This is a genomic window from Streptomyces hygroscopicus subsp. hygroscopicus, from assembly GCF_001553455.1.
In the GTDB taxonomy this organism is placed as follows: domain Bacteria; phylum Actinomycetota; class Actinomycetes; order Streptomycetales; family Streptomycetaceae; genus Streptomyces; species Streptomyces hygroscopicus.
The window spans coordinates 1-91,952 of sequence record NZ_BBOX01000059.1 but is presented as its reverse complement, the minus strand read 5'-3'; the positions used below and the strand labels follow the sequence as shown (position 1 = coordinate 91,952).

Annotated in this window: 71 protein-coding genes and 5 pseudogenes; 39 read left to right on the top strand and 37 right to left on the bottom strand. The window is 70.6% G+C overall.

Annotated elements, in window-relative coordinates:
- Positions 1-131: 131 nt before the first annotated feature.
- Complete coding sequence (locus AXW62_RS07905) at positions 132-1,484, bottom strand: MFS transporter (RefSeq protein ID WP_060943865.1); 1,353 nt, start codon at positions 1,482-1,484, stop codon at positions 132-134.
- Positions 1,485-1,899: 415 nt separating this feature from the next.
- Between AXW62_RS07905 and AXW62_RS07900 the strand changes: the two genes are divergently transcribed.
- Together AXW62_RS07900 and AXW62_RS07895 are read left to right on the top strand one after the other, a co-directional pair.
- The gene (locus AXW62_RS07900) at positions 1,900-2,706 is read left to right on the top strand and encodes an aminoglycoside adenylyltransferase domain-containing protein (protein ID WP_159060829.1); all 807 of its coding nucleotides are present in this window, start codon (positions 1,900-1,902) and stop codon (positions 2,704-2,706) included.
- Between the two features lie 177 nt (positions 2,707-2,883).
- Complete coding sequence (locus AXW62_RS07895; protein WP_174556363.1) at positions 2,884-3,375, top strand: nucleotidyltransferase domain-containing protein; 492 nt, start codon at positions 2,884-2,886, stop codon at positions 3,373-3,375.
- Between the two features lie 13 nt (positions 3,376-3,388).
- Here the strand turns inward: AXW62_RS07895 and AXW62_RS46910 are convergent.
- A pseudogene (locus AXW62_RS46910) lies at positions 3,389-3,572 on the bottom strand (hypothetical protein); the annotation flags it as partial.
- 181 nt (positions 3,573-3,753) lie between these two features.
- Here AXW62_RS46910 and AXW62_RS07890 point away from each other — a divergent pair.
- Positions 3,754-4,719, top strand: a complete 966-nt coding sequence (locus AXW62_RS07890) for a hypothetical protein (RefSeq protein WP_252368531.1) — start codon at positions 3,754-3,756, stop codon at positions 4,717-4,719.
- A 634-nt stretch (positions 4,720-5,353) separates the two neighbouring features.
- Here AXW62_RS07890 and AXW62_RS07885 read toward each other — a convergent pair.
- A complete protein-coding gene (locus AXW62_RS07885) occupies positions 5,354-5,794 on the bottom strand; it encodes a MarR family winged helix-turn-helix transcriptional regulator (protein WP_060943861.1) in 441 nt (146 codons plus the stop codon).
- A gap of 108 nt (positions 5,795-5,902) precedes the next feature.
- On the opposite strand from AXW62_RS07885, the gene AXW62_RS07880 reads away from it, so the two are divergent.
- The 3 genes from AXW62_RS07880 (at position 5,903) to AXW62_RS07870 (ending at position 8,960) form a co-directional block, all read left to right on the top strand.
- Positions 5,903-7,189 carry a multidrug effflux MFS transporter gene (locus tag AXW62_RS07880; RefSeq protein ID WP_252368530.1) on the top strand — a complete coding sequence of 429 codons (1,287 nt, stop codon included), beginning with the start codon at positions 5,903-5,905 and terminating at the stop codon, positions 7,187-7,189.
- Positions 7,190-7,191: 2 nt separating this feature from the next.
- Positions 7,192-8,175, top strand: a complete 984-nt coding sequence (locus tag AXW62_RS07875) for an amidohydrolase family protein (RefSeq protein ID WP_060943860.1) — start codon at positions 7,192-7,194, stop codon at positions 8,173-8,175.
- 77 nt (positions 8,176-8,252) lie between these two features.
- Positions 8,253-8,960 carry an SDR family NAD(P)-dependent oxidoreductase gene (locus AXW62_RS07870; RefSeq protein WP_060943859.1) on the top strand — a complete coding sequence of 236 codons (708 nt, stop codon included), beginning with the start codon at positions 8,253-8,255 and terminating at the stop codon, positions 8,958-8,960.
- Between the two features lie 89 nt (positions 8,961-9,049).
- Here the strand turns inward: AXW62_RS07870 and pulA are convergent, their stop codons facing one another.
- The 7 genes from pulA to AXW62_RS07835 form a co-directional block, all read right to left on the bottom strand.
- Positions 9,050-14,374 (bottom strand): pullulanase-type alpha-1,6-glucosidase, encoded by a 5,325-nt coding sequence (gene pulA, locus AXW62_RS07865; RefSeq protein WP_060943858.1) that lies wholly within the window; start codon positions 14,372-14,374, stop codon positions 9,050-9,052.
- 134 nt (positions 14,375-14,508) lie between these two features.
- Positions 14,509-16,206, bottom strand: coding sequence for a carbohydrate-binding module family 20 domain-containing protein (locus tag AXW62_RS07860; protein ID WP_060943857.1), 1,698 nt, complete (start codon positions 16,204-16,206; stop codon positions 14,509-14,511).
- A 307-nt stretch (positions 16,207-16,513) separates the two neighbouring features.
- Positions 16,514-17,578, bottom strand: a complete 1,065-nt coding sequence (locus AXW62_RS07855; RefSeq protein WP_060943856.1) for a LacI family DNA-binding transcriptional regulator — start codon at positions 17,576-17,578, stop codon at positions 16,514-16,516.
- Positions 17,575-19,236: a glycoside hydrolase family 13 protein gene (locus AXW62_RS07850; protein ID WP_060943855.1), complete on the bottom strand. Its 1,662-nt coding sequence runs from the start codon at positions 19,234-19,236 to the stop codon at positions 17,575-17,577. Before AXW62_RS07850 ends, AXW62_RS07855 begins: the two co-directional genes overlap by 4 nt.
- Positions 19,237-19,288: 52 nt before the next feature.
- Positions 19,289-20,194 (bottom strand): sugar ABC transporter permease, encoded by a 906-nt coding sequence (locus AXW62_RS07845; protein ID WP_060943854.1) that lies wholly within the window; start codon positions 20,192-20,194, stop codon positions 19,289-19,291.
- Positions 20,195-20,216: 22 nt separating this feature from the next.
- Positions 20,217-21,224: a carbohydrate ABC transporter permease gene (locus AXW62_RS07840; protein ID WP_060943853.1), complete on the bottom strand. Its 1,008-nt coding sequence runs from the start codon at positions 21,222-21,224 to the stop codon at positions 20,217-20,219.
- 131 nt (positions 21,225-21,355) lie between these two features.
- Complete coding sequence (locus AXW62_RS07835) at positions 21,356-22,627, bottom strand: extracellular solute-binding protein (protein WP_060943852.1); 1,272 nt, start codon at positions 22,625-22,627, stop codon at positions 21,356-21,358.
- Between the two features lie 409 nt (positions 22,628-23,036).
- On the opposite strand from AXW62_RS07835, the gene AXW62_RS07830 reads away from it, so the two are divergent.
- Positions 23,037-24,065 carry a LacI family DNA-binding transcriptional regulator gene (locus tag AXW62_RS07830; RefSeq protein WP_030827403.1) on the top strand — a complete coding sequence of 343 codons (1,029 nt, stop codon included), beginning with the start codon at positions 23,037-23,039 and terminating at the stop codon, positions 24,063-24,065.
- A gap of 12 nt (positions 24,066-24,077) precedes the next feature.
- Here AXW62_RS07830 and rfbB read toward each other — a convergent pair whose 3' ends face one another.
- Positions 24,078-25,055 carry a dTDP-glucose 4,6-dehydratase gene (gene rfbB, locus AXW62_RS07825; RefSeq protein WP_060943851.1) on the bottom strand — a complete coding sequence of 326 codons (978 nt, stop codon included), beginning with the start codon at positions 25,053-25,055 and terminating at the stop codon, positions 24,078-24,080.
- A gap of 301 nt (positions 25,056-25,356) precedes the next feature.
- Positions 25,357-26,445: a glucose-1-phosphate thymidylyltransferase gene (locus AXW62_RS07820; RefSeq protein ID WP_060943872.1), complete on the bottom strand. Its 1,089-nt coding sequence runs from the start codon at positions 26,443-26,445 to the stop codon at positions 25,357-25,359.
- A 233-nt stretch (positions 26,446-26,678) separates the two neighbouring features.
- Here AXW62_RS07820 and AXW62_RS07815 point away from each other — a divergent pair, with 233 nt between their 5' ends.
- From AXW62_RS07815 to AXW62_RS07750, 14 genes and pseudogenes are all read left to right on the top strand, one after another.
- Positions 26,679-27,977, top strand: coding sequence for an aspartate aminotransferase family protein (locus AXW62_RS07815; RefSeq protein WP_060943850.1), 1,299 nt, complete (start codon positions 26,679-26,681; stop codon positions 27,975-27,977).
- Positions 27,974-28,999 carry an ABC transporter ATP-binding protein gene (locus AXW62_RS07810; RefSeq protein WP_060943849.1) on the top strand — a complete coding sequence of 342 codons (1,026 nt, stop codon included), beginning with the start codon at positions 27,974-27,976 and terminating at the stop codon, positions 28,997-28,999. Before AXW62_RS07815 ends, AXW62_RS07810 begins: the two co-directional genes overlap by 4 nt.
- Positions 29,000-29,019: 20 nt before the next feature.
- Positions 29,020-29,820 (top strand): ABC transporter permease, encoded by an 801-nt coding sequence (locus AXW62_RS07805; RefSeq protein ID WP_252368529.1) that lies wholly within the window; start codon positions 29,020-29,022, stop codon positions 29,818-29,820.
- On the top strand, positions 29,817-30,623 hold the full coding sequence (locus tag AXW62_RS07800) for an ABC transporter permease (protein ID WP_060943847.1): 807 nt from the start codon (positions 29,817-29,819) through the stop codon (positions 30,621-30,623). The genes AXW62_RS07805 and AXW62_RS07800 overlap by 4 nt, the downstream gene beginning before the upstream one ends.
- A 6-nt stretch (positions 30,624-30,629) precedes the next feature.
- Positions 30,630-32,096 carry a hypothetical protein gene (locus AXW62_RS07795; protein ID WP_060943846.1) on the top strand — a complete coding sequence of 489 codons (1,467 nt, stop codon included), beginning with the start codon at positions 30,630-30,632 and terminating at the stop codon, positions 32,094-32,096.
- The gene (locus AXW62_RS07790; protein ID WP_252368528.1) at positions 32,093-34,189 is read left to right on the top strand and encodes a glycosyltransferase; all 2,097 of its coding nucleotides are present in this window, start codon (positions 32,093-32,095) and stop codon (positions 34,187-34,189) included. The genes AXW62_RS07795 and AXW62_RS07790 overlap by 4 nt, the downstream gene beginning before the upstream one ends.
- The gene (locus AXW62_RS07785; protein ID WP_060943845.1) at positions 34,182-35,309 is read left to right on the top strand and encodes a sugar phosphate nucleotidyltransferase; all 1,128 of its coding nucleotides are present in this window, start codon (positions 34,182-34,184) and stop codon (positions 35,307-35,309) included. Before AXW62_RS07790 ends, AXW62_RS07785 begins: the two co-directional genes overlap by 8 nt.
- A complete protein-coding gene (locus AXW62_RS07780) occupies positions 35,306-36,241 on the top strand; it encodes a carbohydrate kinase family protein (protein ID WP_060943844.1) in 936 nt (311 codons plus the stop codon). Before AXW62_RS07785 ends, AXW62_RS07780 begins: the two co-directional genes overlap by 4 nt.
- Positions 36,242-36,265: 24 nt before the next feature.
- Positions 36,266-39,322 (top strand): HAD-IIB family hydrolase, encoded by a 3,057-nt coding sequence (locus AXW62_RS46905; protein ID WP_079115515.1) that lies wholly within the window; start codon positions 36,266-36,268, stop codon positions 39,320-39,322.
- A 23-nt stretch (positions 39,323-39,345) separates the two neighbouring features.
- The gene (gene malQ / locus AXW62_RS07770) at positions 39,346-41,484 is read left to right on the top strand and encodes a 4-alpha-glucanotransferase (protein ID WP_252368527.1); all 2,139 of its coding nucleotides are present in this window, start codon (positions 39,346-39,348) and stop codon (positions 41,482-41,484) included.
- A 12-nt stretch (positions 41,485-41,496) separates the two neighbouring features.
- Positions 41,497-42,678, top strand: coding sequence for a sedoheptulose 7-phosphate cyclase (locus AXW62_RS07765; protein WP_060943843.1), 1,182 nt, complete (start codon positions 41,497-41,499; stop codon positions 42,676-42,678).
- Entirely contained in the window at positions 42,671-43,078 is a 408-nt protein-coding gene (locus AXW62_RS07760; RefSeq protein WP_060943842.1) for a cupin domain-containing protein, read from the top strand. Before AXW62_RS07765 ends, AXW62_RS07760 begins: the two co-directional genes overlap by 8 nt.
- Positions 43,075-44,124 carry an ROK family protein gene (locus AXW62_RS07755; protein WP_060943841.1) on the top strand — a complete coding sequence of 350 codons (1,050 nt, stop codon included), beginning with the start codon at positions 43,075-43,077 and terminating at the stop codon, positions 44,122-44,124. The genes AXW62_RS07760 and AXW62_RS07755 overlap by 4 nt, the downstream gene beginning before the upstream one ends.
- A pseudogene (locus AXW62_RS07750) lies at positions 44,121-44,903 on the top strand (SDR family oxidoreductase); the annotation flags it as partial. The gene AXW62_RS07755 and the pseudogene AXW62_RS07750, both read left to right, overlap by 4 nt.
- Before the next feature lie 39 nt (positions 44,904-44,942).
- Here AXW62_RS07750 and AXW62_RS45545 read toward each other — a convergent pair.
- Both AXW62_RS45545 and AXW62_RS07740 read right to left on the bottom strand, forming a co-directional pair.
- Positions 44,943-45,689, bottom strand: coding sequence for a serine hydrolase domain-containing protein (locus tag AXW62_RS45545; protein ID WP_079115514.1), 747 nt, complete (start codon positions 45,687-45,689; stop codon positions 44,943-44,945).
- 109 nt (positions 45,690-45,798) lie between these two features.
- A complete protein-coding gene (locus AXW62_RS07740; protein ID WP_060943838.1) occupies positions 45,799-46,749 on the bottom strand; it encodes a LysR family transcriptional regulator in 951 nt (316 codons plus the stop codon).
- A gap of 91 nt (positions 46,750-46,840) precedes the next feature.
- On the opposite strand from AXW62_RS07740, the gene AXW62_RS07735 reads away from it, so the two are divergent.
- Together AXW62_RS07735 and AXW62_RS07730 are read left to right on the top strand one after the other, a co-directional pair.
- Positions 46,841-47,593 (top strand): sulfite exporter TauE/SafE family protein, encoded by a 753-nt coding sequence (locus AXW62_RS07735; RefSeq protein ID WP_370682895.1) that lies wholly within the window; start codon positions 46,841-46,843, stop codon positions 47,591-47,593.
- Between the two features lie 55 nt (positions 47,594-47,648).
- Positions 47,649-48,200 (top strand): hypothetical protein, encoded by a 552-nt coding sequence (locus AXW62_RS07730; RefSeq protein ID WP_060943836.1) that lies wholly within the window; start codon positions 47,649-47,651, stop codon positions 48,198-48,200.
- Positions 48,201-48,387: 187 nt separating this feature from the next.
- Here AXW62_RS07730 and AXW62_RS07725 read toward each other — a convergent pair whose 3' ends face one another.
- Both AXW62_RS07725 and AXW62_RS44795 read right to left on the bottom strand, forming a co-directional pair.
- Positions 48,388-49,305 carry an endo-beta-N-acetylglucosaminidase H gene (locus AXW62_RS07725; RefSeq protein ID WP_060943835.1) on the bottom strand — a complete coding sequence of 306 codons (918 nt, stop codon included), beginning with the start codon at positions 49,303-49,305 and terminating at the stop codon, positions 48,388-48,390.
- 82 nt (positions 49,306-49,387) lie between these two features.
- On the bottom strand, positions 49,388-49,684 hold the full coding sequence (locus tag AXW62_RS44795; protein WP_060943834.1) for a hypothetical protein: 297 nt from the start codon (positions 49,682-49,684) through the stop codon (positions 49,388-49,390).
- A 902-nt stretch (positions 49,685-50,586) separates the two neighbouring features.
- Between AXW62_RS44795 and AXW62_RS07715 the strand changes: the two genes are divergently transcribed.
- Positions 50,587-51,684 carry a PP2C family protein-serine/threonine phosphatase gene (locus tag AXW62_RS07715; RefSeq protein ID WP_306305044.1) on the top strand — a complete coding sequence of 366 codons (1,098 nt, stop codon included), beginning with the start codon at positions 50,587-50,589 and terminating at the stop codon, positions 51,682-51,684.
- Positions 51,685-51,850: 166 nt separating this feature from the next.
- Here the strand turns inward: AXW62_RS07715 and AXW62_RS07710 are convergent, their stop codons facing one another.
- Positions 51,851-52,666, bottom strand: a complete 816-nt coding sequence (locus AXW62_RS07710; protein ID WP_060943832.1) for a class I SAM-dependent methyltransferase — start codon at positions 52,664-52,666, stop codon at positions 51,851-51,853.
- Positions 52,667-53,296: 630 nt separating this feature from the next.
- On the opposite strand from AXW62_RS07710, the gene AXW62_RS07705 reads away from it, so the two are divergent.
- Positions 53,297-53,992 (top strand): alpha/beta fold hydrolase, encoded by a 696-nt coding sequence (locus AXW62_RS07705; RefSeq protein ID WP_060943869.1) that lies wholly within the window; start codon positions 53,297-53,299, stop codon positions 53,990-53,992.
- Between the two features lie 296 nt (positions 53,993-54,288).
- On the opposite strand, the pseudogene AXW62_RS45540 reads toward AXW62_RS07705, so the two are convergent.
- The 3 genes and pseudogenes from AXW62_RS45540 to AXW62_RS07695 form a co-directional block, all read right to left on the bottom strand.
- A pseudogene (locus AXW62_RS45540) lies at positions 54,289-54,481 on the bottom strand (IS5/IS1182 family transposase); the annotation flags it as partial.
- A 94-nt stretch (positions 54,482-54,575) separates the two neighbouring features.
- Complete coding sequence (locus AXW62_RS07700) at positions 54,576-54,923, bottom strand: hypothetical protein (protein ID WP_060943831.1); 348 nt, start codon at positions 54,921-54,923, stop codon at positions 54,576-54,578.
- A 206-nt stretch (positions 54,924-55,129) separates the two neighbouring features.
- Complete coding sequence (locus AXW62_RS07695) at positions 55,130-56,125, bottom strand: helix-turn-helix domain-containing protein (protein WP_159060828.1); 996 nt, start codon at positions 56,123-56,125, stop codon at positions 55,130-55,132.
- A 520-nt stretch (positions 56,126-56,645) separates the two neighbouring features.
- Here AXW62_RS07695 and AXW62_RS07690 point away from each other — a divergent pair.
- Both AXW62_RS07690 and aac(3) read left to right on the top strand, forming a co-directional pair.
- Complete coding sequence (locus tag AXW62_RS07690) at positions 56,646-57,287, top strand: DJ-1/PfpI family protein (RefSeq protein ID WP_060943829.1); 642 nt, start codon at positions 56,646-56,648, stop codon at positions 57,285-57,287.
- Between the two features lie 722 nt (positions 57,288-58,009).
- On the top strand, positions 58,010-58,858 hold the full coding sequence (aac(3), locus tag AXW62_RS07680) for an aminoglycoside 3-N-acetyltransferase (RefSeq protein WP_063817536.1): 849 nt from the start codon (positions 58,010-58,012) through the stop codon (positions 58,856-58,858).
- Positions 58,859-59,789: 931 nt separating this feature from the next.
- Here aac(3) and AXW62_RS07675 read toward each other — a convergent pair.
- The 6 genes from AXW62_RS07675 to AXW62_RS07650 all read right to left on the bottom strand — a co-directional run bounded on the left by AXW62_RS07675 (position 59,790) and on the right by AXW62_RS07650 (position 68,885).
- On the bottom strand, positions 59,790-61,382 hold the full coding sequence (locus AXW62_RS07675; protein WP_060943827.1) for a gamma-glutamyltransferase: 1,593 nt from the start codon (positions 61,380-61,382) through the stop codon (positions 59,790-59,792).
- 133 nt (positions 61,383-61,515) lie between these two features.
- A complete protein-coding gene (locus tag AXW62_RS07670) occupies positions 61,516-62,892 on the bottom strand; it encodes an MFS transporter (protein ID WP_244502679.1) in 1,377 nt (458 codons plus the stop codon).
- Between the two features lie 280 nt (positions 62,893-63,172).
- Positions 63,173-64,840 (bottom strand): hydantoinase B/oxoprolinase family protein, encoded by a 1,668-nt coding sequence (locus AXW62_RS07665; RefSeq protein ID WP_060943826.1) that lies wholly within the window; start codon positions 64,838-64,840, stop codon positions 63,173-63,175.
- 39 nt (positions 64,841-64,879) lie between these two features.
- Positions 64,880-66,949 carry a hydantoinase/oxoprolinase family protein gene (locus AXW62_RS07660; protein WP_060943825.1) on the bottom strand — a complete coding sequence of 690 codons (2,070 nt, stop codon included), beginning with the start codon at positions 66,947-66,949 and terminating at the stop codon, positions 64,880-64,882.
- Between the two features lie 8 nt (positions 66,950-66,957).
- The gene (locus AXW62_RS07655) at positions 66,958-67,857 is read right to left on the bottom strand and encodes a PfkB family carbohydrate kinase (RefSeq protein WP_063817535.1); all 900 of its coding nucleotides are present in this window, start codon (positions 67,855-67,857) and stop codon (positions 66,958-66,960) included.
- Positions 67,857-68,885 (bottom strand): SIS domain-containing protein, encoded by a 1,029-nt coding sequence (locus AXW62_RS07650; RefSeq protein WP_060943824.1) that lies wholly within the window; start codon positions 68,883-68,885, stop codon positions 67,857-67,859. The genes AXW62_RS07655 and AXW62_RS07650 overlap by 1 nt, the downstream gene beginning before the upstream one ends.
- Before the next feature lie 225 nt (positions 68,886-69,110).
- Between AXW62_RS07650 and AXW62_RS07645 the strand changes: the two genes are divergently transcribed.
- Positions 69,111-70,238, top strand: coding sequence for a LacI family DNA-binding transcriptional regulator (locus tag AXW62_RS07645; RefSeq protein ID WP_060943823.1), 1,128 nt, complete (start codon positions 69,111-69,113; stop codon positions 70,236-70,238).
- Positions 70,239-70,483: 245 nt separating this feature from the next.
- Here AXW62_RS07645 and AXW62_RS07640 read toward each other — a convergent pair whose 3' ends face one another.
- Positions 70,484-71,089: a mycothiol-dependent nitroreductase Rv2466c family protein gene (locus AXW62_RS07640; protein ID WP_060943822.1), complete on the bottom strand. Its 606-nt coding sequence runs from the start codon at positions 71,087-71,089 to the stop codon at positions 70,484-70,486.
- Positions 71,086-71,697, bottom strand: coding sequence for a TetR/AcrR family transcriptional regulator (locus AXW62_RS07635; RefSeq protein ID WP_063817534.1), 612 nt, complete (start codon positions 71,695-71,697; stop codon positions 71,086-71,088). Before AXW62_RS07635 ends, AXW62_RS07640 begins: the two co-directional genes overlap by 4 nt.
- Positions 71,698-71,806: 109 nt before the next feature.
- Between AXW62_RS07635 and AXW62_RS07630 the strand changes: the two genes are divergently transcribed.
- Together AXW62_RS07630 and AXW62_RS07625 are read left to right on the top strand one after the other, a co-directional pair.
- Positions 71,807-73,570, top strand: a complete 1,764-nt coding sequence (locus AXW62_RS07630; protein WP_252368526.1) for an MFS transporter — start codon at positions 71,807-71,809, stop codon at positions 73,568-73,570.
- A gap of 389 nt (positions 73,571-73,959) precedes the next feature.
- Positions 73,960-74,358, top strand: a complete 399-nt coding sequence (locus AXW62_RS07625) for a peptidase inhibitor family I36 protein (protein ID WP_060943820.1) — start codon at positions 73,960-73,962, stop codon at positions 74,356-74,358.
- Between the two features lie 44 nt (positions 74,359-74,402).
- On the opposite strand, the gene mmpB is transcribed toward AXW62_RS07625, so the two are convergent.
- The 3 genes from mmpB to AXW62_RS07615 all read right to left on the bottom strand — a co-directional run bounded on the left by mmpB (position 74,403) and on the right by AXW62_RS07615 (position 77,659).
- Positions 74,403-74,552 carry a morphogenic membrane protein MmpB gene (gene mmpB, locus AXW62_RS44380; protein WP_370682896.1) on the bottom strand — a complete coding sequence of 50 codons (150 nt, stop codon included), beginning with the start codon at positions 74,550-74,552 and terminating at the stop codon, positions 74,403-74,405.
- 276 nt (positions 74,553-74,828) lie between these two features.
- A complete protein-coding gene (locus AXW62_RS07620) occupies positions 74,829-75,473 on the bottom strand; it encodes a phosphotransferase (RefSeq protein ID WP_244502677.1) in 645 nt (214 codons plus the stop codon).
- Between the two features lie 311 nt (positions 75,474-75,784).
- The gene (locus AXW62_RS07615) at positions 75,785-77,659 is read right to left on the bottom strand and encodes a DUF8823 domain-containing protein (protein ID WP_252368525.1); all 1,875 of its coding nucleotides are present in this window, start codon (positions 77,657-77,659) and stop codon (positions 75,785-75,787) included.
- 180 nt (positions 77,660-77,839) lie between these two features.
- Here AXW62_RS07615 and AXW62_RS47030 point away from each other — a divergent pair, with 180 nt between their 5' ends.
- Positions 77,840-78,205: a hypothetical protein gene (locus AXW62_RS47030; protein WP_107308563.1), complete on the top strand. Its 366-nt coding sequence runs from the start codon at positions 77,840-77,842 to the stop codon at positions 78,203-78,205.
- Between the two features lie 113 nt (positions 78,206-78,318).
- Positions 78,319-80,001 (top strand): murein biosynthesis integral membrane protein MurJ, encoded by a 1,683-nt coding sequence (gene murJ, locus AXW62_RS07610; RefSeq protein ID WP_079105280.1) that lies wholly within the window; start codon positions 78,319-78,321, stop codon positions 79,999-80,001.
- 180 nt (positions 80,002-80,181) lie between these two features.
- Here murJ and AXW62_RS07605 read toward each other — a convergent pair whose 3' ends face one another.
- Entirely contained in the window at positions 80,182-80,895 is a 714-nt protein-coding gene (locus AXW62_RS07605) for a GNAT family N-acetyltransferase (protein WP_060943818.1), read from the bottom strand.
- A 147-nt stretch (positions 80,896-81,042) separates the two neighbouring features.
- On the opposite strand from AXW62_RS07605, the gene AXW62_RS07600 reads away from it, so the two are divergent.
- From AXW62_RS07600 to AXW62_RS07575, 6 genes and pseudogenes are all read left to right on the top strand, one after another.
- On the top strand, positions 81,043-81,450 hold the full coding sequence (locus AXW62_RS07600) for a DUF3224 domain-containing protein (RefSeq protein WP_060943817.1): 408 nt from the start codon (positions 81,043-81,045) through the stop codon (positions 81,448-81,450).
- 136 nt (positions 81,451-81,586) lie between these two features.
- A pseudogene (locus tag AXW62_RS07595) lies at positions 81,587-82,935 on the top strand (transposase).
- Positions 82,936-83,264: 329 nt separating this feature from the next.
- On the top strand, positions 83,265-84,344 hold the full coding sequence (locus AXW62_RS07590; protein WP_060943816.1) for a tyrosine-type recombinase/integrase: 1,080 nt from the start codon (positions 83,265-83,267) through the stop codon (positions 84,342-84,344).
- Positions 84,341-84,670, top strand: coding sequence for a helix-turn-helix domain-containing protein (locus AXW62_RS07585; protein WP_060943815.1), 330 nt, complete (start codon positions 84,341-84,343; stop codon positions 84,668-84,670). Before AXW62_RS07590 ends, AXW62_RS07585 begins: the two co-directional genes overlap by 4 nt.
- Positions 84,667-86,286, top strand: coding sequence for a site-specific integrase (locus AXW62_RS07580; RefSeq protein WP_060943814.1), 1,620 nt, complete (start codon positions 84,667-84,669; stop codon positions 86,284-86,286). The genes AXW62_RS07585 and AXW62_RS07580 overlap by 4 nt, the downstream gene beginning before the upstream one ends.
- A gap of 264 nt (positions 86,287-86,550) precedes the next feature.
- Positions 86,551-87,069, top strand: coding sequence for a pyridoxamine 5'-phosphate oxidase family protein (locus AXW62_RS07575; RefSeq protein WP_060943813.1), 519 nt, complete (start codon positions 86,551-86,553; stop codon positions 87,067-87,069).
- Here AXW62_RS07575 and AXW62_RS07570 read toward each other — a convergent pair.
- From AXW62_RS07570 to AXW62_RS07560, 4 genes and pseudogenes are all read right to left on the bottom strand, one after another.
- Positions 87,056-87,226: a hypothetical protein gene (locus AXW62_RS07570; protein ID WP_252368524.1), complete on the bottom strand. Its 171-nt coding sequence runs from the start codon at positions 87,224-87,226 to the stop codon at positions 87,056-87,058. The two genes, AXW62_RS07575 and AXW62_RS07570, sit on opposite strands and share 14 nt — an antisense overlap.
- A 256-nt stretch (positions 87,227-87,482) precedes the next feature.
- Complete coding sequence (locus AXW62_RS07565; protein WP_432715819.1) at positions 87,483-87,911, bottom strand: helix-turn-helix domain-containing protein; 429 nt, start codon at positions 87,909-87,911, stop codon at positions 87,483-87,485.
- Positions 87,835-88,065: pseudogene (locus AXW62_RS47410) on the bottom strand (recombinase family protein); the annotation flags it as partial. The gene AXW62_RS07565 and the pseudogene AXW62_RS47410, both read right to left, overlap by 77 nt.
- Positions 88,066-88,198: 133 nt before the next feature.
- Complete coding sequence (locus tag AXW62_RS07560; RefSeq protein WP_060943812.1) at positions 88,199-88,777, bottom strand: TetR/AcrR family transcriptional regulator; 579 nt, start codon at positions 88,775-88,777, stop codon at positions 88,199-88,201.
- Positions 88,778-88,866: 89 nt separating this feature from the next.
- Between AXW62_RS07560 and AXW62_RS07555 the strand changes: the two genes are divergently transcribed.
- Complete coding sequence (locus AXW62_RS07555) at positions 88,867-89,748, top strand: SDR family oxidoreductase (protein ID WP_060943811.1); 882 nt, start codon at positions 88,867-88,869, stop codon at positions 89,746-89,748.
- 162 nt (positions 89,749-89,910) lie between these two features.
- Here the strand turns inward: AXW62_RS07555 and AXW62_RS07550 are convergent, their stop codons facing one another.
- Positions 89,911-91,557, bottom strand: coding sequence for an IPT/TIG domain-containing protein (locus tag AXW62_RS07550; RefSeq protein ID WP_159060827.1), 1,647 nt, complete (start codon positions 91,555-91,557; stop codon positions 89,911-89,913).
- Positions 91,558-91,952: the final 395 nt, after the last annotated feature.

Here is a 91,952-nt window from a genome sequence, read left to right as displayed (position 1 = left end):
TCGTCCAGACCCGGCCTAGCAGCTTGCGGATCACGATGACCGCGCTGGCCAACGCGAAGCTCCGCCGGGGTAGTGCCGCCTGGGCAGTGCCGCCTGGGCAGTTGGGGCGGCACACCCCGGCGGAGCGAAGGTCACCCGGCCTGTTCCTGCAGCTCCGCTGCGGGAGCGGGCGCGGGCATGCGCCAGGCCACGACCGCACCGGTTATGAGCCCCACGGCAGCCAGCAGGGTGGCGACCAGGAACGGATCGAGGGAGTGCAGGGACGGGGCGAAGCCGGTCCCGACGCAGACTGCCACCCCGGTCGCACCGCCCAGTTGGTCAGCCGCGCGCTGGACGCCCGAGGCGATCCCGGCGTCGTCCTCGGTGACGCCGCTGACTGCGAGGTACTGGAGTCCCACGATGCCGAACCCCATCCCGGCCGCGATCAGGAGCATGGCCGGGATCATCGCTACCCCGTCTGCCCGCAGGGCGGAGACGAGCGCGATCGCGGCCATCGCGGCTGCGGTGAACCCGATGCCGGCAAGCACGCATGCGCGTGCTCCCCAGCGGCCCAGCAGGCGGGGCACGAGCATGGAGAACACGATCAGCGAGACCGCCAGCGGCAGCATCGTCAGTCCCGCGCCGAGCGGGCCGATGGCCAGCCGGTCCTGCAGATAGAAGGTGAACAGCAGGAACGAGGTGGACAACGCGCCGCTCAGCAGCATTGTAGTCAGGTTGGCCGCCACGCGCGTGGGGTTGGCGAAGAAGCGCAGGGGCATCAGCGGGTTGCGCGAGCGTGCCTCGACGCGCACGAACCCGGCCCCGGCGGCCACCGCCCCGGCCAGCGTCCCCGGGACCACCCATGCGGGCGTTCCGGGTTCACCAGCCTCGACCATGCCGAGGGTGAACAGCAACGGGCAGGCGGTCAGCAGCAGCGCGCCGGGAAGGTCCAGCAACGAGGCGTCCTTGGCCACGGGCCGATCGCCCTCGACCAGGAAGACGACTGCCGGCAGCACGATCAGGATGAACGGGACCGAGACCAGGAAGATCCACCGCCACCCCAGGTGGGCGGTGATGATTCCGGACAGGACGAATCCGAGCACGAGACCGCAGCTGGCCACCGCCGCCCACACGCTCAGGGCCCGTGACCGACGCGGACCTTCGGGGAACAGCAGGACGATGGTGGCCATCGCGGCAGGCAGCGCGATGGCCTCACCGGCGCCCTGCAGCAAGCGCGCGAGTACCAGCAGGGCAAACGTGGGGGCCAGGCCTGCCAGCAGCGACGCGGCGGCGAACAGGCCGGTGCCGAGCAGCAGCACGCGCTGCCGCCCAAGCAGGTCGCCCAGTCGGCCGCCGAGCATCAGCAGCCCGCCTCCGGTGACTGTGTACCCGACCACGACCCAGGTCAGAGCGGGCCCGTCAACGTCGAAGTCGGCGCCGATCGAGGGCAGGGCGATGTTGACCACGGTCACGTCGACCGCGATGAAGAACTGCAGCATGGACACCGCGCACAGCACCAGCCATGCGCGTGCCGGGGACGGGCTGTGCCCGCGTGAAGAAGGAATGCCTGGAAGCATCAGGTGCTCCGTCGCTCAGAAGGAGTTCCGAGCAGCACGAACGTGCCGCTCCGGTCTGATCACGAAGCGGCTGGACGTCCAGGAAGAGTGTGTGAGTTGAACGCCCCGCCGCTAGCGGGACGTCCTGGTCACTGCGGCGCAAGCGGCCGCGCACGAAGCAGCAGACATGTCGTGAACGCTACCAGGGAGGAGGCGCCCGGGTCAGGCATCTGCCTGACACCTCATGCCTCAATGAGGATCTTGAAAGCGACCAGTCATGTTCGTGTTCCTCAGATCTGTGAGCGGTCAACGACAGGCTCGTAATTCATGGGGCTGGTGTTCGTGGCATGGGACGGTGGTCGACGTGGACAACAGCCAGGAGCAGCTGAGCGGGCTTCCAGAAAGTGTCCGACGCGTTCTGCCGAACCTGCTGCGGGAGGTACGTCTCCCGCTGGGTGACCGGTTGGTGGGCGTGTACCTGTACGGTTGCGCGGTCACCGGCGACTTCGACGAGGGTGTCAGCGACATCGACCTGGTCGTAGCCGTGACGGATGAGCTCGACCACGACACCTTGGGTGGACTCGACATCGCTCACCGACGCGTCTGGGCCGCGCACCCTGATTTCCTCGACCGGATCGATATCGTCTACGCGCCCGTAGAGAGCCTGGCGGGGCAACTGGGCGCCTCTGACAGATCGCCGCGGCTGGCCACCGTGTCACCTGGCTCACCGCTCCACGCCACACCCGCGACTGGGGAATGGGTACTCAACTGGCAGCTTGTCCGGGACACGGGGATCACGCTCGACGGGCTGCCGGTCGGGTCAGTCGTGGCGCCCGTACCGGCGGACAAGGTGCGAGCAGCTGTGGCCGGCATGATGCTCTCCCTGCGCGAGCGGGCGCCGCAGGTCGCGCACCGGGGAGGCCACGCCTACGTGGTCCTCACGACATGTCGGGCGCTGCTGACACTCACGACTGGCCGCCAGTCGAGCAAGGCTCAAGCTGCTCAGTGGGCGCGCGTGCGCTGGCCACACCTCAGCCCTGTGCTCGATGCCGCGTTGGAATGGCGGCAGGCCCAGGCGATTCGGGACGAGACCCCGCTGCCGATGGAACTCACTGCCCAGATCGCTCAGCTGATAGGCATTGCCTGCACCCAGGCTGAGAAAGCCAGGTAGGGCGCTCGGACCGCAGCACGCCGCTGCCGGCAGCGAGAACTGCCCACACCGCGCCGAACGTCGCCAGTGTCGCAAGCTGCTCGATCTGGCCCGTCGGGCACCGTCGAAAACACCATGCCCGGGACAGCGACGGCTCTGTAGGCTCGCCGCCTCGGGAGAGCGAAAGGAATGCTGACCGTGACGGGCGAGGATGTGCTGGAGATCTTGGACGTGCTCCGAAAGGCTGGCACGGATGTCTGGATCGGTGGGGGCTGGGGCATCGATGCCCTGCTGGGAAGACAGACCCGCCCTCACCGGGACCTGGATCTCATGCACCGCCACGAGCAGGAGCCGACTGTGGTTGCGGCTCTTGCCGAAGCCGGATTCTCCGAATCGCTCAACTGGCGCCCCGTGCGTTTCGTCGTCGCGGATGCGACCGGACGCGAGATCGACCTGCACCCTCTGGTCTTCGCACCCGATGGACGTGCCACCCAGGCATCGCTGGAACCAGGGCGCCCGTTCGTCTATCCGGCGGCCTGCTTCGTCACCGGCACCATTCAGCACAGCACCGTTCCCTGCCTGTCCGCTGAACAGCAGGTCTACTTTCACCAGGGCTACGAGCCCAGCGACCGGGACCGCCACGACATGGCCCAGCTCCGCGAGGCATTCGGGATCACTACGCACTTCTGATCCGCTGCACTCTCGGGCCGCGCGGCCGGCTCGGCTTCTTCGCCGGCTCCGGCCGGGCACCGTGACCCGCCGCATCTTCAGCGCGGCGGCGACTTCGCCCAGCGTCAGGCCGTGCGCGGTCCGCAGCCGCTTTCGGTCCTTCGCCGTCGGCAGCGGGACGCGACCAGCGTGTCGACCGCGTCGAACAACTGGAACATGGAACACCTCCTGGCCGAAAAGCGCATAGATGGGCGCATGTTTCGTAAGCATCGCGTATCACACGCGTTCGATGGTGATGAGAGCGGTCCTGGCCAGGGAAGGGCTGGAAACCGTCGCGTCACGCCAGGCCTTTATGGGCAGATACGAGCGGTCGCACGCTCGGAGTAACCAGGGGGTCACGTGGGGTGGAAAGACGCGTTCGGTGACGCGATGGAGGAACTGGAGGCGATACGCAAGCAACTTGGGCGTCTCGACGACCCGACGGTCGGGCTGACAGCACTGCACGGTGACCTTATGAAGAGCCGCCTGAAGGTCCTGGAACAGCTCCAGGCGGGCGTCACCGGATTGCGCGAGGAGAACCGAGAGCTCCGTCGGCGCCAGGACCGGATGATCAACGACCTGAACGAGACGCGGGGCGAGTTCCGGCAGCTCCTGGACCTCGTCGACGTCCTGCGTCCCTTCGCGCCGCCGGAGGGGACAGGCGACAAGCCCGGAGAAGGCACGCGGACGCATCCGGAGGAGACTGCGCAACCGCCCGAGCCCGAGGCGCAGGCCGGCGACGGCTCGACCGCCGAAGCTCGTCCGCCCGTCTCATCCGACACCGACTCCCCGGGGGGAACCATGGAGAACACCGAGCGCCGGCCGCAGCCTGAGCCCGGGAGCCAGGACCAGGACCTCGCGCTGAAGAACGCCATCGAGGCCGCCTACCAGGGCATCGGCACCTCCACCGGCCGGCTCTCCGCTGCCACGCCGCAGGCCCCCGCCGGCGCGGAGGATCCACGCATCGCCCACGGCGTCCTGCTCCTGAAGGCCGCCGGTGTGGCCTCCGCAGAACTGATCGCGCACCGCGACACCTGGGAATGGCTCGCCGCCCTGGCGGTCGACCACAGCCACTTCCGCACCCCGCCCTCTGTCGAGGACATCAACGAAGGCCGCGTCCAGACCGTCCTGTCCGGGCGTTCCCTCATCGCCTTGCTGATCGAGCTGTGGAACACCCGCTCCACCGCCACTCCGCTGCAGAGCGACTGGGCACTGGCCACGACCACCTACAAGCGCATCGCGGCCGAACTCACCGACGTCGCCGGACAAGGCGAGACCATCCGCATCGTCCTGGACGACGGTCGCCCCCACGAGGCCGACGACTGACCAGCACCGCACGCGACAGGCAGACGACGGTCGCCTTCGGATCGATCCGAAGGCGACCGTCCTGCATTCCCTGACGTGGCAGCGACCATGCCTCCGTCCTCTCACGCCTCGGTCCCCAGCGCGGCGGACCGCGGTACAGCGATCCCCGCACCAACCCGGCGGACAGCACGCTCCCCCGAGCCCGCCGGAAAGCGCAACAGCCGCGGCGACACCACCCAGGCCCAGCAACGCGCCGCCCAGGGCGGCACGGCCATCCCGCGCGGCACATCCGCCCTCTCCCGCAAACTCGAAGCCGCCCCGGCTGCACCGCATACAGCGCGGTGAACCTCTGGACAGCAGCACCCGAACGCCGAGTTCCGCTGAGGCAATCACCGGCAGCGTCCGGCACGGCGCCGCGAGGGGCGGCTACGTCCTCGCCCCGAGCGACGGCATCACCGACGCGAACGACGTCATGTCCGCCGTCACGTTCAGCGGTGGACACTTCGACCGCCGCCTGGCCATGGCCGGCTGCGTCGTAGTACGAGGGAGTGGGGGTACGGGCCCGGAGCTGCCCTCCGACGCGCCACCGCACGTGCCGGGTGCTCCGGGCGGCGCCGCATCAGCGGGTGCCTGCCGCGCCCTGCTGGTCACCTGTTCAGCTTCGGCGCGTGCGAGTCAGCAGCTGCGACTCGATGTGCCGAAGTGTGCTGAGGACCGCCTCCGCCTCGGCAGCGTCGGGCACAGCCTCTTCCAGGAGGCTGCTCCAGGCCTCCTGGAGGTGGCGCAGGTTTTCGCCTGCCCGCTGCGTGGGATACAGGCGTACGCGCCGGGCGTCGTCGGGATCGGCCTCACGGCGCACCATGCCCTTCTGCTCCAGCTTGCGCAGTGCCCGGCTGAAGTTGCTGGAGATCAGCCGAGTCGCCTCGGCCGCCTGGGTCGCCGTGGTGCCCGGCTGGTGATCGATGTAGCGCATGACCGCTGCCTCGAGAGGCGTCCACGACTCCGCTGTGTCCGCCTTGGCGGCGTGAAGGTGCCGGCTGATCGCCAGGATCAGGTCGGCGAGTTCGAACAGCCTGGCCTTCTGCTTCTCGTCCACACCCACAGTGTAATTTACCTGTCAGGCGATCGTTATCCTTTGACAGGTAACTCGTCCGCACCTACCTTTGTCCTCAATCGCAGGAAAGATCCGATCGGAGGATTGCTGTTGTCCGTACCTTCACCAGGGTCTTCCGGCAGCAAGATCACACCCGCGTTGCTCACGATGCTCGCGGTACTGGCCAGCGTCGCCCCGTTCGGGATCGACATGTACCTCTCGGCGTTTCCACGCATGGCAGTGGACCTGCACACGAGCGCCACGACCGTCGAACTGACCTTGACCGCATTCCTGCTGGGACTGGCCGCCGGTCAGCTGGTGTTCGGGCCCCTGTCCGACCGCTACGGCCGACGCGGACCGCTGCTGGCCGGTTCGGCCGTGTTCGTCACCGCGAGTGTCCTGGCGGCCCTCGCCCCGACGATTACCGTCCTGGTGACAGCGCGCCTGCTGCAAGGGGCGAGCGCCTCGGCCGGGATGGTCATCGGCCGCGCGGTCATCGCGGACCTGGAGACCGGGCGCTCCGCGGCGCGTGCTTTCAGCCTGATGATGATCGTGAGCGGGGTGGCGCCGGTCGTGGCACCGCTCCTGGGCAGCGTGCTGGCCGGTGCCATCGGCTGGCGCGGTGTGCTCCTGGTGGTGACCGCACTGGCTGTTGCCATGCTCGCCGGTTCCGCGGTGGTCGTGCGCGAGAGCCTGCCGCCCGAGCGGCGAGGCACCGCCCAGCGGGGCGGGTTCCGGCTGCTGGGGCGCCGTGCCTACGGGTCCGCGACCGGGACGCTGGTGTTCTCCTTCGCGGTCCTCATGGCCTACATCTCGGCCTCCCCGTTCCTGTACCAGACGGTCATCGGCGTCGGCGCCGTCCCCTACGGACTGCTGTTCGCGCTCAACGCGCTCGGCCTCGTCGCCAGCAGCGCCCTGTCATCCCGGCTGCTGCACCGCGTCGAGCCGCGCCGCATCGTGGCCATCGGCGTCGCCTGGCTCCTCATCGCCTCGCTCGCGCTGCTCGCCCTGGCACTCACGCCCCTCGGCCCGGTCTGGCTGACGGTGCCCCTGTTCTTCGCGGTCGCCTCGCTGGGTTTCATACTGGGCCCGGCCATGGCTCTCGCCCTCGACGCCGTGCCCGACGCGGCCGGGACCGGATCGGCCGTGGTCGGCGCGGCCCAGTTCGGCCTGGCCGCCCTCATCACCCCGGCCATCAGCGTCGCAGGCCCCCACACGGCCGTCCCCATGGCGATCGCGATCGGCGCGCTCGCCGTCCTCGCCGCTGTCTCCTACGCGCTCTTCCCCCCGAGCGCACCCGCCGTGCAGAACGTCCCGGCAGCGGATGAGACCCCACGCTCCCGCACCCCCTCCACCAGCGCGCCCGAGGGCGCACTCGCGGCACCGAAGGAACACTGACCATGAATCTGATCGGCATCGAAGAACACTGGGTGCTGCCGGAGCTGACCTCCGCTCTCAAGGCCGCCCCCCACCCGGACGAGAGCCTCTTGTTCAACGAGCGCGGGGATGCCCGCGAGCGCCTCGAAGACCTCGGCGCCGGCCGGATCGCCGCCATGGACGCCCAGGGCATCGACCTGGCCGTCCTCGCCCTCACCCCGCCGGGAACCCAGGCCCTGCCCGCGCAGCAGGCCGTCGCGCTCAGCCGTCTGGCGAACGACACCGCCACCGAAGCGGTCCGCGCCCACCCCACGCGGTTCCGGTCGCTGTCGACCCTGCCGCTCTCGTCCCCGCAGCACGTCGCCGCCGAACTGGAACGCGCCACAGCCCAGGGCCATGTGGGAACCATGGTCTACGGCCGGTCCGGCGACCGGTTCCTCGACGATCCCGCCTACGACGACTTCTTCGCCACCGCCGCCGGCCTCGGCCAGCCGGTCTTCATCCACCCGCAGATCCCCTCCGACGCGCTGCGTGACGCCGCCTACCGGGGTTTCGACCCCATGACCGACCTGGGTCTGGCCACTTTCGGCTGGGGATGGCACCTGGAGGCGGCGACCGCGGCACTGCGGCTCATCCTGCGCGGTACCTTCGACCGCCACCCCGACCTGCAGATCGTGCTGGGCCACTGGGGGGAGTTGCTTCCCTTCTGGCTCGACCGGGCCGACAGCCTCGCCCGCATCGCCGGACTCAAGCGGTCGATCTCGGACTACGTCCGTACCAACGTCTTCCTCACGATGTCGGGAATGCTCAACCCCGCCCTGCTGCACCACGCTCTGACGGTGACGACCACCGACCGGCTGATCTTCTCCACCGACTACCCCTTCCAGCAGCCCACCCGAGAGGAGATCGACACCTTCTTCGGCCACCTCGCCACCGACACCGACCGCCGCAAGGTCAGTTCGGCCAACGCCGCCGCCCTCTTCGGCCTCACCCCTGCCACCTCCTGACCGACAGCCCGGTCGGGGCCACTCCCGCAGCCCCGACCACACAGAAACCCGTACCAGCACCAAGGAGAGGATGCGCCATGTCGCAGCCCATCACTGACACCCGAATAGCCCTGATCATCGGAGCGTCCCGAGGACTCGGATGCGCCATGGCGGCGGAACTCGCCGACCGAGGATGGTCGGTCATCGGCACCGTCCGGGGCAGCGCCCGCACCCCGCTGCACGACCTCGCCGACCGCCACCGCGAACGCATCCGCATCGAACACCTCGACATCACCCAGCCCGAAGAACTCGCGCCCCTGCACGAACGACTGGCCGGACAGCAACTCGACGTCCTGTTCGTCAACGCAGGCACCACCAACAACGAGCAGACCCCCATCGGAGCCGTCCCCACCCAGGACTTCGTCGATGTCATGGTGACCAACGCGCTCAGCCCCCTGCGTGTCATCGAAGCACTCGATGACCTGGTCACCCCCACCGGCCTGATCGGCGTCATGTCCTCCGGACAGGGCAGCATCACCAACAACACCAACGGGCTGCGCGAGGTCTACCGCGGCAGCAAGGCAGCCTTGAACATGTTCATGCGCAGCTACGCCACCCGCCAGACCAGCGCCGACCGCTCCCTGCTGCTCCTGGCCCCCGGCTGGATCCGCACCGCCCTCGGCGGCGACGACGCCCCGTACACGGTGGAAGAGAGCACCCCGCTCCTCGTGGACGTCCTGCTCTCCCACCTCGGCAGCAAAGGTCTGGCATTCCTGGACCGCAACGGTCAGCCCGTCCCCTGGTAAGGGAAACCCGGCCACGTCTCGGCCGGCCAAGCCCAAGTGTGCGCAGCCGCCCACCGGTGCCGGTGCCGGCACCCCCACCGGTGCCGGCATCAGTGGGTGAAGACCGCGACGGTGCGGGCCGGCACCGTGAAGGTGCCGGACTTCACCGCGTACGAGGACCTTTTGACGACCGGGTCCGCGCCCTTCGCCTGGGTCGGGTGCAGGCGGTACGCGGTGCCGGCCAGCTCCCCCACTGTCTGCTCCTGCCGCTCGGGCGTCGCGTTCATGACGACGACGAGGTCACCGAGCCGCATGGTGATGACGCCCGGGGTCTCGTCCGTCCCGGAGAGCGGGAAGGACAGTTTCCTCTGGACCTGGGCGGCGGTGCCCAGGTGGAAGGCGGGCTCGGCCGCGCGGATCCGCAGCAGGTCCTGGTAGGCGGCGGAAGCGCCGTGGATCCGCGTACAGTCCGGCACCTGCACCGAAGAGAGCAGCGCCTTCGCGTACGGCCACTTCGCCTCGTTGTCGGCGGCGGGCGGCAGTCCGAGCCCGAAACCGTTGCCCGCGCGGCAGTCCCAGCGGATCGCGTTGAACCAGTCACCGCTGTTAAAGGAGTTGCGGTCGAGGGACTTCGAGCGCAGCAGGTCGCTGCCCGTCTGGGAGAGCGCGGGGCCCTGGGAGAGGGTGGCGGTGGCCAGGGCGAGGACCTGCATACGTGCCCGGTCGGTGGCCGGTGTCCGCTTCGGCAGCTTGTAGGCCAGCGCGTCGTAGAGGGACTCGTTGTCGTGCGCGTCGGCGTAGGCGAGGGCGTCGCCCGGGGCCTGTGCGTAGCCGGCGGGCGCACCGCCGTAGTCGACCTGCGAGCCCTTGACCTTCCTCCCGGCGGTGTCGGTGAAGGTGTAGTCGGCCAGGTTCCCGGAGAGGCCGACCTTGATCAGGTCCTGGTAGTGCAGCAGCCGGGCCTTCTGCTCGGCGGGGGTGCCGTTGGCCTGAGAGTCGTTCGGGTCGGTGTACAGACCGCTCGCGAAGCCCTGCACGCCGGGGTCCTGGTCGAAGGGGGCGCCGCCGCACACGGCGTCGCGGGCCCGGTCGGAGAAGGTGGCGATGCCGGTGCCGGCCATGTTCTTCTGGGTGGCCTGCTCGAAGCGGGCGTCGTCGGCGACCTCGCCGAAGTTCCAGCCCTCTCCATAGAGGATGATCTTTTTGCCCTCGACGCCGTCCTTCGCGAGGGTGAGCTCGTCGAGCGCCCTGCGGACGGCCAGCATGTTGGCCTTGGGGTGGTGGCCCATGAGGTCGAAGCGGAAGCCGTCGACTTTGTACTGCCTGGCCCAGGTGACGACGGAGTCGACGACGAGCTTGCCCATCATGGCGTTCTCGGGGGCGGTGTTGGCGCAGCAGGTGGAGTTCGCGACCGAGCCGTCCGCGTTGAGCCGCTGGTAGTAGCCGGGCACGATCGTGTCGAGGACCGAGTTGTCGTCCTGTCCCGCGGCCGCCGTGTGGTTGTAGACGACGTCCATCACGACGCGCAGCCCGTCCTTGTTCAGGGACTGGACCATCTGCCGGAACTCGACGGTGCGCCGGGGGCCGTCCGGGTCGGAGGCGTACGAACCCTCCGGGACGGTGTAGTGCAGCGGGTCGTAGCCCCAGTTGTAGGCGTCCTTCGGCGCGGTCTTGGTGACGCACGCCTGCTGCTGGTCGCTGTCCGGTGCGAAGGCCGTCAGGTCGCATTCCGGCGTGGCCTGTTCGGATTTCCTCTCGGGGATGGACGCGATGTCGAAGGCGGGCAGCAGATGCACATACGAGGTGCCGGATGCGGCCAGTTCGCGCAGGTGTTTCGAGCCCGCGCTGGCGCGGTCGGTGAAGGCCCGGTAGGTGCCGCGGTCGTCCTTCGGCGTGGTGCTGTCGGCCGCCGAGAAGTCGCGGATGTGCAGTTCCTGGATCTGCGCGTCCTTCATGGCGACGGCCTTCGGCTTGCGCAGGTCCGACCACCCCTTCGGGGCGAGCGCCGGGTCGGCCAGGTCGGCGACCAGGCTGCGCGCGGAGTTCGCGGTCAGCGCCACCGAGTAGGGGTCGGTGACCTTGTTGGTGACGACCTTCCGGACACTCGGCGCCCACACCTTCACCGCGTACCGGTAGGGCTTGCCGCGCCAGGCGGCCGCGGAGCCGGTGGCGGACCAGACGCCGCTCGCGGCGTCACGCCGCATGGCCACCGCCTTGCCACCGATGTCGAGGGTCACCTGGTGCGCGGTCGGCGCCCACACCGACAGGGTCACCGTGCAGCCGGTGAACACCGGCCCCAGGGCGGTTCGCTGGGCCCTCGCCGCGTACAGGTCGTCGAGAACGCCCTGGGTCTGGACGCCGGTCGCGGTGGTGAGCGCGCCGCTCGCGAGGCGCTGGGTGAGCACGACCTGTCCGGTGAGCGCGTCGCGTACCCGGTCGCGGTCCCGCGGATCCACGGTGAATGCCCTGTACCCCTTCAGGTGCGGGTACCTCGCCTTCTGAGCGTCGGTGAGCGAGCTCGGGCTCAGCCGCAGCCAGCGTCCCCCACTGCTGAGCGCGCCGTCCTTGACGGTGATGCCGCCGTTGCGGGAGTACACCAGCTGGGTCGAGGCCGCCGTCTCGGCGTTCACCGGCGCGGGCAGGGCCACGGTGTCGGCGTCGATCCACTGCGCCCGGGCCTTGGTGAGGTCCAGGTCTTCCGGGGCCGCACCGACCGAGGGCAGCAGGTAGCCGCTCTCCCCCGCGGTCAGCCAGACCTCACCTCCGTACGTGGCCAGGTCCAGGGAGCGGTCGCCGGGGATGTCCTTCTGGTCGCCGTTGTGGACGACGTAGCTCAGCGAGGGCGCGCCGTCGGCGAGCGGCACCTCGAAGGTGATGCCGTAGGGGTCCTTGCCGGTCGGCTGCAGCGGCTTCGTCCAGTCCGTCTCCTTCGCGGCGCCGGTCCAGGTGTGCAAGCCCCAGCCGTCGTAGTCGCCGTCGGGGCGGTGGTAGTGGATGACGGCCTTCGTCGTGTCCTGCGGCGGATAGGCGCCGGCGGGCCGGTCCGAGTCCACCGCTTCCGAGTTCTCCTTCGTCCACACCTCACCGGTGGCGGCGAAGTCCATCACCCGCTGCGGGCCTTCGGGTACGCCGTCGCGCACCACGGTGAAGGGGATCCTGCCCGTGCCCTCGGCCGGGGTCAGCCAGGCGAAGGCTCCGTATGCGTCCCGTCCGGAGAAGGCGGCGGTGGCCCCGTCCGCCGTTCTCAGGGTCAGCCCGGTGTAGTCGCCGTCGGCGCGCCGGTAGTGCACGACCGCGTGGCGGGGTTCGGCCGCGGGCTTCCCGGTCGCGGGGGGCTGCCCCGCCGTCGTGTCGGCGAGGGCGCTCGCGGTGCGTCCGGCGCGGTCCACCACAACCGCCTTGTAGCGCAGCGGCGTTCCGGCGGACACGGTGTCCGGGATCACCTGCGTGATCCGGTACGGGGCGTGGTCGGCCGTGCCGAGCGTGCGCCACCTGCCACCGCCCACCTGAGCCGCGAAGACGACGCGGGCACCCGCGGTCTCCCCCGGATCGGCCGAGAGCGTGACCGTACCGGTGGCACCGGCGTCCGGAGCCTTCAGCGACAGCGAGGGCCCGGCAGCCGGCTCGCCAAGACGCCGCTCCGCGCGCAGCACCATCGAGGACAACGCCGGAACCGTCACCCTGATCCGCCCGCCCGAGGCCCGTTTCGTGCCCGCTCCTCCGTACACGGCACGGAAGGTGGCCGACGCGCCCGACTCCACCGGCAGTTCGACCGTCCTCGCCTCGCTCGCGTTGTTCACCGCGACGACGAACTCACGGTCGGCACCGGTACGCGAGAACGCGTACACCGAACCCTTCGCGTACAGTTCCTTCTGCGCCCCGTCGGCCAGTGCCGGATACTTCTCGCGCAACGTCGACAGCGCCGCGATCGACCGGTACAACGGATGCGCGACGTCATACGCGTCGCTCGCGTGGGTGCGCTCCGTACCGATCTCGTCGTCGTCCAGATAGTCGGCCACTCTGGAGGCGAACATCGTCTGGCGTCCGTAGACGTCGTCGCCGGAGCCGGTGAAGCCCTGCTCGTCACCCGAGTAGATCACCGGGTTACCGCGGGTGAGGAACATCACCTCATGGGCCAGCCGGTCCCGTCGCAGCAGTTCCGCGTCGCTCGCATGCGGGTGGTCGGATGCGATGAATGACCCGATGCGGCCCATGTCATGGCTGCCGAGGAAGGTGACCTGGCTGTACGCGTTCGTCTTGTCGGTCGCGTACCGGTAGTCCTGCGCGAACACGGTGGCCAGGTCGCTCGGCGGGCCGCCGCGCGAGGCGTAGTCGCGCACCGCGGACTGCAGCGGGAAGTCGAGGGTGCCGTCGAGACGGCCCTGGGTGAGGTAGGGCGCCGTGACGGCGGGGTCGGCGGAGAACGCCTCGGCGAACAGGAAGAAGCCGTCGCGGCCCTTCTTGGCCGCGTACCGGTCCAGTGCCGTGGCCCACTGCGTCCAGAATTCCATGTTCACGTTCTTGGCGGTGTCCACCCGGAAGCCGTCGACGTCGAAGTCGTCGACCCACTTCTGGTAGATCTTCTCCATGCCCCGGACGACCTCGGGCCGCTCGGTCCACAGGTCGTCAAGACCGTAGAAGTCGCGGTACAGGGCGCTCTCGCCGGCGAAGGTGGAGTCGCCGCGGTTGTGGTACATCATCGTATCGTTCAGCCAGGCCGGGACCATGTCACCGGTGTTCTCCGGCGTGTACGGCGGTGAGTCGCTGTCGACCTTCGTCATGCCCCGGCTGTCGTCGAAGGGGCGGCCCTCGGTGTCGAGGTACGGGTAGGCGCCCTTGGCCCGGTAACCGTACTTCTTCTCCGCGTAGGTGATGGTGTCGGCGGTGTGGTTGGTGATGACGTCGAAGTAGACCTTCATGCCCTTGGCATGGGCCTTGGAGATCAGGGCCCGCAGGTCCCGGTCCGTGCCGAAGTGCGGGTCGACGCTGGTGAAGTCGGTGACGGCGTAACCGTGGTAGGAGGCGCTCTCCTTGCCGCCCCGCACCCGGACCGTCTTGTTGCGGAAGACGGGCGTGAGCCAGATCGCCGTGGTGCCGAGGCCCTTGACGTAGTCGAGCCGCTTCGTCAGGCCCTTGAGGTCACCGCCCTGGTAGAAGTCCTTGTCGGTCGGGTCGAAGCCGGTACGGGAGCGGTCACCGCTCATGCCGCCCCTGTCGTTGGACGGGTCGCCGTTGGCGAAGCGGTCCGGCATGAGGAGGTAGAACTGTTCACGGCTCACGGCGGGGCGGGCCGGCTGCGCGGCGAGCCGGGCGTCGGAGGGAGGCGGCGGGGGTGTGTGCGTGGCCGGCACCGCGTGGGCGGTCCCGGGTAGTGTCGCCGCCACGAGGGCCGCGAGTGCGGCGGCCAGGACGGATCTTCGCAGGTTGCCGGTCACGCGTCGGTGCTCCTCGTCTGTGAGCGGCCAGGCCAGGTCAGGTCGGGCCGGGCCGGGTCGTGGCACGGGTGCGGCCGCCCGGCACCCGCGGGGGTGCCGGGCGCCGGGCGGCCGTCTCGGTGGACAGCTGCGGGTCAGCCGCGCCAGGTGTCGTTCAGCGCGACGGTGTCGGAGGACGAGACGGTCGCGGTGCGGTTCGCGCCGCTCTCCCAGGTGACCTTGCCGTTCGCGTCCTTGCGCAGGTACTTGTACTCGAAGGAGATCCCGGCGGGCAGGGCGACGTCGCGTTTCCAGACGGGGTACGCCGCCGGATCCAGCTTCAGGGCGTTGTCCGGGTTCCAGTTGCCCAACTGGGCCGTGTTGCCCACCACATACGCGTTCTCGCCCCATGTGGTGGTGGCGTTGACGCGGAAGGAGGCGCCGGTGGCCGGAGCGGGGTCGGCTCCGTCCGCGCCGCAGGTCTTCGCGCCGGTGTGCAGTGCGAGCGCGGCGTTGGCGGCGATGGTGGCCGTGAACTGGCCGGCGGAGTTCACCGTCACGCCCTTGCCGGTCTGCACGTCGCAGTAGTCGCCGGCGGGCAGCGACGTCTGGAAGGTGCGGGTCAGCGACGAGCCTTCGTGGTTGATGGCGACGTACGCCTTGTCGCCACGGCCGAACGCGATCTGGTTGTTGCCGTTGTCCCACCAGTTCGTGACGGCCTCGCCGTGCGCGGTGTTGCGCCAGGCCACCATGCTCGCGATCTCACGCCAGGCGTGCTGGCACTTCCAGCCGTCGGTGCCGCAGGCCGTCACCTTGCCGCCGGCCGGGCCGCCGGCGTCCTTGTCACCGAACTCGTATCCGGAGTGCACATCCGGAGCGCCGTACGGCCATGCCAGGGAGAAGATCTGGGCGAGCGTGTAGATCGCGCCGTCCTTGTAGGTGAGGGTCCTGCCGCTGCGTTCGGTGTCGTGGTTGGTGACGAACACGGACGCTTTGCCGCTGGGCAGATAGCCCCATGCCTCGCCGAAGTTCTTCAGGGACGCGAGCTTGTCTCCGCCGAAGATCCGCTTGAGGTCGTACGCGTAGCTGAACTCCTGTGGGTCGCCGACGCCCGTGTACTCGCCGGGCTGCACGGCCTCGCCCGGGGCACCGATCGTCTCCAGCTTCATGTACGCGTTCGGGTCGGTCAGCCGCGACCTGATGTTCGCGAGGTCCTCGACGGCGATGTGTTTGGCGGCGTCGACGCGGAAGCCGTCGGCGCCCAGGGAGAGCAGATCGTTCAGGTACCCGGCGATGGTCTTGCGGACATACTCCTCGCCGGTGTCGAGGTCGGGCAGGCCCGACATCTCACAGTGCTGGACGTTCCAGCGGTCCGCGTAGTTGTTGATGTCGGTGCGGCAGTCGTCCATGTCCGCGCCGGAGTAGGTGCCCGGGTAGTCGTACTTGCTGTACGTGGAGCCTCCGGTGCCGGTGCCGGAGGAGTTGGCCATGTGGTTGATGACCGTGTCGACGACGACCTTCACACCGGCCGCGTGACAGGTGTCGATCATGTTCTTGAAGGCGGCGCGGTCACCGAGCCTGGTAGCGATCTTGTAGCTGACCGGCTGGTACGCGGTCCACCACTGGCTGCCCTGCACGCGCTCGTTGGGGGGTGAGACCTGGACGTAGCCGTAACCGGCCGGGCCGAGGGTGTCGGTGCACTCCTTGGCGACCGACGCGAAGTTCCACTCGAACATCACCGCGGTGACGTCCTTCTCGCCAGGCGGCGCGGCCTGCGCCGGGGCCGGGACCGTGACGGCGGCAGCGGCTCCCGCCAGGACGGCGAGTGCAGCGGCCACGGACTTTCTGGCCATGGTTCCTCCTGAGTCGAAGGGCAACGCGCCATGCCCATACAAGGGGTGGGGGGATCGGTGGGCTCGACGGCCCGATGAATCCTGTATGAATCTTGCTGCAAGTAGTTGCGAGGCGAACGTACGAGCCGACGGCCCCTCGGTCAACCCTTTGGACCGCACGCTTCTCAACTCGCGGCGGAAGAGGGGGAATTATCGCAGCAAGGACTTACGCATCGATTCCATCAGTGTTACGTTCAACCACGCCGTACGGTCCGGGCCGGGGGCCGGCCCCGGACCGGAGCAGCACGCCTTGACACCGCGTGGGCACCTACCCGTCGGCGGGCCGGCGGACCAGCTGCGCCGTGGAACCCCGGACCACCAGTTCGGGCTGGAAGACGAACTCCGTGCGCTGCACGGGGGTGCCGCCGATCTCCTCCAGGAGCGCTCCGACCGCCGCCGTCGCCATCGCCTGCACGGGCTGGCGCACCGTGGTCAGCGGCGGATCGGTGAACGGGATCAGCGGCGAGTCGTCGAAGCCGATCACCGAGATGTCCCGCGGCACCTCGGATCCGCGGGCGCGCACCGCCCTGATGACACCGAGCGCCATGGGGTCGCTGCCGCAGACGATGCCGGTGCAGCCCAGGTCGAGCAGCGCACCGCCGGCCGCGTGGCCGCCTTCGACGGTGAACAGGGTGCGCTGGATCAGCTTCTCGGCCTCGTCACGGGGCACGCCGAGAAGGCTGTGGACCGCGGCGGCGAAGCCCTCCGCCTTCCGCCGCGAGGGCACGAACCGGGTCGGGCCGACCGCCAGTCCGATGCGTTCGTGCCCCAGATCGATGAGATGGCGTACCGCCATCTGCGCCGCCGAACGGTCGTCGGGCGACACGAAGGGCGCGTTGATGTGCTGGTTGAACCCGTTGATGAGGACGAACGGCACCCCCCGCTCGGCGAGCCGGGAGTAGCGCGAGGCGTCCGCGGTGATGTCCGCGTGCAGGCCGGAGAGGAACACGATGCCGTTGACCCCGCGCTCCTGTAGTTGCTCGACCAGTTCGTCCTCGGTGGCCCCGCCCGGCATCTGGGTGCACAGCACCGGCGTATAGCCGTATCCCGCCAGGACCTGCTCGATGACCTGCGCGAACGCCGGGAAGATCGGGTTGGTCAACTCCGGGATGACCAACCCGATGAGACCGGCGCTGCGCCTGCGCAGCCGGGTGGGCCGCTCGTAGCCGAGCACGTCGAGTGCGGCGAGAACCTTCTGCCGGGTGCCGGCCGCGACCCCCGGCCTGCCGTTGAGGACACGGCTGACCGTGGCCTCGCTCACCGCGGCCTGGGCGGCGATGTCATGGAGCCGCAGGGTGCCGCTCTCCGCGCCCCGCGACACGGGAACCGTCATACCGCCCACCACACGGTGGTGTCGGCGGGCAGGTCGAGCCGGCCGTCCGCGACGGTGACCGGGCCGGAGGCGAGCAGCACCCGGCCGGGGGCGGCGATCCGGACCGCGGCGCCCGTGGTGTTCACGGTGCAGGCGAAGCCCGGCCGGTCGAATCGCAGGATGCCCGCCGGAAGCTCGTCGTGCCAGGTCACGTCGGTGCCGGCGCCGAGGCCCGGCAGCTCTCGGCGCACGGCGAGCGCGCAGCGGTACATCTCCAGGGTGGAGTCCGGGACGCCGGTCTGTGCCTCGACGCTCAGCTCGCCCCAGGTGTCCGGCTGCGGCAGCCAGCTGCCCCCGTCGCCGAAACCGTACGAGGGCCCGGTGCGCGTCCACGGGATCGGCACCCGGCAGCCGTCGCGGAAGCCGTCCTGGCCCTGGGCGCGGAAGAACGACGGGTCCTGGCGCACCTCGTCGGGCAGGTCGGTGACGTCGGGCAGGCCGAGTTCCTCGCCCTGGTAGAGGTAGGCGGAGCCGGGCAGGGCCAGCATCAGCAGGGTGGCGGCGCGGGCGCGGCGCAGGCCGAGCTCACGGTCGCCGGCGGTGCGGATCTGGGTGCCGAGGCCGGGAGGGTTGGCGTAGCGGGTGGCGTGCCGGGTGACGTCGTGGTTGGACAGGACCCAGGTGGCCGGGGCACCGACCGGACGCATGGCGTCCAGCGAGCTGTCGATGAGGCGGCGCAGCTCGGCCGCCTCCCAGGGGGCGCTGAGGTACTGGAAGTTGAAGGCCTGGTGCAGCTCGTCGGGGCGTACGTACAGCGCGGTGCGCTCGACGGTCGGCGTCCACGCCTCGGCCACGAAGATGCGGTCGCCGTCGTACTCGTCGAGGACGAGCCGCCACGAACGGTAGATCTCGTGGACGCCGTCCTGGTCGAAGAAGGGCATGACGGCGTTGCCGAGCAGTTTGAGCTGGTCGCCGCCGCCGAGGTCGGGCAGGCCCTCGGCCTTGACCAGGCCGTGGGCGACGTCGACGCGGAAGCCGTCGACGCCCATGTCGAGCCAGAACCGCAGGATCGAGCGGAACTCGTCGGCGACGGCCGGGTGCTCCCAGTTCAGGTCGGGCTGTTCGGGCGCGAAGAGGTGGAGGTACCACTCGCCGTCGGGGAGGCGGGTCCAGGCGGGGCCGCCGAAGATGGACTCCCAGTCGTTGGGCGGCAGTTCGCCGTGCTCGCCCTTGCCGGTGCGGAAGTGGTAGCGGTCGCGCAGCGGCGACCCGGGGCCCTCGGCGACCGCCCGCTTGAACCACTCGTGCTGATCGGAGGAGTGGTTGGGCACGAGGTCGACGATGATGCGCAGGCCCAGGGCATGGGCGTCGCGGATGACCGCGTCGGCGTCGAGAAGCGTGCCGTACATGGGGTCGACGGCCCGGTAGTCGGCGACGTCGTAGCCGCCGTCGGCCTGCGGGGAGGCGTAGAACGGGCTCAGCCAGACCGCGTCCACGCCCAGGTCGCGCAGGTAGGGCAGGCGCTGCCGGACGCCTTGGAGGTCGCCGGTACCGTCGCCGTCGCTGTCGGCGAAGCTGCGCGGGTAGACCTGGTAGATGACGGCGTGGCGCCACCAGTCCGCGGCCTCACGGGCCGGGGAGGCGTACACGGGCGAGGGGTCCGTGAAATGCTGGCTCATGGTGTCCTCAAGGCGTGAGGGGCTGGACAACTGGTCGGTGATACGGGGCGGATCAGCCCTTGGTGCCACCGGCGGTCAGGCCGGTCACCAGGTTCTTCTGGACGAGGTAGAAGACGGCGGAGATCGGGACGGCGATCAGTACGGCTGTCGCGGCCATGTAGTGGCGCTGCGCGTCGTGCTGGCTGATGAAGCTCTGGAGCCCGACGGCGAGGGTGTACTTCTGGTCGTCGAGCAGGAACGCGTTGGCGAACGCCACCTCGCTCCACGCCGTGATCATGGTGTAGAAGGCGGCGACAGCCAGGCCCGGCCGGGCCAGCGGCAGGATCAGCCGCCAGAACGTGCCGAAGGGGCTGAGCCCGTCGACCCGGCCGGCCTCGTCGATCTCCATCGGGATCGTGTCGAAGTAGCCCTTCATCAGCCAGGCGCAGTACGGCACCGCGGTCGTGAGGTAGACCAGGATGAGCGCGGCGTAGGTGTCGATGAGGCCGAGGTCCGACAGGATCACGTACATCGGGACCATCAGGACCGCGACCGGGAACATCTGCGTGACCAGCAGGACCCACATGAACTTCCGGTAGCCCGGAAAGCGCATCCGGGAGACCGCGTATCCGCTGGTCGCCGCGGTGAGCACGCCGATCACCGTCGTGCCGCCCGACACGATGAGCGTATTGCCGAGCCATTTGAGGAAGTTGGTGTGTTGCAGCACGAACGAGTAGTTGCTCAGGGTCGCCGTGTCGAGGATGCGCGACGGGTGAAGGTAGTCGTCCTTGTCCGGGCCGAGCGACAGGAAGACCAGCCAGCCGATCGGGAACAGCGCGACGAGGCTCGCGACGACGAGGACGGCGTGCGAGGCGGCCGACGCCGTGCGGCTGCGCCGGCCACGGCGCGGAGCGTGCCGCGGCACGGCCGTCCCGGTGCGGTCCGGGCCCGGGGTCTTGGTAAGGGTCTGGGTGCTCATGATGGTGGCTGCTCCTGCGGCGTCAGATGGCGGCTTGCACGTCGTTGCGGTTCAGCCAGCGGCGGTAGACGGAGGTGAACACGATGAGGAGGGACAGCAGCAGGACGCCGTAGGTGGCCGACTGGGCGTAGTCGCGCGGTGTCTGGCCGAAGCCGAGGTAGTAGGCCCAGGTGACCAGGATCTGCGCGTCGGGCGCCGTGTTGCCGAACAGCAGGAAGATGATCGCGAACTGGTTGAACGTCCAGATCACGCCCAGCAGCACGACGGTGGAGCTGACCGACCTCAGACCGGGCAGGGTCACATTGCGGAACTGCTGCCAGGTGCTCGCGCCGTCCATCTCGGCCGCTTCGTACAGCGTCGAGTCGATGGACTGCAGTCCGCCCAGGAGCGAGACCATCATGAAGGGCACCCCGCACCAGGTGTTGACCATGATGGCGGCGAGCTGCTGGAAGAGCGGATCCTCCAGCCAGGCCGGCGAGGGCAGTCCGATCGCGTCGAGCGTGGTGTTGACGACGCCCGCGTCGGCGAGCATGAAGCGCCAGGCGAAGACCGTCACGAACGTCGGCACGGCCCACGGCAGGATCAGCATCATCCGGTAGGCGGTGCGGCCGCGCAGCCCCTTCTGGTTGAGCAGCAGCGCGAGGCCGAGCCCGATGCCGTAGTGCAGCGCGACGCAGGCCGCCGTCCATACGATGGTCCAGATGAAGTGCGACCAGAAACGGTCGTAGGAGGTCGGCCCCCACAGGATGTCGGCGTAGTTGTCGAGGCCGACGAACGTGTAGGTGGCGTCGATGTGGTTGACGCCGATGGTGCGGGCCGAGTTGAGGCTGTTGGCGTCCGTCAGCGTCAGGTAGAAGCCCCGGACCAGCGGATACAGCACGATGACGGCGAGCACGACGACCACTGGGGCGATCATCGCGTACGCGTACCAGTGCTTGTGGTAGGCGTTCTTGAGGCGGGTTACGGGGCCCGGACGCCGGCCGCGGTCACCACCACTGGCGGCGGCCGGGCGCTCCACGGCGACAGTCATGAGGTACACACCTTCTGGTCTGCGGCTGGTCTGGGCTGCTTGAGGTCTGCGGAGGGTGCCGCGGCCCCGCGTGCGGGCGGGCTGACCGGGCGGGACCGCGGCACGTGAGGGGGAAGTGCCCGATCAGGGCGTCACTTGGCGAAGCCGTCCGGCAGGATCTTGCCGTACTGGGTCACCACGGAGGAGATCACCTTGTCGATGCTCTCCTTGCCTCCGGCCGCCTTGGGCAGTTCCTCGTCGAGCGGGCTCCACAGCGAGCTGTACTCGGGCAGCTCGGGCCGCGGCCGGGCGGCGGACAGCACCTTCTGGTAGCCGGCCAGCCCCGGGTCCTTGGTGACCCGGGCCGTGTAGGCGTCCGAGCGCGTCGGCAGCGTCGAGTTCTCCAGGGCGATCCGCTCCTGTGTCTTCGCGGAGGTCATCCACTTCAGGAACGTCAAGGACGCGTTCTGGTGCGCCTTGTCGGAGCCCGCGTACACGGACAGGTTGTGGCCGCCGGTCGGCGCGCCCGCCGTGCCGCTGGAGCCGGCCGGGACCGTGGCGACTCCGAGGTTCGACGTGTTCTTGAACGCCGAGTTCTTGTAGAAGTTCGTGATCTCCCACGGGCCCTCGATGGTCATGGCGACCTTGCCATTGACGAAGGCGTCCTGGCGGTGCGCGTAGGAGTCGGCCGTGACGTCGGCCTTGTGCAGGCCCTTGCCGTGGAACAGGCTCAGCCAGATCTCGGACGCCTTCCTGCCCTGGGCGGAGCCCAGGGTGATCTTCTTGGCGGCGGCGTCGACGGTGTCGGTTCCCTCGCCCAGCAGGAACGGCTCGAGGTAGTAGCCCTTCTCGGAGCCGAAGTAGCCGTCCACGCCGGTCTTGTCCTTGATGGTGGCGGCGGCTTTCCTCAGCTCGTCCCAGGTCCCCGGCGCCTCGGTGATGCCGGCCTTCTTGAGGAGGGCCTTGTTGTAGACCAGGGCGAGGGTGTCGGTGACCAGCGGGACGCCGTAGGTCTTGCCCTCGTACTGGGCCTGCTTGATCAGGTTCGGCTCGAACTTGTCCTTCTCGGCGAGGGCCTCGGTGCCGTCGAGCGGCAGCAGATAGCTCTTCTTCGCGAACGCGGGCGTCCAGCCGACCTCGGCGCGCAGCACGTCCGGGGCGCCGCTGGCGCCGGCTGCCGTGTCGAACTTGTTCAGCGCCTGGTCGAAGGGGACGTTGACGTACTTGACCTTGATGCCCGGGTTGGCCTTCTCAAAGTCCTTGATCAGCGCCTGGTACGTGGGGGCCTCATTGGTCGCGTTCGAGGTGTCCCACCAGGTGATGGTGACCGAGCCGGCCTTCCCGCCGTCGTCACTTCCGCCGCAGGCCGTCGCCGCGAGTGCGAGGGACGCCACCACCGCGATGGCCGCTATGCCACGCCGCATGAGATCTCCTAGAGGGTGAAAGCCCGTGAGTGGGCGGGGAGCGGTCCGCATCCGGTCCCCGTGGCCGACCGCCGACCGCGTCGTTGCCGCCGCCGGGCGACGTGAACGTAACAGCGCGGCAAGCCGTCCGAAAGACTTTGCGCAGGATTTCTGCAAGAGTCGCCCATCGTTACCCGTCCGTGTTCTGACGGTTACGCGAGGAATGCTTGACACTCCCCGCTCAACATGGCGCATAGCGCCATGAAATACCGGCAAGGAGCACGGGAAGGGGAGGGAGGGGACAGGCCCGATGTGTCCCGAACCTTGTGACATTTTCCTGCAAGGTCTTCCACCGCCACCGCGGCCGCGGTGGCCCGGTTCCCCCTTCGTCGGTGGGCATCCCAGCAGGTAACCGGTACAGTCCCCTTCCATGACCGCGCGGCTCGCCGACATCGCAGCCCAGGCGGGGGTCAGTGAAGCCACAGTCAGCCGCGTGCTCAACGGCAAGCCCGGCGTGGCCACCGGCACCCGCGAATCCGTCATGGCCGCACTCGACGTCCTCGGCTACGAGCGCCCGGTGCGGCTGCGCACCCGCAGCGCCGGCCTGGTCGGCCTGATCACGCCGGAGCTCGACAACCCCATCTTCCCCGCCCTCGCCCAGGTCATCGGCCAGGCACTGACACGTCAGGGCTACACCCCGGTGCTGGCCACCCAGACCCCGGGCGGCTCGACCGAGGACGAGCTGACCGAGATGCTCGTCGAGCGCAATGTCTCCGGCATCATCTACGTCTCCGGACTGCACGCCGACACCACCGCCGACACCGGCCGGTATGACCGACTCCGCGCCCAGGACATCCCGTTCGTCCTGGTCAACGGGTTCTCGCCGCAGATCCAGGCGCCCTTCGTGTCAACGGACGACCGGTCCGCGACACAGCTGGCCGTGCGGCACCTCGCCTCACTCGGCCACACCCGGATCGGGCTCGCGGTCGGACCGCGCCGGTTCGTGCCCGTACAGCGCAAGATCGAGGGCTTCCGGTCCGGGATGGCCGAGCGCGCCGGCCTCACCGGCGAGCAGGCCGAAGAGCTGATCCAGCACTCCCTGTACACGATGGAGGGCGGCCAGGCCGCGGCGACGGCGCTGCTGGCACAGGGGTGCACGGCGATCGTCTGCGCCAGCGACATGATGGCCCTCGGTGCCATCCGCGCCGCCCGCCAGGCCGGCCACCGCGTCCCGCAGGACATCTCGGTGGTGGGCTACGACGACTCCCCGCTGATCGCGTTCACCGATCCGCCGCTGACCACGATCCGTCAGCCGGTGCAGGCCATGGGCCAGGCGGCGGTCCGCACGGTGCTCGAGGAGATCGGCGGGACGCCCGCCCCGCACACCGAGTTCATGTTCATGCCCGAACTCGTGGTGCGCGGTTCGACCGCCGCGGCACCGTCGGCGCGCGCCCGCTGACGGCCGGCCGGATCAGGCCGCCGCGTACAGGGGGCGCCACCAGTGCGCGTGTTCGCGGTACCAGCGCGCGGTGTCGGCGAGCAGCCGCTCGAAGTCGCCGGACGGCCGGTAGCCGAGCTCCTCGGTGATGCGGGTGTCATCCACCGCGTAGCGGCGGTCGTGTCCCTTGCGGTCCGCGACGTGTGCGACGCGGCCGCGGTCCGCGCCGCACAGGGCGAGCAGCTTGTGGGCCAGCTCGAGGTTGGTCAGGGACGTGCCTCCGCCGATGTTGTACACGCGGCCCGCGCGGCCGGCGGTGCGGACCAGTTCGATGCCCCGCACATGATCGTCGACCGACAGCCAGTTGCGGACCTGCAGTCCGTCCCCGTAGAGCGGGATCGTGCCGCCGCTGAACAGTGTGGCGAGGGACCGCGGGATCAGTTTCTCGGGGTGCTGGTACGGGCCGAAGTTGTTCGTGCAGCGTGTGACGCGGACGTCGAGGCCGTGGGTGCGATGGTGGGCGAGTGCGAGGTGGTCGGCCGCCGCCTTGGACGCCGCGTAGGGGGAGCTGGGGCTCAGCGGCGACTCCTCCGTGGCGGCGCCGGTCGGCAGATCGCCGTACACCTCATCGGTCGAGACCTGGACGAACGTACCTGTGCCGTGCCGGAGTCCGGCATCCAGGAGCACCTGGGTGCCCAGGACGTTGGTGCGGGTGAAAGCGGCGCCGGACGCGATCGACCGGTCGACGTGGGACTCGGCCGCGAAGTGCACGATGTCGTCGTGGCGGGCGGCGAGCCGGCCCACGAGGCGCACATCGCACACGTCGCCGTGCACAAAGGCCAGCCGGGGATCGCCGGCGACGGGGTCCAGGCGCGCGAGGCTGCCGGCGTAGGTGAGTGCGTCGAGCACGGTCACCGTGACGCCGGGAGGTCCGGCCGGGCCCAGCAGGGCGCGCACGTAAGCGGAACCGATGAAGCCGGCTCCGCCGGTGACGAGGATGCGTCGGGTCATGACTTCCGGGTTCACCTTGCCCTTGCTGATGATCGTCGATGGCGGGATGGCACGAGCGGAACGGGAAGGGCCGCCGGGGCGGACGGCCGTGGCGGAGCCGGGAGCGGCGGCGGACCTGAGAAGACGCCGCCGCGGCAGCCGCGCCGGGGCCGTGCGGCGAACGCCGCGGTGTGGTCCCGGTGCGTGGCGAGGGCGTTGGCGAGCATGTAGGCACGAGGCGACCGCGGTCCGTGCGACCGGGGCCGGCACCGCGCCCGGCCCGCCCGGCGCGCCGCTCCCGCCGGCGACCGGCGCCACCGCGTCATGAGGTCAGGTGGACTTCGCTGTGGTCGCCGATGACCAGCCGGTGCGAGCGGGACAGCCGAGGGGTGGCGAGGACGGACGCACCGCGGCCGATGAGGGAGTCCTGGATGAGCGGTGCGCCCTCGATCCGCGCGCCCCGCAGCAGCACCGAGTGTGCGATCGCGCTGTCCTCGATGCGGCAGTCCTCGGCCACGGCGGTGTAGGGACCGATGCTGGATCCGGTGACGACGGTGCCGGCGCCGATGATCGCGGGTCCGGTGATGTGTGACCCCCGCACCACCGCTCCCTCGGCGAGGAGGACCCGTCCGCGGACGGTGCTGCCGGCGTCGACCTTGCCCTCGATGCCTCCGACCAGGGTGTCCAGGACATGGCGGTTGGCCTCCAGCATGTCCTCGACACTGCCCGTGTCCCGCCAGGTCGCCGCCGTGGTCTCGGCGCGCACCGTGAGGCCGTGATCGATCATCCACTGCACGGCGTGGGTGATCTCCAGCTCTCCCCGCGCGGACGGGGCGATGGCCCGCACCGCCTCGTGGACGGCGGGGGTGAAGGCGTAGACGCCGACGAGGGCGAGGTCGCTGCGCGGGTGTTCGGGTTTCTCCTCCAGGCGCAGCACCGTGCTGCCCGCGGCGGTCCCGTCGCCTTGGGCGTCGACTTCGGCGACACCGAAGGCGGTCGGGTCGGCGACGCGGGTCAGCAGCAGCCGGGCGTCCACCGGTTGGGTGCGGGCCCGGTCCAGGAATCCGGTGACGCCCTCGGGCAGGTAGGTGTCGCCGAGGTAGAGGAGAAAGTCGTCGTCGCCGAGGAAGTCCCGGGCGATGCGCACCGCGTGGGCGAGCCCCAGCGGGCGGTCCTGGTGAAGGTAGGTGAGCCGCAGGCCGAACGCCGAGCCGTCACCGGCGGCCCGGCGGATCTCCCGCTCGTGGTCGCCGACGACGACGCCGGTCTCGGTGACCCCGGCGGCGGCCAGCGCCTCCAACGCGTAGAAGAGCACGGGCCGGTTGGCGATCGGCAGCAATTGCTTGGCGCCGGTGTGGGTGAAGGGACGCAGTCTGCTGCCGGTCCCGCCCGCCAGGAGCAGGGCCTTCACGCGGGCCTCCGGCGGGGCGGGGTTTGCGGTGAGTGCGGTCGCACGGAGTCCTCCTCGGTCCTGCTCGGTGAGCGGGCGCATCCCGACTCAAGCAGAGCCCGCAACGTTCCGCAAGGATTGTCTGCAACTTTCAGAAAGTAGTTGCTACGACGGGCGCCGCAGTGTTTCACTCAGTGCCCGGACCGCCCAACGCCCTTACCGCAAAGATCAGTTCGCATCAGAGGGAGCCGCTCGTGAGGCACCAGCATCGCCAGCTCGACCGGCTGGGCCGGGAGGAATCCCGCCTGGCGCCGGGGGCCTCCGAGGAGGCGACCGTGGGACGGCGGGTCTTCGCCGAGGGGCGCGGCCCGGTGCTGACCGACCTCGACGGCAACCGGTATCTGGACTTCGCCGCCGGCACCCTCACACAGTCTCTCGGGCACACCCACCCCGAGGTGGTCCAGGCGCTCACCGCGCAGGCCGGGCGCCTGTGGAACGTGCACGACACGTCCACGCCGGACCGGGCCCGGCTCCTTGACACCCTGGCCCGGCTGCTCCCCGAGCACCTCGACACCTATGCCCTGTTCTCCACCGGCGCCGAGGTCGTCGAGGCCGCCCTGCGGGTGGTGCAGGCGACCGCGCCGCCGGGCCGCAACCGGACCGGCGCCCTGCGGCACGGATTCCACGGCAAGACGCTGGGCGCGCGCATGCTCGTGCACTGGGACATCGGGCACCAGTCGTTCGCGGGCAACAGCGTCCTCGGCTACGCGCCCTACTGCTACCGCTGCCCGCTCGGCCTGGAGTACCCCTCGTGCGGGATACGGTGCGCGTCCCTGGTGCGGCGGCACATCGCCGACAAGCCGAACACCTCGGCCCTCGTCTTCGAGCCGGTGCTCGGCGCGGCCGGTGTCATCGTGCCTCCGCCCGGCTACTGGGAGCAGATCGCCGACGCCTGCCGGGCGAACGGCGTGCTGCTCGTCGCCGACGAGGTGCTCACCGGCGGCGGTCGCACCGGCGCGTTCCTGGCCAGTGAACTCTTCGGCGTGGAAGCGGACCTGGTGGCCCTGTCGAAAGGCATGGCCAACGGCTTCCCCTTCGCCGTGCTCGCGGGGCGCCGCGACCTGCTGCACGATCCGGCCGCGGCGACCCCGGGCGCGTACGCCTCCACCTACGCGAGCAATCCCCTCGGGATCGCGGCGGCCCGCGCCACCTTGGAGGTCATCGAACGGGACCGGCTGATCGAGCAGGTGGGCCGCCTCGGCGAGCTGCTCGGTGAGCGGCTTCGCGCACTGTACGGCCGGTTCGAGAACATCGGGCAGGTGCGCGGTCTCGGGCTGCTGTGGGGGGTGGAGTTCGTGACCGACCGGGCGAGCCGCACCCCCTCCCCCGCGCTCGCCCGCTCGGTGTACGCGCGTGCACTCGATCTGGGGCTGCGGGTGGCGCTCGGCGGCCACATGCTGCGGATCGCACCGCCGTTCACCATCGAAGAAGCACTCCTGGACGAGGGCGTCGGACTGCTGGCGAAGGCGATCGACGGGGCGGTCGCGCAGTGATCGTGGCGCATGAGCTGGTCAAGGAGTTCAGGATCCCCGAACGGCGGCCGGGTCTGGCGGGGTCCCTGGCCACCCTCTTCACCCGCAGGTACCGGGTGACGCGCGCCGTGGACAGGGTGTCCTTCGAGATCCCGGCCGGCTCGCGCACCGCGTACATCGGGGCCAACGGCGCCGGGAAGTCCACCACCATCAAGATGCTCACCGGGATCATGACGCCCACGTCGGGGTACTGCCGGGTGCGCGGCATCGAGCCGTACCGGCACCGGCAGCGCAACGCCCGGTCCATCGGGGTCGTCTTCGGCCAGCGCAGCCAGTTGTGGTGGGACCTGTCGGTGCCGGACTCGTTCCGCATCCTGCGCCGGATCTACGACATCCCCGACCACGTCTACCGGCGCAATCTGGCCCGGTACCGCGAACTCCTGGACATCGACGCGCTCGGCACGACCCCGGTGCGGCAGTTGAGCCTCGGGCAGCGGATGCGCGCGGAGATCGCCGCGAGCCTGCTGCACGATCCGGCCGTCGTGTTCTGGGACGAGCCCACCATCGGCCTCGACATGGTGCTCAAGGAGGCGGTGCGCGAACTGGTCAACCGCGCACACCGCGAGCTGGGCACCACGGTGGTGCTCACCAGCCACGACATCGCCGACATCGCCGCGATCTGCGACAGCGCCCTGGTCGTGGACCGGGGCCGGGTGGTGCATCAGGGGAGCATCCAGGACCTGCTGCGCTCGGCCGACCGGCGTTCGGTCCTCTTCGACCACCGGGACCGGCTCGCGGCGGACGCCGTCTGCGCCACGGTCGAGCGGGGGCTGCCGGGGGTGCGGGCCGTGCCCGCCGACGGCGGTCGCGTCCACGTGGACTATCCCGCGGCCGAGTTCACCTCGCGTCAGGTGCTCGCGTTTCTCCTGGACCACTTCGACCTGGCCGACTGCTATGCGCCCGAGCCGGATCTGGAGGACGTGCTGCGGCAGATCTACGGGCGGCAGCGCCCGGCGGCCCCCTCCGGGGTGAGCGCCGTATGAGGCCGGGGAGGGTGCGCGCGGTGCGGGCCTACGTCCCGTTCGCGACCGGCGGGCTGCAGTCGCTGCTCCAGTACCGCTCGATGTTCGTGGTCACGGGGGTGACCGCGGCCGCCGGGGCGGCCGTCACCGTGTTCCTGTGGCGGGCCGTGTACGCGGACGCCCCGGCGAGCGGCGGGCCCGGCGGCTTCACCCTCGCGGGCATCACCACCTACCTCCTTCTCGCCCAGATACTTCAGGTGCTGCACACCAACCGGGTGGACGACGAGGTCGCGGCCGAGGTGTACCGCGGGGACGTCGCGGTGATGCTGGTGCGCCCGGTCAGCTATCCGCTGGTGCGGTTCTTCGCCTGTCTGCCGGTGGTCGCGGCCAACGCGGTGCTCGTCGGGGTGCCGGTCCTCCTCCTCTTCGCGTTCCTGGTGCCACTCGCGGTGCCCCGTCCGGGCGACGCGGCCCTGTTCGCGGTGTCGGCCGTGCTGTCCGTCCTCATCGCGTTCTGCGTCAACCTGCTCACCGGAATGGCCGGCTTCCTCACCACCAACACCTGGGGCGTGCGCATGGTCAAGCAGAGCGTGGTCGCCTTCTTCGCCGGCCAGTTGGTGCCGATCGCGCTGATGCCGGGGCCACTGGCGGCGCTCGCCCGCGCGCTGCCGTTCCGGGGCATGGCCGACGGCCCGCTGACGCTGTTGCTCGGACGCTACGACGGGGCGGCCGGGGCGTTCGGTGTGCTGGCGCAGCAGGCGGGCTGGGCCGCGGGGCTCGCGGCGGTGTGCGCCGTGCTGTGGCGCAGGGCCCTGGGCAGGCTGGAGGTGCTGGGCGGATGAGTGCGCTGCGCACGGCGGCACGGTATGCGCGTCTGTCCTGGTTCCTGGGCGGGGTCGGTCTGCACCGGCTGGTCACCTACCGGCTGGACTTCCTGCTCGGCGCGGGGGCGTTCCTGGTGCGGGTCGGGGTGCAAACGGCGGTGGTGGGCCTGGTGTTCCGGCAGGTGCCGGCGGTGGGCGGCTGGTCGTACCACGAGGTGGTGTTCCTGCTCGGCTTCTCCCTGCTGCCGCGCGGACTCGATCACCTCTTCACCGACCAGCTGTGGGAACTGGGACGGAAGCTGGTCCAGCGAGGAGAGTTCTACCGGCATCTCGTGCGGCCGGTCAGCCCGCTGTTCTCGCTGCTGTCCGAGCGGTTCTTCCATCCCGACGGCTTCGGCGAGCTGATCGTCGGCGGCGTCCTCGTGGGCTGGTCGGGGTCGCGCCTCGGCCTGGACCCGACCGCCACGCAGTGGGCGCTCGCCCCGCTGCTCGTGGTGTGCGGGGCGCTGATCCACACGGCGGTGAAGCTGCTGTTCTCCTCGCTGTCCTTCTGGACGGTCACCAGCCTTCCCGCGATGTACGCGGCGAACCAGGTGTCCGAGTTCGCCGCCTACCCGCTCGACATCTACCACCCGACCCTGCGCTCCCTGCTGACCTGGGTGCTGCCCTTCGCCTTCACCTCGTACGCGCCCTGCGCCTATCTGCTCACCGGCGACGCCGACCTGCTGGTGTGGCTGCCCGCGGTGACGGCCGGGGCGCTGGCCCTCGCGCTCGCGGTGTGGCGGCGCGGCCTGTCCACCCATGAGACGACCGGGAGTTGAGAGCACGTGATCCCTTCCGAAGCGGACGCCGCACTGGACGCTCTGCTGCGCACCGCCCCCTGGATGCCCGAGGACGCCCGCGCCGCCGTGCGCTACGAACGGGTCGACCACGCCGTGCTCGACCGGGCGGCGCTGCTCCTGATCGTCGCGGCGGTCGGCGGCCCCGCGTCGGGTCAGCGGTTCTTCGTGCCGGTGCGCACGGACGGCACGGGCCGGCTGGAGGAGGCACACGGCAGTGACGCGTTCGACGTCGCCGCGGTGACCCGCACCCTGGCCGGCGGGCGGCTGCCCACCGTGCGCGGTGGCACCGTCGAGTTCCGCGGGGCCGGCCACCGCCCGACGTCGGTGCGGCGCCTGCCGTTCGACCGCGGCTGGTCCTCCAACGCCCTGTCCCTGGTGGACGTCGCGGGCACGTGGTGCGTCCACAAGACCTACCGCCGCCTTGATCAGGCGATCCACGAGCCGGAACTGCTGCGCCGCATGAACGGCACCGGCCGCACCCCGCGGTGGATCGGCGACTACGCCTACACCGACCCGTCCGGCACGGCCCGGCACCCGCTCGGGGTGGTCTACGGGTACGTCCGGGGCGAGGGTATCGACCTGCCGCTGCGCGAGAACCTGCGCTCGATGTGGCCCCGGTCGACGCGTGCCGGCGCGCCGCCGGCGGACCATCTGGCGCGCTCGCATCTGCGGCCCCTGGAAGGGGCGCTGAGGAGGGCCGGGGAGTTCCTGCGCGGCTTCCACCAGGATCTGGAGCGGCAGCTGGGCGGTACGGCGGCCGGATACCCGGTGCGCGAGGCCCTCGCCGACGCGACCGCCCGGGTCGGCGCGCTCGACCGCCGCGCCGGCGAACTGCCCCTGCCGAAGGCCGCGCACGCCGCCGCGTTCGCGGCCCTGCGCGACACCCTCCACGCCCTGGAGAGCGGCTTCGGCGGCGGGGCCGCCGTGCCGTCCGGCCCCTGCCACGGTGACCTGCACCTGTCCCATCTGCTGTGCGCGGCCGGAACCGGCGCCGACACCGGCTGGCGCATGACGGTGATCGATCTGTCGACGCCCGCCCTGTCCCCGGACGACCCGCGCTGGGCGGAGCAGTCGCCGCTTCAGGACCTGGTCGCCATCGAGCGTGCCCTGGAGTACTTCGCCGCCGACGAGGCGGCGTTCGAGAGCGCGCGGCGTCTCGGCGTCGACTCGCTGGAGACGATGCTCGGCGCCCTGGCGGGCGCACCGCACTGGCCCCGGACCCGACAGGCCGTGCTGCGACAGGTCTTCGGCGCGGCCGACGCCTGGCGCGAGCGCGTGCTGCGGCTGCTGCTCGGCACCGCGTCCGGCCATCAGCTGCACCGCCTGCTGTATCTGCGCAGGCTGCTGCACGAACTTGGCTACAACCAGGCCCATGCCCGCCCCTACCACGCGGCGATCGACCTGCGTCACGCCCGCGCCCTTGCTCCGACCGCCGCCTTCGCGAGGAAGTGACCGAGCTCTTGGAACCGCGTATGCACATCGTCGAGGCGTACTTCGAATGCTGCGGCTTCGACCACACCTTCGTCCAGGGCGGCACCTCCGTCTATCTGTGGAACCTGTCGAAGACGTTCGCCGCACGCGGCCACCGGGTGTCCATCGTGACCCCGGCACACGGCCGCCTATCGGACCTCCGCACCCGCTACGAGGTCGAGGACCTGCCGTACACCGACACCTACACCCTGCCCGTCCCGCTCGACCCCGAGGTATGGCAGGGGTTTCCGGCCGAGGCCGAGCTGGCGCTGCGCACCACCGCGCACCGCATCCGGCTGGACGGCGTCGACCTGTACTTCCTCGCCAACGACTGGCTGAACCGGCTGCCGGACACCTTCTACCCGCCGTACCACAGCAAGGGCCGCGACCTGGTGTTCTTCAAGCCCCTGGTGTTCCAGGTCGACGCGGTGCGGTTCCTGCGCGCCTGGTTCGGTGACGAGAAGGCACTGGTGCACGCGCACGAGCCGTACTACCACTACCTGCTGCCGGCGGCTCTGCGCGAGGACCCGGCCAAGCTGGTCGTCAGCACCGTGCAGAGCAACATGCCGATCGCGAAGAAGGTGTACGGGCCCGAGGTGCGGCGGCTGCTCGGGCTGCTCGGAGTCCCCGCTCCCCCGCCGGCCGCCGAGCCGGCCACGGACGCGCCGCCGGCGATGGTCCAGTACCAGCAGCGCACGCATCTGCACTACGCGTACGGCCCGGACAACATCGCCGTCTACGAGCTGACCGCCGAGAACGCCGACCTGATCGACTTCCTCTCCCCCGGCCAGCTGGACTTCTACGCGGGTTTTCGTGACACCCCGTTCGAGGAGCTGTTCCGGCGGCTGCCCATCGCCGGCGTGGTGCGGCGCAACGCGCACAAGATGTTCGTCGGCGGCTGCGCGATCTCCGACCAGTGGCTGGCCTGGGACCCGGCCGGGGTCGACCGGACGACGGTGCTCGAAGGACTGGGCCTGGACCCGGACCTGCCGACCTTCTTCCACAACGCCCGCTACGCCGTGCACCACAAGGGCCAGCTGGAGCTGATCCGCGCGGTGGACCGGACGCTGAGCGAGGGGGTCGCGGCCAACTTCGTGGTGCGCTGCATCTCCGGCAGCGGCATCGACGACCCGCTGTTCCACGAGGTCGCCGCACGCCACACGGGCCGCCTGCACCTGGAATGGGAGCGGGTACCGGAGCGAGAGGTGTTCATGTACGCGGCGGCGTCCGACTTCTGTCTGTTCCCCTCCAAGTTCGAGATGGACACGTTCCTGATCGCGCAGGGCGAGGCGATGGCGGCCGGGTCGGTACCGATCGCCACCGACCAGCGCGGCATGGAGCACTTCCGGCACGCGGACGGGCCGGAGACCGCGACCGGCTTCGCCGTGAACCGTTCGTTCGCCGAGGACGACGAGCTGCTGGTCGGCGCGCTCGTCACGCGCATCCGGCAGGCGGCGGCTCTGTGGCGCGAGGAGCCCGGGCGCTACCGGGAACTGGCCCGGCGGGCGTCCGCCGTCGCCCGGGTCTTCACCTGGGGGCACTGCGCCGATCTGCATCTGGCGGCGTTCGCCCGCCTGTGGCAGGGCGAGCCCGCCCGGCTCGATCCCGGACTCGCCCTGCGGCAGGGATGGTTCGACCTGCTGCCGGACGGCGAGGTCACCCAGGGCGCGGCCGTGGCCCACGGCGACCTGGACGCCTTCGAGCGCTGCGCGCCGCTGGACGACGCGGCGGCCCGGCGCCTCTTCGCCGCCGCCTGGGCACGCGCCGACTTCACGGCGTGCGAGCGGGCCGCCGCGCGCAGGCCGGGCGCGATCGGCGCCGAGGATCTGGCACGGCTGCGCGACCGGGCGCGCACCGGGCCGGACGGCCGCCTGGTCTACCGGCTGCCGCACGCGGTCCGCGTGGAGATCGTGTCGCCGGTCACCGCCGCGGGCCACCGGACACCGCCCGGTGTACGCGCCCTGGAACACACCGTCCCCGGCACCTTCACCGGCCCGGCCCCCGGCCCCGGCGACCTGTTGCTGATCACCCTGGACTCGGGGCGTGTGACCTGGGACGAGGTGCGTCATGGCTGAGCGCGGCGGGGTACGCGCCGTCCTCCTCGCGGGCGGCGAGGGCAGACGCATGGGTGCGCTCGGCACCGGTCGGCTGAAGCCGCTGATCCCCTACGGCGGCGCCTGCCGGCTGATCGACTTCAGCCTCGTCAACGCGCATGCCTCGGGCCTCGGCGAGGTGCTCCTGCTCTCCCAGTTCGAGGAGCGGCGCCTGATGGACGACCTGCACCAGGTGTGGAACGCGCGGCAGGGCCTGCGGGTGCACTTCGGACCGTACGACACCGCCTACCGGGACGCGGGTCCCGGCCGGCTCCCGGGCGGGCTCCCGCCCCGGACGGGTCCGCCTGAGCGGGGCACGGCCGACGCGCTGATCCGCAAGGCCCCGTACGTCTTCGGCCCGGGAACGGAGCAGGTGCTCGTGCTGCACGCCGACCACGTCTACCGCTTCGACTACGGACCGCTCATCGCCACGCACCGGGCGTCCGGTGCCGCCCTCACCCTCGCCTACCAGCGCATCGAGCGGCGCTGGGTGCACCTGTTCGGAATGGTCGACTTCGATGCCCGCCAACGCCTCACCCAGTTCGTGGAGAAGCCCCAGGACCCCAGCTCCAGCCTGGTGTTCGCGGCGTTCTGCGTCTTCGACGCCGATGTGCTCCACCGCCATCTCGAACAGCTCGACGGCACCGCGTGGCAGCACGACATCAGCCGCGATGTCATCCCGGCGATGCTCGCGGCCGGAGAGGACATCCGCGGCTACGAAGTACGCGGCCACTGGGCCGACATCGGCACCGTCGAGCGCTATCACCGGGCGCACCTGGCCCTCGCCGACGATCCCCGCGGCGGTCTGCCGGTGGACCGCATGCCGTGGACGATACGCCCCGATGTGCGGCGCACCTGGGTCCCCGGCGCCCCCGGCGTGCGCTCCTCCTGGGTGCCGCGCGATCTGGTCAACGAAGGCCAGGTGGAGCGGAGCGTGCTGTTTCCCGGTGTCCGGATCGAGGCGGGGGCGCGGGTGCGCCGCAGTGTCGTCCTGCCCGGCGCCGTCGTTCCCACCGGCGCCGACATCGACTCGGCGGTGGTCCTGGAGAACGGGGCCGTCCAACGCGTACCGCTACCGCACACCGAAGGAGCACTGACGTGAACACCACCACGCACGAGGGCGGGTACGACATTCTGGTGGCGGGCGGCGCCGGGGTGGACACCATCGTGCGGGTCCCGGAACTTCAGGTGCCGCCCGGCGACTCGTTGTCCGTACCGCCGGTCCGCGACTACGTGGCCCACACCGGCAACGGCGTGGCGCGCGGCGCCCACGCCCTGGGACTCGCCACCAAGTTCATCGACTTCCTCGGTGACGACGTCCAGGGACAGCAGATCCTGGCCGCGTACGCCGCCGACGGGCTCGACTTCAGCCATGTCGTCTCCCCGCACGGCACCCCGCGCGGCGTCAACCTCGTCGACGCGCGGGGCCGCCGCTTCTCGTTCTACGACGGCCGCCACCCGGCCGGCCTGCGGCTGCCGCGCGCCTTCTATCTGCCCTTCCTCAAGCGGTCCCGGCATGTGCACGTGTCCATCACCGGGGTCACCAAGGACATGTACGCCGACATCCACCGGCTGGGCATCCCCAGCTCCACCGACCTGCACGACTGGGACGGGGTGGACGCACACCACCGTGCCTACGCGCTCGCCTCCGACTACGTGTTCCTGAGCGCCGCCGCGCTCCACGGCCGCCTCGACGCCGTGCTGCGCTCCATCGTGGAGCGGGGGCACGCGCGCCTGGCCGTCGCGACCGACGGCGCCGCCGGATGTCATGTCCTCCAGCGCGGCGACGAGGCGGTGCGGCACTTCCCCGCCGTACCGCCGGAACGGCCCGTCGTCGACAGCAACGGTGCGGGGGACGCCTTCGTGAGCGCCTTCCTGTACGCGCTCGCCAAGGGGCGGCCGGTGTCCGAATGCGTGCTGGCCGGGTCGGTGTCCGGGGCGTTCGCGTGCACGCGTGCGGGCACGCACACCGAGTTCATCGACGCGGCCGGGCTGCGGGCGGGCTGCGCACGCGCCACGACGGCCGAGGGCTGACGACGGGGACGGGACGACACCGACATGCACATCATCACCTTCGCCTTCGAATGCGGCGGCTTCGACCGGCGGCTGATGCGCGGCGGGCTGTCCCCGCTGGTGTGGCAGCTCTCGCGCCGGTACGCCGCGCACGGTCACCGCGTCTCCCTGGTCACGCCCGCGCACGGCCATCTGGAACGGCTGCGGGCCTCGCGGGAGATCGAGGACCTGCCGCACCTCACGCGCACCCGCACCGTGCCCCTGGTCCTCGACCCCAAGGTCTGGGCGGACCGGCCCGCCGAAGTGGACATGGAGCTGACGACCACGGCGCACCGGCTGAGCCTGGACGGCGTGGACGTGTATTTCCTGTCCAACGCCTGTCTGGACCTCCTGCCCGACCGGCTGTATCCGCCGCCCGGCGCCGAGGGCCGGGACCTGGCCCACTTCAAGCCGCTGGTATTCCAGACCGAGGGGCTGCGATTCGTCCGGGAGTGTCTGGCGCCGCGGGGCGAGCCGGCCGTGGTGCACGCCTTCGAGCCCGCATACCACTACCTCCTGCCGCCGGTCCTCGCCCGGGACCCGTCCGTGCACACGGTGAGCACCGTCGCCGCGAACGCCCCGATCGGACAGAAGGTGTACCGGCCGCAGGTGGAGCGGCTGCTGGAACTCTTCGGCGTCACGGACGTGGATCTGGACGCGCTGGACGGCCCGCCGCCCGGCGAGGACTCGGCGCCGGCGGTGCTGGGGCGCGCCCTGGCCGGAACGCGGATGCACCTGGAGTACGGGCCCGACCATGTCGGCCTGTTCCCGCTGGTGGCCGCCCACGCCGACCTCGTGGACTTCGTGTCACCGGGGCAGCGGAGGTACTACAGCACCTTCCGGGACACTCCCGTCGAGGCGCTCTTCGCCACGCTGCCGGTGGCCCGGCTGCTGCGGCGGCGCGCGGACCGGCTGCTCGCGGGCGGCTGCGCGGTCACGGACACCTGGCTGGCGCGGGACGTGGCCACCGTGGACCGGCACCGGGTGCTGCGCCGTCTCGGTCTCGATCCGGCCCGGCCGGTCTTCTACCACGCGGCCCGCTACGCCGTGCACCACAAGGGGCAGCTGGAGCTGGTACGGGCGATCGAGGAGGTGCTGGACAGCGGCCTGCAGGCCGGGTTCCTGATCCGGTGCGCCACGGGCGACGGCACCGCGGCGAACGCGTACTTCCAGTCCGTGGCCGACCGCCACCCCGGCCGGGTCCGGCTGGTATGGGACCTGGCCGACGAGGACACGCTCTTCGAGGAGGCGGCATGCGCGGACTTCTGCGTCTATCCGTCCAAGTACGAGCTGGACGGCTTCCTCATCGCGCAGGCCGAGGCGATGGCGTGCGGCGCGGTCCCGATCGCCACCGGCCAAGAGGTCACCCGGCACTTCCGGCACGCCCTGCCGGCCGGGCATCCGCAGGCGACGGGGTTCGCCGTGCGCGGCTCGTTCCGCGACGACGATCCCGGGCTCGCCCGGGACCTCGCCGCACGCATCCGTACGGCGGCGGACGTGTTCGCCGCACACGCCGCCGGCACGGACGGCACATACGCCCGGCTGTCCGCCAACTCCCGTGACCTCGCACGGCAGTTCACGTGGGAGCGGGCCGCACGCACCCGTCTGGATGCCTTCGAGGACCTGCTCCGGGGCCGCGACCGGAGGTTCCCGGCACGGGAGGCGATCGCCTGCGGCTGGTTCGACGCCCTGCCCGCGGCCGCCTGGGACCGCCACGCCGCCGCGATCCAGGACGCGGCGCTCGCGCTCGGGGACGCGGACGCCTGGGAGCGCGCGGGCGGCCCGGGGGACCCGCAGGCGTACGAGCGCCTCTTCGAAGCGGCGTGGCGACGGGCGGACTTCACCGCCGCCCTGCGCACCGCGGTCCTGGCCTGCCGCCCGGACCTGGCCGCCCGGGTGCACGGGCGGGGAGGTGTGGAGCGGACGGCGGACGGGCGGTGGCAGGTGAGGTACCGGCACGAGCAGGTGGCGCGTGTGGAGGTCGTGGTGGAGGGCGGCGACCGCCCGGCGCCCGCGGCCGCCGCCCTGGAGACCGCAGCCGAAGCCCTCGCGTCGGACGAACCGGTACCCGGCGGAACGGGCGCCCTGCTCCGCGACCTCCCCGCCGACGGCCGCCGGCCGGGATCGTTCACGGGCCTGGTCGGCACCCGTCCGGTGGGACGTGACCTGGTCGTCATGCTGACCCTGGCCTCCGGACGCGTCGCCTGGGACACCCTGCCGCTGAACCGGCCACCGTTCCGCCTCGTCGCCACCGACCTCGACGGGACCCTGCTGCGCGATGACCTGACCGTCTCGCCGCGTACCCGCGCCGCACTCGCGGCGGTGGCCGACGCGGGCGCGCACCACCTGGTGGTCACCGGCCGCCCGGCCGCCGCCTGCGCGCATGTGCTCGAGGCGCTCGGCTACCGCGGACTCGCCGTGTGCGGGCAGGGCGCCCAGCTGTACGACGCCGGCTCGGGGCGGCTGCTGTCCTCGGCCTCGCTCGGCCGGGCGCTGGCCCGCCGGGTCGTCGCACGGGTGGAGGAGCGGCTCGGCCCCGTCGAACTGGGCGTGGTCACGGCGCCGCCGGACAGCCGCTTCAAGGTGACCGCACGGTTCGGGGAGCGGGTGCGGCACGGCTGGGACGTGATCACGGACCGGGCCCTGCTGTGGGACAGTCCCGTCGACAAGCTGATCCTGCACCACCTCCAGGTGCCGGAGGACCGACTGGCCGCTGTCACCCAGGAGTTGTGCGGCGACGAGGTCACGGTCGTGCACTCGGTGAAGGGCATGGTGGAAGTGCTGCCTCACGGCACCACCAAAGCCGCCGGGACGGAGCGTGCCGCGCGGCTGCTCGGATGCACCGGCGCGGACACCGTCGCCTTCGGCGACATGCCCAACGACATCCCCCTGCTCACCTGGGCGGCGCACGGCGTGGCCGTGGCGAACGCCCACCCTGCCCTGCGCGCCGTCGCCGACGAGATCGCGCCCCGCAACGAGGAGGACGGGGTGGCGGCGGTCCTGGAGCGCCTTTTCGCGCCCCGGACCACACCCCCGCTCGCACCCCGCGGACGCCGCGGATGACCTCCCGGGAGAGGCTTTCGCCCATGACCGTGCCCGACGCTCTGCTCCGGCTCGCCCACGCCCACGGCGTGGCGACGTCCTACACCACGGACCGTGGCGCCCGCGTCGACGTCGCACCGGACACACTGGTGGCCGTCCTCGCGGCGTGCGGGGTGGACGCCGCCACCCCCGCGGCGGCGCGCGAGGCGCTCGCCGCGCACGAACACCGGCGGGCCACGCGGCTGCTGCCGCCGTCCGTGGTGATGCGGCAGCCCAAGACGCCACGGCTGGAGGCCCTCGGCCTGCCCCACGGCGCCACCGGTCACGTGGAGCTCGAACACGGCGCCGGAACGGCCGCACTCCTCGATCCGCTGCCGGTGGGGCTGCACACGCTGCACGTCCGTACCGCCGACCGCGGCGACAGCTGCCCGCTGCTGGTCACACCCGAGCGCCTGCGCACGCCCGAGGGCCGGCACTGGGGCTTCGTCGTCCAGCTGTACTCCGTGCTGTCGCGTCGCTCCTGGGGCATGGGTGATCTGGGTGACCTCGCGGACCTCGCCGAGTGGTCGGCGCGGGAAGCGGGCGCGGGTTTCGTCCAGCTGGGCCCGCTGCACGCCGCCGAGCCGGGCCCGCTCACCGATCCGTCGCCCTACCGGCCCAGCTCGCGCCGCTTCCCCGACCCGCTCCACCTGCGCGTGGAGGCGGTCCCCGAGTACGCGTATCTGGACGGCGCCGCGCGGCACATGGCCGACGCCTGCGCGGCACGGGCCCGAGCGCTCAACGACGAGGTTCTGCGCGGCGGTTCGCTGATCGACCGGGAGGCGGTACGCGCCCTGAAACTGTCGGCGCTGCGCCGCGTCCACCAGGCGGTGCCGCTCACCCCGGGCCGGGCCGCGTCCTTCGCCGCGTATCTCGAGCGCGAGGGCCGTGAGCTGACCGACTTCGCCACCTGGTGCGCCTTGGCCGAGGTGCACGGCGGCACCTGGCAGACCTGGCCGGCCGGGCTGCGCGATCCGCGCTCGGCGGCGGTCGCCCGCGCCCGCTCCGAACTGGCGGACGCCGTCGCCTTCCACCAGTGGCTCGCCTGGCTCACCGACGAGCAGCTCGCCGGCGCACAGCACCGGGCCGTGGCCGCGGGCATGCCGATCGGGCTCGTCCACGATCTCGCGGTCGGGGTCTCTCCGCACGGCGCGGACGCCTGGGCGTACCAGCGGTTCCTGGCGGCGGGCATGAGCGTGGGCGCGCCACCGGACGATTTCAACCCGCGCGGCCAGGACTGGGGGCAGCCGCCGTGGCGGCCCGACGCGCTCGCGTCCGCCGCCTACCGCCCTCTGGCGGGACTGCTGCGCGCCGGGCTGCGGCACGCGGGCGCGCTCCGTGTCGACCACGTGATGGGCCTGTTCCGGCTGTGGTGGGTACCGCAAGGGCGCCCGCCGGGCGAGGGCACCTACGTACGCTACGACGCCGACGCGCTCCTGGGCGTCCTCATGCTGGAGGCCCATCGGGCCGGCGCCACCGTCATCGGCGAGGACCTGGGCACCGTGGAGGCAGGGGTGCGCGGGCGTCTGGCGGAGCGCGGCGTGCTGGGCACGTCCGTGCAGCGCTTCGAGTACATCGGCGGGTCGGAGGGCCGTCACGGGCCGCTGCCTCCCGAGCAGTGGCGTACGGACTGCCTGGCCACCCTCACCACGCACGACCTGCCGACCACGGCCGCGTGGCTGAGCGGCGAGCACGTCGCGCTGCGGGCAAGGCTGGGCCTGCTGACCCGGCCGGAGGCGGAGGAGAAGGCCGAGGCCGCCGCGGAGCGTGACGGATGGCTCGCCGAGCTGGCCCGGCTCGGCCTGCTGCCGGCCGGTGACGGCGAGGCCGATCCGGACGCCGCGCTCCTCGCCCTCCACGCGCTGCTGTTGCGCACTCCGGCCAGGATGCTGGGCGTGTGGCTGCCGGACACCACCGGCGACCTCAGACCGCAGAACCTGCCCGGCACGTCCACGGTGCACCCCAACTGGCGGCTTCCGCTGGCCGACGCCACCGGACGTCCGGTGGCCCTGGAGGAGCTGCCGGAGCATCCGCTCGTGCGGCGGGTCATCCAGTTGTTCCCGCATTCCCGCAGTTCTCCCAGGTCTCCCAGTTCCCGCAGTTCCCCCAGCTCCCGCAGTTCCCGCGGTTCACGAGTTCACTGAGCGAGGAGAGAGATGTCAGGCCAGGTTCTTGCCCCGGTCGAGCCGGGTGTGCGCGAGGATGCCACCGGCTTCGGCCTGCTGGCACCCGACGGCACCGCCTACCGAGTGGACCTCGTCCGGGGCGTTTTCGACCAGGACAATCCGCTCCTCGCGCGTGCGCTGGCGGGTCGCAGGGTCGTCGCCTTCGTCAGCCCGACGGTCGACCGGCTGTACGGCGACCGGCTCCGCGCCTATCTCAACGTCCATGCCGATCCGGGCAGTTGGAGCGTCCACGCGGTCCGCACCGGCGAACACCACAAGACGCTCGGCGCCGCCGAACAGGTCTGTGCCACCGCCAAGGCCGCCGGGCTCGACCGGCACGGTGTGATGCTCGCGGTGGGCGGCGGGATCGTGGCGGACGTCGTCGGCTTCGCCGCGTCGATGTATGCGCGTGGCGTCCGCTACATCAAGATCAACACGACGCTGGTGGGACAGGTGGACGTCGGCGTCGGGGTGAAGACGGGGGTCAACGCCCTGGAGACGAAGAACATGTTCGGCGCCTACCACCCCGCCCACGCCTCCCTCAACGACCCCGGGTTCCTGGCCACGCTGCCGCCGCGCGAGATCCGCTGCGGACTCGCGGAGATCGTGAAGATGGCCGTGATCCTGGACGAGGATCTGCTGCGGACCCTTGAGCGGTACCCGGACGTCTTCCTCGGCCCGCCCGGTGCCGACGGCCGGCTGGAGACGTACGTGCTGCGGACGTCGATGCGTCTGATGATGGAGGAGCTCTGCCCCAACCTGCGCGAACACCAGCTGGCCCGGCTGGTGGACTTCGGGCACACGTTCAGCCCGGTGATCGAGACGGCCGGGGACCATCGCCTCGAACACGGTGAGGCGGTCGCCGTCGACATGGCCCTCTCGGCGCACATCGCCCGGCTGCTCGGCCTGACCGACACGGACACCTGCGAGCGGATCGTGCGTCTGCTGCGCCGCATCGGCCTGCCCGTGCACGACGCCCGTACCTGCACCCCGGAGCTGATGAGCCACGCACTGCGGGCCTCCTGGGAGCGGCGCGGGCGCAGACTGCACCTGGTCGTGCCGACGGCACCGGGCAAGGCGGCCTTCGTGGACGAGCTCGCGGACGTACCCGAGCCGTTGCTGCGTGCGGCCCTGGACGCGCTCGCGCGGGACGGAGAGCGGCACGATGTCTGAGGCGAGACGGCACGCGGCGGTGCGCAATCTGCGCGAGCTGCTCGCGCCCAAGGAACACGACCACGGCGGCCTCGGCACGATCCTGGCGCACCGGGCCTTCGCCCGCCGGCCCGGCGGGCGGGGAGCGGAGTTCGTCGACCTGGCCGTGCTGCCGCCCGGCACCTCGATCGGCCGGCACCGGCACGGCGCGGACCGGGAGACGTACATCGTGCTCGACGGCAGCGGGCTGATGTTCCTGGAGGGCGAGCGGTTCCGGGTCGGTGCGGGCGATGTGATCGTCAACCGCCCGTTCGGCGAGCACGGCCTGGTCAACGACGGGGAGGGGGAGCTGCGGCTGCTCGTCTTCGAGGAGTCGGTACGGTCACCGGCACCCGGGATGCCCGAGGAGGCGGACACGTGACCGACAAGGCTCCCAAGGCCCCGTTCACCGTGCTGGACGTGGGCGGCACCACCGTGCGCATCGCGGACTACGACCCGGCGACGGGTGCGCTGCGCCGGGTGCGCCGCAGACCGGTGGAGGGCCTGGCCCGCGACCCGGACGCTCCGGTGCCGGTGCTGCAGCGACGCGTCGTCGAACAGCTCGTGCGCGAGGTCGAGGCACACGTCGACGGCGGGGGCGGTGGCCTGCCGCGCGCCGTCGGTGTCGCCTTCGCCGGGCCGATCACCGCCGGTGGCCTGGTCACGGCCGCGCCCACGGTGTGGGGCGGGCGGGGCGAACCGCTGCCGCTCGGCGGGCTGCTCACCGAACGCCTGGGCACCCCGGTCGTCGTCGTCAACGATCTGACGGCCGCCGCCTGGCGTTACGCGGCCGTCGAGGACCAGCCGTTCTGCCTCATCACCGTCAGCTCCGGCATCGGCAACAAGGTCTTCCGGGGCGGCGAGGTCCTGCTCGACGCCGACGGACACGGCGGTGAACTGGGGCACTGGACGTGTGACACCTCCCCCGACGCGCCGCTGTGCGACTGCGGGGGCCGCGGCCATCTGGGGGCGGTCGCCTCCGGCCGCGGGGTGCTGGCCGCCGCCCGCCGGGCCGCGGCGGCCGAGCGGAACGCGTTCGCCGCCTCACTTCTGTCGACGTTCGCCGACGGCCACCCCGAAGCCATCGACAACCGGGCGATCGCCGCGGCCGTGCGGGCGGGAGACGTCTTCGCCACGGCCGTACTGCGGACCACTCTCACCCCGCTGGCCCAGGCGATCACGTCCGTCTTCTCCTCGATCGGGATCTGCCGCTACATCCTGATGGGCGGCTTCGCGCTGGCCGTCGGGCAACCCTACCGGCGACTGCTGGTGGCGGAGTTGACGCGGCTGGGCTGCTTCGGACTGGACCCGGGCGCCGTCGACGCGATGGTCTCGCTCGGTGCCGCGGACGACGACCACGGCCTGCTCGGCATGGGGAGTCTGCTCAGCACGCGCATCCCCCTTCCGGCCGGGCAGGGGGTCCGATGAGCGGCACCCTGGTGATCGGCAGCGGCTTCGTCGGCACCGGCATCGCCCGCCGTCTGGCCGCTCGCGGCGACCGGGTCACCCTGGCCTCGCGCGGTCGGCCGGCCACGCCGCCCGCGGCGTACGGGGCCCGCTGGTCCGCGCTGGACGCCACCGACCCGGAGGCGTGCGGCCGGCTCCTGATCCCGTTGCGCCCGGACAGCGTCGTCCTGGTGCACGGCCCGTCCGACGTCACCTGGTGCGAGGCGCACCCGGCCGAGGCGGAGCGGGTCCACGCGGCGGTCGCCGAGAACGTGGCGTCGCTCGCGCCGGACGCGCGCATCGTGCTCATCTCCACGGACAACGTCTTCGACGGCACCGCCGCGCACAGCGCCGAGTCCGCGCCCGTCCGCCCCGCGAACGCCTACGGCCGCGCCAAGCGCCGCGCCGAACGGATCCTGCTGGACACCGCGCGGGACGCGGTGGCGCTGCGCGTGAGCCTCGTCTACGGCCATGAACCGTCGGACGCGGGAAAGTGGCTCAACTTCTTCGCGGCCTGCGCCTACCAGTTGCTGCGCGGCGAGCCGGTGCACGCGCCCCGCGACCACTGGACGACCCCGGTCACCGTCGGCGACGTCGCCCGGGTCACGGCCGCCGTCCTGGCCGCCCACGCGCCGCTGCCCCCGGTCCTCCACCTCGGTGGCCCGGACCGGGTCACCCGGGCGGAGTGGGCGATGGCGATCGCCGACGCGCTGGGTGTCCCCCGGCAGCTGGTGGTCCCGGTGCCCAAAGCCCTGACCCGCTACGCCTCCAGACCGGAGAACGCCTGTCTGACCAGTACCTCACTGCCCACCCTGCTCGACATCGCGCCCGTCGACGGGATCGTCACCGGCGCCTGGAAACTGGCCGGCCACTTCGCCGGGACCGCCCGGCTCAGCCCGCCGCCGCCCCGGGCGGCGGCGGGACCTCCGCCGGAGCCGGCCCGGGATCGCGGGTGGCGTGCCGGTGCCCCGTAGCCCCAGTGGCGCGAGCACCTCCCTGGCGAGCACGTCCTCCCAGGGCTCCTGGCGCACCCGCTCGACCACCGCGCCCAGCAGCGCGTATCCGATGTTCGAGTACTGGAACCGCTCCCCCGCCCGGCACAGCACCCCCGCGGCGGACGGCAGCGGGTGGGCCGACCCCGGTCCCATGTACGGCCAGTCGCAGCCGGGTGTCATGGCTGCCAACCCCGCCGTATGGGCGAGGAGTTGCCGCACGGTGCGGTCACCGGCCACCGTGCCCGGCAGGTACGTCTCGAGCGGCTCGTCCGTCCTCAGTTCGCCCCGGTCACGCAACCGCATCACGAGCACTGCCGTGAAGGACTTCGTCAGGGACCCGATCCGGTACTGCGTGTCCAGGGTCGGCGGCACGCCCCGTGCGTGGCCGCGCACCCCGGTCCAGGCCGTCCGGCCGTCGATGAGGGCACAGCCCGCCACGGACGGCACCCGCCCCTGGGCCTGAGCGTGGGCCAGCCGGCACAGCAACAGCCGCCCGATGCCGCCGAGCGGCTGGTCGGCGGCATCGGCTGACGGCTGAGGCAACGGACGCATGAGGCGGCTCTCCCGTTCTCGGCTCGCTCGGACGACCCGACTCAACCAGTCCCGATCGGGGCCTACAATCCCTGTCCGCAATCATCGGAAAGAATTTGCGGTGTTTCGGTCAGCCGTCGTGGAAGGGCTGCCGTCCGCCGGAGTCTGCGTGTGCGCCGCGGAAGGAAGGCTCGGCCAGGGCCGCGTGGCGCAGGTGTTCGGCGAGCGCCATGGTCGCCGTCGACGCGGCGCGGTCCTTGACGCCCCAGGCCAGCAGATGGTGGCGGCGCGCCCAGGGTTCCCGCAGTTCGCACACGTCGAGGGGCTGGTGGGGGCCGATGGCGCGGCGCGGTACGACGGCCAGCCCGACGCCGGCGGCGGCGAGGGAGACAAGGACGTTCAGGTTGGCGACGGTGGTGCGGTGGCGCACCACCGGGGCGTGCGGCCCCAGGTGCTTCTCGATCCAGCGCCGCAGCGAGGAGTCGGCGTCGAGCCCGACGAGGGGGTGTTCGGCGGCCTCGCTGTAGGTCAGCGCGGTCCGTCCGGCGAGGACCCCTCCGGCCTGGCCGATCACGACGAGGGAGTCGTCGCCGAGGGGTTCCGTGCGCAGGCCGCAGTCGCCGGCCTCGTCATCGAGAACGACCCCCAGGTCCGCTTCCCCGTCGGCGAGCATCCGCACCGTCCGCGGGGTGCGGCTCTCGGAGACGGTGACATCGGTGTCCGGGTGGGCGCGGAGGAATGAGATCAGGGCCTGCGGCACGAGCCGGTGCATCGCGGAGCCGCCGCCCAGCAGGGTCAGCGGAGCGGTCGGGGGCCGGGTGTAGCTCGCGACGGCGCTTTCGAGCCGCGCGGTCCGGGCGAGGACGTCGCGTGCGTGGCGGGCCAGGGTCGTCCCCGCCGGCGTGGGCCGCACGCCCCGCCGGCCGCGGATCAGCAGGGCCACACCGGCGTGGTGTTCCAGCGAGCGCACTCTGGCGCTGGCCGAGGGCAGGCTCAGGTGCATGCGATGGGCGCCCGCCGTGATCGACCCCTCCGTGACGATGTGGAGAAAGAGCCGCAGGTCGTCCAGGTCGTAGCGCACACACTCAGCCTAAGGCGCAGGCTTAGGCTGGGTGCGCCGATTCCGCATTGTGGACACGCGCGTCGCAGGCGATGCTCGGCGTGTGTGGGAGATGTCGCTTGTCCTGCTGGCGGGGGTCGCCGCCGGAGTCCTGAACGCCATAGGGGGCGGAGGAACGTTTGTGGCGCTGCCCGCGCTCGTCGCCTTCGGCCTGCCGCCGGTAGCGGCGAACGCGGTGTCACGGGTCGCCCTCGTACCCGGCGCCGTGGCCGGCGCATGGGTGTACCGACATGAACTCGTCCCTGCCGGGCCCGCGTCCACGAAGGCACTGACGGCCACCAGCATGATGGGCGGCGGTGTCGGCGCCGCCTTGCTGCTGGTGTTGCCCGCGTCGTCGTTCGACGCCGCCGTGCCGTGGTTGCTCGCCTTCGCCACCGTGATCCTCGCCTCCGGCCGCCACCTTTCCAGGGCGTTGAGCAGCGCGCTGGGCCGCTCGGCCGGCATGAGTTCACAAGCCGTCCTGATCGGACAGTTCTTCCTCGCCGTGTACGGCGGATACTTCGGCGGTGCCGTAGGCATCCTGATGCTGGCCCTGTGGAACATCGGCCTCGGTCTTGACGCCGCGGTCAGCAACCCGATGCGGATCACCCAACTCGCGGCCATCTATCTCAGCGCGACGGTGCTGTTCCTCATGGCCTCGGACGCGCTGAGCGCTCCGCTCCTCCTCGCCGTCATGCTGGTCGGCGCCCTGGCCGGCGGCTTCACCGGCGCCCACCTGGCCCGCCGTCTTCCCGCCTGGCTGCTGCGGGGCCTTCTCCTGGCAACCGCCGTGATCACGACCGTCCTGTATTTCCTGCGCGGCTGACCACGTGGAGAGCCGCGGTGATAACCGCCCATCACCGGAAGTGAGGCCGGCTGACATGACCGAAAGCGGCGCGGGAGGCACCGCACCGTACCCGGACGCGGCCCGAGCGAGGCTGGTGACGTCCTACGAAGCATGCGAACTGGCCGACCTCGCGCGTGCCGCCGTACCGATCGGCGAGCACGAACTGCACCCCGACGGCACCACCCGTACACCGGGCGCCGTACTGGCCCACGCCGCCCGGGTCCTCGCCGCCGCGCAGCGGTTCCTCGAAGCCGCCGCCGTGTTCGAGCGCGCAGGCGGCGCCGACTGGCAGCTGATCGGCGCCGTTCTGGACATGTCTCCCCACACCGCTCAGATGCGCTTCGCCACGCCCGAGGCCGCCTTCCGAAAAGAACTGCATGCCCCCGAGAGCACTCACCCGGGCCACACCGCCGACGAAATGATCAGCCTGCGGGCCCACATGACCAGGGAACCACTGGAAACGGCCCTCGACCTCGACGATTGGGTCCTGCGCCACGAGGACGGCACCAACGACCTGGGCACCGCACCAGTTTCCGGCGGCTTGACCCGCGAAAACCCTCAGCAACACACCGACAAGCCGCCCTGAACCGTGCAGAGCATAGGCGCGGACTGGCCACGGCCACGGCCACGGCCACGGCCTCGTGGCGGCGCGTGCGGCGGCCCGGTGCGCCGGGCGGCACGTCCGTGGGCCCCGCGGAAGGCGAGACGGCCTCCCCGGCCAGGACGGGCTCGCGCTGCCCGGTCCTGTCCGTATGCCGGGGCGTGCGGCCGCCTCATGGCGTGTAGACGGCGTCGCTGCCGTACAGTTCCCTGGTGAACGCGGAGACATCGGCGCTGCGATCATTGCCGTCGAGGTTGTACGTCAGATAGACGCCGTATCCCTCGCTGACGGTGCGGCGGGCGAGGCCGGCGACCGTGCTCCGCGAGGTCCGGCCGATCTCGACAGCCGCCGGTGACAGCCGCGACTTGGGCAGGGTCACGCGGGGAACCTGCCAGGTGCCGTAGTACGGGTTCCAGGCGTAGTCGAACATGGACGAGACGTCGACACCGCCGTAGGAGAGGCGCGAGGCGGCCGGGCCGATGTTGTAGAGACTGATGATCTTGTCCGGCATGTTCGCGCGCAGCGCCGTCACCAGGTGCACGAACGAGCTGTCGTTGGGCCGGCCCGTGCCGTTGTTGCCGTACTCCGCGTACTCGTCGTCGAAGTCGATGCCGTCGAGGCCGTACTTGGCCACGGCGTCCGACAGTTGTTTCGCGAACGCCGAAGCCGCTTGCTGGGAAGGGAAGTTGGCGAAGCCGGCGCCCTGATGGTTGCCGAGCACCGAGAGGACGACCTTGATGCCCTTGCGCTGCAACGGCCGTATCTCCGTGGCCGCGTTGTCGAGGACGCGCTGTACGTTCTCGTTGAAGTGCAGATACGCCGCCTTCGTAGCCGTGTCGTAGTTGATGTTCGCCGCGAAGACCACGGCGACGTCGAAGACATTGCCCCCGCCGTTGGCGAGGGTGTATTTGCCGACGTTGCGCATGCTGTTGTTGTTCACCTCGACGTACGCCACCGAGGTCGGCCCCTGTTTCGCGGGAACGGGGGCCGCTGCCGCGCCGGTCGCGGCGGTCCCGCCGAAGGCGAGGGCCGCGACCGCGGAGAGCGCGAGCGCGGCCGTCCGCACTCTACTCCGTACCAGAGTGAACATCGTTGACCGGTCTCCCCTCGCATGAGTCGGCGCCCGACCTGTTCGGAAGCGCCGAGTGAACGCTCCAAGTCTTCCGCTCCCGTCACCGAATCCCGAGAACCGCGCCCGAACTCTTCACGAATCCCCCGCACATCGCGCCGCACCCCGGCGCGGCGAACTCGTCGGTCAGCAGTCCGTCGTCGTGAGCGATGCCCTCCATCGGGGACAGCACGCTCTTCGTCGCGCTGTACGCCATCTCCACACGCGTCGGGTCGCCCCAGGACGCGATCACCGTGCCGCGCCGGACGATGACACCGCTCCCGCCCTGGCCGTCCAGCAGAGGGCCGATGACCTCCCGGTGGGAACCGTCGGCCACCTGGGCGGCGAGATATGCCGCCATGTCCTCGATACCGGGACCGGGCGCTCGGCCTGCCGCCGAGCAGCCTGCGCGACGGCTTCCGCGTCGGCACCCTCCCGGGGATCCCCGAGCCCGGTCACCTCGTCCGGGCTCACAAGCATCGTTGTCCATCCCAGACCTCCCCACGACCGTCCAGCGCCCGCCGTGCCGATGAGCATGACGGCACCTGTGAGCATGACGGCACCTTCCTCCTCAGCACGCCAACGCCTGGAGCCCGGGATCGGACAGGAGCACCGCCGGCCGCCGCCATCTGATTGCCTCCGAATTCGAACAGGTGGTCCCCTGCGGGGCATGAGCCAGCATGGCTTCCCCCTTGGCCTCGGGACCCGACCATGACATCCGGTACACCGCCGGTGTTCCAGTCCTCCGAGGCAATCGCCGCGCCGAAGGTGTCGCCCGCCTCGGCGACGCCCGGGACACCGGGCGTGCCCTGGTCCCAGGAAACGGATGCGGCAACGCCGCCCGCGTCGCGCAGGCCCTCAGCGCTGCCGGAGACTGCCGGAGAGCAGCCAGGCGGCACCCGCCCCCGCTTCGCTTCCGATGGCCTCGCCCGGAGCACCCACGATCAGGCCGTCGCGACCGTCCCTGGTGAGTGACGTCTGTGACCGCGAGAGCGGCACCGAAGCGGTCGCCGTCCTCGGCCGCGGCGTCCGCGACACCGCCCGGGTCGGATCTGCCCCAGGGCCTTTGGTCCGTGGACGGCCCGGCTGATCGGGTCGGGTGCACCAGGTCCGGCGGGGTCGACGGCGGGTGCACCGGGGAGGCGACTGGCTTCCGGGCGAATGGTGCATATTGGGTACATGCGCCTTGGGCAGCGTCTCGCTCGTGTCCGGCAGCCTTGGCACTCGCGCCATGCGCTGGCGGCGCTTCCTTTTGTGCTGATCGTGGCCATCACCCTGGCGGACATCCGCGCCCCGCAGACTGTTCATCTCGGCCCGCTGCTCGTTGTGGCTCCCGCCATCACCACCTCATTCGCCGGCTACCGTCTGACCGCGCTGGTCGGGACGCTGGCCGTGGGAGCCCAGGCCCTCATCGCCACGGTCCAGGGCGGCTTCGACGAAAACCACGTCGCACAGCTCATCGGACTCACGTTCCTCTCGGTCTTCGCCGTGTTCGTCTGTTTCCTGCGCGACCGGCGCATCGAGGAACTGGCCCAGGTACGGTCGGTCGCCGAGGCCGCGCAGCGGGCCCTGCTGCGCCCCCTCCCCGACCGGTTGGGTGCCTTGCACATCGCGTCCTCGTACCTGGCGGCCGCCAAGGAGGCCCGGATCGGTGGTGACCTGTACGCGGCGGTCCGTACCGGCGGCCGTACCCGTCTGATCATCGGCGATGTCCGGGGGAAGGGGCTGGCCGCGGTCGGGGAGGCTGCCACGCTGCTGGGCGCGTTCCGCGAGGCCGCCCATCAGCACGCCACGCTCCCCTCCCTTGCCAGGGCCCTGGACCGCAGCGTCTTCCGCCACCTCGCGGAGTTCCCCGAGCGGGACGAGGAAGCCCAGGAGCACTTCATCACCGCCCTCCTGATAGAGATCCCCGACAGCAGCCCCGTGATACGCGTGATCAACTGCGGGCACCCGCCACCCCTGCTGATCAGATCCGGTCGCACGACACACCTGACGACCCCCGACCCGGCACCCCCACTGGGCATGTGGGATCTGGGGCCCGACGGCCACGGCACGTACACGTCCTCGTTCCGGCCGGGTGACACCCTCCTCCTCTACACCGACGGCGTCGTGGAGGCCCGCGACCGCAGCCGCGCCTTCTACCCGCTGGAACGCCGGGTGGCCCACTGGAACAGGAGCAGTCCCAGGGCACTGGTCCAGCGCATACAGCAGGACCTGTACGCCCACGCCGACGGAACGCTCGCCGACGACGCCGCCATCCTCGCTATCCAGCGCACACCCCCACAGCACACCGGACTCCACCTCAGCGACCTGGTCCACACCGAAAGCGTTTACAGCCGAGCCCGCGAAGAGTCCGAGTAGGCCGACGGCCCAGGCCCATGGCATGGTCCGGGTCCTGCCCTGCGACATCTGGCCCGCGGCCACCACGGCCACCGCGAGGGCCACGGGGGCCGCAGGGACCGTGGGGGCAGCGGGGGCCGCCCGCAGGCTCTCTTGGAATCGATCACCCCGGGAACCGGGAGGCGCTCTACCGCCGGACCGCCGAGATCAGTCCGCCGGGCCGCTCCTCGCGCCGCGGCGGGGTGCTGATCGGGCGGCCGTAGGCGGCTGCGCGCTCGCGCAGGGTGTGGCTGTCGGCCTCCCAGCCGTGCCCGGCCAGCCAGCCCACCGGGTCGTCGGGCATCTCCGAGACCCACATGGACGCCGCCGATCCCGGCACGGCGTCCGCCCCGAAGCGCTCGATCACGCCGCGCGAGCCCAGCGTCAGCCCCATCCGGCTGCCTGCCGCCGACTGCGCGCTGATCCGGGCCAGCAGCAGCTCCACCGCGTCCTGGGGCAGATAGATCAGCAGCCCTTCGGCGATCCACACGGTCGGCACGGCCGGGTCGTGCCCTGCGGCGGCCAGTGCGGCTGGCCAGTCCTCACGCAGGTCCACCGCGACGGTGATCCGCTCGCAGCGTGCGACGGCCCGCTCCTGGCGCAGCACCGAAGCCTTGAAGTCCAGTGGCGCGGCGGTGTCGACCTCGAACAGCCGGGTGCCCTCGGGCCAGTCCATCCGGAAGGCCCGGCTGTCCATGCCGGCGCCGAGCAGCACGACCTGCCGCACACCGGACGCGGAGGCCTGCAGCAACAGGTCGTCGAGGAACTTGGTCCGGATGACGATGGAGAACGACACGGCCAGCCGGCGGCGTCGCGCGGCCTCGTCATCGGGCAGCGGCGGCGAGGAGGGCCACAGGCCGCCGGCGGTGGCGAAGGCCCGCGCCAGTGGGTCGCGGAACAACGCGTTCACCCGCTCGGTCTCCAGCGCCCGCACCCTGGCCACCCCCACCGCCGTGGCCCACACTCCCGACGGCCGCACCCGCTCCCGCTCATCAGTCACCGCGCCAGCCTAGATGATCGATGCCAAGAGGCCGGATGAGTGGAGCCAGCGGTCTTCTCGCACCCGCCAAGGCCCGAGCTCAGCAGGCTGCCGCCGATGGACGACCGCAGGGCGCAGGGCGCCCGCTGCCGGGGCTTGGCTTCAGCGAAGGAGTGTGGTCCACCTTCCAAGAAGCACATCACCCGCGGCATGTCCCGTGCCGCGGAGGTGACGAGACGCAGCCCGAAGACGCGCTGGTCGGCGCCGGCCTCGCGGTGGCCCAGTGCCAGCCACAAACACCAGGCGACGGAGGCGAGTTGGCTGCGGAGCATGCCGGCGAATGCCGAGACGTCCGCTGGGCCGCCCGGCCCTCCGTGATCGAGATATCTGCCGCACCTGGCGGCGGCCCTTCCTGGCGAGCCCCGTTCACCGGGCTGAGCTCGCGCTGCCCTGGCAAGGTGGTGATCGCACCGCGCCGCGAGGGCGCCGACGACATACGCCGGCGTCGGCCGTCGAGCCCGGCCCCGGTATCTACTGCGGCACCATCCCGATGCCCGTGGGAGCCTGTGATCGCAGGTTCTGTACTTCGCGAGAGTGGCCGACGTGGAGGTGGCGATGAGAGTGGTGTTCGTGCACGGAGCGTGCGTGCGGGACGGGGCGTGGTGGTGGCACCGCACCGCCGAGCTGCTGCGGGAGCGCGGGGTACCGAGCGTGGCCCCCGCGCTACCGAGCTGCGGCGAGGCGGGCCTGCCCGGCGGTGTTGACGGTCCGGGGCTGCCCGAGGATGTCGCCGCGGTGCGGCAGGTGCTGCAGACCGGCGACGAGCCGACCGTCGTGGTCGCCCACAGCTACGGCGGCATCGTGACCGCGGAAGCCGCCGCGGGAATCAGGTCGGTACGCCACCTGCTGCTGGTCTCCAGCTACCTGCCCGAGGCCGGGCAGAGCCTGTCGGAGTTCGGGGACGGCAGCCCCGCCCCGTTCCTCGACGTCGACCCCGACGGCGGCACGTTCGGGGTCCGCCCCGAACTCCTCGTGAACACGTTCCTGCAGGACTGCGACCCCCAGCTTCAGGCGCAGGCGGCGGACCACCTCGCCCGGCAGAGCGTGCGGGTGACCGGGCAGCCGGTCGGGGCGGCCGCGTGGCAGCAGGTGCCCTCGACGTACCTCGTCTGCGCTCAGGACCGAGGCACCCCGCCGCGGCTGCAGCGCGAGTTCGCCCGCCGGGCCGGCAGCGTCGTCGAGCTCGACACCGGCCACCATCCGTTCCTGTCCCAGCCTGCAGCCGTCCGGGACCTGCTGCTGAGCGTATGACGGCACCGCCGGGAAGAGGGGGACACGGCCGGGCCACTGCGCGCTTTCGGGCATCCGGGTCGGCACCGACGGGACGCCCGCCGGAACGATCGACCTGCGGTTCGCAGCGGAAGGCTTGGCCCCGGCTCATCGCCGTTCTCGACTGGGATGAGGCGCTGGTGGCTCCGCCGGAGGTGGAAGTCGCCAGCGCCGCCATGGAGTTCACCGACGACTTCCGGCAATCGGGTGGGCTCATTGCGCAGGCGCCCTGGACGGTCGAGCGGTCGCTGAAGTCGCTGAAGCGGCTCGCTGACGACATCGGCGCAGGCTCCCCACGGCCGGTCGCGAGGACGGCCGCGCCGGCCGCGTATCGGCGGGACCGCTGCCGGCAGCGGCTGCGATGTCGTTGCGGTTGCTTCCGGTGTGCGTGGCCGCAGGCGGGATGCCGGTGGCAGCGCAGATCAGGGGGCGCGTGGAGCCCGGCAGACCGCGGTCGGCCGGGCTCCGGCCGGCAGCTCTCTGTTCGGCCTCCGCGGCCGTTCACCGGAGGATCTGGCTGTCGCCCGCTCACGCGTGGCGAAATGCGTGGGTCGGTTACGACTTGTTAGGGAGCGTAGATCTTCTCGATGCTCACGTGAGAAATGCCCTGCGGGGCCCACCAGTCCCAGTTCTTCTGTACGTTCTTCGGGCATGCCCACGGGCCGTCGGCGTACCCGTTCGAGTAGTGCGCTCGCAAGAAGACGCAGTAACCGTCGGACTTGGTGTCCTTGGCCCAGCCCATGATGTGGTTGCTGTCGCAGACCTGGCCGCCGTACGTGCCGAAACTGGTCGTGTTTCCGAAGGTCCAGCATCCCGCAGCGGTGTCGGAGCTGGCTTCGGCCGGGATGATGCTCAGACCTGCGGTGGTCGCGACAGCTGCGCCGACCATCAAGAGCTTCTTGGCCAGTTTCATGATCTGTTCTCCTCTGGTGTGAGCCTGAGCTGCCGAGATGCCTTCAGTGAGAGCCGTCGCCAGCAGAATCGGCGTGAACGTTAAGCGGAATACGGTTTCAGGTGTCTCCGGTTCGCCTCGGACAGCGCCGGCGCCCCCGTACCCCTCTTCCCTGCCCTCATATCGTGGCGTGCGCCGTGGGCTGGGAGTTGGCGATGCGTGCCGCGTTACTTGTCGCTCAGCGCAGCCCGTTGCGTATCCGGCAGGCTGCGCAGCGCAGCCTGCCGGAGCTCTCTGGGCGCCACGCCGTACGCGGCGCGGAACGCCCTGCTGAAGTCCGCCGGGCGCAGAAACCCCCACCGGGCGGCGATGGCGCTGATCGACCGCCGCCGCAGCCGTGGGTTGGTGAGGTCGGCGTGGCAGCGTTCCAGGCGGCGCCGGCGTATCGAGGCCGCCACGGTCTCCCCCTGCTGCCGGAAGAGCGTGTGCAGGGAGCGCACGGAGATGTGATGGTATGCCGCGATGTCCGCCGGCCCCAGGTCGGGATCACCGAGGTTGTGGTCGATGAAGGCGTTGACGCGGGCCAGCATGGCCTGCTGGCGGGTCTCGGCCGGAAGGTCGTCGTAGGCCCCGAGGTGCTGGGCCAGGTAGGCGCCCGCCAAGTCGAGCGCCACCGCCCCTAATCGGCTCAGATCTCGCGGGTCGCAGTCGGGGCCGTAGACGTCCAGCGCGGTCATGAACCGGGCGAGAATCGCTCCCATGCCGGTGCGGGCCGACAAGGGCTGGGCGAGCAGCCGGTGGACCTTGTCCGGTGGCAGCGGCAGCTCCTCGCGCGGCAGCTGCATAATGACCGGCTGGACGTGACGGCCCTGGTCGGGCACTGCGCCCTCGAACGGGTGAGAGACATCCCAGAGCACCAAGTCGCCGAACACCAGCCCGGAATCCTGACGCCGCTGGCTGATCCACAGCGGGGTGCCGGAGACGAACGCCAGCTGGTACGTGCCCGGGTCGGCCCGCCGGATGTCCGCCCAGGTGCGTCTCAAGTGCGCGGGCGGGCTGTTGAACGCGGCCACCCGTACCGAGCCGAGGTCCAGCACCGAGACCCTCGCGGGAAAGCCGATGGTGGCCTTCGCGCTGCTGAGGGTGAGAGGGGCCAGCTCACGGGAGAGCAGATCGGCCCAGAAAGGCAACTGCTCATTCGCGGGCAGCCCCTCGTTCGACACCTGCCGCCACATTCCGCCCCCTCGGAATCGCCGCTCCGACGACCCTGTCGTGACCCGGGGCCCATGCGGCCCGGACCTCCTGCGCTGTGCCCAACCCTGTTCAGATATTTCCCCAAGGACGGACATGAGATTGCAAGCGGCTACAACCGTCAGTTCGTCCAGTTCCGCCGGGCCCCCTCTGCAGCCGGGGCTCCGACCTCCACGGCGAACGGGGTCATCGCGGGTGTGGCCACCAGCCCCCACGACGACTCGCACGAACCGGCGGCGAGGATGTCGAGCGGTGCTGGATCCGAGGGCTCAGCCAGGTGCGTACGGGAACTGACGTGGGGCCGCGGCCAACTAACTAGCCATGACAAGCGAACCCAAGCGCGCTCGAACAGCCGCCGTGTCCCGGCGCACTGTTCTCGGGACCCGCATGGCCGTTGCGACCGCGCTGCCGCTCGCCGCCGGCGCGACGGCAGCGCCCGCGCCGCAACCCGACATTCGCACCCTGGGGTCATCCGGGAAAGAGGAAGCCGCCATGGACATCGTGATCCCGCTCTACGACGCCTACGAGCCGCTCGACGTGGTCGGGCCCTACGAAGTCCTCGCCTACCTGCCCGGCGCCTCCGTACGGTTCGTCGGGGCCGAGAAGGGCCCGGTGAAGGATGCGCTGGGGTCCCTGCCGACGTACGTCCCGGCCACGTACTCCGAGGTGGAGCACTGTGACGTCCTGCTGATCCCGGGCGGGGGCAGCGTCGAGGCCATGGTGGCCGATGCCGAGTTCCTCGCTTGGGTGCGCCGCATCCACGGGCGCACCCGGTTCACCACCTCGGTCTGCACCGGGTCCCTGGTGCTGGGCGCCGCAGGGCTGCTGAAGGGCCTGACCGCCACCACCCACTGGGGCGGGGCGGAGGCGTTGGCGTCGTACGGCGCCGTCTACACCCCCCAACGTACGGTCCGACAGGGCAAGGTCATCACCTCGGCCGGCGTATCCTCCGGCATCGACATGGCCCTCACTCTGGCCGCCTTGCTGACCGACGAAGTGACCGCCCAGGCGATTCAGCTGTGGATCGAGTACGACCCACAGCCCCCCTTCGACTCCGGCTCACTGGCCAAGGCATCTGACGCGGTGCAGAAGCGGGTCTTCGAACTGGGGAAGGAGCCGCCCCACAACCGCTGAGGGCACACTGCCGCGGACGGTATGCACACAACACCAGCAGTCGTCCCGAACGCCCCCGTTCACCGGGTTCCGTCCGCGGCAGCCCCGCACGTCCGTCACTGCGCTCCGGCGGAAACGCACAGCCCCGTGCCCCGGATGGCGCTGAGCCAGATGTGCTGTCCGGGGAGCGCATCCGGGCGGGTGCGGGGGCGGCCGACGGGACGCCGAGCCGCGTCGTCCGGCTCACCATCGCCGACGTCATCCTCGACGGCGACGCCGTGCTGCTACGACTCGGCGAGCCGCCCCCGCCCTGCGCTGGAGCACAACACGAACCGCGACAATACGAACACCGCCACCAACCCGGTGTCCCGCCGGCTCTTCTCCGGCTGCCGGACCGGCCAGCCGCTCAGCCCAAACCACCTGTCCGCGCTGCTGAACAAGACCGGAATCCCGATACCGCTCGCGGTTGGCAGCCAACCGCCGGCCAGCCGCGTCTCCTCGGCGTCCACCAGTGCCGAGGCCGACTGTCACCGGCCGGATCACCTTCCGGTGCACGCTGATCCAGACCGGCACCGATTCCTACCGCTTCCAGGCCACCGAAACCGAACGCGGCACCGACAGCGCCCGGTAACCCATGCGCCATCTCGCTCTGCGCGCCCGCCCCGGACGACATCGAGAACCGCTGGCCAAAAGGCATCAATTCAGTTGCACGGGATACCTGGCTCAGGGATAGGTTCGCGATCATGGACGAAATGGACTTACTCAAGCACTCGCGCGGTCCCGTACTCCGAAGCCGGATCAGCCGTGACCTGACCGCGCTCGGCCTTGCAGACGGTGACACCGTCATGTTCCACACCCGCATGTCCGCCATCGGCTACGTGGCCGGAGGACCGCAGACCATCATCGGCGCCCTCCGTGACGTGGTCGGGACGCAGGGAACCCTCATGGTGACCTGCGGCTGGAATGACGCGCCCCCCCATGACTTCGCCACCTGGCCACAGGGCTGGCAGTCCGCCCTGCGTGCGGAACATCCCGCTTACGACCCCGACCTCAGCGAGGCAGACCACAACAACGGCCGCATCCCCGAAGCACTGCGCCGCTGGCCCGGAGCCGTTCGCAGCCGCCATCCGGACGTCAGTTTCGCGGCTCTGGGAGCGGCGGCAGCCGAGCTGATGGCCGACCATCCCTGGGACGATCCCCATGGTCCGCACAGCCCCCTCGCCCGGCTGGTCGCCCGCCGCGGCCGGGTCCTTCTGATCGGCGCTCCTTTGGACACCATGACGCTGCTGCACCACGCCGAGGCGCTCGCCAAGGCCCCCGGCAAGCGGTTCGTGGACTACGAACAGCCCATCCTCGTGCAAGGCCAGCGGGTCTGGCGCCGCTTCCACGACATCGACTCGGAGGACGGGGCCTTCGACTACTCGGCAGTGGTGCCCGAAGGGCAAGAGCCGTTCGAAGCGATCGCCCAGGACATGCTCGCCGCGGGAATCGGCCGGCAGGGCCGGATCGGCGCTGCCGAAAGCCATCTGTTCGAGGCCGCGGAAGTCATTGACTTCGCCACTGCCTGGATCGAACGCAAACTGAACAGGTAGAGGCGCAGCAGAGGTATCCGCACATCTGCGGGCCCACTGTGATCACGATTATGTGATCCCCGTTCTCGCTGCCCGAGTGGCCCTCGCACGTCCTGTCAGAAACAGACCCGGGCCGCGCAAGACCAGCAAAGCCACGGCGGGCGAGGCAGCAGGACAGCCGCAGCTCCACGAGCCGGAGGCCGACGTCTAACTGGTGCTCCGCTCATTCCGGGGCGGGGCGTTCGCCGTCCAGGCTGGCTGTCCGGGTGGGCCACGGCGTAGCCGTGCTCGTCGGGGTGGCGGGCGAGGCGACCCATCGCCCACGCAGTCCGGGCGTCCATGCCCTCGCCGAAGTCGGCGGCCAGGCGCCGCGCCCGCCACGTCGTGCGCGGGGCGAGCATCCGTCACGCGGCTTCCTAGGACGCAGCGACCCGCCCATCGCGATCGCGACGCCTCCACCGGGGCAGGAGGATGGAGGCATGGCCGGCAACGTGGATCTCTCGAACACCGCTTCCTGCCCAAGACCTACAAGGCCGCCCGCCACGCCACGAAGGCCAAACCGCGCCCTCAGCGCTGAGTACCCGGCAAGCCGGGCAGCCGCCGCTCCACGTGCCGACTCCGGGAGATGAGAAGGGCGTCGCGGGCATGTGCGTCGGCACGATCGGCCTGGAGCGCCGCGGACAGGCCGCCGACTTCCTCCGCACCGCCGAACCGGAGCCCGCCGAGCGCGTCGCGTCCTCGCCCGCTACGGCCTCACCCCCTCGGCCGGCGGCCGCTCGCCGGACCCGGCCGGCTCCTCCCCGCCCCCCAAGACGGCCGATCCGGCACATCTCACGGAGCGGACCACCGCCCGGAAGGTCATCTCCGAACCGCACCGGCCCTCGCCCGGCCGAAGCCGCGGGAACAGGCACCCGGGCGAAGCGTGCCCGGAGCCTTCTTCCCGAGTTCGTGGTCATGCGGCCTCGGCCGCGCCGACCCGGCGCGGGTCCGCGCACGCCGCGGCCACGCCGGTGGCCGGGTCCAGGGTGATCCCTTCGAAGTTCCCGGTGAGCGCGTACCAGGGGTTGGTCACTCGGGTCCACAGCCGCTCCTTTCCGGCCCAGGCGCGGAACTCGCGCAGCGCCTGCGGCGCGAAGCCGGCTTCCAGGAGGTTGCCCGGCTCCCAGCCGCGTTCGGGGGTGTGCGGCCGGGCGCCGAACCGCGGCGCCTGCACGGACTCCTCGATCGTCATGCCGAAGTCCAGCAGGTTCACCAGGTTCTGCAGCACGCATGCGACCAGCGACACCGAGGGCGAGCCGGAGACCACCACCGGCCTGCCGTTCCGGGAAACGATGTTCGGGGCGAGGTAGATACACGCCCGCTCCCCCGGCCGCGGCATCACCCGCTGGAAGAACGACCCGCCCCCGGAGAGCTGGAAGCCCTCGCAGAACAGGCCGTTGACCCAGCCGGAGGCCATATGCGAGTGGGTGACCGAGGCGATGTCGCCGTTGCGGTCCACCACGGAGACGTGGATGGTTCCCGGGGTCGGCGGCGGGGCGCTCAGTGGCGGCCGGGAGGAGAGCAGCCGCATCCTCGTGCGGGCGTATTCCTTGGACAGGAGCAGGGCGAGCCGCTCTCCGTCCTGCTCCGGTCCGTGCTGGCGGGGTGGCGCGTAGTACACCGTGTTGTGCACCTGGACCAGCAGTTTCAGGCACTCGGGCGACACGGAGGGCGGGCCGAGCCGTGCCAGGTCCACCGTTTCCAGCATGTTGAGGGCCTCGATGAGCTGCGCGCCGCCGTCGTCCGGCGGCGGCGAGGCGATCACCTCGGCGTCCCGGTATGTGCCTCTGACCGGTTCTTGCAGGAGGACCCGGTAGTGCTGGAAGTCCTCCGGTGTGATGACGCCGCCGTCGGACTGGACGGTTTCGCAGAAGGCGCGGGCGAAGTCGCCGAGGTAGTAGTCCATGTTCTCGTCGCGTAGCCGTTCCAGGGTGCGGACGGCGCGCTCCTGACGGATGATCTGGCCGGGTGTCGCCAGGTGCCCGTCCGGGAAGAACACGTCGCGCATCTGCTCGGAGGCGCCCAGGTTGGCCTGCTGGCCGTACATCACCCCGAACAGGAAGGGGTTGACCTCGAAGCCGTCCCGCGCGACCGCGATCGCCGGGGCGAGCAGGCGCCCGGCGGGCAGGCTGCCGAACCGGCGGCGGGCTTCGTCGAAGGCCGGCCACCAGCCGGGCACCGGGACGCCCCGGCCGCGCGTGAGGTCGGCCCCGGTGAAGTCGGGCAGCGGCGCCAGCGGCGCGTTGACGTTGCCGTTGAGGTAGGCGGTGGTGCCGGTGGCCGCCTGGTGGTGCAGCATGCTCAGGCCGCCGGTGAGCGAGGTCATGTGCGGTTCGACCACGAGTTGCGCGGCCGCCGCGGTGAGGGCCGCGTCGCAGGCGTTCCCGCCCTCGCGCAATACGTCGCGGGCGGCCCGGGCCGCGATCGGATGCGAGGTCACCACCATGCCCGAGGCGCCGGTGACCAGGGGTTTGCGCCCGTAGCGGGCTGGTGTCGCGGTGTCCATGAAGATCCTTTGTCTTTGTCCTTTTACGGGTTCGTCGCGTCTCTGCGGCCGGAAGGGGCCGGATGAAGCCGGATGAAGCCGGAAGAGGCCGGGGCCGGGCGGCTTCTCGCCCGGCCCCGGCGCCGCGGAGCCGCTAGGCGGTGGCCGGGAGCTTACGGGCTTCGTCGACGGACTTCGGCAGGGCGAAGCCGGCGACCAGCGCGGAGACCAGGCAGAAGAAGGTCATGTACCAGCCGAACGAGACGTCCGTGCCGGTGAGCCCGTGCAGCCAGGCGGCGAGCAGCGGTGCGGTGCCGCCGAGGAGCGTCGTCCCGAGGTTGTAGTTGAGGGCCGAGGCCGTGCCGCGTACGTGCGCCGGGAAGCTCATGACGTAGGCGGTGGTGAGCGGCCCGCCGACGATGTTGTTGATCACGGTGAAGACCACCACCGCGAGGAAGGCGAGCGCGACCGAACCGGACTCGATCGCGAGGAAGGTCGGCACGGTGAAGAGCACGAACACCGAGTAGCCGGCCACCAGCAGGCGCCGGCCGCCGTGCCGGTCGGCCATCCGGCCGCCCCAGATCGCGGCCGGCGCGCCGACGGCGTAGGTGAGGATCGCGGCCAGCAGCGCCTGGTCCTCGCCGAAGCCGTTCTGGACGAGGGCGGTGACGAAGTAGCTCTGGATCACGAAGGAACCGACCCGCTGGCCGGCGCCCAGCCCGATCGCCCGGAGCATGTCCCGCCAGTATCCGCGCACTGCCTCCCGGAACGGCGACTGCTTGACGGTCTCCGCTTTGGCCTGCTCCATCACCTGCCGGAATTCCGGGGTCTCGGTGACATGCCTGCGGATGTAGAGGGTCACCAGGGACAGCGGCGCCGCCAGGAGGAACAGCACCCGCCAGCCCCAGGAGTTGAAGGCGTGTTCCGGGACGGCCAGGATCATCACGTAGGCGACGGCGGAGGCGAGCAGCGGGCCGATGGAGGTCGAGCCCACACACCATCCGGAAAGGTAGTTGCGCCCGCGCTTGTCGCCGTGTTCCAGCAGGAAGTCGGCGGCCGCGGTGTACTCGCCGCTGGCACCGACGCCCTGGACCAGCCGGCACAGGGCCAGCAGGGCGGGCGCGGCGACGCCGATGGCCGAGTAGGGAGGCAGCAGGCCGATGGCCACGGTCCCGATCGACATCAGCGCGATGGTCAGTGTCAGGACGTACTTGCGGCCCTTGATGTCCCCCACGCGCCCCATGAGGGTGCCGCCGATCGGGCGGATGGCGTAGGAGAGGATCAGGCCCAGATAGGTGGAGATCAGGGCCGTGGTGGAGTCGCCGTCGGCGAAGAACTGCCGGGCGATGACCACCGCGAGGATGCCGTAGAGGGCGTTGTCGTACCACTCGACGGCGTTGCCGAGCATGGCGGACCACAGGATCCGGCGCCACGGGACGGCGGCCGGCTGGGGGCCGGGGGGACCGGGGACGGGTCCGGGGGCGGGGGTGTCGGCGGAGTCGCCGGTGGACGGCGCTGCGGTGTGGCTCACCGGACACCTCCTTTCGGTGGTGGGAGGGGATGCAGGGGGCGTGCGGTCTCGGTGAGGGTCGGGCAGAGTGCCCGTCCGGCCGGCGGCGGGACGGCGGCCGGACGGGGCGGGGTGGTGAGACGGGGACGGGCGCCGGGGCGGGGACAGGCGGCTGGGCGAGGACGAGGCGGGACGGCAGTGAGGCGAGGGCGAGCGACGGGGCGAGGACGAGGCGGGGACAGCGGTGAGGCGAGGGCGGCGGGCCGGGGCGCGGTGGTGAGGCGGGGGCCCGGGAGCCGCGTCAGGCGTCCCCGTCGGCCGCGCCGTAGTGTTCGCGCGCCCGCTCGGGGGAGATCACCTGCTCGCGGATGTCGCGCCGTACCTCCTGGGGCGAGCGCTCGGCCGGGGCGCCGTAGCCGCCGGCACCGGCGGTGACGATGCTCACCCGGTCACCGGGCTGCAGCACGGTGTGACCGTGCACGACGGGCCGGGCGCCGTCGCTGAGTTCGACGCGGGCGCTGCTGCCCGGCCGGCCGCCGAACAGGCCCCATGGCCGGGACGTCTGCCGGCTGGTGTCCAGCCAGAACTGCACGTCGGACTCCTCCACCCGGATGGTGCGGCGGATGCCCATGCCGCCGCGGTGCCGGCCCGCGCCGCCGGAGTCCTCGACCAGCTCGTACGCCTCGACGACCAGCGGGTACTCGCTCTCCAGCGATTCCACCGGCAGGTTGGAGGTGTTGGTGACGTGGACCTGCACGCCGTCCAGGCCGTCCTTGGCCGCGCGGGCGCCGGAGCCGCCGCCGATGGTCTCCAGGTAGACGAAGTACTTCCCGGTACCGGAGTCCAGCCCGGAGAAGTGCACGCCGGTGTTGGCGCCGTTGGCGGCGGCGGTCACCCGCTCGGGCACGGCCGACGCCAGGGCGCCGTGGACCAGGTCGACGACGCGCTGGCAGGTCTCGGTGCGGCCGTTGACGGCGGCGGGCTCGACGCAGTTGACGATGGAGCCGGGCGGCGCGTCGATGCGGATCGGGCGGTGCAGGCCGGCGTTGGACGGGATGTCCGGGTCGACCAGTGTCTTCACCGCGTAGTAGACGGTGGCGTACAGCGCCGTCCACACCATGTTCACCGAGGCGCGGACCTGGCCGGGGTTGCCGGCGAAGTCGAAGTGCAGCTCGTCGCCGGCCACGGTGACCTTCAGCCGCAGCTGGAGTTCGTCGTCCAGTTCGGGGCAGTCGAAGCTGTCGCGGAAGGTGTAGGTGCCGTCCGGCACCTCGGCGATCGCGGCGCGGGTGCGGCGCTCGGTGTAGTCGAGCAGAGCCGCCGCGGTGGCGGTCATGGTGGCGCGGCCGTAGCGGCCGGCCAGTTCGGTGTACCGGGAGGTGGCGAGCCGGTTGGCGGCGAGCTGGGCGCGGAAGTCGGCGCGCCGCTCGGCCGGGACCTGGCAGTTGGTGAGGATCAGGTGGAAGACGTCCTCCTGGATGCTGCCGTCGCGGGCGAACCGCACCGGGGGGATGCGCAGGCCCTCCTGGAAGATATGGGCGTGGCCCCGGTCGCCGAAGTCGGCGTGGTGGGCCAGGTTGGCGGCCCAGGCGGTCAGCAGGCCGTCCACGAACACGGGCGTGACCAGGACCATGTCGGGCAGATGGGAGCCGCCGCCCGAGTAGGGGTCGTTGCTGAGGAAGGTGTCGCCGGGGCGGATCTCCTGGCGGGGGAAACGTTCCAGCACGGCGGAGACGACGCCGATCAGCGAGCCCAGGTGGACCGGTGAGGCCTGTTCGGCCTGTGCCAGCATGCGGCCCTCGGCGTCGAACAGCCCGGCGGTGCAGTCCCGGCGTTCCTTGATGTTGCTGGAGTAGGCGGCGCGCACCAGGGTCTCGCCCATCTCCTCGACGATGGAGGACAGGGCCGAGCCCATGACTTCGACCAGTACGGGGTCCGGTGCGGTGGTGTTCTTGGCGGTTGCGTTCATCGGATTCCTCGGGGGCGGGCGGCCGGAAGGCGGATGGGGTCAGTCCGTGGTGCCGGTGTCGGCGATGGCGAGGACGAGGTTGGAGTGCTCGTCGACGGTAAGGGTGTCACCGGGCAGCAGCAGGGTCGTGGTGTCCATCTGCTCCACCACGGCCGGCCCCGTGATGCGGTTCCCCGGGCGCAGCCGGTCGCGCCGGTGGACCGGGACGGGGGTGAAGCCGCCCAGCTCCGGCAGGTACACCTCGCGGCTGCCGACGACCGCCGCGGAGGCGTCCTCGCCGCCCGGCTCCTCTCGCCGCAGCGCGGCCTTCGGGACCGCGCCCACGCCCTGGACGCGGAAGGTGACGATCTGGACGGGCTCCTCGGGGGAGGAGTAGCCGTACAGGCGCTCGTGCTCGGCGGCGAAGGCGTCCAGGACGCCACGCACGGCGGCCGCGTCCAGTGCGCCGTCCGGCACCGGCACCGGGATCTCGTAGTTCTGCCCGGCGTAGCGCAGTTCGGCGGTGCGCTGCACGGTCCGGTCGGTCTCGGCGATGCGCTCGTCGTCGAACCATGCGTGCGCCTCAGCGGCGAGTTCGGCGTACACCTCGCCGAGCTGCCCGGCGGACCGTTCGTCCAGCGGCTGGATGCGGGTGCGGGAGAAGTCCGCGCGTACGTCGGTCATGAGCAGGCCGAGCGCGGACTGCGCCCCCGGTGTCGGCGGGATCAGCACGGTGCGCATCCCCAGCTCCCGGGCGAGCCGGGAGGCGTGCAGCGGGCCGGCGCCGCCGAAGGGCACCAGGGTGTAGTCGCGCGGGTCGTAGCCGCGCTGCACCGAGATGACCCGGATGGCGCGGGCCATGTTGGCGGTGACCACGCGCAGGATGCCCTGGGCGGTCTCCTCGGTGCCCAGCCCGATACGGGCCGCGATCCGCTCGACGGCCGCCCGGGCGGCGCCTTCGTCGATCTTCTTGCGGCCGTCCAGGAGGTGGGTGGGGTTGAGGACGTGCAGGACCACGTTGGCGTCGGTCACCGATGCCTCGGTGCCTTCGCCGTAGCAGGCGGGGCCCGGGTCGGCGCCGGCGCTGGCCGGGCCGACCTTGAGGTGTCCGCCGGCGTCGGCCCATGCCAGGGAGCCGCCGCCGGCGCCGACGGTGTGGATGTCCAGCATCGGGGTGCGGATCGGCCGGCCGTCCAGTTCCATGCCGGTGGTGACCTTCGGCTCGCCGCCCTGGACCAGGGACACGTCGGAGGAGGTGCCGCCCATGTCGAAGGTGATGATGTCCGGGTGCCCGGCGACGGCGCAGATGGCGGCGGCCCCCACCACGCCGGTGCTCGGACCGGACAGCACCATGCGCACCGGCAGCGCTTCGGCCGCCTCGAACGGGATGATGCCGCCGTTGGACTGGGTGACGTGCGGGACCACCGCCAGGCCCTGCTCCGCCAGCCGCCGGCGCAGACCGGCCAGGTAGTCGGCGACGATCGGGCCGACGTAGGCGTTGGTCGCCACCGTGGAGAGCCGTTCGTACTCGCGGAACTCCGGCAGCACGCGGCTGGAGAGCGACACGTAGGCGCCGGGCAGTTCCTCGGCGAGGATCTCCCCGATCCGCTCCTCGTGCCGCGGGTGGAGGAAGCTGTACAGCAGGCAGACCGCGACCGACCGGACGTCCTGCTCGCGCAGGTACTTGGCGGCGGCCCGGACGTCCTGCTCGTCCAGGGGGACCTCCACCCGGCCGTCGTGCCGGACCCGCTCGGTGACTTCCAGCCGCAGGTCGCGCGAGGCGAACGGGGCGGGCTTGTCGGCCTGCAGGTCATACAGGCGCGGACGGCGGCCGCGGCCGAGCTCCAGCAGGTCGCGGAAGCCGCGGGTGGTGATCACGGCGGTCCGCACCCCGCGGCCGGTGAGCAGCGCGTTGGTACCCACGGTGGTGCCGTGCGCGAAGTACGACACATCGGCCATGGACCTGTCGCCGATCTGCTCCAGGATCTGCCGGACGCCTTCGACGATGGCCAGTCCCGGGTCCTGCGGGGTGCTGGAGACCTTCCGCACGTGCACGGTCCCCGTGCACTCGTCGTAGGCGACGACGTCGGTGAAGGTGCCTCCGGTGTCGACGCCGATGCGCAGGGTCATACGTCTCCTTAGATGGTGCTCGGATGAGGGCGGGAGCCGCGGGCCGGCCCGATGCCCAGGGTGCGTGCGGCGGGGCGTGGGGGGCGGACGGGACCGACGGGCTCGGGCGGCTCCAGGGGGACGCCGTGGCCGAATCCGCCGTGTGCCCGGCAGGCGGCGGCGGCCGCCGCCGCGGCGGCGGCCAGTGGCGGCCGGGGGTCCGCACCGTCGGCGAGTGCCGCCAGCAGTGTGCCGATGAAGGCGTCGCCCGCGCCGAGGGTGTCCACCGCTTCCACCGGCTGCGCCGGCTGCCGCCATACGGTGGCGCCGTCGCTCAGCCACGCCCCGTCGCGGCCTCGCGTGACCAGGGTCCACTGGGCGCCGCGGGCGGCGGCCTGGGCCAGCAGTTCCCGGATCTGCCCGTCGTCCAGGCCGGTGCCGGAGAACGCGGCGAGGTAGAGGTGGGGCACCAGTTCCGGGGCCCACGGCGCGTCGCGCTGGTGGGAGAAGTCGAACGACACCCGGGTGTGCCGGGCGATCCGCGGGACCTGTTCGATCAGCGAGCCGCTGTAGGCGGTGTGCACGATGTCGTGGACGGCGAGGCCGGCGATCTGCGCGTCCGTCAGCCGGAAGCGGGAGACGCCGTCGGACGCGCCCTGGAAGACCCGGTCGCCGTCCACCAGGCCGATTTCGGCCCAGGCGTTCGGCCCAGGCGAGGTCCGCACCCCGCCGGTGTCGACGCCCTCCGCGCGCAGTGCCCGGCGTATGGCGTGGCCGGCCTCGTCGTCGCCGGTCACGCCCAGGTAGGCGGTGCGGGCTCCGGCGCGGCGCGCGTACACCGCGACGTTGACCGCGTTGCCTCCGGGGAACATCGTTCCCAGGGCGGGGTAGCGGTCGACCACGTTGTCGCCGATGCCGATCAGCCGCATCAGTACGCGACCCGGTACATGTAGCGGCGCTGGGCGGTGTTGTGGCCGCGTTCGGCGGCGCAGAAGTCGAGCAGCCGGCGAGAGGCACTGGCCACGGCGAGCGGGCTGATCAGGCCGCGCTGCCGCGGCGGCACACCGGGCAGGGTGAAGTCCTTGGAGTCCAGCACGGACCAGGTGCGGTAGTAGCGCTCGGCGAAGGCGACCGCCCGCTCGCCCATCGGGCGGGTGGCGTCCTCGCCGACCAGGACCAGCACCGGGTGGTCACCGACGATCTCGAACGGGCCGTGGAAGAAGTCCCCGGCGTTGACCGCGGAGGCGTGCAGCCAGTTCATCTCCTGCAGATAGCAGGCGGCCAGGGCGTTGGCGGCGCCGAAGTTCGGGCCGGCGCCGAGCACGTACACCAGTTCGGCGTCGCGCCACTGCGCGCCCACCCGCTCCCCGAGCGGAGCGACCTCCTTCTTGGCGGCCGTGAGCGCCTGCGGCACCGCCGCCACCGCCTGCCAGGCCTGCTCGGCGTCCCGCAGCGAGCCGGTGGCCTCCAGCAGGGCGAGCGCCATCTGCGTGAAGTGGATGGCCTTGGGCTCGGTGACGGTGACGTTGCTCGGATAGTCGAAGAGCACGTCGGCCTCCTCGGCCAGCGGGGAGTCGCCGCTCCGGGCGATGCCCGCCACGGTCGCGCCCGCCTTCTTCGCCACCCGCACGGCCTCCAGCGTCTCGGGGGTGGCGCCGGAGTGCGAGGAGGCGACGACGAGGGAGGTCCGGTCCAGCCCGGCGAGCGGGCGGTGGACCAGTTCCGCGGCGGTCATCCGGTGGGAGACCACCGTGTCCTCAGCGCTCTCCATGAGGTCCTGGGCGGGGAAGGTCGAGTAGAACGATCCGCCGCAGCCTACGAAGTACACCGTCCGCAGCCCTTGCCCGACCAGGCGGGCGGCCAGCTCGCGGGCCTTGCCGGCCTGGGCGACGGTGTGCTCCAGGGTGGGGGTGAGGTCGTCGGACAGCGGTACCGGGTCGACGGCGACGTCCAGCATTCGGGTCTCCTCCACGGAAACGGGGTCGTGCGCGGCCCATGGCATCGGACGCGCCACGGACGGGCGATGAGGTGTCGGCAAAGCCGCTGAGAAGGTTCTCAGTCAGATGCTGAGAACCTTCTCAGCGGGCCTAGACTGTGTCAAGAGGCCGGATGCGGAGTATCCCCGGAGACGGAAACCGGCGGCGTTCACCACTGCGGCGCCTGGAGAGAAGGAGGCACTCACGTGCAGAGCAAGGGGCGGGCCGACGGGCCGCCGAGCATCGTCGAAGTCGCGCGGGCCGCAGGTGTCTCCACGGCCACGGCCGGCCGGGTGCTCGGCGGGTACGGGCAGTCCAGCGCGGCCTCCCGGGTGAAGGTCGAGGAGGCCGCGAGACGGCTCGGCTACCGGCCCAACGGGCTCGCCCGGAGCCTCATCCAGGGCTCGACCCAGACCATCGGCGTCATCGTCACCGACATCGGCAACTCCTTCTTCGCCCAGGCGGTCCGGGGCATCGCCGACGTGGTGCGGGCCGGAGGCTTCGAGATGCTCCTCGCCAACACCGACTCCGACCCCGACGCCGAACAACGCGCCATCCAGGTCATGTGGGAAAAGCGGGCCGACGGCGTGATCATCGCCCCCGAAGGGCCGGACAGCGCCGAACGGCTGCGCACCCTGGTGGGCGGCGGCCTCCCCGTCGTCCTCCTGGACCGCCCGCTGACGGCCCTCCCCCAGGTCGACCAGGTACTCGTCAACAACACCGCCTGCGCCCGCAGCGCCGTCAACCATCTGACCGGCCTGGGCCACCGGCGCATCGCCGTGGTCAGCGAGGCCTCCGGTGACTTCTCCCGGCTGCTCGCCCACCCCGCGGCCGGAGACGGCGAGCGGCCCAGCGCCGCCCGGCTCGCCGGATACCTCTCCGCACTCCAGCGTGCCGGCATCCGGCCGGACCCGGACCTCGCGGTGCACTCCCCCTACGACCGGGCCGCCGCCGAACGCGCCACCGCCCGCCTGCTGCGCCGCGACCCCTCCGTCACCGCCCTCTTCTGCACCGACAACATCCTCACCTCGGGCGCCCTCGCCGCGGTGCAGCGCAGCGGCCGCGCCTGCCCCGAGGAGATCTCCCTGGTCGGCTTCGACGACCAGGACTGGACGACCCTGGTGCGCCCGCAGCTCACAGTGGTCCGCCAGCCGCACCGCGAACTCGGCGCGGCCGCCGCCGAACAGCTGCTCGCCCGCCTGCACGCCCGGCGCACCGGTGACGGTCCGGCAGACGACGAGGCAGTCCACCTGCGGCTTCAGGCGAAGCTGATCCGCAGGGCCTCGACCGCCCCCGCCCCGGCGACGGACATGACGGCGGGACACGGGCACTGAGCCGACACGGCGGAAGGAACAAGGAGCGCACGGAGCGTGCCACGGTGCGCGGTGACGGCCTCGGACGACGTCGCCCCGGGCCTCCTCAACGCGGGCGAGGGGACCGTCACCCTGGCGGCGAACGCCGGGTGCTTCGACTCGGCCCGGTGGTTCGCCATGATCCGCGACGGGCGCATCGGCCTCGCCCGGGCGGAGCGCCGTTGGACCGGGGCTGCATCAGTGATGAGCCGTGACGACCAGTGGTGTCACGCCTTGAGTTCGCGGAATGCCGGGACGCCGACCATCAGGAGGGTGGCTTCCCAGAGGCGGATGGCGTCTGCTCGCGCGGGGGTGGCATCGAGGACGGGGCCGAAGAATGCTCTTTGGGTGCCGTCGGGTGTGGTGATGGCCACGACGGGGGTGCCGATCCGGGCGTCGATCCGGTCGACGCCGGCGTGGTGGGAGACGCGCAGTGCCTGGTCGTAGTCGGTGGCGGTACCGGCCTCGGCGAGCGCGGCGGGCAGGCCGCTACGGTGCAGCGCTTCGCCGATGTCGCCGATCCATTCCCGCGCGGCGCCGTCAGGCTCGGTCCACAGTGCGGTGTAGAACGTCCCGAGTGCGGCATGTCCGTGCTCGGTCTGGACGGCTGCCGCGACGCGGGCGGGAATCCACAGGTAGCCGTGCGGGTCGCCTTCGGGGTCGTCGTCGCGGTGCTCGTTGAGCACCGACAGGCTCATCACCCGCCAGCGCACCTGGAGCGCTACCTGGTCGGCGACCTGGGCGATCCAGCGTGCGGTGTGGCGGGTGAGCGGGCAGGCCGGATCGAGCCAGAAGTCGACACTCCAGCCGCCCTCGGTGGCAGTGCCGGTCACGGCTTCGGTTCCGATCCCGGACGTGCGCCGGCCGTGGCGGTGATCCCCCGTTCCAGGGTGCGGGTCACCGTCGCGGCGACGTCGAACTTGGCGAGGGCGCCCCGTTCGACCTGCTCGAAGGCGGTGTAGGCAACTCCCCAAAGGACTTGCTGGATCCATTCGGCGGTGAGCTGGTCGTCGAAGACGCCCTCGGCCTGCCCGCGACGGATGAGGTCGATCACCGGGTCGTGCGGTGTCGGCAGATCAGGCCCGGCGGGGTTGGGGGCGGCATCACGCACCAGGGACTGGCCGCCGAAGACGAACATGATCGCATCGCTGGCCGAGGCCAGGGCAGCGACCACACGGCGCATGGCGTCCAGCGGGCGTCCTTTGCCGGGGTCCGCTTCGGCGATGGCACCACCGATGGTTTCCAGGGCGTGCTCGGTGGCGGCGCGCAGCAGGCCGTCGCGTTCCGGGAAGTAGCGGTGCAGGGTCGTGCGGCCGACCTCCGCGGCCTCGGCGACCTGGGGCAACGTGGCTGCCCGGTCGCGCACCCAAACACGCACCGCGGCAGTCACGATGGCCCGTTCAGTGCGGTTCCGGATGCTGGAAGGCTGCTTCGCACTCACGGCTGAACGGTATCAGAGGAGCCCGTTTCGGATGTCTGTAACTCATCAATGGAAGTTTGAAGTTCCATTCAGGTATTTCGAAGCCCCTTACGGCGAGGTCCGGCTGGACATGGACTCCCGACTGGAGATCAGCGGGGCCGATCTCGGCAGCGGCCGTTGGGGTTGCGTGGACGAACACCCAAGCACGCTGATGGCCGTGCTGTGTGCGCCGCCGTTGCCCGCGAGCGCGCTCTTCCTCGACGAACCCACCACGTGCCTCGCGCTGCGCGCCACCCGCGAGGCACGGCCACCCGAGCGCAGCTCGGCCCCGGCGAGGTACACGCCAACCCCATTCACTCCAAATGTGATGCAGGTCACGTCCGTTTTGCCGGATTACCGGGTCCTCCCGCTTCGCCATGATGCCCGGAAGGAAGCAAACGGTTCAGGGAGAGGTTCGGAAGTGGACGATCACCAGAGTGTCGGGTCGTGGCGGGCACTTGGCAGCCACCTCGGCATCGCCGTAGTGCTGGCCGGGGGCGTACTCGTCGGAGCCGTGAACATCTACCTGGCCGCAAGCCTGCTGCCCACGGCGGTCGACGACATCGGCGGTGAACGCCTCTACGCATGGAACATGTCCGTCTTCCTGACCGCCCAGGTTGTCGCGACCATGCTCGTGAGTCGAACCCTCTCCCGACACGGCGGCATCAACTCCTACTTGATCGGCTTTGGCGTCTTCGCGGTCGGGTCGGTCGTCTGTGCAGCCAGTCCGACGATGCCCGTGCTGCTGGCCGGCCGCGGCGCACAGGGACTCGGGGCGGGTCTGTTGGCCGGTCTGGGATTCTCCCTGATCCACTCGTCGCTACCGCGCGTCTTGTGGGTGCGGGGCAGCGCGTTGATCTCTGCCATGTTCGGCCTGGGCAACTTCATCGGTCCGGCTCTGGGCGGACTCTTCGCCCAGTTCGGTTCCTGGCGCCTGGCGTTCGTCGTGCTGGCCGTCACCTCGGCACTGATGGCGGCTTTCGTACCTCACGTACTTCCGCAAAGCGGCAGGACCGAGACGGAGACGGCTCCCGTGCCGCTGGGCTCGTTGATGCTGGTGATCGGAGCTGCGGGTGCCGTGAGCACCGCCGGCCTCATCCGGAACGAGGCCCTGACGCTGGTGTTCATCGCGTTGGCACTGGCGTTGGCCATGGCCTTCACGGTGAGGGAGAAACGCAGCCTGGTCCGCGTCCTTCCCGGCCCGACTTACCAGGCCGGCTCCGCGTTACGGTGGGTCTACCTGACCATCGCCTTCCTCGCGGCCGGCGTTGCCGTCGAGACGTTCCTGCCGTTGTTCGGCCAGCGTCTGGGCGGGTTGCCGCCGGCTGCGGCCGGGTTCTTCGGGGCGGCGCTGTCGCTCGGCTGGGCGGCAAGCCAAGTCGTCAGTTCCTCAGCACGTCGGCAGCGGACGGTCCGATGGCTGCGGGTGGCCGGTCCCGGTCTGCTCGCGGCCGGACTCGCCGTGCTCGCTCTGTTGCAGCAGCGCGAAGCATCACTGCTTCTGGTCCTTGCGTGGCTGCCCGTTCTTCTCTTCGCCGGCACAGGGATCGGCCTGGCAATGCCCCACTTGTCCGTCGCCGCGATGGCCGGCACGCCGGACAAGGAGGAGGGAGAGAAGGCCGCCGCGGCAATCGCGACGATACTCACGATGTCGACAGCATTCGGTGCGGCCCTCGCTGGCCTCCTGGTCAACCTGGGTGGTCCTTCGACGCTTACCTCCGCGCGCTACCTCCTGTGGGGCTTCGCTGCTTTCTGTGCCCTGGGGGTTCTGACCGCGCTACGCGCCGACCGCCTCGCTCACCTGACCCAGGCGCGCCAGACCGCCGGCAAGCAGGCGGCTGGGCATGGGCAGTGAGGACTCGGGGCGCGGGCGGCAGCCGGGGCAGGCGGCCTGGCCGAAGCCGGCGGAGGCACGGTGCTGGTCCTCGTTCTGAAACGATCAGTACGTCATACGCACCGGAGTAGGCGGGCGGCGCGTGGAGTGCGGTCGCGCGAGCCCGGCGGCGCGGGGGCGCGGGCCGGGCGGCGGCGTGGGCGGTCCGCCGCCGGTGCCACCGGAGGCCCCGGCTCATGTGGCGGAGGGGAGGTGGCGGCGGCCTCTGCGAGTGCCTCTCGCGCCCCCGCCGCACGCCCTGACGGTCGCCGTTTTGGGCGCACGAAACTGACGGCTGTCGCCCGGGTGTCGCCCGGGGACACCGACGGAATCGATGGAACCCATGGACCCATGGAAAGGGGACGATTTCCATGCACCGTGTCACCACGCTCGCCATCGCCTCACTCGCCTTCGCGGCGGCCCTCGGCACAGCTCCCGCCGCAACCGCCGACGCCACGGCTCCGGCCGCCCCGGCGACCGGGAACAGCGCCGCGGCCTTCCGCTGCGACCCGGGGCACTTCTGCATCTACAGCGGCTGGAGCGGTGGCGGCAGCCGCTGCCAGTGGACGGCGCAGAAGGTCGCGAACACCGCCGACCAGTGTTCCTTCATCCGCAACGGCAAGAAGGTGCTGTCGGTGTGGAACGGGACCGGCCACCGAGTTCAGTACTACAAGCAGACCAACTACCACGCGCGCGTCGGATCGACGGCCGCCGGCCACGGGGGCAACCTCCAGGGCAGCTACCAGATCCGCTCCTTCAAGAAGCAGTAGTTCCGGCAAGAAGCAGAATGCCGGTGAGCGCGCTGGTCCACCCGTCAAGGCCGCATGTTCAGCAGACAGGTGGCGATCATGATGGCGACCGCCAGAACGGTGCGTGCGCGGCGGAGCATCGCCTGGGCGCGCCGTAGCTCTTCTGGCGGCTCATCGGCATTTTCCGCAGGCCGCCGAGCCGTGACCGGCGGTATCCGGCACCGGCTGTCGATGAAGCGCATCCCCGGCAGCGGCAGGCCCGGCCGCTGACCGTCCGGCCGCTGGCTCGGCGGCCTGGGCTGCCGAGTCAGCCCAGGCCGCCGAGATCAGCCCTGCTGGCCTCCAGCCGGGAGCCCATGTCCAGCCGGACCTCGCCGTAAGGGCGTGATCCGTTCCAGCAGTTCGGGATCCAGCATGCGTCGGGTCGTAGAAGGCCGTCCGACCGCCAGGTGAAGGAACCAGCGAACCGACCGCGACCGTTGCTCACACGCTCACCGCACTGAGCGTTCCAATGCAGCCCGGTGATCGGAAACCCACCGATAGGCGGTCCGAACGTGTCTCACCACCCCTGCGTCACGAAGCCGGGCCATGGCGACGTCACCCGCATCGGCTTGGGACTCGATGCCCCGCCAGCACCGGTCCTGCCACCACAAGATCGTGGACACGAGACATTGCCGGTCCGACAACTCGTAGCTGTCAACGATCAGCCTCATGCGCCGGGCGGCCTCCTCGACGTCGGCGACCGAAGGGCCCAGATTGAGGTACTGCCAGCAGACATGAGCGATGTCGTGGATCCGCGCGCCCGGCGCAGCAAGGTCCCAGTCGATGAATGCCGCTGGCCGAAGCTCGCCCCCGCACAGCTGGTAGACCGTGTTCTTGGGCGACAGGTCGTTGTGGCACACGACCTCTTGGTCACCGGCCGGCGAGGTGCCGGCCGTCAGGTCGTGGAACTCACGCACGAGCCGGGCGACCGTCACCAGACTCTCCTCGGATGAGACAGCGGCAGGTTGACGCGGCTCCCACGCCACATGCCCCTCAAGGTAACTGAGGATTTCACGGCCCTCGTCGTCCACACCGAGATACCGCGGAGCACCACTCCAGCCACTGGCTTCAAGCAACCTCAGCAGATCGCCCACGAACCTCGTGCGAGCCGAGGCTGGACGGCGCACCGTGTCCCCGACACGAACGACCGCATTGACGAAACCTCCAGGCAAGGACGACTCAGGCATCCGTCCACCCTGCCCGATCGTTTCCTCGAACTGTCATCAGCCTGTCCTGACGCCTGATCCGGCCTCGAGGCAACTCCGTCAGGTGATCCACTCGCAGACAGTCGCCAACCACATGCACATGGGACAGCAGAGGCAGGCGTATGCGCCAAAATGGCTGGCGTACGCCGCTGTCTGCTATCGGCAGACGCCGCCGCATACGGCACCGGGATTGCTCTTGCCTACCGCGCCAACTCGTCGGGGCAGTGCGTACCGCGCGGAAACGTGTAGCGCGCCCCGATCCGGTACGTGCCGGGTCGGGGGGCGTGCAGCACCGTCCATTCGTCCTCGGGCTGCCCTTCATGGGCCTCCTCCACCTGCTTGCTGAGACAGCCGTGCACGTTGACCGTTGCGCTCCCTTCGTCGCCCTTCTTCGGCGGCCCTATGGTCCTGCCCTGCTCATCGATCAGTCCCAGCCAGGGCGAATAGGGAATCCGGATGAGCGCCGGTCCCGCGGAGTGCACCTCGATGACCAGTTCCTCGGCACTCGTGCTCCTGACAGTGGCCGACGGGCCGACCAGCGGCCTCGCGTTCTGCACCTTGTAGAGCTTCCAGCTGCCGTCGGACCACACCTCGTCGAGATACGGCTGGCCGCGTGACACAAGCTGGGCCTCCGCTTGGCCCGCCTCGTCGGGCTTGTCGCTGGGCAACACCACATAGCCGACTGCCCAGCGCAACAACCACGCGTGATAGGCGACCGGGGTCAGTTCTCCCTCATAGAAAAGGGGGTTGCGCTGCACGTCTGCCTGACGGTTCCAGCCGCGCGCCAGGTTGAAACGCGAGGCGATCGCCGACGACTCGCGATGACTGCTCGCGGGAACGACCTCTACTCGGCTTCGCCCCGCACCAGCCCGCTCCAACTGGTCGAGGAGGGGCGTCAGCTCCCTGCTCCATGACGCCGAGGGCGTGGTCCGGTCGACATCGCGGGCCGAATGTATCCCCGGCCATATCATCACCACTACACTGGTCACGGCCAGTGTGACCCACTTCCGGCCGAGGGTATGCCACAGCGCCAACCGCGGAAGCCTGCGCGTCGGCAGCACGGCGAGCAACACCACCCCGCCGAAGACCATGCCCAAGCGGGTGATGTTGGAGCCGATCTGTGAGGGAATCAGCCAGGCGAGCACCACCGCGACGGCGTAGAGCAAGGAGGACACCCGGACCGTACGCCATTGCTCGGGCGCGAAGACGAACACGGCCACCGAGCTCAGCAACGGCAGCACCACCGCCCCGAAGGCCATCGGCATCGTCCCGGAGAAAGGGAAAAACCAGGACGACAGCGCGACCACGAGCACTGGTGTGACACCAAGGGCACAGGCGGCTGGACGGCGCCCGGTCAGCCACAGCGCCGCGGCCACAATGCCGACATACAAACCCGCCACAGGACTGGATGCCGTCGCCAGCCCCGACAGCAACGCGGCGAGCCCTCCCCTCGCCCAGCGGTGGATCGGCTGACGGGGGCGCCGTTGCAGCGGCCACGCGAAAATCACCGCTACCGCCGCCAGGCCGAACATCATGCCCAGCCCGAACGTCACCCGGCCCGAGATCGCGTTGAAGCTCAGCGCCAACGCGCCGTACAGCGCGGGCCATAGCGGACGGTGCACCGCGCGGCTGCGCACCAGCAGGAGGGCGATCAGTCCCGCCGAGAGAGTGCCGACGATCACCATCGTCGTACGGACACCGAGGACCGCCATGAGATAAGGAGAGATAGCGCTATAGGAGACGGGGTGCATCCCACCGAACCACGCCAGAGAATACGCAGAGCCGGGATGCTGGAGAGCGAACTCCGCCCAGGCGTCTTGCGCAGCCAGGTCACCACCGCTGTTCGCGATCAGGAAGACCCACGCCAGATGGAGCACTGCGGCCAGGGCCAGCGAAGCGACTACGGGTAGCCAGGGTGGGTCTGGTCGCCGCTCGTCGCCCGGCCCGGCTCCAGCGCCTCCGCCACCAGTCCCTCCCGCAGCGCTGTTGCCCTGCCGACGCAGAATCTGTAATCGTGCCTTGCCGTTCGTGTTCTGTCCGGTCTTGCCCGTACCGGATCGGTCCACGATCGCCACTGCGATGCCTCTTTCCCCTGGGCTATCCCTTATCGTCCCCCTCCAGGGCAACCCGGGTGCGCCGCGAGTTCGTCGAACAAGCGCGGGGGTCGATGTCAACACAGAGTGTAGACAACGCCTCGCCGACAGGCGTCAGGCGCGGTGTAAAGCGCGGCCCACCATTTCGACGAACTTGCCGCCCTGAAAGAAAACGCATCGCTGGATGGTGCCACTCTTCTGCACGGAGACACGTACCCGTTCAACACCATGATGAGTGCGGACCGTGTCTTCGTTGTCGACTGGCCGCACGCCTGGGTCGGGCCCCGTCGCCGTGATGCGGTCACACTGCTGTCGAGCGCGGCCCTCAGAGGCGTCGACGTCGGCGAAGAGCAGCCTTGCCAGCGCCAGGCGACTCGTGGATCACGTGGTCGCGGACTGTCGCGGACCAGTAGGTGTCGGAGTAATGCCTCTGTCCCTTGTTACCAGCGGAACGTCCGCCGCGGCACTGCCGACCGCAGCAGCACGGGAGCGCTGCCGCCCACGTACGATTCCCAGCGCCGCAATTGAGCGCGTCGATGTTTGTGATCCCCGGATCTTCAGCATTGTGGTCGGCCCCACGAGCTCTGGGCGGGCCATGGGATCAGGAACCAACGCAGGCGCTTTCGCCGTAAATTGTGTCCATGAGCGAGGAGACGTCGCCCGAAGGGTTAGAGCGGTCGAGCACCGGACGCAGGAGGCATGCCGCACCCAAGCGGAGCCGGGGTGGCGACGGGGTGTTGCGCTCGTCCGCGCTGATGGCAGCGGGGACGGTGGTCTCGCGGGCTACTGGACTGATCCGGCAAGTGCTGCAAGCCGCCGCGCTGGGCACCGGGCTGCTGGCCACCACCTACAACCAGGCCAACACGGTGCCCACCAGCCTGTACTTCCTGCTGATCGGTGGTGCGCTGAACTCCGTCCTGGTCCCGCAGCTGGTCAGGGCTCGCGCAGAAGACCCCGATGACGGAACCGCCTTCGAACAGCGTCTGGTCACCCTCGTGATATGTGTCCTCGGCGTCGGAACCGCGCTGGCCACATGGGCCGCTCCCGAGATCATCAGCGTCTACCAGCGCGACACACCCGCCACCCACGACGCCTTCGAGTTGACAGTCGTCTTCGCCCGCTTCCTGCTCCCGCAGATCTTCTTCTACGGCTTGTTCAGCATCTTCGGCCAGGTCCTCAACGCCCGGAACCGGTTCGGGGCGATGATGTGGACCCCGGTTCTGAACAACCTCATCCTGATCACCATGTTCGGCCTGTACGTCGGCATGATGACCGCCCCCGACAAGGTCGCGGACATCACGGGGGCCCAGGTCCGGCTGCTCGGCATTGGCACCACGACCGCCCTGGCCCTCCAGGCATTCGCCCTGATCCCCTACGCCCGCGAAGCCGGATTCCGGTTTCGACCGCGTTTCGACTGGCGGGGCACGGGCCTGCGCAAGAGCGCGAACGCGGCCCGCTGGACCTTGCTCTTCGTACTGGCCAACCTCGTGGCCAGCACGGTGGTCACCCGCCTGGCCTCCTCCGCCGACGCCGCTCTGCCCCACGACGGTGTCGGCTACACCGCCTACAGCTACGCCCAGCAGATCTGGATGCTGCCCCAGTCGATCGTCACCGTCTCCCTTGTCACCGCGCTTCTCCCGCGTATGAGCCGGGCAGTGACCGAGCACCGTGTCGAAGACCTGCGTGCCGATCTCTCTCGCGCACTGCGGGCCAGCGGCGTCATCATCGTTCCGGCGGCATTCTTCTTCGTCGCCTTCGGCCCGCAGATCGCGCAGCTGCTGTTCGCCCACGGTGCCGCCAACGCCGCGGCAACCACTCCCCTGGGCCACATGCTGCAAGCCTTCGGCCTGGGACTGATTCCATTCTCCGCTCAGTACCTCCTGCTGCGCGGCTTCTACGCCTTCGAAGACACCCGCACACCGTTCCGAATGGCGCTGTGGATCAGCGGCATCAATATCGGACTCGCCGTGGCCTGCCATCTTCTGCTGTCTCCCCGGTGGGCGGTCACCGGGATGGCCGCCGCGTACACCCTGTCCTACGCGATCGGCCTGTTGCTGACGGCTCTACAGCTGCGGCAACGCACCGAGGGGCTGCTCGACGGCCGGCGGATCTGCCGCACCTACGCCAGGCTGACCGCGGCCGCCACCGGGGCCGGGTCGGCCGGGTGGCTCATCGCCCGCTCCTGCAGCCACAGCCTGGCATCTGTCTCCTGGACGCCAGCTCTCTCCCTGACTGCAGGCGGCATCACGATGCTGCTGCTGTTCCTGCTTCTCGCACGACTCTTGCACATCGGGGAACTGCGCAGCCTGCCGGGGCTGGGATGACCCCGGCACGATCAGACTGACCGGGCCGGAAGACCACCGCCCCAGCCCCGCGCCCGCCACGCTGAAGACTCACGAACCGTGTGTGCGGAAGCCGTCGACGGGCGACGGCCACGATGTGGTCGGCGGGTTCGGCGAGAGTGGCGTGCGCGAGGGCGTTCGCGCCGATCGCGCCGTGGGTGATCAGGACCAACGCGCTGTCCATAGCCAGCCGAGCGGGATGAGTCGTAGGCTGCGGGCGACCGACTGGGATGCGTGGTTGGTGGCGGTGGTGCTGTAGAAGAGCACGTCCTTGTTGCGGCACTCGCGCTGGGACCAGGCGGCCACGACGGCCGGGGCGAGACCTCTGCCGCGGAAGTCGGCGCGGGTCCAGATTCCCGCTTCCGCGGCGGTGCTGTTCGATGCGGGAGTGTGGCAGATCGACACCGGCTGGTTGTCGTACACGGCCATCGCCCACTCGCCGAAGCGCCCGTTGATCAGTTCGGACCACTCGCCGGGCTGCCAGTTGTCAGGCCGGACCAGCTCCTGTGCCGCGATCTTGCCGTCGGCGGTGGAGACGATGAGGGGCAAGGGGGCTGGATCCGGGGCAGCGAGATGTGGGGGGAAGACGAAGCACGGGCCGCCTTCGACGGACACTGCCTGGTCGTCCAGAGACTCGGCCAGGCGCACCAGCGGATCGGGAGGCCGGCCGGGGCTGTATGCCTGGTCCCAGCCGTTCATGCGGGCGCGGTGCGCGATGCCGGATCCGAGGGCGAGCAGGCGGGCTCCGGGCGACCATGCGCACACGGCCAGCACGGTCGGGTCCTTCAGGAGTGCTGGTAAGCCACCCGAGTTCGGGGCGAGGCCGTAGTTCGCATCGACTTCCAGGCTCAGCAGCCGTTCCTCGTCCCAGTCCATGGCGCGAGGATAGCTTTCCGATCAGAGAGCTTCACCTGCGTTTTCTCGCCCGCCTGCTCAGCTTGGTGTTTAAGGTTTCTTTCGCCTCCCAGCGCCGGGGACCTATGGTCCGCCGCGTTTGTCAGACCGCCTCGGTACGGTCGGCGCATGAGAGCTACGGCAACTTTCACCGTCAAAGCGTTCGTCCCGACTGAGCTGAAGCCCGAGCCTGCCGTGTCCACTGGACTGCCGGTAGGTGTCGCGACGATGGAGAAACACTTCGAGGGAGAGGTCGTGGGACGCTCGGCGACCCTGTTCACGGCCGCGTTCGACCAGTCGACCGGCGTCGGCACCTATGTGGCCATGGAGTCATTCGAAGGCTCGATGCAGGGACGGGAGGGGGCCTTCAACTTCGTGCACTCGGCGACAACATCCGGCAGCGACCGCACAGCGGAGTTCTTCACCATCGTGCCTTCAAGCGGCACCGGCGAGCTGGCCGGGATCTCCGGGGCCGGAGGGATGGCCGTTGATGCTGACGGCACGCATCGCATCTGGTTCGACTACCAGCTCGGCTGAACGGCGGGGCTTGTCGGCCTCGAACTAGCCCGAACATGATCGCCCGAATGAGAATTCCGGGGACGTGAACACGGCCTTCGTCTGATCCTGTGCTCCGACCAAAGACGCACCTGACCAGCACGAAGGCCGTGGGGGAATGAGTCTGCAGCAACCTGGCATCCAGCGGGAGCCGTTCGCGGTGGCGTCACGCTTCCGAGAGGACTTAATCAACTGCCTGACCGCACGGGGACGAGTTGTTCGAGCTGGTCGACGCGTTGCTGTGCGCGGACGGTCCGGTGACCTCGCCGGTGGATCTGACGCTGGTGGCCGAGCACCGGCGTGGGCACGGCGCGATGTACGAGGCGCGCCTGGTCCTGGCGGTCGACGTCAGCAACTGGCTCCGCCCCGACGCGCCGACCAGCGCGGAGCGTCTGTTCTGCCACGTCTACGGCCGCAGCGGCCGGTCCTCGGACCAGTTCATCCCCGGCTGGCCATACTCCTTCGTCGCCGCCCTCGAATCGGGCCGGACGTCCTGGTGCCAGCTCCTGGACGCCGTCCGTCTCGGGCCCGAGGACGACGTTGCCGAGGTCACCGCCGCCCAGCTCCGCCGGGTGGTCACGGACCTGATCGAGATGGGCCGCTGGCACTTCGGGGACCGCGACATCCTCATCATCTTCGACGCCGGCTACGACGCCCCGCGCATGGCTTATCTCCTCGAAGGCCTCCCGGTCGAGGTGCTGGGACGGATGCGCTCCGACCGCGTCATGCGACGGCCGACACCCACGCTCAAGGAGTGCGCCCTGGCCTATCCCCGGGGCGGGCGACCGCCGAAGCACGGCAAGGAGTTCCGCTTCGCCAAGCCGGAGACCTGGGGCGAGCCGAACGCGGCCACGACGCAGGTCACCGACCGGTACGGCACCGCCCGCGCGATGGCCTGGGGCCGCATCCACCCCCGCCTGACCACCCGCTCCGCGTGGATCGGCCACACCGGAGAACTCCCCATCATCGAAGGCACGCTGATCCGCCTCCAGGTCGACCGCCTGCCCAGCGGAGGCGACCCGCTCCCGCTCTGGCTGTGGTGACGTCGACGTGCGCTGGCAGGCGTTCTTGAGGAGGTTCGACATCGAGCATCTCTTCAGGCTGATGAAACAGACTCTCGGGTGGACCCGTCCGAAGCTGCGAACCCCCGAGGCCGGCGAGCGCTGGACCTGGCTGATCATCGCCGCGCACACCCAGATCCGCCTTCTGCGCGGGGCCTCCGCCGACTTGCGGCGGCCGTGGGAGAAGCCCGCCGAGCCCGGCCGGCTCACCCCGGCCCGAGTCCGCCGAGGGTTCAGGAACCTCCGCCCGAACCTGCCGTGTTTGGCCCGTGCGCCGAAACCCAACCGGCCCGGGCTCGGCAGGCCCCTTGGCTCGAAGAACCGGTTCCCCGCCACCCGCTACGACGTGGGCAAAACCGTCAGACGACCCGAGACCATCGCCGAACGTGACCAGGTCAGACCATAAAAAACAAGCTCAGGGCCGGCGCTGGATCAGCGTCTCGGTCCGACATGGGACTCGAACGTGGTCGCTCGCCCGGAAGTGCGCGGGAGGTGTGGGTGGCGCCGGCCTGATTCTGCGCTCCGGCCAAGGACACACGTGACCAGACCGGGGCCGTGGGGATGTGCGACATCCCGTGAGTTCCCCTGAGCTCTGCAGACTCCCTGGGCCCGTGGCCGGGGGGGGTCTTCCTCCTTCGTGTGCTCTGGTGGCCTGTGACGCAACTTCGGGATTTCTGAAGCGTTCTCATCTCGTCCGACCGATCTGTAGTCGGACCGAAGGCGGGGAGGCTCGGGTTGGCGGCGCTGGCAGTCGTACGGGACCTGCGTGAGCACTGGGCGCCCGCGTCGGCGGAGGAACTGGAGCGGTTCGAGACCGACGTGCTGTCAGGGTTCGTTCTCGCGCGGGCCTCGGCAGGGCTGGCGGACGGCACCATTCGCGGGGACGTCGGTCACCTGGATCAGATCAGGTCCTGGTTCGGCCGACCGTTGTGGGACATGGAGCCCGCCGACGCGGATGCGTACTTCGGGAAGGTACTGCGGCACTCGCCCAGCGGCACCCGGCTGGGCCGGTCACAGGCGCTGAGTACGTACTTCATGTTCCTGGAGCTGCGGCACAAGGTCGAGATCCACCGGATGACCGGCCGGGTGGTCGAGTGCCCGATCGACGAGATGAACCGGCCGCGCGGGGCCAAGGATGCACAGTTGCGGATCCCGCCGAGCGAGCCGGAGGTCGGGACGCTGTTCACGGGCTGGGGTGGCGAGCTGGCGACCTGCAGGAAGTTCGCCCCGACCGCCCGGAACTACACCGCCTCGAAGCTGATGTCCCAGGTCGGCCTGCGGGTGAGCGAAGCATGCGGCCTCGACCTGGACGACATCAAGTGGGACCTGGGCCGCTTCGGCAAGCTCCACGTCCGCCACGGCAAGGGCGCCCGCGGCTCGGGGCCGCGTGAGCGGATGGTGCCGCTGATCAACGGTGCCGACCGGACGCTGCGGTGGTTCATCGAGGACGTGTGGGGTCAGTTCGACGACGATCACACACGGCCCGGTGCCTCGCTGTTCCCGAGTGAGCGGAAGAACACCGACGGTTCCGCACGCCGGGTCGGCGACGATGCCCTGCGCAACGGTCTCGACAACGCCGTCGAGGCTCATCTGCCGGGCTGGACAGACAGGTTGACGCCGCACGTCCTGCGGCATTTCTGCGCGTCCCAGCTCTATGGGAATGGGCTGGACTTGCTCGCGATCCAGGAGGTTTTGGGACATTCCTGGATTGCCACCACGATGCGGTATATCCACGTGCAGCAGACCCGGGTCGAGGACGCCTGGGTCGCCGGGATGGAACGGGCCGCGAAGCGGCTGGAAGGGCTGGCCCGATGAGGTGGAACCTGCGGCTGACCGCCGCGAACAAGGGTATCTGGAAGGCGTCCGAGCTCCAGCGGAGCCTGGCCGAGCACGGCTTGGTGATCTCGGCCGGGAAGATGTCCGGGCTGTGGTCCGGCCAGCCGGTCTCCCTCAAGCTGGACGACCTGGACGTCATCTGCGTCGTGCTGGGCTGCGAGATCGGCGACCTGTTGATCCCGGAACCGCAGAAGGTTACCCGCCCCGGCGAGGCGAACATCAGCCGGACCGCTGTCGGTGCCGCCGCACCGGTTCCGGCGGTGGTGCCCAAGCGTCGCGACGGCCGGTCGCTGCCGCCTGCATGAGCCGGTATCCGAAGGCCTACTACAAGCCCACCGACTCCTGCGACGGCTGCCTGGCCTGGGGCGACTTCAGCGGACGGCTCTGTCCGACCTGCTACATGTTCGGCCGCAGCCACGCGACGGCCGTCTGCACCGGCTGCCGCCGTGTCCAGCCGCTGAAGTGGGAATTCTGTCGTCTGTGCTGGTGCCAGGCCCGGTTGGGGGCCCAGGCCGCTGTCGACCAGCTGGCCGCGGAGGCCGATGTGAGGGCGCGCCTCAACGCGGTCCGGCACCATCAACTGTTCTTCATGGGCATGCACCACCGCAACGGATCGGCACCCGCCCCTCGGCGGCGCGGCGGACGGCGGAGCGCCCCTCGCAAGCCGCCGCCCGCGCCGTCCTGGCGGCCGAATGCCGACTGGAGACAGTTGCCGCTGTTCGGACAGGTCCCGCGCGACTACGGCCGCCTCGACCCCTCCGGCGTCGACTTGACCAGCCCCTGGCTGACCTGGGCGAAGTACCTCGCTCACCGGTTCGCCGAGGCACGGGGCTGGGGACGCAACATCCGCTTCGCCGTCAACCGCGGCCTGGCCCTTGTCCTCACCGGGTACGTCGAGGGCGACGTCATCCGGCACAGCGAGATCTTCACCCCGCTCCGGTCCCGCGACCTCCCGGTCGGCCACGTCGTCACGGTCCTGGAGGAGATGGGGATCTTCGAGGACGACAGCGAACCCTCCTTCGAGGGCTGGCTCGCCGAGCGTCTGGAGGGTCTCGCACCCGGCATCCGCTCGGAGGCCGAGCGCTGGACCCGCGTCCTGCGTGACGGTGGCCCCCGCAGCCTCCCGCGACGGGAAGGCACGGTCTGGCTCTACCTCAACCGTGTCCGGCCGGCCCTGCTGGAATGGTCGGACCGCTATGACCACCTGCGGGAAGTGACCCGCGACGACGTCCGGACCTACATTAAGACACTGCACGGCCACCAGCGGCGTGACCAACTCGTTGCCCTGCGCTCGCTGTTCTCCTGGGCCAAGCGGAATGGGCTGCATTTCCGCAACCCGACCAGCCGGATCAAGGTCGGCCAGTACGAGTACGGCGTGCTCCAGCCGCTGGTCCTCGCCCAGGTCGGCCGGTCCGTCGCGGCGGCCACCACCCCGGCAACACGACTCATCCTCGCCCTCGCCGCGGTGCACGCCGCCCGGGTCGCCCAGATCGGCATGCTCATGCTCGACGACGTCGACCTCGGCAACCGACGGCTGACCATCGCCGGACGCGTCCGGCCGCTCGACGACCTCACCCTGAAACTGCTGCTGGACTGGCTGGAGCACCGGCGAAACCGGTGGCCGAGCACAGCGAACCTCCATCTGCTGATCAACAACCAGACCGCCACCAAGACCAGCCACGCCAGCAACCACTGGATCAGCTCCTCGATGCGCGGCCAGGACGCGACGCTGGAGCGGCTCCGCGTCGACCGGCAGCTCGAAGAGGCGCTGACCCACGGGCCCGATCCGCTTCACCTCGCCGAGGTGTTCGGGCTCGACGAGAAGACCGCGATGCGCTACGCGGACTCCGCACGGGCACTACTGGAACAGGCAGCCGAGCACTCGGCATCGCCCTCAGGAAGAGAACTTGGCCCGGATTGAAGCGACTTGGAGTCGGCGTCAGCAGATCCTTGGGAGAGGCGCAGACACTCATCCCAGGCTTCAAAGAAAGCTCTCGTAGGTGTTGAGGCGTTCTTGGCGCATCCAGTGACCGTGCTCGACGGCACCTTGGTCCTGTACTTGCCGCCAAACGGCTTCGGCGTTCTTTTCCGTGCCGAACTTAGCTGCCTGCCCGCGCGGAGCAACCTCACCGCTGCTTCATCAATGACGACAGAGGGTGTCGGGTTTACGGCCGACGATGGACGTATGCGCGAAACCCCAGAAGAACTCAACAAGCTCCAGTCCCTCCTCGACTCCTCCCTCTCCGGCTCGACCGCACACCTCCGCTCGATCGTCGAGGGCCGCACCATCACGGCGGCGCAGCTCACCGGGGTCCTCACCGGCATGTGCACGCTCGCCCTCTCGACGGTGACCGCAAAGGGCGAACCGCGGATCAGCGGCGCCGACGGGCACTTCCTGCACGGCCGGTGGCACTTCGGCACGGCGCGCAACGCCGCCAAGGCCCGTCATCTCGCGGCCCGTCCGGCCGCCAGCGTCGCGCACATGCGCGGCGAGGACCTCGGCGTGTTCACCCACGGCACGGTGGAGGAGCTGAACCCCGAGGACGCCGAGACCACGGCCGACTGGCAGGAACTCCTCGCCTACTTGAAGGACTTCTACGGCGACGACGCCTTCGACTGGAACCGCGAGGTCGTCTACTACCGGCTGAACCCGCACTGGATGACCGTCTACGCCCCCGACCTCGACAAGCTCACCGGCACGTGACGCCGGGCCCGTCGACGAGGGCCTGCACCTGCGCGTACGTGGGTGCGGGGCCGGTCGACGGCGCGCCGTCGCGTACCGCCAGCGCCGTGGCGACGGCCTCGCCCAACGCCCGCCGGTACAGCAGCGACCCGAGGCTGCCCCGCGCCCAAGCTCTCAACTCCTTCCCCAAGCTCTCAACTCCGCTTCGCTGCGTTCGAGCAGGGGGCCGCTCGGCGTCTTGCCGGTCCAGGGGACCAGGAACGGCAAGGTCGCGAGTTGGCCCCGAACCCACGGAAGCAACTCCGCAGAGCACGACGACGGACCCTTGAGTTCCCACCGAGAACCCTTCAGTTTGCGTGAACTTACGGGACTCTGCGGGTGTGAGTAGTTGAGGTACAGAAAGTGCCGCTGAGATTGATCTTGCTCGGGTTCGCCTATCGCGCGGGGGCTTCGAGCTGACGCGGGACGGCGCTGGCGCGGAGCTCGCGCAGGTCCGGGATGTGGTTGTAGAGCGTGCCCGGGGAGACCCCGAGGAGCTTGGCGATCGAGGTGATCGAGCGGCCGGGGTCGGGCAGCAGGTCGCGGGCGGCGCGGATGATCTCCTCGGTGGCGGCGCTGGGGCGTCCACCGACTCGGCCGCCGGCGCGGGCCGCGGCCAGGCCCTCCTTGGTGCCGATGACGATGAGTTCGCGGATGAACTCCGCGAGCGCGGCGAAGACATGGAAGACAAGCCGGACCGCCGGGCGTGGTGGTGTCCAGGTTCTCGTGCAGCGAGGTGAAGCCGATGCCGCGCTCGCGCAGCTCGGCGACCATGTTGATGAGGTCCTGGAGGCTGCGGCCGTACCGGTCGAGCGAGGGGACAACGAGCGTGTCGCCCGCGTCGAGGAAGGCGTGGCACGCCTTCAGTTCGGGGCGGAGCGCGTCCTTGCCGGACTTCTTGTCCGCGAAGATCTTCCGGCATCCGGCGGCGGTGAGTGCGTCAAGCTGCCGCTCCAGCTTCTGCCCGCCGGTCGACACCCGTGCGTACCCGATTTTGGTCTCGGTGCACACGAGCGGCTCGGCGGCGAGCACGCCCGCGCCACCCGCTGGTTCCTGAGTGGACGTCAGTACGGCGGGTCGGCCAGCGCCGTCGGCTCGCAGGTGGCATCCATCAGCCCAGCGACGCAGTTGCCGCGCGCAGGTCCTCCAGGGCTGCCAGTGCGTGTGGCGCGAGCCCTTCTGTGTCGTCACGATCACTTTCGGACCACTGGGCGTAACCCTGCTTGAACGCGAGGACTCCCAGCTCGCCCGCAAGACGCGCAGTCGGGTCGGGGACACCGCGGGCGATGAGCGCGGCTGTCATGGCGGCCGCGAGACCGACGCTCTTGAGGGCGTCGCGCTCCTGAAGTTCGGTGCTGGCTGCCACGGCTGCTTTGAGGCGGGGGCCGAGTTCGCGGTTCGTCGCCCCCATGGCGCTTGATGCGCGTTCGAGACCGGCTGCCACCGCCTGGAGCGGGCTGGCGCTCGCAGGCGCCTCTGCGATGCCGTCGGCGAGCAGCCTGCAGAGCGTCTCCTGGCCGGCGACCAGTATCTCGCGTTTGTCGGAGAAGTACCGGAAGAAGGTGCTCTTGGTGACGCCGGCGCGCTCGGCGATCTGCGTCACGGTGGTGGCGTCGTACCCCTGCTCGGTGAACAGGTCGACGGCCGCGACGACGAGTCGCTGCGGCGCTCCTGGTTGCCATCTAGCCATGAGACCAGGATAGGTGATGGGACACCTGTCCCGTCACCGGTGTAAGGTCAGTGACGGGACAATGGTCCCATCACTTTCAGGGAGAGCTCATGCACGTCTTCATCACCGGCGGTACCGGCACCATCGGCTCCGCCGTCGTCGCCGAACTGCTCGGCAACGGCCACACCGTTCTCGCACTGGCTCGCTCGGACGGCTCCGCGCAGATCCTCGAGAACGCTGGTGCCAAGGTGCTGCGAGGAGAGATCGCGGACCTCGACGTCCTGCGCGCCGGTGCCGCGCAGTCCGACGGCGTGATCAGTCTGGCGTTCAGCCGCGACTACAACGACCCGGACGGGCTCGCACAGGCCGTCGCCCAGGAGAGCGCCGCCATCGCCGCCCTGGGCAACGAGCTCATCGGCAGCGACCGTCCGATCGTCGCGGTCTCGGGCACGCCCTGGGTACCAGGCCGCTCCTCTACCGAGACCGATCCACTGCCGACCGACGGACCGGTGGGCGGTCGAGGCCGTTCCGTCAACGCACTACTGGAACTGGCCTCGCGCGGTGTGCGCGCCACGGCTGTCCGCATGCCGCGCACGGTCCACAACGAGGGCCAGGGCGGGTTCGCCGGCCTGCTGGCCGACACGGCGCGCCGCACCGGAGTGGCCGGCTACCCGGGCGACGGCACCCAGCGCTGGCCGGCCGTGCATGCCCTCGACGCAGCGGTCCTGTTCCGCCTGGCCCTCGAATCGGCGCCGACCGGGACAGCCTGGCACGCCGTAGCCGACGAGGGTGACGCGGTGCGTGACATCGCTACGGTCATCGGCCGACGGCTGGGCCTGCCGGTCGAGGCGGTGTCGGAGGAGACCTTCGGCCCGTTCGGTCCGATCTTCGCCATGGACCAGCCTGCGTCCAGCACCCACACCCGCAACGCCCTCGGGTGGCAGCCGACGCACCCCAGCCTCCTCGAGGACCTGGAGAACATTCAGCCCTGACGGGTTTCGACAGAACACAGCCTGAGGAAAACCGGCCGTCAGTCCGCGTCGTCCTCGACGGCGTCCGGGTCCCGCAAGGGGCGCAGGCCCTGGCCGGGGCCGCTGGCCTTGATGTTGAACAGGTAGCGGCCCAGGAAGTTGATGTGCCGGTCCTTGTCAATCTCAGGTGTAGAGGAAGGCGCCGGGGGCGGTGGCCGTACCGCTTGTCGTCGTGACGACGACATCTGCGGGTCCCGGGGCGGCCGCGGGGGGAGTGACGGCGGCCACTCGGGTGGCGGAGATGATGCCGAAGTCCGCCTGTGTGCCGCCGATGGTCACTGTCTGCGTGAACGCGAGCGCGGTCCCTTCGATCAGAACGGGTGTGCCGCCTGATGTCGGTCCTGACGTGGGGGTCACGGAGGAGATGCCGGGCGGGTTCGTGTAGGTGTAGACCGCCCGCCCGTATGCGTTGCTTTTCGTGACCACGGTGACCGGCACCGGTCCGGGGGCCTGCGCGGGCGGTACCGTCACGGTGAGCCTGTCGTCCAGGAGGGTCGAGGGGGTGACGGACACGTTGCCGAACCGCACCTCGGTAGTGGTGATCAGCCCCCGGCCGGTCACGGTCAGCGTGTCACCTCCGCTCAGCGGGCCCGAGGTCCGGCTGATGCCGGTCATCACTGAGTCCTGGAGGTAGTAGAAGCGGCCGACGGTCCGGGTGGTGTTCTGGCCGAGGGTGACGTCGATCTTGACGTCGCTGACGAAGAGCGGTGAGACGGCGCGGATCTGGTGGTCGTTGATGACCCTGAACGAGGCGGCGGGCAAGCAGCCGAAGCGGACGGCGGTGGTGTTGCCCAGTCCCTCCCCGGTGATGGTCACAGGGATCCCGCCGGACATGGGGCCCACGTTGGGGTACACACCGGCCGGCGCGGTGATCACCTGCACGGTCTCGTTGCCATTGTTGGTGACGTAGATCTCGGAGTTGTCCGGTGTGATCGCCAGCCAGTACGGGGCATGGAAGCCCGGCACCCTGGTAAGGGTCTTGCGGGCGATGAGGTCGAGGACGGCGACGCTGTCATTGCCGTCGCACGCGACATACGCCAGGAGCCCATCACTGGTGACCGCCACGCCGAAGGGAATGGAGAGGCCGGTGTAGGTGTCCACCACGGCGTGGATGCTGGTGTCGATGACATCGAGCTGGTCGCCGCCGTAGTCGGTCACATAGACCCGTTGTCCGTCGGGCGAGACCGCCACGCCCCGGGGGAAGGTGAAGCCGGTGAGCACGGCGGTGACGGTGTTGGTGGCCGTGTCGATGACCCGGACCGTGTTCGTCCCCTCTTCCGTGACGTAGACCTCGGCCCCGTCGGGGGTGATCGCCAGGTTGCGCGGTCCGATGCCGACCGGGACGGAGGCGGTGACGGTGTTGGTCGCCGTACTGATCACATCGACGCGGTTGCCGCCCTGGCTGGCGACGTAGACGCGGGAGCCATCGGGCGTCACCGCCAGACCGAGCGGCTTGTTCAGTCCGGTGATGTCCTGGGTGACGGTGTTGGTGGCCGTGTCGATGACCACCACATGGCTGTTCCCGAAGGCGGCCACATAGGCGTGCAGCCCATCCGGGGCGATGGCGATTCCCCACGGGCCGGCGGGCACGGCGATGGTGGTACGGACGGTGTGAGTGGCGGTGTCGATGACACTGACGCTGCCGCTGCCGAAGTTGGTCACATAGACGCGTTGGCCGTTGGGGCTGACCGCCGCGTAGATCGGACTGCTGCCCACCTGGATGACATCCGGTAGCAGCAACTGTTCCGTGACCTCCGTTACTGCGTTCATGGCGACCTCCACGGCCCGAGTCCTGTAGGCGTCAGGATGAGCCAGGAAGCGAAAGGATGTACAGAATTCCCTAATAAATACGACAATCAGCAGGTGGGTGCGGGGTCGACAGGCCGCCACATCGGGTGGACCGTTCCTGATGTCCGGTCATGGTCGGCTCATGAGCCGGTAGGGTCCGACCGCGCCCCGGGAATGCCGTGGGGCCAGGAGAGTCACGGAATACGCCACGACACCCGCTGCTCGAGGCGGGCCGCGATGCTGATGAGTCGGCCCAGTGGGCGCACAACGGCGCACACAGCGCGTCGGCAAGGTTTTCTTCCTATTTACGCATGACTTCCGCGAAGCACTCATTTCACCTCGGCGGCGGTCACTCCGGCCTCCGTCACAGCCACCCA

What these genes read in the sequence shown, in the direction of transcription:
- AXW62_RS07660 (WP_060943825.1), bottom strand. Translation starts at nt 66,949, where the DNA reads ATGACCCTGCGCATCGGCGTCGACACCGGAGGCACCTTCACCGACGTC.
- malQ (WP_252368527.1), top strand. Translation starts at nt 39,346, where the DNA reads ATGACCGTGCCCGACGCTCTGCTCCGGCTCGCCCACGCCCACGGCGTG.
- AXW62_RS07850 (WP_060943855.1), bottom strand. Translation starts at nt 19,236, where the DNA reads ATGAGCCAGCATTTCACGGACCCCTCGCCCGTGTACGCCTCCCCGGCC.
- AXW62_RS07830 (WP_030827403.1), top strand. Translation starts at nt 23,037, where the DNA reads ATGACCGCGCGGCTCGCCGACATCGCAGCCCAGGCGGGGGTCAGTGAA.
- AXW62_RS07550 (WP_159060827.1), bottom strand. Translation starts at nt 91,557, where the DNA reads ATGAACGCAGTAACGGAGGTCACGGAACAGTTGCTGCTACCGGATGTC.
- rfbB (WP_060943851.1), bottom strand. Translation starts at nt 25,055, where the DNA reads ATGACCCGACGCATCCTCGTCACCGGCGGAGCCGGCTTCATCGGTTCC.
- AXW62_RS07835 (WP_060943852.1), bottom strand. Translation starts at nt 22,627, where the DNA reads ATGCGGCGTGGCATAGCGGCCATCGCGGTGGTGGCGTCCCTCGCACTC.
- AXW62_RS07765 (WP_060943843.1), top strand. Translation starts at nt 41,497, where the DNA reads ATGTCAGGCCAGGTTCTTGCCCCGGTCGAGCCGGGTGTGCGCGAGGAT.
- AXW62_RS07875 (WP_060943860.1), top strand. Translation starts at nt 7,192, where the DNA reads ATGAATCTGATCGGCATCGAAGAACACTGGGTGCTGCCGGAGCTGACC.
- AXW62_RS07855 (WP_060943856.1), bottom strand. Translation starts at nt 17,578, where the DNA reads ATGACGGTTCCCGTGTCGCGGGGCGCGGAGAGCGGCACCCTGCGGCTC.
- AXW62_RS07760 (WP_060943842.1), top strand. Translation starts at nt 42,671, where the DNA reads ATGTCTGAGGCGAGACGGCACGCGGCGGTGCGCAATCTGCGCGAGCTG.
- AXW62_RS07650 (WP_060943824.1), bottom strand. Translation starts at nt 68,885, where the DNA reads ATGCTGGACGTCGCCGTCGACCCGGTACCGCTGTCCGACGACCTCACC.
- AXW62_RS07600 (WP_060943817.1), top strand. Translation starts at nt 81,043, where the DNA reads ATGAGAGCTACGGCAACTTTCACCGTCAAAGCGTTCGTCCCGACTGAG.
- AXW62_RS07580 (WP_060943814.1), top strand. Translation starts at nt 84,667, where the DNA reads ATGAGCCGGTATCCGAAGGCCTACTACAAGCCCACCGACTCCTGCGAC.
- AXW62_RS07630 (WP_252368526.1), top strand. Translation starts at nt 71,807, where the DNA reads ATGGACTCCCGACTGGAGATCAGCGGGGCCGATCTCGGCAGCGGCCGT.
- AXW62_RS07690 (WP_060943829.1), top strand. Translation starts at nt 56,646, where the DNA reads ATGGACATCGTGATCCCGCTCTACGACGCCTACGAGCCGCTCGACGTG.
- AXW62_RS07870 (WP_060943859.1), top strand. Translation starts at nt 8,253, where the DNA reads ATGTCGCAGCCCATCACTGACACCCGAATAGCCCTGATCATCGGAGCG.
- AXW62_RS07555 (WP_060943811.1), top strand. Translation starts at nt 88,867, where the DNA reads ATGCACGTCTTCATCACCGGCGGTACCGGCACCATCGGCTCCGCCGTC.
- AXW62_RS07655 (WP_063817535.1), bottom strand. Translation starts at nt 67,857, where the DNA reads ATGCGGCTGATCGGCATCGGCGACAACGTGGTCGACCGCTACCCCGCC.
- AXW62_RS07665 (WP_060943826.1), bottom strand. Translation starts at nt 64,840, where the DNA reads ATGAACGCAACCGCCAAGAACACCACCGCACCGGACCCCGTACTGGTC.
- AXW62_RS07585 (WP_060943815.1), top strand. Translation starts at nt 84,341, where the DNA reads ATGAGGTGGAACCTGCGGCTGACCGCCGCGAACAAGGGTATCTGGAAG.
- AXW62_RS07800 (WP_060943847.1), top strand. Translation starts at nt 29,817, where the DNA reads ATGAGTGCGCTGCGCACGGCGGCACGGTATGCGCGTCTGTCCTGGTTC.
- AXW62_RS07735 (WP_370682895.1), top strand. Translation starts at nt 46,841, where the DNA reads ATGTCGCTTGTCCTGCTGGCGGGGGTCGCCGCCGGAGTCCTGAACGCC.
- AXW62_RS44795 (WP_060943834.1), bottom strand. Translation starts at nt 49,684, where the DNA reads ATGGCGGCATATCTCGCCGCCCAGGTGGCCGACGGTTCCCACCGGGAG.
- AXW62_RS07705 (WP_060943869.1), top strand. Translation starts at nt 53,297, where the DNA reads ATGAGAGTGGTGTTCGTGCACGGAGCGTGCGTGCGGGACGGGGCGTGG.
- AXW62_RS07575 (WP_060943813.1), top strand. Translation starts at nt 86,551, where the DNA reads ATGCGCGAAACCCCAGAAGAACTCAACAAGCTCCAGTCCCTCCTCGAC.
- AXW62_RS07725 (WP_060943835.1), bottom strand. Translation starts at nt 49,305, where the DNA reads ATGTTCACTCTGGTACGGAGTAGAGTGCGGACGGCCGCGCTCGCGCTC.
- AXW62_RS07785 (WP_060943845.1), top strand. Translation starts at nt 34,182, where the DNA reads ATGGCTGAGCGCGGCGGGGTACGCGCCGTCCTCCTCGCGGGCGGCGAG.
- AXW62_RS07860 (WP_060943857.1), bottom strand. Translation starts at nt 16,206, where the DNA reads ATGGCCAGAAAGTCCGTGGCCGCTGCACTCGCCGTCCTGGCGGGAGCC.
- murJ (WP_079105280.1), top strand. Translation starts at nt 78,319, where the DNA reads ATGAGCGAGGAGACGTCGCCCGAAGGGTTAGAGCGGTCGAGCACCGGA.
- AXW62_RS07605 (WP_060943818.1), bottom strand. Translation starts at nt 80,895, where the DNA reads ATGGACTGGGACGAGGAACGGCTGCTGAGCCTGGAAGTCGATGCGAAC.
- AXW62_RS07845 (WP_060943854.1), bottom strand. Translation starts at nt 20,194, where the DNA reads ATGAGCACCCAGACCCTTACCAAGACCCCGGGCCCGGACCGCACCGGG.
- AXW62_RS07840 (WP_060943853.1), bottom strand. Translation starts at nt 21,224, where the DNA reads ATGACTGTCGCCGTGGAGCGCCCGGCCGCCGCCAGTGGTGGTGACCGC.
- AXW62_RS07675 (WP_060943827.1), bottom strand. Translation starts at nt 61,382, where the DNA reads ATGGACACCGCGACACCAGCCCGCTACGGGCGCAAACCCCTGGTCACC.
- AXW62_RS07560 (WP_060943812.1), bottom strand. Translation starts at nt 88,777, where the DNA reads ATGGCTAGATGGCAACCAGGAGCGCCGCAGCGACTCGTCGTCGCGGCC.
- AXW62_RS46905 (WP_079115515.1), top strand. Translation starts at nt 36,266, where the DNA reads ATGCACATCATCACCTTCGCCTTCGAATGCGGCGGCTTCGACCGGCGG.
- AXW62_RS45545 (WP_079115514.1), bottom strand. Translation starts at nt 45,689, where the DNA reads ATGCGTCCGTTGCCTCAGCCGTCAGCCGATGCCGCCGACCAGCCGCTC.
- AXW62_RS07700 (WP_060943831.1), bottom strand. Translation starts at nt 54,923, where the DNA reads ATGAAACTGGCCAAGAAGCTCTTGATGGTCGGCGCAGCTGTCGCGACC.
- AXW62_RS07730 (WP_060943836.1), top strand. Translation starts at nt 47,649, where the DNA reads ATGACCGAAAGCGGCGCGGGAGGCACCGCACCGTACCCGGACGCGGCC.
- AXW62_RS07625 (WP_060943820.1), top strand. Translation starts at nt 73,960, where the DNA reads ATGCACCGTGTCACCACGCTCGCCATCGCCTCACTCGCCTTCGCGGCG.